The organism is Mycobacterium sp. NPDC048908 (assembly GCF_043197955.1).
Classification (GTDB): domain Bacteria; phylum Actinomycetota; class Actinomycetes; order Mycobacteriales; family Mycobacteriaceae; genus Mycobacterium.
In genome coordinates, this window is sequence record NZ_JBICUE010000009.1 from 110257 (window position 1) to 222949 (window position 112693).

Annotated in this window: 98 protein-coding genes, 3 tRNA genes and 2 pseudogenes (1 of these 103 cut by a window edge); 50 read left to right on the forward strand and 53 right to left on the reverse strand. The window is 66.0% G+C overall.

Going from position 1 to position 112693, the window contains the following annotated elements:
- The 3 genes from ACGFK1_RS22675 to ACGFK1_RS22685 form a co-directional block, all read right to left on the reverse strand.
- Window positions 1-420, reverse strand: partial view of an RND family transporter gene (locus ACGFK1_RS22675; RefSeq protein WP_393434448.1) — the 5' end (the start) only. The gene continues 2439 nt to the left of window position 1, outside the view; the window shows 420 of its 2859 coding nt (coding positions 1-420); it begins with the start codon at window positions 418-420; the stop codon falls past the left edge of the window.
- Entirely contained in the window at window positions 417-863 is a 447-nt protein-coding gene (locus tag ACGFK1_RS22680) for an MmpS family transport accessory protein (protein ID WP_393434747.1), read from the reverse strand. Before ACGFK1_RS22680 ends, ACGFK1_RS22675 begins: the two co-directional genes overlap by 4 nt.
- A 125-nt stretch (window positions 864-988) precedes the next feature.
- On the reverse strand, window positions 989-1426 hold the full coding sequence (locus ACGFK1_RS22685) for a hypothetical protein (protein ID WP_393434451.1): 438 nt from the start codon (window positions 1424-1426) through the stop codon (window positions 989-991).
- Window positions 1427-1717: 291 nt separating this feature from the next.
- On the opposite strand from ACGFK1_RS22685, the gene ACGFK1_RS22690 reads away from it, so the two are divergent.
- Window positions 1718-3733: a hypothetical protein gene (locus ACGFK1_RS22690; protein WP_393434454.1), complete on the forward strand. Its 2016-nt coding sequence runs from the start codon at window positions 1718-1720 to the stop codon at window positions 3731-3733.
- Between the two features lie 97 nt (window positions 3734-3830).
- On the opposite strand, the gene ACGFK1_RS22695 is transcribed toward ACGFK1_RS22690, so the two are convergent.
- Window positions 3831-5159, reverse strand: coding sequence for an MFS transporter (locus tag ACGFK1_RS22695; protein ID WP_393434457.1), 1329 nt, complete (start codon window positions 5157-5159; stop codon window positions 3831-3833).
- Window positions 5160-5371: 212 nt separating this feature from the next.
- Between ACGFK1_RS22695 and ACGFK1_RS22700 the strand changes: the two genes are divergently transcribed.
- Window positions 5372-6439, forward strand: a complete 1068-nt coding sequence (locus ACGFK1_RS22700; protein WP_393434461.1) for a zinc-dependent alcohol dehydrogenase family protein — start codon at window positions 5372-5374, stop codon at window positions 6437-6439.
- 112 nt (window positions 6440-6551) lie between these two features.
- On the opposite strand, the gene ACGFK1_RS22705 is transcribed toward ACGFK1_RS22700, so the two are convergent.
- Window positions 6552-7628: a coiled-coil domain-containing protein gene (locus ACGFK1_RS22705; protein ID WP_393434464.1), complete on the reverse strand. Its 1077-nt coding sequence runs from the start codon at window positions 7626-7628 to the stop codon at window positions 6552-6554.
- 702 nt (window positions 7629-8330) lie between these two features.
- Window positions 8331-9155: a MerR family transcriptional regulator gene (locus ACGFK1_RS22710; RefSeq protein ID WP_393434467.1), complete on the reverse strand. Its 825-nt coding sequence runs from the start codon at window positions 9153-9155 to the stop codon at window positions 8331-8333.
- Between the two features lie 140 nt (window positions 9156-9295).
- Between ACGFK1_RS22710 and ACGFK1_RS22715 the strand changes: the two genes are divergently transcribed.
- Both ACGFK1_RS22715 and ACGFK1_RS22720 read left to right on the forward strand, forming a co-directional pair.
- Window positions 9296-9634 (forward strand): nuclear transport factor 2 family protein, encoded by a 339-nt coding sequence (locus ACGFK1_RS22715; protein ID WP_393434470.1) that lies wholly within the window; start codon window positions 9296-9298, stop codon window positions 9632-9634.
- The gene (locus ACGFK1_RS22720; RefSeq protein ID WP_393434473.1) at window positions 9631-10470 is read left to right on the forward strand and encodes an SDR family NAD(P)-dependent oxidoreductase; all 840 of its coding nucleotides are present in this window, start codon (window positions 9631-9633) and stop codon (window positions 10468-10470) included. The genes ACGFK1_RS22715 and ACGFK1_RS22720 overlap by 4 nt, the downstream gene beginning before the upstream one ends.
- A gap of 450 nt (window positions 10471-10920) precedes the next feature.
- Here ACGFK1_RS22720 and ACGFK1_RS22725 read toward each other — a convergent pair whose 3' ends face one another.
- From ACGFK1_RS22725 to ACGFK1_RS22770, 10 genes are all read right to left on the reverse strand, one after another.
- The gene (locus ACGFK1_RS22725) at window positions 10921-11460 is read right to left on the reverse strand and encodes a manganese efflux pump MntP family protein (protein WP_393434476.1); all 540 of its coding nucleotides are present in this window, start codon (window positions 11458-11460) and stop codon (window positions 10921-10923) included.
- Window positions 11457-12584 carry a pyrroloquinoline quinone biosynthesis protein PqqE gene (pqqE, locus tag ACGFK1_RS22730; protein WP_393434479.1) on the reverse strand — a complete coding sequence of 376 codons (1128 nt, stop codon included), beginning with the start codon at window positions 12582-12584 and terminating at the stop codon, window positions 11457-11459. The genes ACGFK1_RS22725 and pqqE overlap by 4 nt, the downstream gene beginning before the upstream one ends.
- Entirely contained in the window at window positions 12577-12867 is a 291-nt protein-coding gene (gene pqqD, locus ACGFK1_RS22735) for a pyrroloquinoline quinone biosynthesis peptide chaperone PqqD (protein WP_393434482.1), read from the reverse strand. Before pqqD ends, pqqE begins: the two co-directional genes overlap by 8 nt.
- Window positions 12851-13549, reverse strand: coding sequence for a pyrroloquinoline-quinone synthase PqqC (gene pqqC / locus ACGFK1_RS22740; RefSeq protein WP_393434485.1), 699 nt, complete (start codon window positions 13547-13549; stop codon window positions 12851-12853). Before pqqC ends, pqqD begins: the two co-directional genes overlap by 17 nt.
- 14 nt (window positions 13550-13563) lie before the next feature.
- On the reverse strand, window positions 13564-14478 hold the full coding sequence (gene pqqB / locus ACGFK1_RS22745; RefSeq protein WP_393434488.1) for a pyrroloquinoline quinone biosynthesis protein PqqB: 915 nt from the start codon (window positions 14476-14478) through the stop codon (window positions 13564-13566).
- Window positions 14479-14551: 73 nt separating this feature from the next.
- Window positions 14552-14668 carry a pyrroloquinoline quinone precursor peptide PqqA gene (gene pqqA, locus ACGFK1_RS22750; RefSeq protein WP_393434490.1) on the reverse strand — a complete coding sequence of 39 codons (117 nt, stop codon included), beginning with the start codon at window positions 14666-14668 and terminating at the stop codon, window positions 14552-14554.
- 48 nt (window positions 14669-14716) lie between these two features.
- Entirely contained in the window at window positions 14717-16402 is a 1686-nt protein-coding gene (locus ACGFK1_RS22755; protein ID WP_393434493.1) for a PQQ-dependent dehydrogenase, methanol/ethanol family, read from the reverse strand.
- Window positions 16403-16423: 21 nt separating this feature from the next.
- Window positions 16424-16885, reverse strand: coding sequence for an MSMEG_3727 family PQQ-associated protein (locus ACGFK1_RS22760; protein ID WP_393434496.1), 462 nt, complete (start codon window positions 16883-16885; stop codon window positions 16424-16426).
- A gap of 295 nt (window positions 16886-17180) precedes the next feature.
- A complete protein-coding gene (katG, locus tag ACGFK1_RS22765) occupies window positions 17181-19406 on the reverse strand; it encodes a catalase/peroxidase HPI (protein WP_393434499.1) in 2226 nt (741 codons plus the stop codon).
- 27 nt (window positions 19407-19433) lie between these two features.
- A complete protein-coding gene (locus ACGFK1_RS22770) occupies window positions 19434-20828 on the reverse strand; it encodes a LytTR family transcriptional regulator DNA-binding domain-containing protein (RefSeq protein ID WP_393434502.1) in 1395 nt (464 codons plus the stop codon).
- Window positions 20829-21408: 580 nt separating this feature from the next.
- Here ACGFK1_RS22770 and ACGFK1_RS22775 point away from each other — a divergent pair.
- A complete protein-coding gene (locus ACGFK1_RS22775) occupies window positions 21409-22494 on the forward strand; it encodes a dipeptidase (protein WP_393434505.1) in 1086 nt (361 codons plus the stop codon).
- 541 nt (window positions 22495-23035) lie between these two features.
- Window positions 23036-23361: pseudogene (locus ACGFK1_RS22780) on the forward strand (peptidase M42); the annotation flags it as partial.
- Here ACGFK1_RS22780 and ACGFK1_RS22785 read toward each other — a convergent pair.
- Entirely contained in the window at window positions 23358-23930 is a 573-nt protein-coding gene (locus tag ACGFK1_RS22785) for a TetR/AcrR family transcriptional regulator (RefSeq protein WP_393434508.1), read from the reverse strand. The pseudogene ACGFK1_RS22780 and the gene ACGFK1_RS22785 sit on opposite strands and share 4 nt — an antisense overlap.
- A gap of 373 nt (window positions 23931-24303) precedes the next feature.
- On the opposite strand from ACGFK1_RS22785, the gene ACGFK1_RS22790 reads away from it, so the two are divergent.
- Window positions 24304-25266, forward strand: coding sequence for an NAD(P)/FAD-dependent oxidoreductase (locus ACGFK1_RS22790; protein WP_393434510.1), 963 nt, complete (start codon window positions 24304-24306; stop codon window positions 25264-25266).
- Window positions 25267-25366: 100 nt separating this feature from the next.
- Window positions 25367-26215: a class I SAM-dependent methyltransferase gene (locus tag ACGFK1_RS22795; protein ID WP_393434513.1), complete on the forward strand. Its 849-nt coding sequence runs from the start codon at window positions 25367-25369 to the stop codon at window positions 26213-26215.
- A 332-nt stretch (window positions 26216-26547) separates the two neighbouring features.
- Here ACGFK1_RS22795 and ACGFK1_RS22800 read toward each other — a convergent pair whose 3' ends face one another.
- The 5 genes from ACGFK1_RS22800 to rpsF all read right to left on the reverse strand — a co-directional run bounded on the left by ACGFK1_RS22800 (window position 26548) and on the right by rpsF (window position 31716).
- Window positions 26548-29583 carry a replicative DNA helicase gene (locus ACGFK1_RS22800; protein ID WP_393434516.1) on the reverse strand — a complete coding sequence of 1012 codons (3036 nt, stop codon included), beginning with the start codon at window positions 29581-29583 and terminating at the stop codon, window positions 26548-26550.
- 483 nt (window positions 29584-30066) lie between these two features.
- Window positions 30067-30522 carry a 50S ribosomal protein L9 gene (gene rplI / locus ACGFK1_RS22805; RefSeq protein ID WP_393434519.1) on the reverse strand — a complete coding sequence of 152 codons (456 nt, stop codon included), beginning with the start codon at window positions 30520-30522 and terminating at the stop codon, window positions 30067-30069.
- 19 nt (window positions 30523-30541) lie between these two features.
- A complete protein-coding gene (gene rpsR, locus ACGFK1_RS22810) occupies window positions 30542-30796 on the reverse strand; it encodes a 30S ribosomal protein S18 (protein WP_393434522.1) in 255 nt (84 codons plus the stop codon).
- Window positions 30797-30838: 42 nt separating this feature from the next.
- Complete coding sequence (locus ACGFK1_RS22815; RefSeq protein ID WP_393434525.1) at window positions 30839-31345, reverse strand: single-stranded DNA-binding protein; 507 nt, start codon at window positions 31343-31345, stop codon at window positions 30839-30841.
- Between the two features lie 80 nt (window positions 31346-31425).
- A complete protein-coding gene (gene rpsF / locus ACGFK1_RS22820) occupies window positions 31426-31716 on the reverse strand; it encodes a 30S ribosomal protein S6 (RefSeq protein WP_393434528.1) in 291 nt (96 codons plus the stop codon).
- Between the two features lie 142 nt (window positions 31717-31858).
- On the opposite strand from rpsF, the gene ACGFK1_RS22825 reads away from it, so the two are divergent.
- Window positions 31859-33178 (forward strand): adenylate/guanylate cyclase domain-containing protein, encoded by a 1320-nt coding sequence (locus ACGFK1_RS22825; RefSeq protein WP_393434531.1) that lies wholly within the window; start codon window positions 31859-31861, stop codon window positions 33176-33178.
- A 60-nt stretch (window positions 33179-33238) separates the two neighbouring features.
- On the opposite strand, the gene ACGFK1_RS22830 is transcribed toward ACGFK1_RS22825, so the two are convergent.
- The 3 genes from ACGFK1_RS22830 to ACGFK1_RS22840 are packed head-to-tail and all read right to left on the reverse strand — an operon-like array spanning window position 33239 to window position 37780.
- Window positions 33239-34879, reverse strand: a complete 1641-nt coding sequence (locus ACGFK1_RS22830) for a glycosyltransferase family 87 protein (RefSeq protein ID WP_393434533.1) — start codon at window positions 34877-34879, stop codon at window positions 33239-33241.
- A complete protein-coding gene (locus tag ACGFK1_RS22835; protein ID WP_393434536.1) occupies window positions 34876-37362 on the reverse strand; it encodes a transglycosylase domain-containing protein in 2487 nt (828 codons plus the stop codon). The genes ACGFK1_RS22830 and ACGFK1_RS22835 overlap by 4 nt, the downstream gene beginning before the upstream one ends.
- On the reverse strand, window positions 37355-37780 hold the full coding sequence (locus ACGFK1_RS22840) for a DUF5318 domain-containing protein (RefSeq protein ID WP_067797988.1): 426 nt from the start codon (window positions 37778-37780) through the stop codon (window positions 37355-37357). Before ACGFK1_RS22840 ends, ACGFK1_RS22835 begins: the two co-directional genes overlap by 8 nt.
- Before the next feature lie 112 nt (window positions 37781-37892).
- On the opposite strand from ACGFK1_RS22840, the gene ACGFK1_RS22845 reads away from it, so the two are divergent.
- The 11 genes from ACGFK1_RS22845 to ACGFK1_RS22895 all read left to right on the forward strand — a co-directional run bounded on the left by ACGFK1_RS22845 (window position 37893) and on the right by ACGFK1_RS22895 (window position 49283).
- The gene (locus tag ACGFK1_RS22845; protein WP_393434539.1) at window positions 37893-38759 is read left to right on the forward strand and encodes a DUF1707 domain-containing protein; all 867 of its coding nucleotides are present in this window, start codon (window positions 37893-37895) and stop codon (window positions 38757-38759) included.
- Between the two features lie 123 nt (window positions 38760-38882).
- The gene (locus ACGFK1_RS22850) at window positions 38883-39437 is read left to right on the forward strand and encodes a PadR family transcriptional regulator (protein ID WP_393434542.1); all 555 of its coding nucleotides are present in this window, start codon (window positions 38883-38885) and stop codon (window positions 39435-39437) included.
- Window positions 39438-39483: 46 nt separating this feature from the next.
- Window positions 39484-40560, forward strand: a complete 1077-nt coding sequence (locus ACGFK1_RS22855; protein ID WP_393434545.1) for an inositol-3-phosphate synthase — start codon at window positions 39484-39486, stop codon at window positions 40558-40560.
- Window positions 40561-40689: 129 nt separating this feature from the next.
- Window positions 40690-41523: a hypothetical protein gene (locus ACGFK1_RS22860; RefSeq protein WP_393434548.1), complete on the forward strand. Its 834-nt coding sequence runs from the start codon at window positions 40690-40692 to the stop codon at window positions 41521-41523.
- An 84-nt stretch (window positions 41524-41607) separates the two neighbouring features.
- Window positions 41608-42507 carry an alpha/beta fold hydrolase gene (locus ACGFK1_RS22865; RefSeq protein ID WP_393434551.1) on the forward strand — a complete coding sequence of 300 codons (900 nt, stop codon included), beginning with the start codon at window positions 41608-41610 and terminating at the stop codon, window positions 42505-42507.
- Between the two features lie 63 nt (window positions 42508-42570).
- Entirely contained in the window at window positions 42571-44640 is a 2070-nt protein-coding gene (locus ACGFK1_RS22870) for a PhoX family protein (RefSeq protein ID WP_393434554.1), read from the forward strand.
- Window positions 44641-44681: 41 nt separating this feature from the next.
- Window positions 44682-45482 carry an LLM class F420-dependent oxidoreductase gene (locus ACGFK1_RS22875; RefSeq protein WP_393434557.1) on the forward strand — a complete coding sequence of 267 codons (801 nt, stop codon included), beginning with the start codon at window positions 44682-44684 and terminating at the stop codon, window positions 45480-45482.
- 51 nt (window positions 45483-45533) lie between these two features.
- Window positions 45534-46238, forward strand: coding sequence for a GntR family transcriptional regulator (locus ACGFK1_RS22880; protein WP_393434560.1), 705 nt, complete (start codon window positions 45534-45536; stop codon window positions 46236-46238).
- Between the two features lie 102 nt (window positions 46239-46340).
- Window positions 46341-48053, forward strand: a complete 1713-nt coding sequence (locus ACGFK1_RS22885) for an ABC transporter substrate-binding protein/permease (RefSeq protein ID WP_393434749.1) — start codon at window positions 46341-46343, stop codon at window positions 48051-48053.
- A gap of 1 nt (window position 48054) precedes the next feature.
- Entirely contained in the window at window positions 48055-48783 is a 729-nt protein-coding gene (locus tag ACGFK1_RS22890; RefSeq protein WP_393434563.1) for an amino acid ABC transporter ATP-binding protein, read from the forward strand.
- A 56-nt stretch (window positions 48784-48839) separates the two neighbouring features.
- Window positions 48840-49283 (forward strand): MarR family winged helix-turn-helix transcriptional regulator, encoded by a 444-nt coding sequence (locus tag ACGFK1_RS22895; protein WP_393434567.1) that lies wholly within the window; start codon window positions 48840-48842, stop codon window positions 49281-49283.
- A gap of 9 nt (window positions 49284-49292) precedes the next feature.
- Here the strand turns inward: ACGFK1_RS22895 and ACGFK1_RS22900 are convergent, their stop codons facing one another.
- Window positions 49293-50633, reverse strand: a complete 1341-nt coding sequence (locus ACGFK1_RS22900; RefSeq protein ID WP_393434570.1) for a glycogen debranching protein — start codon at window positions 50631-50633, stop codon at window positions 49293-49295.
- Between the two features lie 54 nt (window positions 50634-50687).
- Between ACGFK1_RS22900 and ACGFK1_RS22905 the strand changes: the two genes are divergently transcribed.
- Complete coding sequence (locus ACGFK1_RS22905) at window positions 50688-51353, forward strand: SDR family oxidoreductase (RefSeq protein WP_393434573.1); 666 nt, start codon at window positions 50688-50690, stop codon at window positions 51351-51353.
- Here ACGFK1_RS22905 and ACGFK1_RS22910 read toward each other — a convergent pair.
- The gene (locus ACGFK1_RS22910) at window positions 51334-52665 is read right to left on the reverse strand and encodes a lipase family protein (protein WP_393434576.1); all 1332 of its coding nucleotides are present in this window, start codon (window positions 52663-52665) and stop codon (window positions 51334-51336) included. The two genes, ACGFK1_RS22905 and ACGFK1_RS22910, sit on opposite strands and share 20 nt — an antisense overlap.
- A gap of 96 nt (window positions 52666-52761) precedes the next feature.
- On the opposite strand from ACGFK1_RS22910, the gene ACGFK1_RS22915 reads away from it, so the two are divergent.
- Complete coding sequence (locus ACGFK1_RS22915; RefSeq protein ID WP_393434579.1) at window positions 52762-53178, forward strand: ester cyclase; 417 nt, start codon at window positions 52762-52764, stop codon at window positions 53176-53178.
- 48 nt (window positions 53179-53226) lie between these two features.
- On the opposite strand, the gene leuS is transcribed toward ACGFK1_RS22915, so the two are convergent.
- Entirely contained in the window at window positions 53227-56067 is a 2841-nt protein-coding gene (gene leuS, locus ACGFK1_RS22920) for a leucine--tRNA ligase (RefSeq protein ID WP_393434582.1), read from the reverse strand.
- 187 nt (window positions 56068-56254) lie between these two features.
- On the opposite strand from leuS, the gene ACGFK1_RS22925 reads away from it, so the two are divergent.
- Complete coding sequence (locus ACGFK1_RS22925) at window positions 56255-57154, forward strand: LpqN/LpqT family lipoprotein (protein ID WP_393434585.1); 900 nt, start codon at window positions 56255-56257, stop codon at window positions 57152-57154.
- Between the two features lie 82 nt (window positions 57155-57236).
- Window positions 57237-57578, forward strand: coding sequence for a hypothetical protein (locus tag ACGFK1_RS22930; protein WP_393434588.1), 342 nt, complete (start codon window positions 57237-57239; stop codon window positions 57576-57578).
- Window positions 57579-57580: 2 nt separating this feature from the next.
- Here the strand turns inward: ACGFK1_RS22930 and ACGFK1_RS22935 are convergent, their stop codons facing one another.
- The gene (locus ACGFK1_RS22935; RefSeq protein WP_393434591.1) at window positions 57581-58186 is read right to left on the reverse strand and encodes a YqgE/AlgH family protein; all 606 of its coding nucleotides are present in this window, start codon (window positions 58184-58186) and stop codon (window positions 57581-57583) included.
- Between the two features lie 118 nt (window positions 58187-58304).
- Here ACGFK1_RS22935 and ACGFK1_RS22940 point away from each other — a divergent pair, with 118 nt between their 5' ends.
- The 3 genes from ACGFK1_RS22940 (at window position 58305) to ACGFK1_RS22950 (ending at window position 63819) form a co-directional block, all read left to right on the forward strand.
- Window positions 58305-59588: an MFS transporter gene (locus tag ACGFK1_RS22940; RefSeq protein WP_393434594.1), complete on the forward strand. Its 1284-nt coding sequence runs from the start codon at window positions 58305-58307 to the stop codon at window positions 59586-59588.
- 10 nt (window positions 59589-59598) lie between these two features.
- Window positions 59599-60372, forward strand: coding sequence for a TIGR03084 family metal-binding protein (locus tag ACGFK1_RS22945; RefSeq protein ID WP_393434597.1), 774 nt, complete (start codon window positions 59599-59601; stop codon window positions 60370-60372).
- A 135-nt stretch (window positions 60373-60507) separates the two neighbouring features.
- Window positions 60508-63819, forward strand: coding sequence for an AAA family ATPase (locus ACGFK1_RS22950; protein ID WP_393434600.1), 3312 nt, complete (start codon window positions 60508-60510; stop codon window positions 63817-63819).
- Here ACGFK1_RS22950 and ACGFK1_RS22955 read toward each other — a convergent pair.
- On the reverse strand, window positions 63814-64302 hold the full coding sequence (locus tag ACGFK1_RS22955) for a pullulanase (RefSeq protein WP_393434603.1): 489 nt from the start codon (window positions 64300-64302) through the stop codon (window positions 63814-63816). The genes ACGFK1_RS22950 and ACGFK1_RS22955 overlap by 6 nt on opposite strands.
- A 6-nt stretch (window positions 64303-64308) precedes the next feature.
- A complete protein-coding gene (locus ACGFK1_RS22960; RefSeq protein WP_393434606.1) occupies window positions 64309-65769 on the reverse strand; it encodes a CCA tRNA nucleotidyltransferase in 1461 nt (486 codons plus the stop codon).
- 202 nt (window positions 65770-65971) lie between these two features.
- On the opposite strand from ACGFK1_RS22960, the gene ACGFK1_RS22965 reads away from it, so the two are divergent.
- The 8 genes from ACGFK1_RS22965 to ACGFK1_RS23000 all read left to right on the forward strand — a co-directional run bounded on the left by ACGFK1_RS22965 (window position 65972) and on the right by ACGFK1_RS23000 (window position 77148).
- Window positions 65972-66730, forward strand: a complete 759-nt coding sequence (locus tag ACGFK1_RS22965; protein ID WP_393434609.1) for an NUDIX hydrolase — start codon at window positions 65972-65974, stop codon at window positions 66728-66730.
- 122 nt (window positions 66731-66852) lie between these two features.
- Window positions 66853-69315: a DUF6049 family protein gene (locus ACGFK1_RS22970; RefSeq protein ID WP_393434752.1), complete on the forward strand. Its 2463-nt coding sequence runs from the start codon at window positions 66853-66855 to the stop codon at window positions 69313-69315.
- Window positions 69312-73001: a murein biosynthesis integral membrane protein MurJ gene (murJ, locus tag ACGFK1_RS22975; RefSeq protein WP_393434612.1), complete on the forward strand. Its 3690-nt coding sequence runs from the start codon at window positions 69312-69314 to the stop codon at window positions 72999-73001. Before ACGFK1_RS22970 ends, murJ begins: the two co-directional genes overlap by 4 nt.
- Window positions 73002-73064: 63 nt before the next feature.
- Window positions 73065-73631 carry an RNA polymerase sigma factor SigM gene (sigM, locus tag ACGFK1_RS22980; RefSeq protein WP_393434615.1) on the forward strand — a complete coding sequence of 189 codons (567 nt, stop codon included), beginning with the start codon at window positions 73065-73067 and terminating at the stop codon, window positions 73629-73631.
- A gap of 57 nt (window positions 73632-73688) precedes the next feature.
- Entirely contained in the window at window positions 73689-74411 is a 723-nt protein-coding gene (locus tag ACGFK1_RS22985; RefSeq protein WP_393434618.1) for a hypothetical protein, read from the forward strand.
- An 82-nt stretch (window positions 74412-74493) separates the two neighbouring features.
- A complete protein-coding gene (gene trxB, locus ACGFK1_RS22990; protein ID WP_393434621.1) occupies window positions 74494-75474 on the forward strand; it encodes a thioredoxin-disulfide reductase in 981 nt (326 codons plus the stop codon).
- A complete protein-coding gene (gene trxA, locus ACGFK1_RS22995; RefSeq protein WP_393434623.1) occupies window positions 75471-75806 on the forward strand; it encodes a thioredoxin in 336 nt (111 codons plus the stop codon). The genes trxB and trxA overlap by 4 nt, the downstream gene beginning before the upstream one ends.
- Before the next feature lie 145 nt (window positions 75807-75951).
- Window positions 75952-77148 carry an N-acetylmuramoyl-L-alanine amidase gene (locus tag ACGFK1_RS23000; RefSeq protein ID WP_393434626.1) on the forward strand — a complete coding sequence of 399 codons (1197 nt, stop codon included), beginning with the start codon at window positions 75952-75954 and terminating at the stop codon, window positions 77146-77148.
- Window positions 77149-77151: 3 nt separating this feature from the next.
- Here the strand turns inward: ACGFK1_RS23000 and ACGFK1_RS23005 are convergent, their stop codons facing one another.
- The 9 genes from ACGFK1_RS23005 to rpmH form a co-directional block, all read right to left on the reverse strand.
- On the reverse strand, window positions 77152-77910 hold the full coding sequence (locus ACGFK1_RS23005) for an acetyltransferase (protein ID WP_393434629.1): 759 nt from the start codon (window positions 77908-77910) through the stop codon (window positions 77152-77154).
- A 218-nt stretch (window positions 77911-78128) separates the two neighbouring features.
- Complete coding sequence (locus ACGFK1_RS23010; protein WP_393434632.1) at window positions 78129-79109, reverse strand: ParB/RepB/Spo0J family partition protein; 981 nt, start codon at window positions 79107-79109, stop codon at window positions 78129-78131.
- A gap of 31 nt (window positions 79110-79140) precedes the next feature.
- A complete protein-coding gene (locus tag ACGFK1_RS23015) occupies window positions 79141-80115 on the reverse strand; it encodes a ParA family protein (RefSeq protein ID WP_393434635.1) in 975 nt (324 codons plus the stop codon).
- 2 nt (window positions 80116-80117) lie between these two features.
- Window positions 80118-80804 (reverse strand): 16S rRNA (guanine(527)-N(7))-methyltransferase RsmG, encoded by a 687-nt coding sequence (rsmG, locus tag ACGFK1_RS23020; RefSeq protein ID WP_393434638.1) that lies wholly within the window; start codon window positions 80802-80804, stop codon window positions 80118-80120.
- Between the two features lie 58 nt (window positions 80805-80862).
- Entirely contained in the window at window positions 80863-81417 is a 555-nt protein-coding gene (locus ACGFK1_RS23025) for a protein jag (protein ID WP_393434641.1), read from the reverse strand.
- 35 nt (window positions 81418-81452) lie between these two features.
- The gene (yidC, locus tag ACGFK1_RS23030; RefSeq protein WP_393434754.1) at window positions 81453-82466 is read right to left on the reverse strand and encodes a membrane protein insertase YidC; all 1014 of its coding nucleotides are present in this window, start codon (window positions 82464-82466) and stop codon (window positions 81453-81455) included.
- A gap of 43 nt (window positions 82467-82509) precedes the next feature.
- On the reverse strand, window positions 82510-82800 hold the full coding sequence (gene yidD / locus ACGFK1_RS23035) for a membrane protein insertion efficiency factor YidD (RefSeq protein ID WP_393434644.1): 291 nt from the start codon (window positions 82798-82800) through the stop codon (window positions 82510-82512).
- Window positions 82797-83156 (reverse strand): ribonuclease P protein component, encoded by a 360-nt coding sequence (rnpA, locus tag ACGFK1_RS23040; protein ID WP_393434647.1) that lies wholly within the window; start codon window positions 83154-83156, stop codon window positions 82797-82799. The genes yidD and rnpA overlap by 4 nt, the downstream gene beginning before the upstream one ends.
- Before the next feature lie 33 nt (window positions 83157-83189).
- A complete protein-coding gene (gene rpmH, locus ACGFK1_RS23045; protein ID WP_015310228.1) occupies window positions 83190-83333 on the reverse strand; it encodes a 50S ribosomal protein L34 in 144 nt (47 codons plus the stop codon).
- A gap of 564 nt (window positions 83334-83897) precedes the next feature.
- On the opposite strand from rpmH, the gene dnaA reads away from it, so the two are divergent.
- From dnaA to ACGFK1_RS23095, 10 genes and pseudogenes are all read left to right on the forward strand, one after another.
- On the forward strand, window positions 83898-85409 hold the full coding sequence (gene dnaA, locus ACGFK1_RS23050; RefSeq protein ID WP_393434652.1) for a chromosomal replication initiator protein DnaA: 1512 nt from the start codon (window positions 83898-83900) through the stop codon (window positions 85407-85409).
- 560 nt (window positions 85410-85969) lie between these two features.
- Window positions 85970-87169: a DNA polymerase III subunit beta gene (dnaN, locus tag ACGFK1_RS23055; protein ID WP_393434655.1), complete on the forward strand. Its 1200-nt coding sequence runs from the start codon at window positions 85970-85972 to the stop codon at window positions 87167-87169.
- A 19-nt stretch (window positions 87170-87188) separates the two neighbouring features.
- Window positions 87189-88094, forward strand: a pseudogene (gene gnd, locus ACGFK1_RS23060) (phosphogluconate dehydrogenase (NAD(+)-dependent, decarboxylating)); the annotation flags it as partial.
- A 27-nt stretch (window positions 88095-88121) separates the two neighbouring features.
- A complete protein-coding gene (gene recF / locus ACGFK1_RS23065) occupies window positions 88122-89282 on the forward strand; it encodes a DNA replication/repair protein RecF (RefSeq protein WP_393434658.1) in 1161 nt (386 codons plus the stop codon).
- Window positions 89279-89848 (forward strand): DUF721 family protein, encoded by a 570-nt coding sequence (locus tag ACGFK1_RS23070; protein WP_393434661.1) that lies wholly within the window; start codon window positions 89279-89281, stop codon window positions 89846-89848. The genes recF and ACGFK1_RS23070 overlap by 4 nt, the downstream gene beginning before the upstream one ends.
- Before the next feature lie 237 nt (window positions 89849-90085).
- Window positions 90086-92113: a DNA topoisomerase (ATP-hydrolyzing) subunit B gene (gyrB, locus tag ACGFK1_RS23075; protein WP_393434664.1), complete on the forward strand. Its 2028-nt coding sequence runs from the start codon at window positions 90086-90088 to the stop codon at window positions 92111-92113.
- A gap of 34 nt (window positions 92114-92147) precedes the next feature.
- On the forward strand, window positions 92148-94649 hold the full coding sequence (gene gyrA, locus ACGFK1_RS23080) for a DNA gyrase subunit A (protein ID WP_393434667.1): 2502 nt from the start codon (window positions 92148-92150) through the stop codon (window positions 94647-94649).
- 19 nt (window positions 94650-94668) lie between these two features.
- On the forward strand, window positions 94669-95499 hold the full coding sequence (locus ACGFK1_RS23085) for a DUF3566 domain-containing protein (protein WP_393434670.1): 831 nt from the start codon (window positions 94669-94671) through the stop codon (window positions 95497-95499).
- A gap of 127 nt (window positions 95500-95626) precedes the next feature.
- A tRNA-Ile gene (locus ACGFK1_RS23090) sits at window positions 95627-95700 on the forward strand.
- Between the two features lie 138 nt (window positions 95701-95838).
- Window positions 95839-95911, forward strand: a tRNA-Ala gene (locus ACGFK1_RS23095).
- 13 nt (window positions 95912-95924) lie between these two features.
- Here ACGFK1_RS23095 and ACGFK1_RS23100 read toward each other — a convergent pair.
- The 3 genes from ACGFK1_RS23100 to cwsA form a co-directional block, all read right to left on the reverse strand.
- Window positions 95925-96173, reverse strand: a complete 249-nt coding sequence (locus ACGFK1_RS23100; RefSeq protein WP_393434673.1) for a hypothetical protein — start codon at window positions 96171-96173, stop codon at window positions 95925-95927.
- 135 nt (window positions 96174-96308) lie between these two features.
- Window positions 96309-97658, reverse strand: coding sequence for an L-serine ammonia-lyase (locus ACGFK1_RS23105; protein WP_393434676.1), 1350 nt, complete (start codon window positions 97656-97658; stop codon window positions 96309-96311).
- A 19-nt stretch (window positions 97659-97677) separates the two neighbouring features.
- The gene (gene cwsA / locus ACGFK1_RS23110; RefSeq protein WP_393434679.1) at window positions 97678-98067 is read right to left on the reverse strand and encodes a cell wall synthesis protein CwsA; all 390 of its coding nucleotides are present in this window, start codon (window positions 98065-98067) and stop codon (window positions 97678-97680) included.
- Between the two features lie 82 nt (window positions 98068-98149).
- Between cwsA and ACGFK1_RS23115 the strand changes: the two genes are divergently transcribed.
- Entirely contained in the window at window positions 98150-98695 is a 546-nt protein-coding gene (locus ACGFK1_RS23115) for a peptidylprolyl isomerase (RefSeq protein WP_393434682.1), read from the forward strand.
- Window positions 98696-98739: 44 nt separating this feature from the next.
- On the opposite strand, the gene ACGFK1_RS23120 is transcribed toward ACGFK1_RS23115, so the two are convergent.
- Together ACGFK1_RS23120 and crgA are read right to left on the reverse strand one after the other, a co-directional pair.
- Window positions 98740-99159, reverse strand: coding sequence for a PH domain-containing protein (locus tag ACGFK1_RS23120; protein WP_393434757.1), 420 nt, complete (start codon window positions 99157-99159; stop codon window positions 98740-98742).
- 155 nt (window positions 99160-99314) lie between these two features.
- Window positions 99315-99578, reverse strand: coding sequence for a cell division protein CrgA (crgA, locus tag ACGFK1_RS23125; RefSeq protein WP_067798178.1), 264 nt, complete (start codon window positions 99576-99578; stop codon window positions 99315-99317).
- A gap of 173 nt (window positions 99579-99751) precedes the next feature.
- Between crgA and ACGFK1_RS23130 the strand changes: the two genes are divergently transcribed.
- Entirely contained in the window at window positions 99752-100522 is a 771-nt protein-coding gene (locus ACGFK1_RS23130) for a DUF881 domain-containing protein (RefSeq protein WP_393434686.1), read from the forward strand.
- A gap of 34 nt (window positions 100523-100556) precedes the next feature.
- Window positions 100557-101231 carry an aminodeoxychorismate/anthranilate synthase component II gene (locus ACGFK1_RS23135; protein ID WP_393434689.1) on the forward strand — a complete coding sequence of 225 codons (675 nt, stop codon included), beginning with the start codon at window positions 100557-100559 and terminating at the stop codon, window positions 101229-101231.
- Here ACGFK1_RS23135 and pknB read toward each other — a convergent pair.
- From pknB to ACGFK1_RS23170, 7 genes are all read right to left on the reverse strand, one after another.
- Window positions 101209-103089: a Stk1 family PASTA domain-containing Ser/Thr kinase gene (gene pknB / locus ACGFK1_RS23140; protein WP_393434692.1), complete on the reverse strand. Its 1881-nt coding sequence runs from the start codon at window positions 103087-103089 to the stop codon at window positions 101209-101211. The two genes, ACGFK1_RS23135 and pknB, sit on opposite strands and share 23 nt — an antisense overlap.
- Window positions 103086-104414 carry a protein kinase gene (locus tag ACGFK1_RS23145; RefSeq protein ID WP_393434695.1) on the reverse strand — a complete coding sequence of 443 codons (1329 nt, stop codon included), beginning with the start codon at window positions 104412-104414 and terminating at the stop codon, window positions 103086-103088. The genes pknB and ACGFK1_RS23145 overlap by 4 nt, the downstream gene beginning before the upstream one ends.
- Window positions 104411-105886: a D,D-transpeptidase PbpA gene (gene pbpA, locus ACGFK1_RS23150; RefSeq protein ID WP_393434698.1), complete on the reverse strand. Its 1476-nt coding sequence runs from the start codon at window positions 105884-105886 to the stop codon at window positions 104411-104413. Before pbpA ends, ACGFK1_RS23145 begins: the two co-directional genes overlap by 4 nt.
- Window positions 105883-107292 carry an FtsW/RodA/SpoVE family cell cycle protein gene (locus ACGFK1_RS23155; protein ID WP_393434701.1) on the reverse strand — a complete coding sequence of 470 codons (1410 nt, stop codon included), beginning with the start codon at window positions 107290-107292 and terminating at the stop codon, window positions 105883-105885. The genes pbpA and ACGFK1_RS23155 overlap by 4 nt, the downstream gene beginning before the upstream one ends.
- The gene (locus tag ACGFK1_RS23160; protein WP_393434704.1) at window positions 107289-108815 is read right to left on the reverse strand and encodes a PP2C family protein-serine/threonine phosphatase; all 1527 of its coding nucleotides are present in this window, start codon (window positions 108813-108815) and stop codon (window positions 107289-107291) included. The genes ACGFK1_RS23155 and ACGFK1_RS23160 overlap by 4 nt, the downstream gene beginning before the upstream one ends.
- On the reverse strand, window positions 108812-109279 hold the full coding sequence (locus tag ACGFK1_RS23165; RefSeq protein ID WP_067798202.1) for an FHA domain-containing protein: 468 nt from the start codon (window positions 109277-109279) through the stop codon (window positions 108812-108814). The genes ACGFK1_RS23160 and ACGFK1_RS23165 overlap by 4 nt, the downstream gene beginning before the upstream one ends.
- Before the next feature lie 187 nt (window positions 109280-109466).
- Window positions 109467-110873, reverse strand: coding sequence for an FhaA domain-containing protein (locus ACGFK1_RS23170; RefSeq protein WP_393434760.1), 1407 nt, complete (start codon window positions 110871-110873; stop codon window positions 109467-109469).
- 259 nt (window positions 110874-111132) lie between these two features.
- On the opposite strand from ACGFK1_RS23170, the gene ACGFK1_RS23175 reads away from it, so the two are divergent.
- Window positions 111133-111215 (forward strand) — tRNA-Leu (locus ACGFK1_RS23175).
- A gap of 136 nt (window positions 111216-111351) precedes the next feature.
- Window positions 111352-112533 (forward strand): hypothetical protein, encoded by a 1182-nt coding sequence (locus ACGFK1_RS23180; protein ID WP_393434708.1) that lies wholly within the window; start codon window positions 111352-111354, stop codon window positions 112531-112533.
- Here ACGFK1_RS23180 and ACGFK1_RS23185 read toward each other — a convergent pair.
- On the reverse strand, window positions 112530-112693 hold a 164-nt coding region (locus tag ACGFK1_RS23185; RefSeq protein ID WP_393434763.1), incomplete at its 5' end, for an integrase core domain-containing protein. The two genes, ACGFK1_RS23180 and ACGFK1_RS23185, sit on opposite strands and share 4 nt — an antisense overlap.

Here is a 112693-nt window from a genome sequence, read left to right on the forward strand (position 1 = left end):
ACCCTGATTGCCTGCGAGGTACAACTGCACCAACGCCGCTTTGCCGTCGGCGCTCTGCGAACCCGCCGCCGTCAGGGGATCTCCCCAGAAGTTCTGGATGTGCTGGACGTGCTTGGTGTCCTGTTCGAGCTTTGCGATCAACCCGTCGTAGTAGTGGTGCGCCTCCGCGCCGAGCGGTTGGTCGCCCTCCAGCACGATCATCGCCGAACTGTCGGAGTCGAATTCGTCGAACACCTTGCCGATGCGCTTGCTGGCCTGCAGCGACGGCGAATCCTGCGGGCTGAGCGACACGTTGTGCGCTTCGGCGACGGTCTCCAACTGCGGCACGAAGACGTTCGTCACCACCGCGAGGCCCAGCCAGAACACCGCGATGAGCACCGAGTAGCGCCGGATGAAGTCCGGCACCCTTTGGACGCTCATCCGGACTTGTCCAGACAGTAGGTGAAGGCGTTCAGCGTGTTCTCTGTCCGCTCATCCGTGACCACGTCGTCGATCTTGATTCGGCAGCCGATCGAGTCGCTGTCGCCTTGGGCCGAGATGTTGACGAAGACCGCGGGCTGAGTGGTGGTCGCGTCGTAGGCCCATGGCAAGGTCGCGCCGTCGACGCGTTGCGGTTGGGCGTTCACGTCCATGTAGGTGATGGTCGCGACGGTGCCCGGCGGGCCGAAGACGTCCATCACGACGTGCTTGGGGTTGAACGGCACGATCTCGTTCGCCGCGCCCCTCGGGGTGGACGTGACGTCCTTCGAGCCGAAGATGCCGTTCAGCCGATACACAGCGAAGCCCGCCAGCGCGACAACCGCAACCGCCACCAGCACCATCCAGCGCTGGCCGAGTCGACGCGTCAGCGAAATCCTTTGGATGCGAGCTCCTTTCGAGATCGGCGACCGGCAGCGGGCCCCGCATCTCCCTAGCGCGGCTAATCAACTTGCTTGACGGTACGACACGAGCGCGGACACCACAACGCCGACCTCCACACCACCCTGCATCACGGTGTGATCCGCAGTTCGGCACCCGGATGGGAACTGAGAGTGACGACGACTGTGCCGCTGCCAGTGTCGAATGTGGTGTTGGCGTAGCCGATGAAACCGTAGTGCCCGTCGATCGTCGAGACCGCGGTGATGTCCTTGCTTCCCGAGGCGCCCGTGTCGAGGTTCGTCCAGGCCGCGGTCACGGTGAGCGCACAGGAACCGGCATAGCGGCCTGCGTCGTAATGGATCGCGACGCGGACACCGTTCTCGACGCGTTCGCCGAACTGCACTGGCGTCACCTGCGCCTCGGCGCTGACGCTGCCCGCACATGTCGGGGAGGCCACCACCGCAACCGGCGCCAGTTGGGCGAATGCTTCGGCGTGAGCCGCCGGTAGCCACGACCATGACGCACCGGCTGCTGCGGCGAACAAGCCGATGGCGGGCAGCGGGGTCATGGCTGGTTATCGACGGCAGCGGGCGCGGCGTTAGCGAACGACTGCGGCTAGCCATCGCGCTTCGCTGCGGAAAAGGGGCGGTGGCAGAAGCAGTTTGAGTTGTTTCCTATGTGTGTCTAGGTAAGCGCTGTGGCTTGACGATGAATCCGGCCAGGACGGTGGGTGGGCGGGATCGGGAATACGTAAATTTTAGTTGTGCTTAGTAGTTATGAAAGGCATGCGTGTTCTCCGGAGGCAGCAAGCACCTGAGCATCCGAAATCGCGCCATCGGTCGTCGTCGAGGAGGTCGCTTTGACGACTCTTAGTCCCCCACCCACTCGTGAAGAGCAACTGGAGTCGGTTCAGCCCGGGTCTCGGTGGCGCAGGTTGGTCCCCCGCTCACGCCGGAGCAAGACCGCCGTCGCCGGCGGATTGGCCGTGATACTCGTCGCGGGTGTCCTGGGAGCAACGTACGAGACCGCACCCGGCGGCACTTTGTGGGGCGCCGAGAAGACGATCTTTCCCGAGCACGCCCAAGACGTGGCCCTGGCCGCGGTTGTCAGCGACCTGAAGCAGGCACAGGACATCCTCGGGGCCGGGCAGCAGCCAACACCTGACCAATTGACCGATGCCCGCACGTGGCTCAATCAAGCCAAACAAGACTTGGATTACCTATCACCGTCACCAGAGCGGACCAGTCTGCAGAACCTCTATTTACAACTGACGCAACAACTTCTGCAGTACACGCCCGACTCGCTGCAGCAACTGCCTGCGCTGCCGGCGCCGCCTCCAGCACCGCAGTCCGCCGACCCGGGCAACCCGCCGGAGGTCGCGGATGCGGCGCCCTCCTGGGGCTATCCGATCACGGACGAGGCCGGCAGCGTGCCACCGCCGCCCGATGTTCCCGATGCCCCCGAGGCTGACTGGCCGCAACCGTACGGCCCTCCGCTGACACCGAATCTCGAAGACCTGGGTTACTACGACGCGTCATGGGGAGACCTCTACGGTTACGACCCCACCGATTGGTACAACTACGACCTCGGCGGCTACAACCAGTACGGCTTCGACTTCCTGGGCTTCGATCGCTGGGGTTACGACCGGTGGGGCTACGACCGGTGGGGCTACGACCGCTGGGGTTTCAACTGGGCCGGCTACAGCTGGGCAGGCTATGACCGCCATGGCTGGGACCGCGACGGCCGCAACGAATGGGGTCAGCGTCGCGACCATCCGGGTGATCCGCGCAATCAGGACTGGTACAACCGCCACCATCCATACGAGCAGTACTACCAGTGGAAGTTCCGCGACAACGATCCGGTGTATCGCCGCACGCAGTGGGATCGGACCCGCGGATTCAACCCGGATCTGTACCAAAATTGGAACAGGAACAGAGATTGGCACGATTCGCGTAAGCGTGATTGGGCACCGCTTGCTGGCGTCGACCCCCGCACGTCGCGACCGGTGGTGAATCTGAAGGCCTCGCTGACGCAGTTCATCTCCACCGACAAGGCGAGGAACTCCGCGCCACTGGTGAGCGACCTGTCGCACAAATCGGTCCGCGACTTCACTCGCGAACTCAGCCCACGAACCACGGTGTCCATCGGGTCGCAGCCGCCGTCGCTGCTTGGGAAGCGACCCGCCGTGCCCGCGATGAATCAGCTTGCGCCACCGGCATTGACGGCGCCCGTACCGACCGCGCCGCCATCGAAGGTGTCACCGGGTTTCAGTGCGCCAGAGCTTTCACCGGTGCCCGTTTACCAACCGCCAAAGGCCAACCAGCAGCGACGCACACCGGCTGATGTTGGGCCCGGACGGGCTCATGATCCGTCGGGACCCGAGTCGACCCGGCCGAAGACAGACTCGCCGCGCGGCGGCGCGGTGCCTCCGGATGATTCGGCGCCCCGACCAAACCCAGCGGTGGCTCCGCCTCGGGAGCACTCGGTGCCGCAGACCGACCCTGCTCCGCAGGCACCGCAACGGGGACCGCAAGACCGCCCCGCGGCACCTGCACAACAAGAGCCGCGGCAGCAGCCGAGCGCACCGGAGCCGCAGGTCCACGACGCTCCGGCGCCAGAGACCCACGCTCCGGCTCCCGAGGCGCCGGCCCGGCAGGCGCCGGTCCACGAAGCGCCTGCACCGCGGGTGCCGGAAGCCGCTCCACAGCGGCCTGCCCGACAGGCGCCGCCGGTGCGCGAGGCGCCCGCGCCACGTCAGGCTCCCGCGCCACGTCAGGCACCCGCACGTCAGGCACCTGCACCACGTCAGGCACCTGCACCACGTCAGGCACCTGCACCGCGGGCGCCCAAGTGCGCAATTCCGATGTGCCGATAGGTATTACGTCGGAAGGGCGCGCTCTTTCGCGCCCAAGCCGACGACCATGACCGTGGCGAGCCCATGTCGCCCACAGCGGTTGGCAGACGGGGGTCGTTCAGTCCGGGAGAATCTGGCCCTTGGTTTCGGGCGCCAATCCGACCAGACCGATTCCGAGCACGAAGACCACCGCCGTGAGGCAGATCGGGATGGCCAGCCCACCGGTGACGTGGATGCCGTAGCCGATGAGGAAGGTGCCGACGGCGGCGACCCACCGGGAGAGGGTGGTGGTGAAGGCGAACGCCGTCGCGCGCATGCGGGTGGGGTACTGCTCGGGCAGCCAGATGGTGAAGACCGCGAAGTTGGCGCCGGCAAGGCCGAGGGCTGGCAGGAACGCGAAGGTCACACCGATCGACTGCAGCGGATAGCCCACCCCGTAAGTGCCGATCGCACCGATGGCCAGCAGCACGAACAACGCCGCCAGTGTGCGGCGCCGCCCGAACCGGTCGGCCAGCGGCGGAACGAGGAAGCAACCCGCGATGGTGAACACCGCGACCGTCATCGCCGACAACCCGGCGAGGCGCACCGTGCCGTCGTGGTCGTACCCGGCGTATTCGGCCAGGGCGGTCATGGCTGTCGGAACATACGTCGAGCCGGCCCACAGCCCAATCACACACACCGAGAGCAGCAGCAGATTGCCTATGGTGCGGCCTCGGTAGGGCGGGCTCAGGACGTCGACGACGGGCTGCCAGAAGGACTGTCGGCGTACCTCGCCGGAGTGCTGCTGCCAGCGCTCCGGCTCGGGCGTGGCGCGGCGGATGAGGAACACCGCCAAGGCCGGGATGCCGCCGATGAGGAACATGCCGCGCCACCCGAGTTGCGGGCCGGCCACCAGGTAGAGCGCGGACACGGTGAGGACGCCGAAGTACGCGGCCGAGTGCATGGCGCCGCCGAATCGGGCGCGTACCCGCTCGGGCATGATCTCCGACAGCAGGGTGCCCGCCATGGCCCATTCACCGCCGATGCCGATGGCGGCGATGAACCGGAACGCGTTCCACTCCCAAACGTTGGTCGCTGCGCCGGCCAGCGCGGTGAAGACGCCATACAGCATGATCGAGGCCGTCATGGCCGGCATCCGGCCGAAACGGTCGGCGATGGGTCCCCAGATGGCGGAGCAGCCCCAGCCCAGCAGAAAGATTGCGGCGCTGACCTGGCCGTACCAGCCGATGTTGGCGGCGGTGGGCTCGATGCCGGCACGCGGCAGCAGCGCCACCATCGTGGGCGCCAGGACGAGCCCGAACACGGTCCAGTTGAAGCCGTCCATCGCCCAGCCACCGAAAGAACCCCAGAACGCCCTGCGCTGCGTCTTCGTCAACCGTGCCGGCTCGTCTGCGCGTGGGCGGGGGGATGCGTTCACCGAATGCGTCGGGTCCTGACTGATCGTCATTGCGGTTCCTCGATTCTGGTGTCGCAAGGGGCACCGCGTGGCTGGTGACCTAGTGGATCACTGGACAAGCCAGTGAAGCAGTGATCCAGGCGACCTGTCAATAAGTCCTGTGGTCGCCAACACCTACAACGCGACGAGCAAGATATTGAAGCGCTATTTCCCGCTGGAGACCGGTTGGCCGGGTCAGCGCGCTTGATCGGAAGATGGGCGCTATGCGCGCAATGGTGATGGACCGCATCGGTGAACCCCTCGAGATTCGGCAGGTGCCCGACCTCGTGCCGCCCGACGGCGGCGTAGTGGTGGACGTGTACGCCACTGGGTTGTGCCGCAGCGACTGGCACGCTTGGGCCGGCCACGACGACATCGCGCTTCCGCATGTGCCCGGACACGAACTGGCCGGCGTGGTATCCGCGGTGGGTCTCGGGGTGCAAAAGTGGGCGGTGGGCGACCGGGTGACGGTGCCGTTCGTGTGCGGCTGCGGAAGGTGCCAATGGTGTGAATCCGGGGACGCACAGGTGTGCCCCGACCAAGAGCAGCCTGGCTTCACGCACTGGGGGTCGTTCGCCGAGTACGTGGCCGTGCACGCTGCCGACACCAATCTGGTGGCCATTCCGGAGTCGGTGTCGTTTGAGGCCGCCGCGAGCCTGGGCTGTCGGTTTGCCACCGCATACCGTGCGCTGACCGCCCGCGCCCGCCTTGTCGCCGGCGAATGGGTGGCCGTGGTAGGCGCGGGTGGGGTGGGCCTCAGCTCCGTGATGATCGCCAAGGCGCTGGGCGCCAACGTCATTGCTGTCGACCGCAACACCGGTGCGCTGAACGCTGCGAAAGCCCTTGGGGCCGACCATATTCTGGTCGCCGAGGGCTCAGACGTGCCCGCCAGGGTGCACGAGATCACCGACGGCGGCAGCCACGTCGCAATCGACGCCGTCGGCCTCGAGCAAACGTGTGAGGACTCGATCCTCAGCCTGCGTCGCCGCGGCCGCCACGTCCAGGTGGGGCTGCTGCCCCCGGTCAGCGGGCATCCGCGGGTTCCGATGGCTCGCGCCATCGCGTGGGAGCTCGATCTCCTCGGCAGCCACGGCATGGCGGCGACCGACTATCCGGAGATGCTCGCCATGATCGAGAGCGGTGACCTGCGCCCCCAGGACCTGATCGAGCGCATTATCAGCTTGGAGGAGGCCGCCGCACTCCTGCCGATTTTCGACAACGCGTCGCCCGCGGGGATAACGCTCATCAACCCAAGGCCATCGCAGCGTACCAGCGAGGCAGAGCGATATTGACGCAGCGTTACCGCCTGCTGCCTTGAGAAGGCTTCGCTGCTGCAGGGGATTCCATTCGCGAACAGCCGTTTTCGCGAGCGCATCGTCGACGCGGTGATGGCCGATTCGCCGGTCAGCGCCGTGTCGTGGTGATATGCACGTGGTCAAAGTGGCCGTAGCCCGACGCCTGCGGACCGGCTGGCGTGTAATACGTGCCACGCCAGATCACGTCCTGTAGCCCGAATCGGCCCGCATTGGAGATCGCGAACGCGAGGATCTGGTCTCCGAGCGCGATGCCCTGGGGACTTTCCGGGTTGGGAATCATGATGTCGATCGCCAGGCCGCTCGGATGCCACGGCTTCGAGTCCGGCCGAACGCCGTCGATCTCGGCGATCTGGGGAAACCTCTGGCTGACGGCGCGGGCAGCCACGACGGTGTTGGGCTGTAGTCCGGCCTCAGACGCGACGCCGACGGGCAAGGCCTCCGGGATATCGGCAGCGGGAGGTTGACCGGGCATCGCGTTGAGTAGAGGATCGGCCGGAGCGGGTGCGGCTTGCGGCGGTGCCGCCGCGATATCGACCGCCGCCTGCTGAGCGGGTGTCAGTGTCGCGTACTGAGCTTCCGCGGCGGCGATCTGACGCAGCAGTTCTTTCAGTTTTGCCTGCAGGTCTGCGCGCACCGCGGCAGACCGTTCGGCTGCGGCGCGGGCGTCAGCAGCCGATGTCTCGGAGGCCCTGGCTGCGCTGACCGCTTGCTCGCGGGCTACTTGGAATGCCTTTAACTCATCGGCCGTCACAGCAGCGACCGCCCTGTGCAGGGACAGCTGGTCGATCAGCTGTTGCGGGGAGCCTGCGGACAGCAATGCCGCCCACTGACCGGTGCGCCCGCTCACGTATGTCATCGCCGCTACCCGGTCGGCCGTCGCTTGATGCGGGGCAAGCTCGGCGTTCGCGGCGTCGAGGGCTGCCAGGTCTGCGCGATGCCGGTCTTCGGCCGCGGTCTGGGCAGCGAGTTTCGCGTCGGCATCGCGTTGAGCAGTTGTGACGGCTTCACGACTCTGCAGCGCTTGACGGGACAACTCATTGAGCCCGGCCAGAGCGTCGGCCGCGGGATCCGCCTTCACGTCACCCGCTATCGACACCGCCAGCACCATGACCGCAGCCGCAAAGCCGCCCGCCGTTCGCCGAAGTGAGTGGCGCATCCGACTCATTCGGAGTGTCACAATCCTTTGTCGCAGGTGCTGATCTTGGTCTGGCTACATACGCCTCCGACAGGCTATGAACTGGCTTCGATGATGTCTAATCGTCGGTCACAGTGGGGAGCGGGAGTGCGCCTAGTGGTATGCCGGCCAACTCGCCGAGATGGTGCAGCCGAAGGAGGGCCACGGCGCCGTCAACCCGGAGAACGTGGTCGACATGTACCACGCCATCGTACGGTGTTTGGCCACACATCTGGGCGGCTGTGAGTGAAAACTGCTGTCGGTCAACAGAACCGATGCCGCTGCAGCAGATGGGACGTGTGTCCGGGCTGACCTACGTCTACTGACCACGGACGTTAGGGGGCCCGTGGCGTGGTGACACGACGAAGACCTCCGAGTGACGTGCGAGCTGTCGAGAAACGCACCAACTCACGTCGGAGGTCTTCGTGTCCCACCGTAATGCCCCTTCGTCCCCGACGAGCTCGAGGACGCGATCACCCGCGCCGTTGACAACGTCGAACGAGTGCTGAAGGAAGCGGGTCTTGGCCGGCGCTCTTGGCCCCGACAATGCCGCACGACTGTGGGACATCGGCGCTGCGTTGGTGGACTGAACGAGCGGCTCGGGTTATTCGCCACTCGGCGGTCGCCCGTACTACAGACCGGCTCATATGCGTCACAACACATTCCGCGGAATGAACTGGCGACGGGCTGCACTCATTCTGGTGGTGGGTTGGTGTTGAAAATCGGCCAGCAGATCTCGGTGGCGGTGAACCCTGTTGGTTCTGAGGATGTGCTGCCGAGGTAGTGCTCGCGGATTGGTCCCTGATGGCTGATCAGTTGTTCGTTGGCGTACTTACCCAGAGCCGCATAGCTGCGGTCGATGCCCTGGTGATCGCCAGCGTGGGTGAGCACCGCGTATTCAGCCTGAGGGAGGACCTCGGCGCGGACGCCCTCCGGGACGTCCGCGGATTGCGGCGCGGGAACGAACAGTGTTGCCTTGCCGCGTGATTCGAGGAAAAGTTCTCTGTCGTACAGGCCACCCGGTACGACCGCGGAATCTGCGCCTGCTGTTGCAAGTGCGTCGCGCAGTGTCCTCAGCGTCGCCACGAACCAGGTGTCAATCTCCTCGATGTCGATGGTGGCGGTGATGGACCACACGGCGAGCGCTGGTTCCTGTCGCAACTCCACGGAGGCGGGGGGGTGCACGGGGGCAAGCAGCTCACGCAACGCGCCTAGGGTGTCGCGCGTCTGCTGCAGCTGCAGCTCCATCTGTTCGAGATGTGTCGTGATGATCTCGGTGCGGGTCGCGGCGTCTTCTGCGCTCAGCAGCGCCTTGATATCGGGGATGGACATGCCGAGAGATCGGAACCGGCGAATGATGTGTGCGTGATCGACCTGGCTGGTGTCGTAGAAGCGGTAGCCGGTGTGCGAATCGATGTGGGCCGGTTCGAGAATGCCGATGTCGTGGTAGTGCCGGAGCGCCTTCCTGCTGAGGCTCGTCATCACTGAGAAGTCACCTATCGAGACCTGTGCACCCATGGCGTCCTCCTCTGCAATCCGCCGCCCCCGTCATCGGGTGAGACCATCGTGCAACTTCCCCCTAGGGCAAGGTCAACATTGCGGGGTAGTGCGACGGCCCGGCTTGACTCTCCCCTTACGGGAGACCGCACCGTTGCGTCATGACAACCAAATGGGATGAACTCCCGGACACCATAAACACCTTCATGACAGCGCTCGACGCCCGAGAGGACGACCGCGCGCTCGCCACGTTCACCACGGATGCCGTCGTGACCGACGAGGGCCGTGATCACAAGGGCATTGAGGAGATCGGGGCTTGGCTTGCCGCCTCGGTCAGCGAGTACACCTACACGACCGCGTTCACCGGCGCGACGAAGACCGACACGACCATCGACGTCGGTCAGCACCTGGAAGGCAACTTCCCGGGCGGCGTCGCCGACCTGCACTTCCGCTTCACCCTCGACGGCGCCCTGATCAGCCGGCTGGTGATCGAGCCATGACGCGGCGATGGTTCATCACCGGCGGCACGCCAGGTGGCTTCGGGGTCGCGTACGCCGAGGCAGCGCTCGAGACAGGGGACCACGTCGCGCTCACGTCCCGGCGTCCGGAGCAGTTGGCCAAGTGGGCGCAGCGGTACGGCGACCGCGTTCTCGTCGTGCCACTCGATGTCACCGACCCCGACCAGGTGCTGCGCGGGGTGCGGGCAGCCGAGGAGCACTTCGGCAGTATCGACGTGCTGGTAAACAACGCCGGCCGCGGGTGGTTCGGATCGATCGAGGGGATGGACGAGTCCTCTGTGCGGGCGATGTTCGAGCTGAACTTCTTTGCGGTGCTGTCGGTGACGCGCGCGGTGCTGCCGGGGATGCGTGCCCGCGGCAATGGATGGATCGTCAACGTGTCCTCGGTGGCCGGGTTGGTGTCGGCGACCGGATTCGGCTACTACAGCGCGACGAAGTTCGCCGTCGAAGCCATCACAGAGACGCTGCGCGATGAGGTTGCCGCGCAGGGCATTTCCGTGCTGGCGGTCGAGCCAGGAGCGTTCCGCACGAACGCCTACGCCGGTTTCGCGAACGAGCCGGTCGCGGAGCCGATTCCGGAGTACCACGACATGCTGGAGCAGGTCCGCGCGGCATTCGTGGACATGGACGGCGTGCAACCCGGCGATCCGCACCGCGGGGCCCGCGCGGTGATCGCGGCAATGGCCCAGGACCCGCCTCCGCGACGGCTAATCCTGGGCAACGGCGGCTACGACGCGGTGATCGACACACTAGAACACGCCCTGGCCGACATCCGGGCCAACGAGACCCTCTCTCGCAGCGCGGATTTCCCCGACTAGGGTGATGCTGGCGGTCGCGGGTCGGCACACGACGAAGGTTCGGCGAAGATGGGCGTTCGGGCGCTCAGCGCGCGGCGCACGTGAGTGCACGACGGCTACCGAGCGGCCCCGCCAGGCACCGCTGTTTGTGCAGGGCACGGTCGCCAACCAAGGTCGCTTCTATCACCGTTTCGACGCGCTCGTGCTCTTGAGCGCACCGACTGACCTGCCGGGTCCGCCCGAAGCGTAAGACGAATCGTGTTGGTCGCCTTCAGTATTGGTGCACCTCGCAGGCGCAGTACATGTTCCGGCACGTATAGCAGGCAGGCATCCCCCTGCAGCGAGGACAGACATCACAGTTGACCGGCGCAGCATGTCGGGCGGCATCCGCCGACGCATACGCCTCGCCGCAGTGGTAACACGACGGCCGCTCGGTGTCGCGGTCCTTCCGGGCGTCCGCCGCATCGGTCGTCACGCCCGGACCACCATCAGGACGGCCAGACCCATCATGACGAGGCCACCGAAAAGGTCCGTGCGGATCCGCACCTTGCTCGCCGCCAGTCTGCCCACTGTCAGCCCCACCGCCGACATGACCAAGGTGGCGCAACCGCACACCACGGCCACGCTCACCGGCGAGGCGCCCACCACACCGAGGCTGGCCCCCGCGAACAGGTTGTCGAGACTCAACGGCAGCGGCATCCCCAGAATCGCCAATGGATGGTCGAGCTCGCCTGCTTCCTCCGTGCGGATGGCGTGCACCAGCAGGTACAGCGCGTAGGCGCCAAGCGCGGCGGCGCCGACATACTCCGCCACGTCCCCGATGTATTCACCCACGACATTGCCCGCCCAAACGCCGATCAAGGGAGCCAGGGCATCACACGCGCTGAACACCAAGGCGGCCTGTACGATTCGACGCCACGGCGGCTTGGTCGTTCCCAGCCCGATGGATGACTGCAAGTTGTCCAAACTGAGCAAGAACGCGATCGGGATCAGCGCGAAAAGCGAATTCATGCTCCCACCCACGGCGTTGCCGGCGATCCCCTGCGGCCCGGATTCGGCCGCGGTATCGATACGCCGGCCGTACGCGCCAGGTCGTTGGCCTCAGCCACCGCGGCCGCGACGAGCCCGTGGTCCGGGGAGAGGTGGCAGACCGGGTCGGTGCGGGCAGCGTCGCCGGTGAGCGCGAAGGCCTGGCACCGGCAGCCGCCGAAATCGACGCTCTTGCGTTCACAGCTGCGGCACGGATCTGGCATCCAGTCTTGGCCGCGGAACCGCGTGAACAATGGCGACTCGGCCCAGATCCACTCGAGGGCGTGTTCGCGCACACTGGCTCGAGGCAATTGGTGGCCGCGGACCAGTTCCTGGGCCGCCGGGCACGGCAGCGCATCGCCGTTGGGCACCACGGTGAGTTGGCGGCGGGCCCAGCCATCCATACAGGGCTTGGGATACCGGCTGTAGTAGTCCGGGATGACGTAGATGATCTCCATCCGGTCACCGAGCCGCTCTTTGGTCGCCAGGACAACGGACTGCGAACGCTGCAACTGGTCTCTGCTCGGAAGCAACTCGGCCCGGTTGATCCCCGCCCAGCCGTAGTATTGCGTGTTAGCGAGCTCGATGCGGTCAGCACCCAGAGCCGCTGCCATGTCGAGGATTTCGCCGATCTTGTCGATGTTCATGCGATGGAGCACGACGTTGAGAGTGAGTGGCCAGCCCAACTTCTTCACCAGCCGCGCGGCCACCAGCTTGCGTTCGAACGATGCAGTGCCCGCGATGCGATCGGACATGGCCTTTTCGTCGGCCTGAATGCTGACCTGCACATGGTCGAGTCCCGCGTCGCGCAGTTGTTCGGCGCGACGGGTGGAGAAGCCGAGCCCACTGGTGATCAAATTCGTGTACAGGCCAAGCTGATTGGCCCATCCCACCAGCTCGACGATGTCGTGACGCTGCATCGGCTCTCCGCCGGACAGGTGCACCTGCAGCACGCCGAGTTCGGCGGCCTCGCTAAGAACTCGTTGCCATTCCTCGGTCGTCAACTCATCGCGATACTCATCGAGCGCAAGCGGATTGGAGCAGTAGGGGCAGTGCAGCGGGCAGGCGTAGGTGAGCTCGGCGAGCAAGGCAAAGGGTCTATCCATGATGTACCTCCAGGCCATGTTTGGCGACGAGATCAGCCAGGAACCGGCGGACTTCTCCGTTGATCCGCGCATCGGCGATTTGGGCATACCGACTCTGCAGTTCGGACTGGATCTCGGCGACGGTCCGCCGGCCGTCGCACAGTTCCACGATCGCGGCGCCGGTGTCGTTGACGACCCAGACCGTCTCCGGCGACAGCAGCGCGTATTGCCCACGCGCCTCGTCGTACCTCATCCGGACATGCGGCGCCAGGCGGGGCCGCGCGGAGTCATCGATGCGCGCCATAAGCCTGCTCGATGGCATCGAGCATGCTCCACAGCACGTCGCATTTGAAAGACAGCGCCGCGAGCGCCGCTGCCTGCGTCTCCTGCGTGGTGCAGTGCTTGCGCACCACCTCCAGACCGTGTTCGGAGTCTTTGGGCGCCTGGGTAATTCGAGACCGAAAATACGCAAGCTCGCGAGGGTCGATCCAGGTGTAGTGACGTTCGAATGCAGCGAGCCGGTCGGACATCAGGTCAGGCGCGAAGAGTTCGGTCAGTGAGGAGGCCACCGCCTCGACCCACGGCCGAGTTCGCGTGAATGTGACATAGGCATCGACGGCGAACCGCACACCAGGGAGCAGGTGTCGCTCGTCCTCGATCTCCTCGCGGGTCAGGCCGACGGCCTCGCCGAGACGCAGCCACGACTCGATCCCTCCGGATCCTTCGGTTGTGCCGTCGTGGTCGATGATGCGCTGGACCCACCGGCGGCGCACCTCCCTGTCGGGGCAGCTGCTGAGAATCGCGCCGTCCTTGCGGGGGATGTTCACCTGGTAGTAGAAGCGATTCGCCACCCAACCCCGAATCTCCTCCCGAGTCGATCCGCCATCGTTCATCCGCCGATGGAACGGATGCTGGTGGTGGTAATGCTTGGCGTGCGCACGCAGCGCTTCCTCGAATTGATCGGGCGCCAACGCAGAGGTGGTCATCGCTCGTGTGCTCCTCATATCTGTAACTCCAATCCGTCCGCGGCTACCTCCATGCCGTGCCGGTCGAGGATCCGCCGTTCTGGCGAATCCTCGAGCAGGATCGGGTTGGTGTTGTTGATGTGGATGTAGACCTTGCGGTCGATGGGCAGCGGCGCCAGCAGCTCCAAACTGCCGCCATGGCCGTCGATAGGCACATGTCCCATGCCGCGTGAGGTCTTGCTGGCCAGGCCGAGACGAGGCAACTCGTCATCCCGCCAGCAGGTTCCGTCGACGAGCAGACCCGAGCAATCGGCTAGTTCGTCGAGCAGGTCGGCGGTGAGCCGCTGCACGCACGGCAGGTAGACCAGGCTGCGGCCACTGCCGGTGTCGGTGATGCGGTAGCCAACGACTCGGCCGTGGGCTGCGGCGTGTTTCGATGGGCTGGGAAACCGCATCTGCTTGTCGGTGGGGACGTCGAACGCCCGGTACGTCAACCCATTTGACCCGTTACCGAGCGGAACCTCGGCGCCGGGCAGCACCGGTTGCCATTTGACCGGGCAGTATGCCTCGAGCGTCTTCAGTATCCCGGAGCCGGTGGTCAACGTCTCGTGCACCGATTCGGTCGCGTGCACCTCAAGACCGCTGCCCTCCCGCATCAGCAACAGGCCCAGAGTGTGGTCGATCTCGGCGTCGGTGAGCAGCACGCACTGCAGCCGCACCACTCGACCTTCGTCGGGATGCAGGTCGCCGAAGGACTCGATCTGTGACTGGATGTCCGGTGAGGCGTTGAACAGGAACCAGTGCTTCCGGTCAGCGCTGACGGCGATCGACGACTGGGAGCGTGGGACAGCGGGCCCCGAGCCGGAACGCACTGCGCGACAAGGGGGGCAGGTGCAGTTCCACTGCGGGAACCCCCCGCCGGCTGCTGATCCCAGTACACGCACCCACACGACCGATCAGTCCTCCTGGCGGATCGTGGCCGGGGCGCCGGGCCAGTACCGCCCGGCACCCCGCCGTGATCGATTAGTTGCCGCCGTCCCAGATGGCCGCGTAGGCGGTCACCTCGGCGGACACCCGGATCTGAGTGACGGTGGGTGATTCCCACTTCTGCAATGCGTTGTCAGCGACCTGACGTTCCATGGTGTTTCCTCTTTCTGTTGGATTTCTCGGGCGGTATGGCGAACGGCATCAGTCCGGAAGGGCGAAGGCGATCAGCGCGCTGCCGTGGCCAGCACCGAGCATTCCTGGGAGGATGCCTTCGAGCCAGCCACCCCAGCCGACGGGCACGACGACGTATTGCTTGCCGTCGACGCTGTAGGTCGAGCAGCTGCCGTGATGACCACTGCCGCAGTTGAATTCCCACAGCTTCTCGCCGGTGTTGGCGTCGAGAGCGGCGAACTCACCGGTCGGCGTGCCTGCGAACACCAGGTCGCCCGCGGTGGCGAGCACCGAAGCGGCCATCGGGTAGTCGAGGCGCCAGCGCCACTTCTCCTCACCGTGAGAATCGAAGGCGCTGACCGAGCCGGCCATGTCATCGATGTCCACCTGAACGGCGGCGCCCCAGTACGGAATGCCCTCCTTGAACTCACGGCGACGACGGGTGGCGGTGGCGCCGACGTCGGCGACGGGCACGTAGAACATATCCGTCTTCGGGCTGTAGGCCGCGTGCGTCCACTCCTTCGCACCGGCCGGGCCGGGATAGAAGTGGACCGGCTCACCCTCCTTGTCCGGGTACTTGCGCGGAGTCACCTTGCCGTCTCGGGTGATGACCCCCCAGTCGATCCGGTCCACGAACGGAGTCACGTGCTGCAACTCGCCGTTGGTGCGGTCCAGCACAAAGAAGTACCCGTTCTTGTCGAAATGTCCCAGCAGCTTCTTGCCGTCCCGCTCGAACAGGATCATTTCCATTGTGGAGTCGTAGTCCCACAAGTCATGTGGCGTGAATTGGTAGTGCCACTTGATCTCGCCGGTGTCGACGTCGAGCGCCACGACACAGTCGGTGTAGAGGTTGTCGCCCTCACGCACGGCGCCGTCGAAGTCCGGGGCCGGGTTCCCTGTCCCCGCGTAGTACAGGTTCGTGTCGGGATCGAACGCCCCGGTGACCCAGTGATTCGCGCCGCCGCGCTGCCAGGCCTCGCCGTCGGCCGGCCAAGTCTCGGAGCCCGGTTCGCCCGGCTTTGGCACGGTGTAGGTGCGCCACAGATGCTCACCGGTCTTCTGGTCCCAGCAGTCGATATGGCCACGCACGCCGAACTCACCGCCGGAGCTACCGGTGATGACGGTGTTCTTGACTGCCAGCGGAGCGATTGTTGCGCTCTCGCCCGCACGCACATCACCGATCGTCTTCTCCCACACAGTCTTTCCATTGGTGGCGTCCAGCGCGACCAGGTGGGCATTCGGTGTCACGAAGTAGACGTTGCCGTTCGCCACCGCGCACCCGCGGTTGACGTTGCCGCAGCAGAGTGAGACATCGAACGGAGTTGCGTGCTTGTAGCGCCAGAGTTGCTGGCCATTCGTCGCGTCGAGCGCCCAGACCCAACCGTCCCAGCCGGTGACGTACATGACGCCGTCCACGACCAGCGGGCACGCCTCGAACGCGTAGGTCGTGGCACCCGCCATCTGTCCGGACGCGCCGGCCTGGAACATCCAGGCCGGGCCGATGCGCTTGACGTTCTCCGTGTTGATCTGGTCCAGCAGGCTGTACCGCTGGCCGTCATAGGCGCCGTAGTAGGTGAGCCAGTTGTGCGACTCCGAACGCGCGTTGAGAAGTCGCTCATAGTTGACGTCTGTCGCCACCGCGGGTGCGGTTCCGGGGATGGGGCTCAGCGCTGACTGATCGATCGCCTCGCCTGCGTCCACGTATTCGACGGTCATCTTCATTCCTTCCTATGGACTCTATGGACGGGGCTGATCGGGACGGTCGAGACGGGCCTCTGGCGGCACCTCGCCGAGAACGACGATGGCGGCGGTCAATCCCCGTCCTTCGTCGTTGCCGCCCGGGGAGCTGTACCAGTAGTAACCGGGGCCGTCGAGGTTCAGTTTGGCCCTGCCCTTCGAGTGGTTCAGCAGCCAGAGGAACTTCCTGTCACCATTGCTCGGAAACAAAGCCGCGTGCGTGTTCTTGTCGTCGTTGATGACCGTCAGTTCGATGTCACCGCCGTGCGGCATGATCAAAATGGCGGGATCCCAGCAGAGTTCGTCCTCCCTGATCCGGATCGTTGCCTCCATCGTGCCGTCGGCCCGCTCGGTGGCTTGCGCTATGGAGCCAGTACCAAGAACGCGGCCAAGGGCCGCGTGGTTCTGTTTATCCAAGCCGAGCTCACGCATTACGTCGGGTCGTTCCTTAGCCGTCGTCATTGGATCTAACCTCCTTCTCAGAGACATCTCCCAGTTGATGCGCGAAAGCCATTCAACGGCGTATTCGGTTGGCCTTGTTCGCTTTCACGTTCGGGAACGTTGGTGTGAACTAACTGTTCAGGTCACTCGCTGGTTCTGATATGTTGCGAAATCCCCGATATCACAGAGCAATTCGCTGGCCCGGACGTCTGGTTCGAGCCTGCGAGAACTTTATGCCGGTTGAACTCGTGCGTACAGGCATGACCGCCGGACCGTCACACTGTGCCGCTCACACGCCGAAAGGCGCCGTTCGTACTCAGGCCTGACCGAACATGTCGAGGTTCATCACCTTGTCCCACGCTGACGCGAAATCGCGGACGAACTTCTCCGGGGCGTCCTGACTTGCGTAGACCTCCGAGATTGCCCGTAGTTCGGAGTCGGCGCCGAAAGCAAGATCGACGCGACTGGCAGTCCATTTGACCTCGCCGGTGCGCCGGTCGCGGCCTTCGTATGTCGCCGTCGTGGCGTCGTCGGTCGCGGGTACCCATTCGGTTCGCGAATCGAGGAGGTTGACGAAGAAGGCGTTGGTCAGCGAGCCCGGTGTTGCGGTGAGCACGCCCAACGGGGATTGCCGGTAATTGGCGCCGATCACGCGTAGACCGCCCAGCAGCACTGTCATCTCTTTCGCGGTGAGGGTCAATTGGCTCGCGCGGTCGATGAGCAGGTGTTCGGGCGCCACCCGTGTGCCTTCGCCGACGTAGTTGCGGAAGGCGTCCGCAGTTGGCTCCAGCGAAGCGAACCATTCGACGTCGGTCCACTCCTGCGTTGCGTCCGTACGTCCAGGCCGGAATGAAATCTCGATGACGTGGCCGGCCCTGGCGGCCGCCTGTTCGATCGCGGCGCACCCACCGAGCACGATCAGATCGGCCAGCGAGACCAACTTGGCGCCGCGCTGAGAGTCGTTGAAGCGCTTCTGGATTCCCTCCATCGTCGATAGCGCGGACACGAGCGTCTCTGGCTCGTTGACCGGCCAGCTCCGCTGCGGTTCCAGACGGATGCGCGCCCCGTTGGCCCCACCGCGCTTGTCGCTGTTGCGGAACGTCGACGCCGACGCCCATGCCGTGCAGACGAGCTGCGATACCGAAAGACCCGAGTCGAGGAGCGCGGCCTTGAGCTCACCGATGTCGTCGGCATCGACGAGTTCGTGGTCGATTTCTGGCACCGGGTCCTGCCAGATCAGTCGTTCGGTGGGGACCAGCGGCCCCAGGTAGCGCTGGATCGGGCCCATGTCGATGTGCGTGAGCTTGAACCAGGCCCGTGCGAATGCGTCCGCCAGCTGGTCTGGATTGCTCAGGAAGCGCCGCGCGATGGCCTCGTAAATCGGGTCCTCTTGTAACGCAAGGTCCGTGGTGAGCATCGTCGGGGCGTGACTCTTGGATGGCTCGTGGGCGTCCGGAACGGTGCCGGCCCCGGCACCATCGCTTGGCACCCACTGCCAGAGCCCGGCGGGGCTGAGCGCGACCTCCCATTCGTAGGCGAACAGCGTCTCGAGGTAACTGTTGTCCCACGTTGTCGGGGTCGGCGTCCAGATCCCCTCGAGCCCGCTGGTGATGGTGTCGGCAGCGTTGCCGGTACCGAACCGGTTTTCCCACCCCAGGCCTTGTGCCTCCAGCGGCGCGCCTTCGGGTTCTGGACCCAGCCACCTACCGGGGTCGGCAACGCCGTGGGACTTGCCAAACGTGTGCCCGCCCGCGATGAGTGCGACGGTCTCCTCGTCGTTGAATCCCATCCGGCCGAAGGTCTGACGGATGTCGCGCGCAGCGGCCCTCGGGTCGGGCGACGTGGCCGGACCCTGAGGATTGACGTAGATGAGCCCCATCTCGGCGGCGGCCAGGGGTTCGTCCAAGGTTCGGACGCCACGGTGTCGTTCGTCTGCGCACCAGGTGTCTTCCGGGCCCCAGTACGTCTCGTCGGCCTCCCACACGTCCACCCGGCCACCGGCGAATCCGAACGTCGTGAAGCCCATCGATTCCAGCGCGCGGTTGCCCGCGAAGACCATCAGGTCCGACCAGGAGATCTTGCGCCCGTACTTCTGTTTCACCGGCCACAGGAGCCGGCGTGCCTTGTCCAGGTTCCGGTTGTCCGGCCAGCTGTTCAACGGCGCGAAACGCTGCATGCCCGCGCCGGCGCCCCCTCGGCCGTCGCCAACGCGGTACGTGCCTGCACAGTGCCAGGCCATGCGCAGGACGAGTGGTCCGTAATGGCCGAAGTCAGCCGGCCACCAATCCTGCGTGGTGGTCAGGACGTTGTCTACGTCGCGGGCCAGTTGGTCGAGGTCGAGAGAGGAGAACTCCTTGGCGTAGTCGAAGTCCTCGCCCCACGGATCTGCGGCGCGGCCAGGCTGAGCAAGGATCCTGAGATTGAGCCGGTCGGGCCACCAATCGGGTTGGTCGCCGCCCACCGCCGGTTTCTTGCGCCGCCTCAGCACGCCGACGGTCTGGTCATATGTCCTGTCGACGTAAGTGTCGGGGTTCCCCGGCATGGCACTCCTTCCGGCCGCTCCCGAACCTCATACGCCCAGCACACGGCGTACCGAGCGAGCGTTCCGGCGTGACACCGGCACAATCGTGTTCGCCTTGTCATCCATGACCAGCACCAACTCGCCACGATCCCGACGTTCGACCTCACGAACACGGCTCAGGTTCACCACGTAGCGACGGTGCACCCGCAAAAACCCGGCCGTGGTCAGTTCGTCCTCCAGCTTGTCGAGGCCGGTCGACGCCGCCCTTAACCTGCCCTGATCCGTGAGCAGCCACACCTCGTTGCCGTCCGCCTCGGCCAACGTGACCTCTGGCAATCGCAGCAGCACCATCCGGCTCTCCCGTAGGCCGATCACCCGGCGGGGTTGTCCCTGGAACGGCGCCGCTGATTCCGTCTCCGGCAACGCCTCTCCGTCGGAGACGCCGAAGGAGATCAGATGGCCGATCAAGTTGCCGTATTGGAAAACCGGACGAATTCTGATCGGCGACGGCTCGTCAGCGAGGTGTGTGAAGATCTGCGTCGATCCGACCCAAGCCGGGTTGTGGCTCGCCTGCTTGCTGGCATACCGCGCGGCGTCGACGAACGCGGGCAGCCTGGGATTCCAGCGCACCGTCGGGTTGACTGCCGGGGCGTTGCCAGGCACACCGAGGAGCACGCTCGCGGTGTCGTCGGCGACCACTACCTTGCCCGAGGTGTCGACAGCGGCGAGTGGCTCGATGGACCGCACCCGGGCGTCGTTGTACGCGGCGACCAGTTGAGTGCCGCCATCGCGGGCGCGTGTGCGCAGAACGCTCTGGGCGTGGTCGGCGACGTTGGACAGCCACACCCGCGCGGACGGTGGCAGCTCACTGCGGAAACACGAGATGTTCACGACCGCGATCGGCTCTTTGCTCACCACGTCGCGCACCGCGACGGCCATGCAGGTCCAGCCGTGAAAGGCCTGGCACCAATGTTCTTCACGCCGGACCACCACGAGGTGGTGTGTTCCAAGCGCGGTCCCCATGCCGTTGGTGCCCACCGCGCTCTCCGACCAGCAGAACCACGGCGCGAGGCTGGCCCCTGCGGCAATGGAACAGGTTTCCTTGTCGCCCCACTCGGCCAACACCCTGCCGGCGGCGTCGGCGACTGTCACGATGCCGCCGAAGTTGGCCACTTCGTGAGCCACGGCGGCGGCGCGGAAGCCCAGGTCCACAAAGATGGCGTCGTGTTCGAGCGGATGGGCAACCTCCGCGGACGCCATCGGCGCTTCGGTCAGATACGGGTCGACACGGTACTGGTCGCGACATCGATGCCAGGAGATCGCCACTTCCGGCCGAACCCCGCGGATGTCGTCATTGCCCTCCACGAACCGTTCCCACGCGCCGTACACCGCGGCGGCGCTCCCGTGGCGGGGTACCGACTCGAGTCGCTGGCTACCTGACATTGAAGACCGCCTTTGGTCGGCTCGATGCGATGAACGACACCCCGGCGTCTGAGCGAGCACCCGGTGTGTGACCCCGTTCACCACTAGCCACAATCAATGATAGTTCTCACATATTTACACGGCTTCAAACGTTTTCGCGATGTGGCCGCGGGGAGGGAGAGGCTCGGGTGATCCGATGCACACGGCAAATCGGTTCGGCCAGTGCGTGGTCTGTTTGCGCGGACTCAAGTGGGCAACCAGGATTCGGCGGCGGTGATGACGGTGTCGCTCCCGCGCTCCACCAGACGCGTGCAATCGGCCGACTTCCGAACGAGCAATCTCGTGCGATGGCCGGAAAAGATCGATCATGCGTTATTCCTGTCTGATGCAAGGGGTTTGGCGAAGGTTGACGACGCGGCACTATGGGGGTTGGTTAGTCCGTCTGGGTGCCGACGCACCGACCCCGCCGCGCCGGCGGAGGATCCGATCGTGCCCGCAACCGTGGTTCGCTGCGGCGAAGGTGCGCTGTCGTGGGGCTCGCGTTGACAATTCTTGCGCTGCGAGGCAATGCGATCCAGCCAAGACGATTGGAGGAGACTCGATGGTGATGTTGATCGACGGTCACAACGATCTTGCGTGGGCGATGCGCCAGCAATACGGCGCCAACCTGGACGCCGTCGACCTGACCACGGTGGTGCCGGATCTGCACACCGACCTGAAGCGGCTGGCGGCAGGCCGCGTAGCCGGGCAATTCTGGTCGGTGTACGTGTCCCCGGAGCTTTACGTCGGCCCCGCGGCGGTGTCCGCCACGCTGGAGCAGATCGACTTCGTTCGACGCCTCGTGGCCCGGTATCCCAACCGGCTGGTGCTGGCGACGTGTGCCGACGACGTCGAGTCCTCCGGCGGCCGGATCGCATCACTGCTGGGCATGGAGGGTGGTCACTGCATTGACGGATCACTGGCGGTCCTGCGCATGATGCACGCGTTGGGCGTGCGGTACCTGACGCTGACCCACAACAAGAACGTGTCCTGGGCCGACTCTGCGACCGATGTCCCGACGCTCCGCGGGTTGTCGGCCTTTGGTGAGGACGTCGTTCGCGAGATGAACCGCCTCGGCATGCTCGTCGATCTCTCGCATGTGTCCGCCGACGTGATGCGGCACGCGTTGCGTGTGACCGTCGCGCCGGTGATCTTCAGCCACTCCTCCGCCCGTGCAGTCTGCGACCACCCCCGCAACGTGCCCGACGATGTGTTGGCGGCATTGGCGGAGAACGACGGTGTCTGCATGGTGACTTTCCTGCCCGCCTTCATCTCACCGTCGGTGGCCCGGTGGCACGCGGATGCGAAGGCCGAAGCCCGACGCCGCGGGATCGCGAAGAGCGATCCGGCGTACGACGAACTGATGGCAAGGCTGGCCGAGCAGTCACCGCCGCCGGTTGCCACCTTGGCCCAGGTCGTGGCGCACATCGAGCACGTGCGTGAAGTCGCAGGCATCGACCACGTCGGCATCGGGGGTGACTACATGGGGAGAGAGGCGATGCCCGAGGGCCTTGAGGACGTGTCGGGGTATCCGCGGCTTCTCGACGCCCTGGCCGACCGTGGGTGGTCCGATGCCGACCTGGCCAAGCTCGCCGGCGAAAACATCCTGCGGGTGCTCAGAGCAGCAGAGGCCGTCGCCGGCGGCTGAGTCGGGACGGACCTCTCGCGTGCTCGTTTGTCGAGTTTCGAATTCCTTGTGCACCTGGGCAAGTGCTGAACAGCGACACGTTCTCGTTGCACTCATGTATCGAAGGTCCCCGGCTTGGAACAATTTGGTGTGCATGGTTGTCGTTGGTGTAGTGGCTGACGTCTGAGGCGGCGAACACCTTCACGCTCACAATTTCCTTCACAAGCGCCATGAAAAGTTCGTAGCGGCAGCATGATTCGAACCTCTGCCACCCAGCGGCGTTGAGTTCGCGCCGATGGCGCGGCTGCCGGTAGCCAACTCGTTCGCGAGCCGCAGATTGCGTGGGACGCTGCGCCCGTCCATCCGAGCCGGCTTATCAAAGGCGGGTTCGGGACCCGTAACCGTCACTCGAGATAGAGCATGAACATTTCAGATGAGAAATGGACACAAAGTTCGAGAAGTCACCACCGGCGGATATTTGTCGAGATGCAGCGAAGATCCACAGGACACGCCGGGCTACTTTGACAAGACTTCGCCGTGTCGCGAGAGCCTGTTAATCTTCGTTGCACTTGAGGTCGGTCCGCCCGAAGCGGAGTAGGGCACCACTGTCGGCTGCGGGCCGATTGTCGGCTACAGCGATGCACAGTGCGGCTACGACAAAGGTGTTGCGGACCAATTGATGGGTGTGGCAACGGAATTGGATTTGTCACCCCAAGGCCCTGTGCTTGGCGCGTTTGAGTCCGACGCGTCACACGCAAAGGCGACGGGCGTGTCGCCGCGGGTGGGCTGTTGTGCCTGCCGACGCTGAGCACGCATGGCTACGAGGTCATTCGCCGCGATGCGATCCCGGAAGTGAGTGCGGTCCTCGTCGCATTTCTGTTGTGCTAGGGAGCCGGGCGGATGCCGCGCTCGAAGGTCCGGGTGATCAGTGGCGCGACGGTGTGCCGCGGCAGTGCACCGGCCATGGCTTGCTCATTGCCTCGCAGGATCAATCCGTAGAGCGCGTGCCGGATCCAGGTCGGGTTGAGGTCAGAGTCGAACACGCCTTCGTCCTGCCCCCGTGTGATCAGGTTGATCACCAGCTCCTCGTTCGGGGACTGGGCTGGTGGGATATCGCGGAGCACCGCTGGGTCGCCGAAGAGGAAGACCAGACGTTCACCGATTGAGACCGCGGCGGTGATGAATCGCCGCATCGCGTCGAGAGCGGGTCCGTCGTCGGTGGCGGCCTCGTCGACCGCTTCCATGAGCACGCGGATCGAGTCCAGGGTCGCCTCGTAGATCAGCGTCTCGCGGTCGGCGAAGTAGCGGTGCAGCGTGGTGCGGCCGACCCCGGCCATGGTGGCGATCTCCGGCATGGTGGCGGTCCGGTTCGCGGCCAGCGCAGAGGCCGTAGCAGCGAGGATCGCGGCTCTGGTGCGCGCTTGCACACCCGAGAGTTGCTTTGTCGAGACGGACACGATGTGATCTTAGCCTGCCCGGAATAGAACGTTGACGTTCCGCTACTGAACGGTTATGTTCGTTTAGACGCATCTCAACCAGGTTGGTACTGGCAGGGTTGAGGCGCATGACGGCGTCCTCGACACCGGGGACCGGAAAAGGTGGTCGGGAAGTGATGCGCACTCTTCGCACGCTTCAGCTTGCATGGATACCGCCGGTGTTGGTGTGCCGGAGCCGTAGTGCCCGCCGCCGACGACGACTTTTCAAAGGAGAGGTATGCCAGTCTCCGGCCAGGCCTGGCTGAACGGCTTCCCCGTGCGGGTGGAAGCCCTCGGGACGGACACGCGCAAAACCGACCCCGTCAACGCTCCAAACAATTAGGAGGATTAGGTCATGAACTCGATATGGGACTGCGTCGTCGTCGGTGGCGGAGCCGCGGGCTTGAGCGCAGGTCTGGTACTGGGTCGGGCGCGGCGGCGAACGCTGCTGGTCGACGCGGGTCAGCAGAGCAACCTGGCCGCTCACGGCATCGGCGGGTTGTTGGGTCACGACGGCCGACCGCCGGGCGAGCTGTACGAGGCCGGGCGGCGCGAGATTGCCGCCTACCCGTCCGTCGAAGTGTGGACCGGTGAGGTGGTGGCGGGTGAGCGCGCCGGCGATGTGTTCGAACTGGAACTGTCCGACGGTCGGCGTGAACGCACGCGTCGGGTGCTGCTGGCCACTGGCATGGCGTACCGGCCGCCTGCGCTGCCCGGGCTCGCGGAGTTGTGGGGGCGGTCGGTGTTCCACTGCCCGTTCTGCCACGGCTGGGAGGTTCGCGATCAACCGTTGGCGGTATTGGCGAACGGTGAGCGGGCAGTGCGTTCGTCGTTATTGCTGAGGGGATGGAGCGACGACGTTGTGCTCCTGACTGGAGGGCCTGCGGAGCTCGATGGTGACGCCCGATCCCGGTTGGCCGCAGCACGCGTCGTGATCGACGAGCGGCCCGTTGCCGAACTCGCCTCAAGCAATGGCGAATTGGAAGCCATTGTGTTCACCGACGGAACTCGGCTGGCACGCAGCGGTCTGCTCGTCGCGACGACACTGCATCAGCGGTCGCAGCTGGGTGAACAGCTCGGGGTCGGGTTCGGTGAGCCGACGCCGGCGGCGGCGAATCCCATCGCAGTTGATGCGCTCTGTCGGACAACGGTTCCCGGAGTCTTCGCGGCCGGCGACAACACCAGTGCGCAGATGCCGCAGGTGGCCTCTGCGATCGCGACAGGTTCGCTCGCGGCCGCGTCGGTTGTGCAGAGTTTGGCCGAGGACGTCGGCTCACCGATACCGGAATGGACGAGACCACCGTCAACGGTGAGCTGAATCATGAACTGGAGTCCCGGGGCTTTGACGGCAATGACGGGCTCGAAAGCCACATCGCCACCACCGAACGACCCATCAGCCTGGAACACGTAATCGACCCATGGACGTCACACAACCCACCAACGACGAGCAGACCAAGCACTGGAACACAACAGCTGGATGCGCCTGGGTCGACGCGCAGGACCTGCTGGACCAGATGATGAAGGGATTGGAAGACCTGCTCGTCGACGGCGTGGCTGCCGGATCGGGGCGGCGGGTGCTTGACGTCGGCTGCGGTACGGGCGGCACCACACTCGCCGTCGCGCGCAGGCTCGGCGCCGAGGGTCAGTGCGTCGGCGCCGACGTGTCGGAGCCGATGATCGCCGCCGCCCGCGCCCGGGCCGAACGGGACGGCATACCAGCGAGTTTCATCCTCGCCGACGTGCAGACCCATCCGTTTAAGCGCGCGAGCGTCGACACGATCATCTCGCGATTCGGCGTCATGTTTTTCAACGACCCGGTCCAGGCCTTCGCGAACCTGCGGCGCGCCGCAACCGACCACGCCGCGCTTCACGTTATCGCCTGGCGCAGCGCCGTGGAGAATCCGTTCATGACGACCGGCCTGCGTGAGGCGGCCCCGCTGCTGCCGAACCTTCCCGACCGCCCGGCAGACGGCCCGGGACAGTTCTCCTTCGCCGACCCGCAACGGGTCGCTGCGATCCTCGACGCGGGTGGCTGGGCCGACGTCGACCTCCAGCCGATCGACGTCGAGTGCACCCTGCCCGAGCCGGAGTTGATCGGCTTCGTCACGCGGCTGGGTCCTGTCGGTCTGGCACTTCAAGTCGAGGGCGAGCGGACCCGCGTCCAAGTCATCGAGGCCGTCCGTCCCGCCTTTGATCCCTTTGTGCACGGAACCGAGGTTCGGTTCACCGCCGCGTGCTGGATGATCAGCGCCCAAGCGTCGGGATAACCGCCGACGCCAGGCTGAATCACCCTCCCGCACAGCTATTTCCGCATCGGGTAGCGGCCCATCGAAGTTTTCAGGAACTCAAAGGCTCAGGACTTGACCGAATCTCCGTCGCGATTTCGTTGGCGGGTGCACGCCACGCTTGACGGACGTGTGCCCGTCGTTCGCCATCAACGGGGGCTCAGGTTCTACCACGATCGTCAGGGCGGCGAGCTTGACAAGTGGTCGTCGCATATCCCAACAACTCCGGCCTCACCCGTGAGTTAGGCGGGCCGACAATCTTGTCAAACAATCAGTAGACGGTTGTCAATCCTCAATGCAACTCGACACATCTACTATGCCTTGGCCATGTTGGTGAAGCGCGACAAGTGGAGTTGGTGCGCAACGGTGATCGTCTTGGTCGGACCGTTGCGGTGCTTGCCCAGAATCAGGTCCGCTTCACCGCCGCGCGGGTCGTCACGCTCGAACGCATCCGGACGGTGCAACAGGATGACCATGTCCGCATCTTGTTCGAGGCTGTTATGCAAGCTAATCAAATTAGCTACGAAATTGTGTGTCCCGCTTACGGTTCCGTCGTAGACGTCATGCATACCGACGCTGGTGATTTCGACGATTTCGTCCCAGAACACATCGTTGGTCGCGAGGTCGTGAATGTCACGATCATCGAGCAGTGCCGCAGCGCGATGCAGTCTCGATCGGCTCGGCGAGTGCTTCCACATCGTCGATCCACAGAATTTCGTACCCATTGCGGCGGCGAACTCGCGATGCGTGATCCGCTTGGCGACCAACGCGGCGCGCACGTCGGTCCACACCGCCTTTGGCACTGTGGCTGAGTTCGAGTTGCGAATCACGTTGTCCAGGTTCGCAAGTACCTCGCGGGCGGCATCCGCCTTCACACCATTCACTCCGACATGGCGGAGAAATCGCGCTTGGTTCTCCGCGCCGTAGATATATAGGTGCCAACTGTCGCGGTAGCCCGTCTTCTGAATACGCTTGACCCGGCTGAACACGCCGACTCGCAACAACAACGCGGTGACGTCGTCGACCAGTTGGCGGCTGGTCGACGCGTAATAGATACGCGCCTGGCCGGTCTTGGCGTCCCACCGCATTGATCCATCCGTAGCCCACACATGTTTCAGGAACAGCGCCACTTGGTCGTTGGGCGCACGGAAGACTTCCTGCGGCACGAACTTCTCGTAGCTTCGAAGGCCGAACAGGCCCAACCGATCCAGCCATTCCGCAATGGGATTCCGCTTTCCGCGAGTCAGGCGATACGGCGCAGGCAGTCGCAACTGCGCCGCTGAAACGGTAACCGCGACGAGGTTCGCTTCGTCGATGCTGGCGTATCGGATCGGCTGTCGCTTCATACACGAACCGTCTCCGATCATGTGCGCCAGCAGGATGATCTCCGACTCATCCATCCGTTGGGTATCAACGGGTTCCGGGACCCGCCGCGGTACAGCCAACCGATCGCCGACCTTCAGCTCGCCCAGCGGAGTCCAACCGTCGAAGGTCATGAACGGGTGATTCGCCGTCGCCTCGATCTCGCGACCCGAAGCCAACCGCATCTTGAAGACTTCCTTGTTCCCGCTGTAGAAGACGTTGGTCATCGGGCGTGCGACCATCCGCTTGCGGTCATCCAGCGACCACACCAGCGGCCGCTCCCTCGTCCGCATCAGTTCACCGAACGTCACCTCAGCGCCGTTGTCTGCCCGCAGGATCCGTGTGTTGGCCGTGAGGCAGCCCGACTCGCGCAGGTCAGAGACCATCGGCTTCTTGTCGGTGCGCTGCTCCGGCCCGCGGTTCAACTGGCTGATCGCGACGACCGGAACGTCGAGTTCCTTGGCCATCAGCTTGAGGCTTCGCGAGAAGTCCGACACTTCCTGCTGGCGCGACTCGTACTTCTTACCCGATGTCATCAGCTGCATGTAGTCCACGACAATCAAACGGAGGCCGGCTTTTTGGGACAGCCGTCGCGCCTTCGCCCGGATCTCCATCATCGTGAGGTTCGGTGAATCATCGATATACAAAGGCGCTTCGCTGATTTCACTCATCCGGCGTGCCAGCCGCGTCCAGTCGTCGTCGCTCATGCGTCCCGACCGCATATCGGCCAGCTTGATCTTGGCCTCAGCCGACAGCAGCCGCATCACGATCTCCGACTTGCTCATCTCCAGGCTGAAAATGACGCTCGGCAAGTGATGTTTGATGGAGCAGGACCGCATGAAGTCCAGGCCCAGCGTCGAGTTGTGCGTCGGCACCATGCCGCGGCCCGCCAAGTACAGATGCCCGTCGTTGTCCACCTGCACGCAGCGCACCGGAACGGAACGGACCCGACGCACCGCATCGATCTGCAGCACCGGCGCCATCAACGTCGTTGCAGCGCCGTGGTAGCGCGCCATCGATCCGGCCGCCGCGATGGTGTCCATGCCGGCGCGAAGCTCTGCAGTGGTTCTGATTCCGTAACCCGTCGGCCATTGATGTGAGGCGTCTGCGACGATGACTGTCCCATCGGAGAACTCGACCTCGTAGCACGGCCGGCCCAGCATGACGTCGGTGGCCGCCACAACCGTCGTCGGCTCGCCGTCGGCGCCGAGCAACCGGTCCCCCACCGCGACGTCACCCATGGTGGTCCAACCGGTCGGCGTCGGCAACGGCGTATCGAGCTTGAGTGCCTTCCCCACACCCGGCCGTGCCGCGATGATGATCATCTGACCGGCGTGCAAGCCGTTGGTCACCTCGTCGAGTTCGACGAATCCCGTCGGGACGCCGCGTGCGATGCCGCCCTGCGACGCGATCGCATCGATCTCGTCCATCGTGGGCTGCAGCAGTTCCTCGAGCGGGACGAAGTCTTCTGACGTCCGCCGCTCGGTGACGTCGTAGATCTCCGACTGCGCCCGGTCGACGATCTCGTTGACGTCCGCACCGTCGGCGCCGGCATAGCCGTACTGCACGACCCGCGTGCCTGCCTCAACCAGCCGACGCAGCAACGCCTTCTCCGCGACGATGCCCGCGTAATAGCCCGCGTTGGCCGCAGTCGGCACCGTCGAGATGAGCGTGTGCAGATACGGCGCGCCGCCGATCCGTCGCAGCAGACCCCGGCGGTCCAACTCGGCGGCCACGGTCACCGCATCGGCAGGCTCGCCGCGCCCGTACAGATCGAGGATGGCGTCGTAGACGTTTTGATGCGCGGGACGGTAGAAGTCACCGGGACGCAGCTTCTCCAACACGTCGGCGATGGCATCCTTGCTCAGCAGCATGCCGCCAAGCACTGACATCTCGGCCGCATTGTCCTGAGGAGGCTGACGACCGAAGTCCTCACTGGGTGGCGGCGTGTCCATCCCCGAATGGCCGAGGTCATCCACGACAGCCACGGAGCGGCTCACCCCTTCCAACCGTTCGAACGTACATTCGATAGTCTGCCACTTGACTATAGGGGCGTCGACTGACAATTCCCCCTAGCAAGCCTCGGACAACGACCCGCGACGGCCAACGCTAGACGTTGCTAGGACCCCTACAAAGTGGCCCTGTTCATGAACTTGTGGATTGAGTGTGGATAGGTCCGTACAGGCATGTTGAGTCGTTGGGGAAAACCTGTGCATGAACCACTTTGTTCAGTCCGTTTACGCAGATAGCCGCACGATAACCGCAGTTCATACCTGTGGATGACAATTGCCTCGGCGTGTCGGGCCTGGTTGCCGTCTCGGGCGTGTTGTGTTTCCGGCGAGGGCCCGGGAGGTTAACAGCCCGTTAGGTTCGCTGTTGCCAGCCGGCCCTGCCGTGTTCGCCAGCAGACACAGCAACGGCCGGGTGGAGACGGATATGGTCTCCACCCGGCCGAACTGACGCTGAAGTAATTAACCCGCGACGACGCTCAACGTCACCGAGGCATCCACATCGGGGTGTAGCCGCACCGCGACGGGGTGCGATCCGGTCGACTTGATGTGCGCCTTGGGCAGCTGCACCGTCCGCTTGTCCAGATTCGGGCCGCCTGCCTTCTTGATCGCCGCGACGACGTCCGCCGCAGTCACCGAACCGAACAACTTGCCGGTGTCACTGGCCGACTTCACGGACAGCTCGACAGGCCCGAGTCCCTCGAGCGCGGTCTTGAGTTCCTTGGCGTGCTCGAGGCCCTGCACAGCCTTGGCGTCGCGGGCGCGCCGGATCTCCTCGGCCTGGCGCTCGGCTCCGCGCGATGCGACGATCGCCAGTCCGCGCGGCAGCAGGTAGTTGCGGCCGTAGCCGTCCTTGACCTCGACAATGTCGCCCGACACACCCAGGTGGTCGACCTCTGCAGTGAGAATCAGCTTCATCTTTTCGTCCTGTCCTGCTCTACCGCGTTGCCGAGGTGAAGGGCAGCAGCGCCACCTCGCGGGCGTTCTTGACTGCGACCGCGATGTCGCGCTGGTGCTGCACGCAGTTACCGGTCACGCGGCGGGCACGAATCTTGCCGCGCTCACTGATGTATGTGCGCAGAAGCGCCGTGTCCTTGTAGTCGATCGCCTGCCCCTTCTTGGAGCAGAAGACGCACTTACGAGTCTTGACGGGCTTTTCGGGCGCGGGGCGCCGCTTGTTGGCCTTGGCCATGTGTCTATCTCTTTCCGGGTATTGCTGATTGAAAGTTGGTTGTCAGAAGGGCGGTTCGTCGTCGCTGCCTGCGAACGAGCCCGATGCCGGGGCGCTGCCCCACGGATCGTCCTGCTTGGCTTCCGAGCCGCCGCCGCCGCCACGGGAGCCACCGCCACCGAAGCCGCCGCCCCCACCGCCGCTGCGGCTTGCCTTGTTGACCTTGGCCGTCGCATACCGCAGCGAGGGCCCGATCTCGTCGACCTCGACCTCGACCACAGTGCGCTTCTCGCCCTCGCGGGTCTCGAATGAGCGCTGCTTGAGGCGGCCCTGCACGATCACCCGCGACCCGCGGGTCAGGCTTTCGGCCACGTTCTCGGCCGCTTCGCGCCAGATGTTGCACCGCAGGAACAGCGCCTCGCCGTCCTTCCACTCACCGCTCTGGCGGTCGTAGATGCGCGGCGTCGACGCGACCGTGAAGTTCGCAACGGCCGCACCTGACGGCGTGAAGCGCAGTTCCGGATCGGCGGTCAGGTTTCCGACGACGGTGATTGTGGTGTCACCAGCCACGAGTTCCTCCTGGAGTTGGCCGTGTGCGGCAGTCGCAGGCGAGCCTACGGAAGCACTACGACGCGCACACGCCGTTCCGACTAGTGCTTGTCGGTGCGGAGCACCTTGGTTCGCAGCACCGACTCGTTCAGGTTGAGCTGACGGTCGAGCTCGGACACCGTCGCGGGCTCTGCCTTAACATCGATGACGGCGTAGATGCCCTCGGCATGCTTGGCGATCTCGTATGCCAGTCGACGCTTGCCCCAGATGTCGACCTTGTCGACACTGCCGCCGTCCTTGCGGACCACGTTGAGGAATGTCTCCAGCGACGGAGCTACGGTGCGCTCGTCGAGAGTGGGGTCGAGAATGACCATGATTTCGTATGGACGCATGAGAACCTCACCACCTCCTACGGTCTAGTCGGCCACGGTCGTTCCGTGGCAGGAGGGTTACCTGCGTCGGCAACCGGCTCAGGCTACAGGAATGCCCGCTGATCTGCGAAATCGCGCAGCTCACCCGACTTACACTTCGGCCATGTTCTCGGAGACGCGTTATGCGTTGAACGGGGACCTGCGCGTCGCCTACCGCGCGTCGGCACCGGGCGAGCGCGACATCGTCTTCGTCTCCAATTGGTTCACGAATTGTGAGATAGCGCCCGAGATGCCCTCGCTTCAGCCCTGGGTCGAGGCGGTTGCATCGCTGGGCCGACTGATCTTCTTCGACCAACCCGGTACGGGGGCGTCCGATCCCATCGTGCCGGGCGCGATGCCGACGTTGGAGCAATGGGCCGACAGCATCACCGCGGTGCTCGACGCGCTCGGCAGCCCGCAGGCGGTCCTTCTCGCGAGCGTCGGTTCATTGGCGCCGTCCGTTTTGTTCGCCGCCTCCCATCCGTCCCGCACCACGGCGCTGGTGGTGCTCGAGGGCTACGCCGACCCATTGGGCGAGGAAGAGTACGGGCTGACCCCGGACGAGGCCGTAGCGCTGATGCGGTCCCTCTGGGGGACAGGCGAGTACCAGCGAATGCTCAACCCGGACATGCCATGGAACGAGGAGGTCCGAGCGTCATGGGCCCGTCAGGAACGCCTCGCCGCCAGCCCGGCGACGCTGTCGCTGATGTTTCCTCTGGTGTCGGAAAGCGATGTGCGGGCGGTGCTTCCGACCGTTCGGGTGCCCACTCTGGTGCTTCAGCACAGCGACAATCCCATCATCCCGCGCGAACGCGGCAGGTACGTCGCCGATCAGATTCCCGGAGCCGCCTACGTTGAGCGGCCGGGGCGCAACATGTACCACTTCGTCGAGCCATGGCGAGAGTCGTTCCAGGTGATGTGCGAGTTTCTCACCGGGCATCAACCCGAAGTGTCCGACGATCGTGTACTGGCCACGGTGCTGTTCACCGACATCGTGGACTCGACTCGTCTGGCCGCCGCAATGGGTGATCGTGACTGGTACGCCCTCCTCGATGCGCACAACGCCGTCGTCCGTTCACAGCTCGCTCGGTTCCGGGGCCGCGAAATCAGCACTGCCGGTGATGGTTTCCTCGCCACGTTCGACGGCCCTCAGCGTGCCATCCGCTGCGCGACAGCGATCCGGGACGCCCTGCGCGCCTTGGGAATTGAAATACGCGCCGGATTGCATACCGGCGAATGTGAGCTCCGCGGCGACGACATCGGTGGCATCGCCGTGCACATCGGTGCCCGTGTCAGCGCATTGGCCGGGCCGAACGAGGTACTCGTGTCGAGCACATTGCGCGACCTCGTGATCGGATCGGGTCTCGAGTTCGACGACCGCGGAACACACCAACTCAAGGGTGTGCCCGGCGAATGGCACGTTTTCGCTGTCGCGTCGCGCTAGTGAGCAGACGCACAACTGCCCATTTCGACGGTATTTTGGGCAGTTTTGCGTCTGCTCGCGCTAAGAAACTGCGGCGGGCTCGTCTTCGGGTTCCGGTTCGGGCGCGGGGGTGACGCGGATCCGGTTCGCCTGTGGCCGTAGCCAGTCCGGCAACCAGCGCGGCGGATTGTCCGGCGCCTCGTCGAAGACACCGCCGGACGGGTCGTCCACCTGTCCTCGGCACCGCACCAGATCCAGCTCGGGCCGATACATCTGCCGAATCACCAACACGCACAACGCGATCACCGCGATATCGCGCAGCACCACCGTCACGGTGAACGGTTGCTCGGGCAGACCACGGTTCTGCTCGCCGTAGAGGTACAGCATCCGCGGTATCCACACCAGCGCATCTATCGTCATCCACGCCAACAGAATCCGCCGATGCGGCAGTGCCAGCACCGCCAGCGGCACCAGCCACAGTGAGAACTGCGGGCTCCACACCTTGTTCGTCAGCAAGAACGCCGCCACCACAAGGAACGCCACCTGCACTAGCCGCGGTCGCTGCTTGGCCGTCAGCACGACGTAACCGATTCCCACACAACAAGCCAAGAACAGCGCGGCGCTGACAGTGTTCAAGATCGTCGGCGGCTGCCAGAACCCCAGGTTCTGGTCGAAGCCGCCCCAGTCGGTAAACGACTTCACCACGTTGTACAGCGAATCCATGTCGTCGCCGCGACGTGTGTTGAGCCGGAAGAACTCCGACCATCCGCGCGGAAACAGCACCATGATCGGCAGGTTCACCACCAGCCAGGTCAGCACCGTGGCGATCGCCGCCTTACCCACCTCGCGCAGTCGCCCCGTGCGCACACCGAGCAGCACCATCGGCACGAACAACAGCAGCGGATACAGCTTCGCCGCCACACCGAGTCCGATCAGCGCACCCGCAAGCCACGGTCTTCGCCGTGCCCACGCGAGCAGCGCACCTGTCGCGAAAGCCGTTGCGAGAGCATCGAAGTTCGTGAACGCCTGAAAGATCAGGATCGGCGACGCGGCCACCATCGCGGCATCCCAGACGCGTCGCGGACCCGCAAGTCGCGCGCTGGCCCACACGGTCGTCAGCCACGCGAGCGCCAACCCGAACGCGGCGATGTTGAAGAACATCACCACCTCGGCGATCACCGGGATCGACACCAGTTTCGTCACCGCGGTGTACGTCTTGGCCAGCGCCATCGACACGTACTGGTAGACACCGGTCAGCACCGGATATTCCATGTAGCGCACGGCGATGTTGCCGTCGTATTGGTGTCTTGGCTTGCCGTCGCTGTCCGTCTCGATCCAGCTCGACTTGTACGGGAACTTCCCGAGGTTCAGCAACTCCGCCGTGTACAGCGGAACGGTGTCGGAGTAGCACAGTTCGTAATAGGCCCGCTGGTTCTGCCAGTTGCCGACGCGCTGATCGGCGGTGCCGGTTCCGGTCGTCTGTAGGCAGGCGGCCTTGGTCGAATAACCGAGCGCCAGGAACACCAGCGCAATGATCAGCATCACCCGTAGCGGCGTCAGGAAGCGTTGCCTGCCGATCAGTGCGTGCCTGCCGACCGGGCCGCCGATCACTTCCGACAGCGCAGCGCCCATGGTGTCGGTGCGGCTGGGCAGGTCGCGGTTGTCGAGGCTACGCCGATCGTCGGCCGGCTCTTCGGGCGCGACGATCTCGCGGTCGGTCACGGGGGCGGAGGCGGTCCGGGCGGCGGGCCTGCCGGCGCCGCCGGAACGGGTGCACCCGGCGCCGACGGCGCCGACGGCACGGCCGGCACCGTGGTCGGCGGGCCGATCGGGATCGTGATGCCGGGGGCTACTTCGATCGTCGGCTGGATGACCGTCTCCGAGGGCGTCGGGGGCGGCGCAATCGCGGTCGACGGCTGTGGTGCCGGCGCCTGCGGCACACCGGCATAGCCGCCGATCTCTGTCGGCTTGGGGAACGACTCGTTGTCGGTGCCCTCCAGCGCGCCGTCCATGGTCGCCTTCCAGATGTCCGACGGCAGACCCGACCCGTAAACCGGTGCACCCCATTTGTTCTCGAGCGGCTTCGTGCCCTCGGTCGTGCCGACCCACACTGCAGTCGACAGCGACGGAGTGTACCCGACCATCCACGCGTCCCTGTTGGCGCCGGTGTCGCCCAGCTGGTTGGTGCCGGTCTTCGCCGCCGACGGCCGTCCCCCCGCAAGGTTGTGGCCGTTGGAATACGCGGCGATCGGCTGCATCGCGGACGTCACGTTATCCGCCACCGATTTGTCGATCCGCTGCTCGCCGGCATCGGTCTCCTGGCTGGCGTCGAACAACACCTCGCCGCGCGAGTTGACCACCTTCTGCACGAAATGCGGCTTGTGGTACACGCCAGAATCGGCCAGCGTCGCGTATGCCGACGCCATGTCGATGACGCGACTCTGGTACTGGCCCAGCACAATTCCGTTGTTGGGCGGTCCGCCCTTACCGTCCTCGGACAGCGTGTGCTCGACACCGGGGAAGCTCTCGGCGATGCCCGCCTTGTGCGCGGCGTCGGCGACGTCGGACGGTCCGTTCTTCAACTTCAGCATCAACCGGTAGTAGCTGGTGTTCAGCGAGCGCTTCAGCGCCTCGGCGATGTTGCAGGTGCCGCATCCGGCACCCTCGACGTTGGTGATCTTGATGCCGTTCACCTCGACGGGGGAACTGTCCACCTGGTAGCCGAGTCCCATGCCCTGCTGCAGCGCGGCCACCAACGCGAACACCTTGAACGACGACCCCGTCGGCAATCCAGCCTGCGCGAAGTCGAACCCGTTCGCGTCGGTGCCGCCGTAATACGCCTTCACCGCGCCGGTCTTCGGGTCGATCGACACGACCGCGGTGCGCATGTCGGGATCCTGGCCGTCGAGGTACTTGGCGGCGGCATCCTCGGCGGCCTTCTGCGCCTTGGGGTCGATGGTCGTGGTGATCTGCAGGCCCTGTGTGTTCAAAGTGCGCTCGTCGATGTTGAACAGGTCCAGGAGTTCCTGCTGGACCTGCCGTTCGATCAGGCCGTTGGGGCCGGTGGTCTGGTTCTGTGAGCGCGCCTGCTCGGGCGGCACGGTCGTCGGGAACTGTTGTGCGGCACGGTCTTGTTTCGACAACGCGCCGATGTCGACCATGCCGTCGAGCACCCAGTTCCATCGCTCCGTCGCGCCCTCCGGGTTGACGGCAGGGTCCAGGCCCGACGGCCGCTGAATGAGCGCGGCCAGCAGCGCTCCCTCGGCGACCGTCAACTGCTCGACCGGTTTGTCGAAGTAGGCCTTGGCCGCCGCGGAGATGCCGTAGGCACCGCGACCGAAATAGATGATGTTCAGATACGACTGCAGCACTTGGTCTTTGGACCACTCGCTGGACATCTTCGTCGAGATGACCAGTTCCTTGGCTTTGCGGACGATGCCCCCGACACCCGAGCGGGCGTCGCCGACCAACGCGTTCTTCACGTACTGCTGGGTGATCGTCGAACCACCCTGCAGATCACCGCCGAAGATGTTGTTCTTGAACGCGCGCGCGAAACCGGTGAACGAGAAGCCGGGATTGGAATAGAAGTCGCGGTCCTCGGCGGCCATCACCGCATTGCGCACGTGCACCGGGATCTGGTCGATGGTGACGTCCACCCGGTTGCCTTCGGGCGGAACAATTTTCGCCAGTTCGCTACTGTCGCTGGCCAGGATGGTCGACACCTGGTTGGTCCGGATGTCGCCGGGCTTGGGCACGTCGACGATGAGGTAGGCCATCCCGAAGGTGATCAGAGGCAACACGATCATCACGGCCACGCCCGCGTACAGCGTGCGGCGCACCCACTTCCAGTTGATCTGCTCGCGGAAGCTGGGCTTCGGTGTCTGCGGCGGGGGCGGGCCTCCGCGCGATCCGCCGCCACCTGTCGGGCGCCGCGGCGGGGGTGGCGGCGGTTGCCTCGGCGGAGCGGGCGGTGTGCCGTCCAGTGCCCTTTTGACCACGTCGATCGGGTCACGCAGATGCGGCGGCGGGCCGGTGCGGACGGCCGGAATCACTGCGGTCGATCGGTCGTCGGGTGGCGCGCCTGCGGCGCGGTGTCGGGGTGGGCCGTCGGGACGGTGCTGTTGGGGGCGCGGACCCACGCCATCAGCCGCGCGCCCCGTGCGGACCTCACTGGCTGACCGGTCGTGGCGCCCTTCGCTATTCACTGGCCGTGCGCGCAGTGCCGCGCGCGGTTCGTGTGCCACGAGACCCCTTCGGCGGGGGAACAGCGCCCAGCACATACGACTTGACCAAGTGATTCCAACTGCAGGTGCGGCATACCTCCACCACGTGTACGGAGAACTCGTCGTAGCGGGTCGCCAGGAGTACCAGCTCCTCGGCGGTGCGCGCCGAGCCAGATACGGCGCCAAGGTGGTCGCCGAACACCCACGACACCAGGGTGAGCTGTTCCTTGCGGCAGATCGGGCACATCACCGAACTGGGCTTCCCGTGGAACTTCGCGGCCCGCAGCAGGTAAGGGTTGGCGTCACAGACCTCCGATACCCCGGTGCGCCCGGAGTACACCTCGGCCAGCAGGGACCGGCGCCGAAGCGCATAGTCCACCACTTGTCGCTGCAGTCGCACGGAGACCAGAGTACGTCGGCCTCGCCGCCGCCGAGGCGGGACTACGCCGCCACACCCCCGGCAACGTCAACTGGTCTGCATAGATAGCAACCGAACTCTTACGATCATCGTCGTGGCGACACGGCATACACCGGGAACGCGGGCGAAGGACAGCGACCGTAACGACACGTGCCAGATCCTGGACAGTGCGCTGGCGGACGGTCAGCTGTCGATGGAGGAGCACCGGACCCGGGTGGCGTTGGCCACCGGCGCCGAGACGCTCGGCGATCTGCAGTCGCTGGTGTCGGATCTGCAGACCAACAACGCGCCCGTCCAACTGCCCGATCTCAAGAAGCGACCCACGGTGGCCGGCGGACGCGGCAACAACTGGAAGTTCGGACTCGCGATGTCGGTGGTGCTGGTGCTGCTCGGCATCGCGATCGGCTGGGGGCTGTACGGCAACACGACGTCGCCCCTTAGCTTCACCTCCGATCCGGGCGCCAAGTCCGACGGCATCCCCGCAAAGGTCCTCACGCCACCGAAGCAGTTGCAGTCACTCGGCGGCCTGAATGGACTGCTGGAGCAGATGCGCCAGCGGTTCGGCGACACGATGGGATACAGCATGGTGATCTATCCCGAGTACGCCGTGCTGTACCGCATAGATCCCGCCGACGAACGCCGGAAGTTGAGCTACACCTACCGCGGCGGATTCGATGATCCGACGACATCGGCCAAAGACGAGCGCGACGTCCTGGTCGACCTGTCGGCGTTCGACGTCAAAGCCGCTGTCGGCATCCTGCGGGGCGCGGCAGAGACGGTCGGTCTGCAACAGGAAGACGTCAAGCCCGACAACACCTACCTCACGATCGATCCCGCACACGATCCGTTGACGCCGGGTGCGCTGGAACTACGTGCCAACGTGTCCAGCGACTTCGGCAGCGGTTCGATCACCTTCGCAGGCGACGGCACTCCCAAACGGGTCGATCAGGTCGGCGACTGACGCCGGCCCTGGTCAGCGCGGCGCGGCCCACCATTGGCGCTGAATATATCGGCGCGATACTATTGCCCGAGGTGTCGAACCGTCGTAGCGGCCAAGCTCAACCCGTCTGGGGAGGTGATTCGTTTGCTGGAGCTCGCCGTCCTTGGTCTTCTTCTCGAATCGCCGATGCACGGCTATGAGCTGCGCAAACGGCTGACGGGTCTGCTGGGTGCCTTCCGGGCGTTCTCCTACGGCTCGCTGTACCCCGCGCTGCGCCGCATGCAGGTTGACGGTCTGATCGCCGAGGACGCCGCACCTGAGGGGATCCCGAAGGTGCGCCGGGCGCGGCGCGTCTACCGGCTCACCGATGCCGGTAAGCAGCGCTTCGCTGAACTGGTGGCCGACACCGGTCCGCAGAACTACTCCGACGACGGTTTCGGCGTGCATCTCGCGTTTTTCAACCGCACGCCCGCCGAGGCCAGGATGCGCATCCTGGAGGGCCGTCGCCGTCAAGTGGAAGAACGCCGTGAAGGTCTACGTGAAGCAATCGCGCGGGCCAGCAATTCGCTCGATCGCTACACCCGGCAGCTCCATCAGCTGGGTTTGGAGTCCAGCGAGCGGGAAGTCAAGTGGCTGAACGAGCTGATAGCCGCAGAGCGTCTGGGACAAGGCCGCTCAGACAACACTGTGCAGCCTTAACGAAGCAGAGCACTAGGAAAGAAAGTACGGAGAGGGAGAAGTCGTCATGACTGATAACACCGAGGTGCGGGTCGCGATTGTCGGTGTGGGCAACTGCGCATCCTCGCTTGTTCAGGGTGTGCAGTATTACCAGGACGCCGACGAGACGGCCACGGTGCCCGGTTTGATGCATGTGCGCTTCGGCCCGTATCACGTCCGCGACGTGAAGTTCGTCGCCGCATTCGACGTCGACGCCAAGAAGGTCGGCTTTGACCTGTCCGAGGCGATCTTCGCGTCGGAGAACAACACCATCAAGATCGCCGACGTGCCGCCCACCAACGTCATCGTGCAGCGCGGCCCGACGCTCGACGGCATCGGCAAGTACTACGCCGACACCATCGAGGTGTCGGATGTCGATCCGGTCGACGTGGTCAAGGTGCTCAAGGACAACAACGTCGACGTCCTGGTGTCCTACCTGCCGGTGGGCTCCGAGGAGGCCGACAAGTTCTACGCGCAATGCGCGATCGACGCCGGGGTGGCTTTCGTCAACGCGCTGCCGGTGTTCATAGCCTCTGATCCGGTGTGGGCCAAGAAGTTCGCCGACGCCGGTGTGCCGATCGTCGGCGACGACATCAAGAGCCAGGTCGGTGCGACCATCACCCACCGCGTGATGGCCAAGCTGTTCGAGGACCGCGGCGTGCAACTCGACCGCACCATGCAGCTCAACGTCGGTGGCAACATGGACTTCCTCAACATGCTCGAGCGTGAGCGCCTGGAGTCGAAGAAGATCTCCAAGACGCAGGCCGTGACGAGCAACTTGCAGCGGGAGTTCAAGACCAAGGATGTGCACATCGGCCCGTCCGATCACGTCGGTTGGCTCGACGACCGCAAGTGGGCCTACGTCCGGCTGGAAGGTCGCGCGTTCGGTGACGTGCCGTTGAACCTGGAGTACAAGCTCGAGGTGTGGGACTCCCCGAACTCGGCGGGCGTCATCATCGACGCGGTGCGTGCGGCGAAGATCGCCAAGGACCGCGGCATCGGCGGCCCCGTCGAGGCGGCCTCGGCCTATCTGATGAAGAGCCCGCCCAAGCAGCTGCCGGACGACATCGCCCGCGCGCAGCTCGAGACGTTCATCGAGGGCTGACAGCAGCTACTTCTCGCGGACGGGGATCCCGAACGGGGTCCCCGTTTGCTGATGCGCGGCCATGTTTACGCAGCTGACGCATGGGTATGACGCGAGTGTCAATTATGGCACCGACTCAAGGAGCACCCCATGCAAGACCAATTGAGAGACATGTGGGGGTCGGTGGTCGCCATCGCTCCCAAGCTTCTGCTGTTCCTGCTGATCCTCATTGTCGGGTGGATACTGGCGAAGCTCATCGCCAAGGCGGTCGACAAGATCCTCGAACGCGTCGGCTTCGACCGTGCGGTGGAGCGTGGCGGAGTCCGGCGGGCGCTCGCGCGCAGTAACTACGACGCCTCCACGATCGTCAGCAAGGTCGTCTACTTCGCTTTGCTCCTGGTGGTGTTGCAGTTCGCCTTCGGCGTCTTCGGCCCGAACCCGGTCAGCGCCCTCATCTCAGGTGTCGTCGCATTCCTGCCACGGCTTTTCGTTGCGTTGATCATCGTCGTGGTCGCGGCCGCGATCGCGGCCGGGGTGCGCGACATCGTGGCCAACGCGCTCAGCGGATTCTCGTACGGACGGATGCTGGGCACCATCGCCAGCGTGTTCATCCTCGGCCTCGGCATCATCGCGGCACTGAACCAGGTTGGCATCGCGCTGACCGTCACCCTGCCGGTATTGATCGCCGTGTTGGGAACCATCGCAGGCATCCTCGTGGTGGGCGTCGGCGGTGGCTTGATCAAGCCGATGCAGGCGCGCTGGGAGAACTACCTGACGACGGCTGAGCGTGAGGGCCGCAGCATCAGGGAGAGCCGCTCGAACGCCGCGGCGCAGACGCGGCAGATGCCCGCCTACCGCGAACCGGAGGCGGACTACAAGTGGGCGGATGACGAACCATCGAGCCGGCCGCAACATGCGGCGGCGCCGATTCCTCCCACTCCGACCCGCCCGGCGTATCACGGGGAAGGCCGGCCACGTCCGTAACGCACCATTGACTCTGCGCTCAGGGCTTGTGCTCGCACTTTTCACGCCCTGGGCGCAGCGTCGTTTTCGAGTAGGGTCCGGTTCGTGGTGTCCGACGACGAATTGGCGGGGCTCGACGAGTTCGGGCTGTTGCACGAGAACGCCGAACAGATCGCCGCTGACACGATTCCACCGGTGCAGCGCATCCACGCCGGGCCGATCAGCGCGCTCAAGTGGGGCGACGCGCGGCCGGAGGTGGTGTTTTTGCACGGCGGCGGCCAGAACGCGCACACCTGGGACACCGTGATCGTCGGACTCGGCGTGCCGGCCCTGGCCGTCGACCTGCCTGGCCACGGCCGCTCGGCGTGGCGCAAAGACGGTGACTACGGGCCGAAGCTCAACGCCGAAACACTGCGCCCGGTCCTGCGCGAGCACGCGCCCGATCCGCGGCTCATGGTCGGGATGTCGCTCGGCGGGCTGACGGCGCTGCGCATCGCCGCCAGTGAGCCCGCGTTGGTGCCAGAGTTGGTGCTCGTCGACGTCACACCGTCGGCGCCGGAGCGACACGAGGAGATGACCAAGGCCCAGATGGGCACGGTCGCGCTGGTTCAGGGTGACCGGACCTTCCCCAACTTTGCGGCCATGCTCGACGTGACGGTGGCCGCCGCACCGCATCGGGACCGCAATTCGTTGCGCCGCGGCGTCTTTCACAATTCCAAGCAGCTCGACGACGGCACCTGGACGTGGCGCTACGACGCGTTTCGCAAGGGCCCCATTGTTTCGGGCTTTGCGAACCTGTGGGACGACGTTCCCGCCATCACCATGCCAACGACGCTGGTGCGCGGTGCCAATTCCTACTTCGTCAACGACGACGACGCCGAAGCATTCGCGAGGAGCGCGCCCGGTTTTCTGCGCACGCACGTCGTTGCCGACTCCGGGCATTCGGTGCAGGGCGACCAACCGGCGGCGCTCATCGAGATCCTGCGCGGCGTGCTCGCCCGCTAGCGTTCCCAGCTGTTCACCATTTGCTTCCCAGCTGATTGCCAAGATGTCGTAGGTTCCCCGTCCGTGGCCCTCACTCCGATGAATCTGCTTGTGTCCCATAACGGTCGCTCGTCTCGTCAGCATGTGACGTGCCGTTACAAGTGCGGCGACGCCTGCTCGAAGCCGGCGCCGAACACCAGTGACAACGAATACTTCGGCGACATCGTCAAAGCGATGTCACGGCGGTCAGTGCTGCAGGCCGGCGGCATCGCGGTGCTGGCGGTCGGTGCGGGGTCGGCGCTGGCCGCCTGCGGACACAAGGAGCAGCCTGTCGCGACCCCGACGTCGTCGACACCGCCTGTTGCGACACCACCGGGGATGAATTTCGCCGCGGTCGCACCCAACAAAGAGGATGCCGTCGTCGTCCCGGACGGCTATCGGCAGGCGGTCGTGATCAGTTGGGGTGACCCGATCCTGCCGGATGCGCCGAAGTTCGACGTGAAGGCGCAGACGGCCGCCGCACAGCGCGGCCAGTTCGGGTTCAACAACGACTTCGCCGGCCTGTTGCCCGTGCCCGGCCAGAAGAACCGCTTCCTGCTGGTGACCAACCACGAGTACGTCAGCCCGCAGTTCATGTTCCCCGGCTACGACGAGAACACAAAGACTCGCGAGCAGTTCGACATCGAGATCGTCGCGCTCGGCATGGGGGTCGTCGAAGTCGAACGCACGCCGGAGGGACTGAAGCCGGTGATGGGCCCGTACAACCGGCGCATCACCGCCGACACGCCGTTCACGTTGACCGGTCCGGCCGCGGGAACCGACTTCGTCAAGACGCCCGCCGATCCGACCGGCCGCAGGGTCGCCGGCACCTTCGCCAACTGCTCCGGGGGCGTAACTCCCTGGGGCACTGTGCTTTCCGGCGAGGAAAATTTTCATGAGTACTTCGGTGCGCCGGAGGGCGCGCCGAAGCCCAGCCCAGTCGACGCCGATCGGCAGGAGCGCTACGGCGTCGCGCTGAAGCCGACCGACCTCAAGTGGGAGACGTTCGAACCGCGATTCGACCTCGCCAAGACACCGAACGAGGCGAACCGCTTCGGGTACGTCGTCGAGATCAACCCGTGGGACCCCAACTCCACGCCCGTCAAGCACAGCGCGCTGGGCCGGTTCAAGCACGAAGCCGCCAACGTCTACGTCACCGGCGACGGCACCGTCGTCGCCTACGCCGGCGACGACGAGCGCTTCGACTACATGTACAAGTTCGTGTCGTCCAAGAAGATTCAGCCCGGTACCGACCCAGCCGCGATGGCGCACAACATGACGATCCTCGACGAGGGCACGCTCTACGTCGCAAAGCTCTCCAGCGACATCCCCGCCGACGAGATCGACGGCTCGGGCAAGCTGCCCAAGGAGGGGGCGTTCAGTGGCACCGGTAGGTGGATCCCGCTGCTGCGGTCCGGCCCGAACGGCCAGGGTCAGTCGCTCGTCGACGGCGTGACCGCTGCGGAGGCTGCGGTCTTCACCCGGTTGGCCGCCGACAAGGCGGGCGCCACCAAGATGGACCGACCTGAGGACTTCGAGGCCAATCCGAAGACCGGCAAGGTGTACGTCGCGCTGACCAACAACGACAAGCGCGGCACCGATGGCACGGCGCCCGTCGACGCCGCCAACCCGCGCAACGAGAACAAGAACGGGCAGATCCTCGAGATCACCGACAACCACGCGGGTACCGACTTCACCTGGGACCTGCTCCTGGTCTGCGGCGACCCGGCCGAGGCCGACACCTACTACGCCGGGTTCGACAAGACCAAGGTCAGCCCGATCTCGTGCCCCGACAACGTCGCGTTCGACAGCCACGGAAATCTGTGGATCTCCACCGACGGCAACGCGCTGAAGTCCAACGACGGCCTGTTCGCCGTCGCGCTGGAAGGCCCGAATCGTGGTGAGACCAAGCAGTTTCTGACCGTGCCGAAGGGCGCGGAGACATGCGGGCCTGTGGTGACCGACGACCTGGTCACGGTGTGCGTGCAGCATCCTGGCGAGGGCGACGACTACAGCATCGACAAGCCGCTGTCGCACTGGCCGGAGGGGGGCGACGGGCCCGCCCGACCGTCGGTGGTTGCGGTCTGGAAAGCGGGCGGACAAATCGGCGTCTGAGTGCTCGCGCGAAGACGGCAATTCCCGCTAGCCTCGCGACAGTGAACTCACCCATCCGCATCGGCGTGCAACTGCAGCCGCAACATTCCCCGCAATACAGCCTCATCCGCGACGCGGTCCGCCGCTGCGAGGACATCGGCGTCGACGTCGCCTTCAACTGGGATCACTTCTTCCCGCTGTACGGCGATCCCGACGGCGCCCACTACGAGTGCTGGACCATGCTGGCCGCATGGGCCGAGCAGGCGTCACGCCTGGAAATCGGCGCACTGGTCACCTGCAACTCCTACCGCAACCCCGAGTTGCTCGCCGATATGGCGCGCACCGTCGACAACATTTCCGACGGCCGGCTCATCCTCGGCATCGGGTCCGGCTGGAAGCAGAAGGACTACGACGAATACGGATACGAGTTCGGCACCGCGGGCAGCCGCCTCGACGACCTCGCCGCCGCGATGCCTCGCATCAAGTCCCGGCTGGCCAAGCTCAATCCGCCGCCGACCCGAGACATCCCTGTGCTGATCGGCGGGCAGGGCGAGCAGAAGACGCTGCGCCTTGTCGCCGAGTACGCCGACATCTGGCACGGGTTCACCTCGCTAGAGACCTATCCCGCCAAGGCGGAGGTGTTGGCGCGGCACTGCGCCGACGTCGGCCGTGACCCGGCCACCATCGAGCGCTCCGCCGGCGTCGAGGGCGCCAACCTCGACGCGTTGCTCGAAGAAGCCGGCGCGTTCGTCGAACTCGGTGTCACGTTGCTGACCGTCGGCGTCAACGGGCCCGACTACGACCTGACACAGGCCGAGGCGCTGTGTCGCTGGCGCGACCGTCGCCAAGCAAGTGGAAACTGAACTGGCCGAACGGCTCCCGCTGCGGCGGCTACATGAGATGCTGACCGCGCCATGCCCAAGAAGTATGGGGTCAAAGAAAAAGACCTTGTGGTCTCGCACGTCGTCAATCTGGTGCTGACCGGCAAACTGCGCTCGGGTGACCGGGTTGATCGCAACGAGATCGCCAACGATCTAGGACTGTCGCGCGTTCCGATACAGGAGGCGGTGGTCCAGCTGGAGCATGACGGCATCCTGTCGACGCAGTATCACCGCGGGGCGTACGTCGAGCGATTCGACGAGTCGGTACTGCGCGAACACCACGAGCTGTACGGAGTGCTCAGTGGCCTCGCCTCGGCCCGCGCCGCCGCCGAGGGGCTGGCGCGGATCGTCGACCAGTTGACGGTGTTGACCGAAGCGATGCGCAGCAGCAGGGACTCGCGCACGTTTCAGGAGACGGCGTGGCAGTACCGCAATGTGATCAATGACGAATACGCCGGCCCGCGACTGCTGGCGGCGATCCGCGCGTCGCAGACGTTCATCCCGCGCGGATTCTGGTTGAGCTATCTGAACAACCACGATGAGATGCTGCCGTTCTTCGAAGCCGAGACCGCTGCGATCCAACGACGTGACCCCGACGGCGCCAGGACCGCGTGCGCTGAACGCTCGGCGGCGATGGGCCGCATCATGCTCGGCGAGTTGATCCGCCGCGGAGTCCTTCGGCCACACGGAGCCGCATGGCCGGCGACGTCCAGCTCAGGCGCGCCGGTTGCGTTCTAACTGAGTGCAACGCGATTCCAGCGACTGCTCGGCGGCTACCTTGCTCTGGTGACCGCCGTGAAGACATTCGTCGTCGCCCTGATCGTGTTGTTGGTCGGCAGCATGGCCATGGCTGCGCCCGCGGGTGCCGACCAGTGCGCGCCGCCGGGCGTACAGAGCGCCAGCGCGCTGCCGACCAATCTCGCGAAGGCGGCGACTGGGCCCGGCGCCGACAAGTACACGACCCCGACGGTCGAACCGCTGACCGCCGTCGACGTCAATGCGCTCGGCCTGAGCGTGCCGGGCACGCTCACCGTCGGCACGCTGTCCGATGCGCCCCCGAGCATCTGCATCAACTCCGCGGGCCAGTTCACCGGATTCGACAACGAACTGCTGCGCGCGATCGCCGACAAGCTCGGGCTGAAGATCAACTTCGTCGGCACGGAATTCTCGGGGCTGCTGGCACAGGTCGCGTCGCGGCGTTTCGACGTCGGCTCGTCGTCGATCACCACTACTGACGCGCGCCGTAAGACGGTGGGCTTCACCAACGGCTACGACTTCGGCTACTTCTCACTGGTGGTCCCGTCCGGTTCGCCGATCACCGGGTTCGACAAGCTGGCGGCGGGCCAACGCATCGGCGTGGTGCAGGGCACCGTGCAGGAGGCGTACGTCGTCGACACGCTGCACCTGCAGCCGGTCAAATTCCCCGACTACAACACCGTCTACGCCAGCCTCAAGACGCGCCAGATCGACGCGTGGGTGGCGCCGTCGCAGCAGGCGTCGGGCACGGTGCAGCCGGGTGATCCCGCGCAGATCATCGAAAACACGTTCAGCTTGGACAATTTCGTGGCCTGGGCAGTCGCCGCGGAGAACAAGCCGTTGATCAACGCGCTGAACTCCGGGCTTGACGCGATCATCGCCGACGGCACCTGGGCACGGCTGTATTCGGACTGGGTGCCACGCGCGCTGCCGCCCGGCTGGAAGCCAGGGTCGAAGGCGGCGCCCGCCCCGCAGTTGCCCGACTTCGCCGCGATCGCCGCGCAGAACCAGCAGAAGCCGGCCGCAGGCGGTGCTGCACCGAAGTCGACCATGTCGCAGCTGAAGGATTCGTTCCTCAACTGGGAGCTGTACAAGCAGGCGATTCCCGATTTGTTCAAGACGGGGCTGCCGAACACCTTGATCCTCACCGTCTGCGCAGCGGTGATCGGTTTGGTGCTCGGCATGGCGCTGGCGGTCGCGGGCATCTCGCGGTCGCGGTGGCTGCGCTGGCCTGCGCGGGTGTACACCGACATCTTCCGCGGGCTGCCGGAAGTGGTGATCATCCTGCTGATCGGCCTCGGCGTCGGACCGGTGGTGGGCGGGCTCACGGGCAACAATCCGTATCCGCTCGGCATCGCCGCGTTGGGGCTGATGGCTGCGGCGTATGTCGGCGAGATCTTCCGGTCCGGCATCCAGAGCGTGGAACCCGGTCAGCTGGAGGCATCACGGGCGCTTGGCTTCAGCTATTCGTCGTCGATGCGGTTGGTCGTCGTACCGCAGGGCGTGCGGCGGGTGCTGCCGGCGTTGATGAACCAGTTCATCTCGCTGCTGAAGGCGTCGTCGCTGGTGTACTTCCTCGGGTTGGTGGCCGATCAACGAGAGTTGTTCCAGGTCGGCCGAGACCTCAACGCGCAGACCGGAAACCTGTCACCGCTTGTCGCGGCGGGGGTGTTCTATCTGCTGCTGACGGTGCCGCTGACGCACCTGGTGAACTTCATCGACACCCGGTTGCGGCGCGGCCGTGAACCCGGCAAGGAAGACCCGCTCGAGCTGTCCACGTCTCAGGAGATGATCTGATATGGCCGCTGTCAGCCTGAGCGCCAACGATATTCACTTGTCGTTCGGTCCGAACGCGGTGCTGCGTGGCATCGACCTGGACGTGCCTGCTGGGACCACCACGGCGGTGATCGGGCCGTCGGGGTCCGGCAAGTCGACGCTGTTGCGGACACTGAACCGGCTGTACGAACCGGACAGTGGCGACATCCTGCTCGACGGGCGATCGGTGTTGAGGGATAACCCCGATGAGTTGCGTCAGCGCATCGGCATGGTGTTCCAGCAGTTCAACCTGTTCCCGCACCGTACCGTGTTGGACAACGTGACGCTGGCACCGCGCAGGCTCAAGCGCCTGGCCGCGGACGAGGCGCGCGAGTTGGCGTTGACCCAACTGGACCGCGTCGGGCTGAGGAACAAAGCCGAGGTGAGGCCGGGCACGCTGTCGGGCGGACAGCAGCAGCGGGTGGCGATCGCGCGGGCGCTGGCGATGTCGCCGCAGGTGATGTTCTTCGACGAGGCCACCTCGGCGCTTGATCCGGAGTTGGTCAAGGGAATCTTGGCGTTGATCGCCGATCTCGGATCCGACGGCATGACCATGGTGGTGGTCACGCATGAGATGGGCTTCGCCCGGTCGACGTCCGACGCGGTGGTGTTCATGGATCACGGCCAGGTGGTCGAATCCGGCCCGCCCGACCGGATTTTCGATGCCGCCGAGACCGACCGGTTGCAGCGGTTCTTGTCGCAAGTTCTGTGAGGCTAATTGACGCGCATTCACATGTGGCAGCCCCCGACAGGTTAGACTGGCGAATTATGGGGGAGACCGATACCCAGGTGGGCGAACTCGCTGGTGAGCTACAGCGGGTGTTGTCGAAGGTGTTCTCGGTGCTGCGTCGGGGCGATACCAATCGGAACGAGGCAGGCGACCTCACGCTGGCCCAGTTGTCAATACTGCTGACGTTGCTCGATCAGGGGCCCATCCGGATGACGGAACTGGCCGCGCACGAACGTGTTCGCACGCCGACCACCACGGTGGCCATCCGGCGGCTGGAGAAGTTGGGCCTGGTGAAGCGCTCACGCGACCCGTCGGATCTGCGGGCCGTCCTGGTCGACATCACGCCGAAGGGGTTGGCCCAGCACCGTGAAGCGCTGGCCGCGCGGCGCGCGCATCTGGCGACGCTGCTGGCGAAACTGTCTCCTGAAGATCTCGATACGCTGACCAAGGCTCTGGTGCCGCTCGAGCGATTGGCCGAATAGCCAGTCAGCTCAGCCGAGCCAGTCGAGCACCGCGGCCGCGGTCCACGACTGTTGCATGCTGCCCAGCGGTTCACCAGTGAAGGGTTCGTAGTACTCCGCGAAAGTGCCGTCGCTGGCTTGTCGCAGACCTTCGCGTTTGAGCATCAGCGCTCGTTCGGCCCATCCGCGCCGAGCGAAGCACCACGAGAACAGCCACGTCATCACCGGCCACACCGGCCCGCGCCAGTACTCACGCTGCCTGAAGTCGCGCGAGACCGGTGACGTCGACGGGATCAGCGCGTACCGCAGATCCGGATGCCCGCAGAACCGCGGCCCCTCGAGCAGTTTGAGCAGGGTGCGCTCCTTGTCGTGCGGCAATCCACCGCACAGCAACGGCGCGAACTGCGCGACCGTCTCGGTGGCCACCCACGCGTCAGCGCGCAGATCGAAATCCTTTGCGGCGCCGGTGCGGTCGTCCGTGGTCTCGATGACGCCCCTGCGGAACCGCTCGGCCCAGGCATACAGGTCCTTGACGTCGGCGTGCGGCCGCTTGTAGTCCTCGCCGATCTCCGCCAGCACGGTGCAGGCCACCGACAGAATGGCCGAGACGAACACGTCCTCGACCGCGAAGCTCATCACCTTGGCCAGCAGTTCGTCGTCGTAGCGAACCGACTTCATCTCCTCGAGCAGCCACAGATAGCGGTCGTACTCGAGGTCGCTCGGTCGCTGGCTGGCGTCGGTGACGATGGTGTTGTCTTCGCGCTGATACTCCGGCACGTTGCCGGGCACCACGTTGGCGTAGGCGCTGTCCCAGCGCGGTGAGTTGTCCATGCCGGACTCCCAGCCGTGATACAGCGTGACCCGGCCGTGGCACTTCGGGTCGCGCGCCTCGGCCAGCCAGCGGTGCCAGCGGACCAGGTCGGCCCAACGGCGATCGAGGAAGGACTCGGCGACCGCGCGGGTGGACCGGCCCCGCGAACGGGCCTGGTCGAGGATGCGCTGCACGGCGATGGCGTGCACCGGCGGCTGGGTGATACCTGAGGTGTGCCGGGTCCGCGGGGCGTTGGCGGCAAGCGCACTCGTCGCCCACCGGGCGGGTCCGGGGAAGTACCCGTCGACACCGTTGGCGAACACGATGTGCGGGATCATGCCGTTGCGCCACTGGGCGGACAACAGCGTGTCGAGTTCGACGACGGCGCGCTCGACGCTCAACGGCGCCAACCCGATCGCGACGAACGCGGCGTCCCAACTCCACATATGCGGGTACAGCAGCGGTGCCGCGGTCGTCATCGTGCCCAGGTCGTTGCCGCGCAGCAGGTATGCGGCGCGGGCGGCGAGCTGGGTCGGCGCGAAGCTGTGGTCGGGGGGCATCCGTTCAATAATGCGACGCGATGGTGTGAATCGCAGGTCGGTACGGTTTACGACATGCCGACCGCGATGATCACGGGCGCAAGCGGTGGCCTCGGCGTGGCGCTCGCCGAGGCGCTGGCGCCGACACACACGCTGTTCTTGGCGGGCAGGCCGTCATCGCGGCTCGACGAGGTCGCTACCCGGTTCGGCGCCACCACGTGGCCGGTCGACCTGGCCGACGCCGACGAGATTCCAGCGGCCGTTGAGCCGATCGACGAACTGGACGTGTTGATCCACAACGCCGGCGTGGCGTTTCCCGCGCGGGTCGCCGAGTCGAGTGTCGACGAGTGGCGAATGACGATGAGTGTCAACGTGATTGGTGCGGTAGCGCTGACTCTCGAATTGCTGCCCGCATTGCGGGCCGCCAACGGTCATGTGGTGTTCATCAACTCCGGGGCCGGCATCAACGCGTCACCGGGACTGGCGTCGTACACGGCGAGCAAGTTCGCGCTGCGGGGGTTCGCCGAGTCGCTGCGCAACGACGAACCGTCGCTACGGGTTACGTCAATCCATCCGGGTCGCATCGCGACCGTCATGCAGGAGGGGTTGGTCGCATACGAGGGTCGCGATTACGACCCGACCCGGTATCTGAGGCCGGAGACGGTCGCGAAGGTGGTCGCGGACGCCGTGAATGCTCCGGGCGACGCGCATGTCCACGAGGTCATCGTCCGGCCGCGGTGAGTCGTGCGATGGGCGATACCGACCGCCCGAGAACCACTTTCGTTGTGACGGCCGCCAGTTTGAGCATCCCAAGGTGCGTCGCGGGATTGAACAACACGGGCCATTTGGTCCGTGTGCGGTGCTCGTCGAGTGGACGGTCGGCGAACCGGTCGCGAAGCCAACGCAGTGTCAGCGGCGTGGACAGCGGATGCAGTAACAGGTGACCGCAGAACCGGTCGCGGTGGTAGGTGACACGCACGCCACCATCGTCGTAGGTCTGCACCAGCGCATCGATGTCGTCGACGCTGATGATCCCGTCGTGCACGGCCTGCACGATCAGCACGGGCACGTCGGGCATCGACTTGCCGAGCTTGGTTTCCTCGAAGATGTGGCGCACCTCGGGAAGGTCCCACAGCTCATCGGCGGACATATCGACATACGAGCCGATGTCGGTGTGACGCAGTCGCCACACCGCTTCGGCGGTCGTCATCGTGTGCATTTCGTCGAGCAGGGTTTTGCCCGCGGGGGTGGCGTGCTCCTCGACGACCTGTTGTGCGCCGGGGAACACGTGCGTCAGCGCGGTGATCATCAACGCGGCGAGGCCGGCGAAGAAGCTGCCGTTGAGGCGGCGCGCCACGCTGCCCGGATCGGCGACCGGTGAACCGAGAACCGCGCCGACGACGTTGAGTTCGGGCGCGTAGCTGCGACGGAGTTCGGCGGCCCACGCCGAGGCGAGACCACCACCGGAATACCCCCACAGGGCGACCGGCGCGGACGGGGTCAACCCCAACTGCTCTTGCTGCAACGCCGCGCGAACACCGTCGAGGATGCGGTATCCCGGTTCGCGCGGCGAGCCCCACATGCCATGGCAGCCTTCGTGATCGGGCACCGAAACGGCCCAGCCCTGCGCCAGCGCCGCCGCCACCAGAAGGTACTCGGCCTGCGTGAACGCACCGACCGGGCGCGCACCCAACCGCATCGCATAGGAGGGAAAGCAGCGTGACGACACCGCGTCGATGGCGCACTGATACGACAGCAATGGGCAAGGCAGTTCGGAATCGCGTTGAGCCGGCAGCAGCACGGTGGTCATGGCGACCTCGGGATCACCATGCAAGTTGGTGGTTTGGTACAGCAGTTGGATGGCGCCGACCGGCTGTGCAATCGCCCCCAGGAATCCGATGGTCACTTTCCGCGACCTAAGCACTGTCCCGGGCTCGGCCTGCTCGTAACCGGGCGGCGGTTCGTAGAACGGATCCTCGTCGGGCGTGACGAGGGGTAACTCGTCGGGCGTGGCGGAGGTGTCGTACCCGGCGGCGGTGGCAGCACTGTTCACGCCAAAGCGATACCCGCGGTACCGGATGCTCAATCTTCCGGAGCGGGATATGTGGTTTCACCAGCGATGAGCGCTCCGTCGCGCCCACAATTCGCTATGAGCACCATCAAAGACATCGCCGAACGATTTTTCGAGGCGTGTGAAACCGGAAAGGGTTGGACTGGCTGCGCGCCCTACTGCCATCCCGACGCGACGTTCGCGGCGCAGACGGACGCACTGGCGGACGTGAAAACACTCGAGGCCTACACCGAGTGGATGCGGGGTCTGATGGCCATCCTTCCCGATGGCAACGCCGAAGTTCGGTCGTTCGCCGTCGACGAAGGCCGCCGCAACGTCGCCGCCTTCGGCGTGTTCCGTGGCACGCACACCGGCGACGGCGGGCCGGTGCCGCCGACCGGTCGCTCCGCCGAAGCCGACTACGTCTACGTGATGGACTTCGAAGGCGACAAGATCTGCCGCATGACGAAGGTCTGGAACGACGGCATCACGATGCGCCAACTCGGCTGGGCGTGATTCGTGTGCGTTCGCGAGCGGTGAGCGCTGCGAAACGCGCACAAACCGCTACAAGACGATGTTCACGAGCCTTCCGGCCACCACGATCACCTTTTTCGGCGTCGCGCCGTTGATGAACGCCTGCACCTTCTCGTCCGCCAGCGCCGCGGCCTCCAGCGTGTCGGCATCGGCGTCGGCGGGCACCGTCACACGCCCGCGGACCTTGCCGTTGACCTGCACCGGGTACTCGACGGTGTCCTCGACGAGGTACTGCGGATCGGCGACCGGGAATGGCCCATGCGCCAGCGACGCGTCGTGGCCCAACCGCTTCCAGAGCTCCTCCGCGAGGTGCGGAGCAAGCGGCGCGGCCATCAACACCAGCGGCTCCAACGCGGCCCGCGACCGCACCTCGTTCTTGGTGAGGTAATTGGTGTACTCGATCAGTTTGGCCGCCGCAGTGTTGTTGCGCAGCGCGGCGTAATCGTCAGACACCCCGGCGATCGTCCTGTGCAGCTGTCGCAGCGTGTCGTCATCCAGCGCCTCGTGCTCCGCCACGCGCGAGACACCGGTCTGCTCGTCGACCACCAGACGCCACACCCGCTGCAGGAACCTGTGAGCCCCTACGACATCCTTGGTCGCCCACGGCCGCGACGCCTCCAGCGGGCCCATCGACATCTCGTACACCCGCAGCGTGTCCGCGCCGTAGTTGTCGCAGATCTCGTCGGGTGACACCGAGTTCTTCAGGCTCTTGCCGATCTTGCCGAACTCCTGGTTGACCTCTATTTCGCCGTCCGGCCCGGTCCAGTAGAACCTTCCCTCACGTTCGGTGACCTCGGCGGCGGGCACATACGCGCCGCGCGCGTCCGTGTAGGCGAACGCCTGGATGTAGCCCTGGTTCACCAACCGCCGGAACGGCTCCTTGCTGCTGATGTGGCCGAGGTCGTAGAGGACCTTGTGCCAGAACCGCGCATACAACAGATGCAGCACCGCATGCTCGACACCACCGACGTAGAGGTCGACCCCGCCCGGGTCATTCGCGCCGTGCTCGGCGGGTCGCGGGCCCATCCAGTACGCCTCGTTCTCCTTGGCGCACATCTCTTTTGAGTTGTGCGGGTCGGTGTAGCGCAGCTCGTACCACGAGCTGGCCGCCCACTGCGGCATCACGTTGGTGTCGCGGCTGTACTGCTTCAACCCGTCGCCGAGGTCCAACTCCACATGCACCCAGTTGGTCGCCTTGTTCAGAGGCGGCGACGGCTCACTGTCCGCATCGTCGGGATCGAAGAGCACCGGCGAATAATCCGGCACGTCCGGCAGTTCGACCGGCAGCGCCGACTCGGGCAGCGGGTGGGCGCGGCCGTCCTCGTCGTACACGATCGGGAACGGCTCACCCCAGTACCGCTGCCGCGCGAACAACCAGTCACGCAGCTTGTATTCGACTCGAGGCTGCGCTCGGCCCTTAGCCGACAGCCGCTCGGTGATGGCCTCCTTCGCCGACGCGACCGACAACCCGTTGAGGTGGTCCGAGTTCACCATCTCGCCGTCACCGTTGTAGGCCGCAGCCGAAATATCGCCGCCCGCAACGACTTCGATGATGGGCAGGCCGAACTCGGTGGCGAACTCCCAGTCGCGTTGATCGTGCCCGGGCACCGCCATGATCGCGCCGGTGCCATAGCCGATCAGCACGTAGTCAGCGATGAACACCGGAATCTGTTGCCCATTGGCCGGGTTGGTCGCATAGCTGCCGAGGAACACGCCCGTCTTGGTCTTGTTCTCCTGGCGTTCCAGGTCCGACTTCGCGGCGATGGAGGCCCGATAGGCGGCGACGGCCTCTGCAGGCGTCGCGGCGCCGAACGTCCACCGCTCATCGACGCCCGCGGGCCACTCGGCCGCCGTCAGCTTGTCCACCAGGTCGTGCTCCGGCGCCAGCACCATGTACGTCGCACCGAACAGCGTGTCCGGTCGCGTGGTGAACACCTCGATGTCCCCCGCGTCGGTGGCGAACAGTACCGAGGCGCCCGTCGACCGGCCGATCCAATTGCGCTGCATGGCCTTGACCTTCTCGGGCCAGTCCAGCAGATCGAGGTCGTCGAGCAACCGGTCGGAGTACGCGGTGATGCGCATCATCCACTGTCGCAGTCGCTTGCGGAACACCGGGAAGTTGCCGCGCTCGCTGCGGCCGTCGGAGGTGACCTCCTCGTTGGCCAGCACGGTGCCAAGACCCGGCGACCAGTTGACCATCGAGTCCGACCGGTACACCAATCGATAGGAGTCGATCACGTCGGCGCGCTCACTGGCCGACAACTGCGTCCATACCCGGCCATCGTCGAAAGTTCTTGCCCCGCAATCGAATTCAGCTATCAGCTCAGCGATGGGCCTGGCCTTGTCGACGGCCGGGTCGAACCACGCGTTGTAGATCTGCAGGAAGATCCACTGCGTCCACTTGTAGTAGTCGACATCGGTGGTGGAGAAGCTGCGGCGACTGTCGTGTCCGAAGCCGAGCCTGCCGAGCTGGCGACGGAAGTTGACGATGTTGGCCTCGGTGCGGATACGCGGATGCGTGCCGGTTTGGATGGCGTACTGCTCGGCTGGCAGACCGAACGCGTCGAAGCCCAACGCGTGCAATACGTTGTGCCCCGTCATCCGGTAGTAGCGGGCGTAGACGTCGGTGGCGATGTAGCCGAGCGGGTGCCCGACATGCAGGCCCTCACCCGACGGGTACGGGAACATGTCTTGGACGAACATCTTGTCGGCGGGCAGCGGGGTGCCGTCGGTCGGCGCCAGCGAGCCCACCGGGTTCGGCACATTGAATGTTCCCCGCAGGTGCCACCGCTCTTGCCAGGCGTGCTCGATCTGCCCGGCCAGCTCCGCGGTGTACCGGTGCTGCGGGGTGTCGACCTCGGGCTCTGTCACGTGAACAGGGTATAAGCCCGCGGGTAGCGCTCTCGCCGGCCACGGGTTGGTCTCGGTTCCATTGCGGAGCGGTCAGAGGTTGATCCCAGCTCGGTTCCGGCACTGGTGGCTAACGCTGCGCGCGGGATACGGTCGGCGCCTGACTGGGATATGACGCACCCGAACCATTGAAGAAGGATCGCCCTCGATGAACGAGATCGCCCGCCGCTGGCGGCTTCTGGCAGGTGGCGCGGCAGCCGGTGTAGCTGCCGTCGTCGGCTTCGCCGGAACCACCGCATCAGCAGAGCCGGTGTTCCCGCAACCGTCGTTGCCGATGCCCGCGACGGTCACCCAGACGGTCACCGTTGCCCCCAATGCCGCCGCGCCCCAGATGCTCGGCCAGCCTGCTGTGGCGCCCGCCACAGCGGCAGCAGTGGCGGCGCCGGGCGGCATCTCGGTACCCGCCGTGCCTGCGCCGCCGCCGGTGACCATCACGCCCGCCGCGTCGGGCACACTCGCGGACTTCTTCAAATCGAAGAACGTCGCGATGGAACCGCAGAACAGCCGCGACTTCAAGGCGCTCAACATCGTCCTGCCGATGCCGAAGGGCTGGGCGCAGGTGCCGGACCCGAACGTGCCCGATGCCTTCGCGGTGATCGCCGACCGGGTCGGCGGAAATGGGCTGTACTCCAGCAACGCGCAGGTCAAGGTGTACAAGCTGGTCGGTGACTTCGACCCGAAGGAGGCCATCAGCCACGGCTTCGTCGACAGCCAGCTACTGCCTGCGTGGCGGGCGACCGACGGCTCGCTCGCCGACTTCGGCGGCATGCCGTCATCGGTCATCGAAGGCACCTACCGCGAGAACTCACTGACGCTGAACACCTCGAGGCGCAACGTCATCGCCTCGGCGGGCCCCGACAAATACCTGGTGTCGCTGGCCGTGACGACAAGCGTCGACCAGGTCGTCGCGGCGGCGGACGCCACCGACGCGATCGTCAACGGTTTCAAGGTGGGCCTCCCCGGGCCACCGACCCCGGCACCGCAAGCCCCCGTGCCGGGCCTGCCCCAGTTACCAGCGCTACCGCAGCTGCTGGGGCAAACGGGATAGTCGTCGTCCCCCGGGCGAAGCCTGGCGCCCGGGGGACGGCCTAATTCGGCGGACTGCCCGTCCGACTCGTATTGTGTGGCGCATGCTCATCGCCGCGGTGCTCTGCCTGTGCGCCGCAGTCGCGACAGCCGGGCTCGGCGTGTGGCTGCTGACGCGCCCGCATTCGGGTGACTACGTGCGTCAGGTGCTGCGCGGCGTGGCGCCCATCCAGCTGGCGGCGGCGGTGATGCTCGCGGCGGGAGGGACGGTCGCACTGTCGGCCAAGCCGCAGACCGGGCTGGTGGTGATCATCGTCTGCGTCATTGGTGCGATCAGCACCGTCGCGGCGGGCTGCTGGCAGAGCGCCAAGGTGGTGGCGGCGGGGCAGACGGCGGCGCCGGACTGCGGCGGCGCCTGCGCGACTTGCACGCTGTCGTGCAAGTGAATTCAGTTGCGGCTGACGTCGATCGGGTGACTGGCCAGCAGCGACAACGGTAGCGGCTGGCGGCGCAGCACCCGCGACCACAGGTCCACCCTCGGCTCCACCAGCACATCGGATGGCAACGCCGACAGCACAATCCAGTCGTCGCGCTCGATTTCGCCCTCCAGCTGGCCGATCGTCCAGCCCGAGTAACCGGCGAAGATCCGCACCCCCTCGACCACCGGCGCGATCGCGTCAGGATCGGCGTCGAGGTCGACCATCACCATCCGACCCTGCACGTGCCGCAGCCCCGGCGCACCGCTCGGTTCCATGCCGACCCGAAGCGTCGCCAGACACAGCGCGGCGTCTCGCTTCACCGGGCCGCCGATGAACATGGTCTTGGGCTTGGCGGCCAACTTCGCCCATTGCGGCAGCACGTTGTAGACCGCCGTCTCACTGGGCCGGTTCAGCACCACGCCCAGAGTGCCGCCGTCGTTGTGCTCGACGATGTAGATGACGCTGCGCCGAAATGTCGGCTCCAACAGATCGGTGTTGGCCAGCAACAAGGTTCCCGCGCGCACCCGCTGCGCCGCAGGAGCGACGAAGTCCTCGGGATCTTCTGAGTGCGCCACCTCACCATCATGTCACCGGCAACCGATCGTCGTGCGAACAAGCGCGGGCCGCCGGGATATTTGTACTGTGGGTCGGGTTGCCGATCTGCCGTACCACTCAACCAGGACGTGATTCTTCGTGGCCGACACCCGCGCTCCGATCGCCTTGTGGCGATCCGTGCGTGCGCTGCCCGAATTTTGGCGACTGTTGGAACTGCGCACCGTCAGCCAATTCGGCGACGGCCTGTTCCAGGCCGGCTTGGCGGGCGGGCTTCTGTTCAACCCCGAGCGCGCCGCGAGCCCGTGGGAGATCGCCGCCGCGTTCGCCGTTCTGTACCTGCCGTACTCGCTGCTCGGTCCATTCGCGGGCGCGCTGCTCGACCGCTGGGACCGCCGGGTGGTGCTGATCGCCGCGAACCTGGGCAGGCTGGTGCTTGTGCTGGGCGTCGGCGCGTTACTGGCCGCGGGCACCAGCGATTACGCGATCCTGTTCGGCGCGTTGATCGTCAACGGCTTCACCCGCTTCGTGTCGTCCGGTCTTTCGGCGGCGCTGCCCGACGTCGTGCCCCGCGAGCAGGTGGTCACGATGAACGCGGTGGCCACCGCCACCGGCGGCGCGGCCGCCTTCGTCGGCGCGCTGTTCATGCTGGTGCCACGCTGGCTGTTCGGCGCCGACGACACCGGCGCCGCCACAATCATTTTCATCGTCACGGCGCCCGTCGCCGTGGCGTTGCTGCTGTCGGTGCGGTTCCCGCCGCACATCCTCGGGCCGCACGAGAGCAAGCGGTCGATCCACGGGTCGGTCCTCTACGCGGTGGCCACCGGTTGGCTGCATGGGGCACGCACGGTACTGGCCGTGCCGACCGTGACAGCGACGCTGTCAGGGCTGGCCGCACACCGGATGGCGATCGGCATCAACACGCTGCTGGTGCTGGTGATGGTGCGGCAGACCAACGTTTCAGGCGTAGCGGGGTTGGGCACCGCGGCGACCTTCTTCGCGGCCACCGCGGTCGGATCCTTCCTTGCCACCGCGCTCACGCCGACTCTGGTCCGGCGCTGGGGGCGTTACGCCGCACCCAACGGAGCATTGGCCTTCGCCGCGATCGTCCAACTGTGCGGCGCCGGCTTGTACCTCCCTGTGATGGTGCTGTGTGGGTTCCTGCTCGGCGCGGCGGGACAGGTGGTGAAACTGTGCGCGGATTCCGCCATGCAGATCGACGTCGACGACGCGTTGCGCGGGCACGTGTTCACCGTGCAGGACTCGCTGTTCTGGATGTCGTTCATCGCCGCGATCGCGTTGGCGGCAAGCGTCATTCCGCCCGACGGCCGCCAGCCCGCGCTGGTGCTGGCAGGTGTGGGCGTCTACCTCGTGGGCCTGGCCGCGCACGCCAGCGTCGCCCGCCGCGCCTCGGCGCCGGGCTAAGGTGAGCCGCATGTCGACAGCGGGGCCGATGGTGGCCGACCTCCGTGCGGAAAGCGACGACCTGGACGCCATGGTGGCCGGCCTTCCTGCCGAGCGGTGGGCCGAAGCGACGCCCGCGGCAGGGTGGACGATAGCCCACCAGGTCGCGCATCTGCTGTGGACGGATCGCGTCGCGCTGACCGCGGTGACCGACGAGGCAGCTTTCGCCGACGTGCTGGCCGAGGCCGCCAAGGACCCTACCGGTTTCGTCGACGCCGGCGCCGAAGAGCTTGCCGCGCTGGCCCCGGATCGCCTGCTCGCCGAGTGGCGCGATACCCGGGCCCGGTTGCACGATGCACTGCTGGCCGCCGCGGATGGCCGCAAGCTGCCGTGGTTCGGCCCCCCGATGAGCGCGCCGTCGATGGCGACCGCCCGGCTGATGGAGACGTGGGCGCACGGCCTCGACGTCGCAGACGCGCTGGGAGTCAAGCGTCCCCCGACGGCACGGCTGCGTTCGGTCGCCCACATCGGCGTGCGCACTCGCGACTTCGCTTTCTCGATAAACGGGCTGACGCCTCCTGCTGAACCGTTTTGCGTCCAGCTTCGGGCGCCCGACGGTTCGGCGTGGGAGTGGGGGCCCGCGGACGCGGCGCAACGCGTCACCGGATCGGCCGAGGACTTCTGCATGCTGGTCACCCAGCGGCGACCGCGGGCCGGCCTCGACGTGCATGCCGTCGGCGCCGACGCCGAGACATGGCTCGGGATCGCGCAGGCATTCGCGGGGCCGCCGGGGCCTGGTCGTTAGCGACTCATCTCGAAACTGCGCCCACGGCTGTGAATTTCACCTTTCAACGACCCTGAGCGCGATTTCGGGCAGGCACTCGCTGGAGCGCGCTGACGTGCCGCACCATTGATCTGACGCTGCTCAAAGCTGGGGATCATGGACTTCTACGCGGTGCTCGACGAGATGGTCGAACTTCTCCGTAGCCGTGGCCGCGTGTCCTACCGCGCACTGAAGGAGCACTTCGAGCTCGACGACGAACGCTTGGACGCGCTGCGAACCGAGGTGCTGTTCGCCCATCCCGACATCAAGGCGGAGCGGCAAGGGCTGGTCTGGACCGGCGAACATCACGGGGAGCGGCGCCAGCTGACCATGTTCTTTTGCGACCTCGTCGGATCGACATCGTTGGCCAGTCGGTTCGATCCTGAAGAGTGGCGCGAGATCGTCGGGTCCTACTACGACGCGTGCGCGAAGGTGATCGCTCGCTTCGACGGTCACATCGCCCAGTATCTCGGCGACGGCCTGCTCGTATATTTCGGCTATCCGCATGCCCACGAAGACGACGCGCAACGCGCCGTCCGCGCGGGTCTCGGCATCATCGAGGCCGTCGACCAGCTCAATCCCGCGCTTTCCGAGAAGCACGGATTGACACTTGCCGTCCGAATCGGCTGCCACACCGGGTTGGTCGTCGTCGGCGACGATGTGGGCGGCACTGGTCAAGATGACATGGTCGTCGGCGACACACCGAACATTGCGGCGCGCCTCCAGGCGCTGGCCGCACCAAACACCTTAATAATCGGCACCCTAACGCACCAGATACTCGGCGGACTGTTCGCATACGAGTCGCTCGGAACCCCACCTCTGAAGGGCGTTACCGCTCCGCTTCAGGTCTATCGAGTGCTTTACGAAAGCACCGCGCGAACCCGCCTGGAAGCGCTCGCGACCACCGGCCTCACGCCGCTTGTCGGCAGGGATGCTGAGATGGCGCTGCTCGCACAGACCTGGGGTCAGGTGGTCAGCGGCCGCGGACACGTTCTTGTGCTCAGCGGCGAAGCGGGGATCGGCAAGTCGCGGTTGGTGAAGGAACTCACCGATCACGCCGCGTCCCACAAGGCATGGTTCACGCACCTGCAGTGCTCGCCCTACTACGAGCACACTGCGTTCTATCCCGTGATCGATCTGCTGGAACGAATCGTGCTGCGCTTCGGGCGCGATGACTCGCTGGCGCAAAAGTTGACCAAGTTGGAGGGCTTCTTGGTCGAGATCGGTTTTTCGCTGCCGCAGACGGTCCCGCTGTTCTGCTCCCTGCTCTCGATTCCGCTTGGCGGCGATTACGTTCCGCGTGACCTGCCGGCAGATCAACAGAAGCTGGAGACCATGCGCGCGCTCGTGGCGATTGCGCTCCGCAGGGCCGAGAAGCAGCCGGTGATGCTCATCGTGGAGGACCTGCACTGGATAGATCCCACCACCCTGGAGTACCTGACCATGGTGGTCAGTGCGACCAGCACCGCGCCGATCATGGCGGTGTTCACCTGTCGACCAGACTTCTTACCGCCGTGGGATAGCGCGTCCAATGTCACCGTCATCGACCTGAATCGGCTGCCGAGCGATGCCTCGTTCGAGCTGGCTCGCCAAGTGGCGCAGGGAAAGTCGCTGCCGCCGCAGGTCCTCTCGGAGGTGGTTGCCAAGACCGACGGGGTCCCGTTGTTCATCGAGGAACTGACCAAGATGCTGCTGGAGTCGGGAATGCTCGAGGAACGCGTGGGACGTTACGCACTGACCGGACCGGTCCCGCCACTCGCCATCCCCAATACGCTGCAGGACTCCCTGATGGCTCGCCTCGACCGGCTGGCGCCGGTCAAGGGGCTGGCGCAACTGGGCGCGGTCCTGGGTCGTGAGTTCAGTTATCCGCTGCTGCAGGCGGTTTCACCACTCGATGACGCGGCGCTCCGCGATGGTCTCGAGCAACTCGTCGCGGCCGAGTTCTTCTACCAGCAGGGTACGCCGCCCGACGCGACGTTCCGCTTCAAGCACGCGCTCGTGCAAGAGTCCGCATATCAATCGCTGTTGAGGAGCACGCGCCAACAGCACCACCACCGCATCGCAGACGTGTTGGCCTCCCGCTTCCCCGAAACGGTTGAGAGCCGACCCGAATTGCTGGCACACCACTACACGGAAGCCGGCCTGACCGAAAATGCAATCCCGTACTGGCAGGTCGCCGCGCAGCGCGCACTGCAACGGTACGCCAACCATGAGGCGGTCAGCCATGCAGTGCGCGGCTTGGATCTGCTTGCCACACTTCCTGATACGCCGCAGCGCGCCAAACTGGAACTGTCGCTTCAACTGGTGCTGGCGCCATCGTTGAGCTTCATCCGCGGTCCCCAAGCGGTCGAAGACATTCACGCCAGGGCGATCGAGTTGGCGCGACGGGTCGGCAGCACTCCCGAACTGTTCCCGGCTCTGGCCGGCTTCGGGTATGGGCAGATGGTGCACGGAAAGCTGGGCGAGGCGAGATCGCTCGCCGAGGAATTCCTCGAGTTGGCCCAGCCGCAACAGGATCCGCTCGTGCTCGCAGTCGGACACCGAATGCTCGCCTACACCGCTTGGTGGCAAGGAGATTTCGTCGAGGCCCTCGACCACAGCCGTGCGGGTCTTGCGCTCTACCATCCCGATCAGCACCGTACCTGCGTGATGCGCTACATCCAGGATTCGGGAGTCGTCTGTGGGTATGTGAGCGCGCTCGCCCACTGGGCACTCGGTTACCCGACCGAAGCAGTAGCGACCATGGAACGGACGCTGGCACACGCCCGAGCGCTCACCCACCCTTACAGCATCGCGATAACACTGTTGTTCGCGGCTCAGCTTTCACAGCTTCGCCGCGACACCGGGAGCGCGCGCACACAGGCGGAGGAGGCGCTCGCGATATCCGCCGAGCACGGTCTCGACGCCGTGTGGCTGTGGTGCCTTCTTCCGCGCGGGTGGGCGACCGCACAAGAGGGTGACGTGCCCGCCGGGATCGCGGATATTCGCGAGGCGATGGCGCGGCGCAGGGCGGCGAATATCGGCGCGGTGTGGCCATGGTTTTACGCGCTCTTGGCCGATGCTCATTGCCGAATCGAGGAGTTTGACGAGGGATTGGCGGCGGCCGAGGAAGCCCTTGACTCGGCGCAGCGCAATTCCGAGTACCTGTACCAAGCGGAGGCGTATCGGATCAAGGGTGAGCTGTTGGTCTGTCGCAGTCCCGATCCCGCACAGGCCGAACGCTGTTTCGAGCGGGCCCTGACCACCGCACGTGCGCAGCGCGCGAAGTCTTTCGAGCTGCGCGCGGCGCTGAGTCTGGCCAGGCTGTGGCGGCAGACGGGTCGAAGGGAACAAGCGCGCGATCTGCTCTCACCGATCTACGGCTGGTTCACCGAGGGCTTCGACACCGCCGATCTGATCGAGGCCAGGGCATTGCTTGACGAGCTATAGCTCGTTGGCCGCGTCCGCCCTGCCGTCCCCGTCGGAGTCGGCGAGCTTTACGTCCCACCGCCCGTCGCCGTCGGTATCCACGTACGCCAGGTCATCGGATAACGCCCGGTCCGCCAGCCCGTCGCCGTCGGTATCGGCCAGCCGGTCATCGCTCTGCCCGTCGCCGTCGACATCGACCGTTGGGCCGCCCGTGTGCTCAACGCCGTCAAGGCCGAACCACCGCAATTGCCCGGTCCGGTCCGCGCTCACCGCCCAGGTACCGGTGCCGTCGTCGGTGAAGTACGCGGCTTGCGATTCATGGTCGCGGACCATGTGTTCGGCGAGGCCGTCGCCGTCCATGTCGGCCATCGCGTCGTCGATCAGACCGTCGCCGTCGAAATCCAGCCCGACGGCGTCCAGCATGCCATCACCGTCGACATCGACATTGGGGTCGGCGGTCCACATGGTCGCCGAGCCATCGCCGTCGCCAAGGCAGTACTCCACGACATGTCAGACGGTGCTATCGCCTCGGGCGTTCCACCACTTGATCAATTCGTCGACCGCCTCTTCGTGGCTCAGCGGCCCGCGGTCGAGCCGCAGCTCCTTCATATACCGCCACGCCTCCCCCACTTCGGGCCCTGCCGGAATGTCGAGAATCTTCATGATCTCGTTGCCGTCGAGGTCGGGTCGGACCCGCTCCAGGTCCTCCCTGGCGGCCAACTCGTCGATGCGATGTTCGAGGCTGTCGTAGTTGGCCTGCAACCGCGCCGCGCGCCGCTTGTTCCGGGTGGTGCAGTCGGCGCGCACCAGCTTGTGCAGTTTTCCCAACAGCGGCCCGGCGTCCGTGACATAGCGGCGCACGGCGGAGTCGGTCCACTTGCCTGCCCCTTTGTCATCCGCGTACCCGTGGAACCGCAGATGCAAATACACCAGCTGCGACACGTCGTCGATCATCTGCTTGGAGTAGCGCAGCGCCCGCATCCGCTTGCGGACCATCTTGGCGCCGACGACCTCGTGGTGGTGGAAGCTGACGCCGCCGTCCGGCTCGTGCTTGCGGGTCGCCGGCTTACCGATGTCGTGCAGCAGCGCCGCCCACCGCAGCACCAGATCCGGCCCCTCATCCTCCAGTGCGATGGCCTGCCGTAGCACTGTCAGCGAATGCCAGTACACGTCCTTGTGTTGATGGTGTTCGTCGATGGCCATCCGCATGCCGCCGACCTCGGGCAGCACCACGTCACCGAGTCCGGTCTGCACCATCAGGTCGATGCCCGCCACCGGGTCCGCGCCAAGCAGCAGCTTGTCCAGCTCGGCGGCGACGCGCTCGACCGTGATGCGGCTCAACTGCGGCGCCATCTCCAGCAGCGCCGTCAACACCCGCGGCGCGACCGTGAACCCGAGTTGTGAGACGAACCGGGCCGCCCGCAGCATCCGCAACGGATCGTCGCCGAAGGACACCTCCGGTTCTGACGGCGTGTCGAGCACCTTGTCCCGCAGCGCCGCCAAACCGTCCAAGGGGTCGAGGAACTCGCCGGGACCGCTCGGCGTGATGCGCACGGCCATCGCGTTGACGGTGAAGTCGCGGCGCACCAGATCGTCCTCGAGCCGTGTCCCGAACCGCACCTCGGGATTGCGCGACACCTGGTCGTAGGTATCGGCGCGGTATGTGGTGAGTTCTAGCCGGTGGCCGTCCTTGCCGACCCCGAGGGTGCCGAATTCGATCCCGGTGTCCCATAACGCGTCTGCCCACGGGCCAAGCAGCTTCTGCATCTGCTCGGGCCGCGCGTCGGTGGTGAAATCCAGGTCGCTGTCGAGCCGGCCCAGCAGCGCGTCGCGCACACTGCCGCCGACGAGGTACAGCTCGTGGCCCGCGTCAGCGAAGATGGCGCCCAACTCGCCCAGCAGGGCGCTGTGGCGGTTCAACGCCTTGGCGGCACCGGCAAGCAGCTCGGCATCGGCGGGGTAATCGGGCACGTTCGATAACCCTAATGTCAGGCGACGATCAAGCAGCCGCAGGCCGCGATGAGAAGCCTGACCATCACACAACAGTCAGGCGACGATCAAGCAGCCGCAGGCCGCGATTTGGGGACGCCTCCCACGCGCGAATGTGCAACGGGTAAGTCACGACCGGTGAGTGCGGCGGGAGCGAAACTTCGTGGCAGCTACCATCGCTTAGGTGTCGGACGGCGAACAGGCCAAACCACGACGGCGCCGGGGGAGGCGCCGCGGCCGACGCGCGGCCGGTCCGCCCGAATCGGGCGACCACCGCAACGACAAGTCGCTGCCGGCTAAGCAAGAGCAGCCCAACGGTCAGGGCAAACCGCAGAAGTCCCGGCCTCGCAGGCCCGCTGACCGATTACGCACGGTGCACGAGACCTCGGCGGGCGGCCTGGTGATCGACGGCATCGACGGCCCCAAGGAGACTCAGGTTGCCGCGCTGATCGGCCGCATCGACCGCCGCGGCCGGATGCTGTGGTCGCTGCCCAAGGGCCATATCGAGTTGGGCGAGACCGCGGAGCAGACCGCTATCCGTGAAGTCGCCGAAGAGACGGGTATCCAGGGCAGCGTGTTGGCCGCGCTGGGCAGCATCGACTACTGGTTCGTCACCGAGGGTCGCCGCGTGCACAAGACGGTGCACCACTATTTGATGCGGTTCAACGGCGGCGAGCTGTCCGACGAAGACGTCGAAGTCAGCGAGGTGGCGTGGGTGCCGCTGCGTGAGTTGCCCTCGCGGCTGGCCTACGCGGACGAACGCCGGCTCGCCGAGGTCGCCGGCGAGCTGATCGACAAGCTGCATGCGGATGGGCCAGCCGCATTGCCGCCATTGCCGCGGACTTCACCGCGCAGGCGCGCCCAGACGCACTCGCACACCCGCAACCGCCGTCCCGACGAACAGCCATCTCGCCGGACGAACGGGTGCGGACAAGGGCCGTGAGGACTTCCGCGGCGGTGCCGCGAGTCCAGCGATGGGCGGCGGTGCCGCGAGTCCAGTCATGGGCGGCGGTGCCGCGAGTCCAGTCATGGGCGGCGGTGCCGCGAGTCCAGTCATGGGCGGCGGTGCCGCGAGTCCAGCGATGGGCGGCGCTGGCGCGGCTGCTCGCGGCGTTGACCCTGCTGACGCTCATCACCAGCCCGGTGGTGCTCCCCCACGCCGCCGCCGGCGAACCGGGGGCTGCGCCGTTCCTCCAGATCCGCATCGACCGGATCACCCCCGACGTGGTCACCACCACCAGCGAGCCGGTGGTCAACGTGGTCGGGTCCGTCGTCAATGTCGGCGACCGGCCGGTGCGTGATGTGATGGTGCGCCTCGAGCATGCGGCCGCGGTCACCTCATCGGCCGGCCTTCGCACCAACCTGACCGGCAACGTCGACCAATTCGATCCGGTCGCCGACTTCATCACATTGGCGCCGGAACTGGCTCGCGGACAAGATGTTCCGTTCAATCTGGCCTATCCGCTGCGAGCTGCGGAGCTGCCGTCGCTGAACATCGACAAACCCGGCGTGTACCCGGTGATGGTCAACGTCAACGGCACTCCCGACTACGGCGCCCCGGCCCGGCTCGACGACGCCCGGTTCCTGCTGCCGGTGCTTGGCGTGCCGCCCGAGCCCGCTGCCGATACCGCGGCCGACGGGGTGACCGCGGTGGTGCCGCCCGATACATCCAAGCCGGTTCGGCTGACCATGCTCTGGCCACTTGCCGACCGGCCGAAGCTGGCGGCGGGCGCTCCTGGGGGCACCACGCCGGTGCGGTTGATCGATGACGACCTCGCGACGTCGCTTGCCCCTGGAGGCCGACTCGATGTTCTGCTGTCGGCCGCCGAATTCGCCACCAGCCCGCCCGTCGACCCCGGCGGTGAGGTACGTAACGCGATGTGCCTGGCCGTCGACCCCGACCTGCTGGTCACCGTCAACGCGATGACGGGCGGCTACGTCGTCAACGACGCGCCCGACGCCGGGCCAGGCACGCCGACGCATCCCGGCACCGGTCAGGACGCCGCGATCGGGTGGCTCAACAGGCTCAAGGCGCTCGCCCAGCGAATGTGCGTGATGTCGACCACCTACGCGCAGGCCGACCTCGACGCGCTGCAACGGGTGGGCGACCAAGGGCTGAGCGCGATCGCCACCAAGAGTTCCGCCGATATCGTCGACCAGATCCTCGGTGTCGCCTCGACGCGGGGCGCGACGCTTGTCGGCGATGGGCCGTTGACCAGACCCGCCGTCGAGTTGCTATCCGCGCAGGGCGCAACCGTCGCGATCGGTGCCGCCAACAGCCCCGCTCAGGACTCCGCCACCGGTGAGCCCGCGACCGCGGACGTGCAGCCACTGAGGTACACCCCCGAGGTGGCGGTCGCGCCGTTCGACCCGACGGTCGGTGCCGCGCTCGCGGGGACAGGAACGGACCCCGCGTCGCCGTCGTATCTCGATCCGTCGCTGGACATCCCGGTCAAACACGACTCGCAGGTGGCCCGCCGCCAGGATGCGCTGGCCTCCATGCTCTGGCGTGGCCTCAAGCCAGACACCCAGCCCCGCACACAGCTGCTGATGCCGCCGCTCACGTGGAGCCTGGGTCCCGACGACGCGCAGGCGATCCTCACCGCGGTCGCATCGGCGATTCACGCCGGGCTGGCCGTGGCGCGCCCACTGACCGCGGTCATCAGCGAGACCAACACCGTCGCGCCGGACGATCTCGCCCCGATGCCCGACGGCGCCCTCGGCAACCCGCGCGGTCGGTTCGAGGACGGCGTCGTCTCGGGCATCGCCGCCTCGACCGGGCGGCTGTGGGGCCTGACGGGCGCCCTGACCACCGACGCGCGCACCGGGCTGACCGGCGCGCAGTACACGGCACCCCTGCGTGAGGACCTGTTGCGCGCGCTGAGCCAGTCGGTGCCGCCGGACGCCCGCAACGGGTTGGCACAGCAGCGCCTGACGACCGTGGGCCGCACGGTCGACGATTTGTTCGGGGCCGTCACGATCGTCAACCCCGGCGGTTCGTACACACTGGCCACCGAGCACAGCCCCCTCCCCCTGGCGCTGCGCAACGACCTGCCGGTACCGATCCGGGTGCGGTTGCAGATCGACGCGCCGCCGGGAATGACGGTGACCGACCCGGGGGACATCGTGCTGCCACCCGGTTTCCTGCCGCTCAAGGTGCCGATCGAGGTGCACTTCACGCAGCGCGTCGCGGTGGATGTCGCGCTGCGCACTGCAGACGGCCTGCCGCTCGGCGAGCCGGTCCGGCTCTCGGTGCATTCCAACGCCTACGGCAAGGTGCTCTTCTTCATCACGCTGAGCGGCGGGGCGGTGCTGGCGCTGCTCGTTGGCCGACGGCTGTGGCATCGGTGGCGCGGCCAGCCCGACCGGGCCGACCTTGACCGGCCCGACCCCATCGACGTCGCGATTGCCTACGGCAAGGATGTCGACGCATCCCGGTCCCCGGTGAGCCGCTCGGCCGGCGGTGTTGATCGCGCCGGCTCGGCCGGCGGTGTTGATCGCGCCGGCTCGGCCGGCGGTGAAACATGAGCACCGTCGGCGGCCCCCGCCCGCCGCAACCGCCGCCGTTCAACAGAGTGCCGCCGCGCCGTTACCCGCCCCGCGCACCGGCGTACCCCCCACCCCGGCGGCCGCCACCGCAGCGGCTGCCCCGCGGGCCCGCACCGCGACGGCGGGCGGGCCGCGCCGAGCTGTCCGATGCCGCGGTGGTGTCCCGGTCCTGGGGCATGGCGTTCGCGACGCTGGTCAGCCGAATCACCGGCTTCACCCGCATCGTGCTGCTGGCCGCGATCCTCGGCGCAGCGCTGTCGTCCGCCTTCTCGGTGGCCAACCAGCTGCCCAACCTGATCGCGGCGCTGGTGCTCGAGGCGACGTTCACGGCGATCTTCGTCCCTGTGCTCGCGCGCGCCGAACGCGACGATCCCGACGGCGGCACTGCCTTCGTCCGCCGACTCGTCACACTGGCCACCGCGCTGCTGGTGGTCGTCACCATGGTTTCGGTGGCCGCCGCTCCCCTGCTGGTCCGGCTCATGTTGGGCAGCGATCCACAGGTCAACCGGTCGCTGACCACCGCGTTCGCCTATCTGCTGCTACCACAGGTGCTGTTCTACGGCCTGTCATCGGTGTTCATGGCGATCCTCAACACCCGCAACGTGTTCGGGCCGCCCGCATGGGCGCCCGTGGTCAACAACATCGTTGCGATCGCCACGCTGGGCTTGTATGTCATTGTGCCCGGCGAACTTTCACTGGACCCGGTGGAAATGGGCAACGCCAAGTTGCTGGTACTCGGCATCGGTACGACGCTCGGGGTGTTCGCACAGACCGCCGTGCTGTTGGTGGCCATTCGACAGGAGCGCATCAGCCTACGTCCGCTGTGGGGCATCGACGACCGCCTCAAGAAGTTCGGCACCATGGCGTCGGCCATGGTGCTGTACGTGTTGATCAGCCAGATCGGGCTGATCGTCGGTAACCAGATCGCCAGCGCGGCAGCGGCTTCCGGGCCAGCCATCTACAACTACACCTGGCTGGTGCTGATGCTGCCGTTCGGCATGATCGGCGTCACCGTGCTGACCGTGGTGATGCCCCGGCTGAGCCGCAATGCCGCCGCCGACGACATCCCCGCGGTGCTGGCCGATTTGTCGCTGGCCACCCGGCTGACGATGGTCACCCTGATTCCGATCGTCGCGATGATGACCGTCGGCGGCCCAGCGATCGGCAGTGCGTTGTTTGCCTACGGCAATTTCGGTGAGACCGACGCAGGCTATCTCGGCATGGCGATCACCTTGAGCGCATTCACGTTGATCCCCTATGCCCTTGTACTGCTTCAGCTTCGGGTGTTCTACGCCCGCGAACAACCGTGGACGCCGATCCTGCTCATCGTCGTGATCACCACCGTGAAGATCGTGGCATCGCTGCTCGCGCCGTATCTGACCGACGACCGCGAGTTGGTGGCAGGCTACCTCGGTTCGGCCAACGGTCTCGGTTTCCTCGCCGGTGCGACGGTCGGCTACTTCCTGTTGCGGGCGAGCCTGAACCCGCCCGGCGGTCGGCTGATCAGCCTGGCGGTGGTGCGGACCATCCTCGTCACGATTGCCGCGTCGCTGGTCGCCGGTCTCCTCGCGCACATCGTCGATCAGCTTCTCGGGCTCGAGTCGCTGACCCACAACTGGGGCGGCGCGGGATCGCTGCTCCGGTTGGTGGTGCTCGGATTGATCATGGTGCCGATCATCGTCGGGGTCATGCTGGCCGCCCGTGTGCCCGAGGCGCAGGCTGCACTGGCGGCTATCCGGCGCCGCCTCGGCAGGCGCGGCACAGTAGCCGCAGCGTCGACCGCACGGCCCGACCGGCCACGCCCAGGCAGCCGCCTCACGTACGCTGATCAGAGGAATTCGTTCGCGTCACGCCATCGTCAATTCCCGGCGGGGGCCCGGCGCTTACCTCCGGCGGACGTTGCCGGTGACTGGCTCAGGAAGGAACCCGCGGTGACCGACGACCAAGCGACCGGCGCCGCACCGGGTCCTGACGGCACCGCCACGACGAAGATTCCGCGGCCGCCGGTATCTGATCCGACGGACTCACCCGCTGAGACCGTCGAACACAAAGCACCCGAGCCGAACGGCACGGCACCGATGCCGACTTCTGGTCGCCCGCCCGCCGACTACGGCGGCGATCCCACCCGCGAAGCCATGTCGCTCGCGCCGCCGCGCGAGCCGGCGATCGAATCGGCGACCTCCGACGAGGATGTCCACCTGATACCGGGCGCCTCCATCGCAGGTGGGCGGTACCGGCTGCTGGTGTTCCACGGCGGCCCGCCCACCCTGCAGTTCTGGCAGGCGCTCGACACCGCACTGGACCGACAGGTGGCCCTGACCTTCGTCGACCCCGATGCGACGCTGCCGGACGACCAGTTGCAGGAGATCCTGTCGCGGACGATGAAGCTCAGCCGCCTCGACATGCCAGGTGTCGCGCGGGTGCTCGACGTCGCGAGCACCGGTTCCGGCGGGCTGGTGGTGTCGGAGTGGATCCGCGGCGGGTCGCTGGCCGAGGTGGCCGAGACGTCGCCGTCGCCGATCGGCGGTGCGCGGGCGATCCAGTCGCTGGCCGCGGCGGCCGAGGCGGCGCACCGGTCGGGCGTCGCGCTGTCCATCGATCACCCAAGCCGGGTCAGGGTCAGCATCGAAGGCGACGTGGCGCTGGCGTTCCCGGCGACACTGGCCGACGCCACCCCCGAGGACGACATCCGCGGCATCGGTGCCTCGCTGTACGCGCTGCTGGTCAACCGCTGGCCGCTACCGGAGTCCGGGGTACGCAGCGGACTGGCCGGAGCCGAATTGGATGCGGCGGGCCAACCCGTCGAACCGCGTGCGGTCAACCGCGACATCCCGTTCCAGATCTCGGCGGCGGCGGCGCGCGCAGTGCAGGAGGGCGGCGGCATCCGCAGCGCTCCCACGCTGTTGAATCTGCTCCAGCAGGCCACCGCCGTCGCTGACCGCACCGATCTGATCGAACCGGTCGACGAATCCGCCGGCCCCCCGCCGTCGCGGTTCCGCGGCGCGCCCACCGACGACCCGGAGTCCGCCCGGCGCCGGCGTAAAGGGCTGCTGATCGGGCTCGGCGTCGGCGGCGCCATCATCGTGGTCGCGTTGATTGTGCTCGCGTCGGTGTTGAGCCGGATCTTCGGCGACGTCGGCGGCGGCCTCGGCGGCGACCAGCTAGGCCTGAACGCGCCCACCACGTCGTCGCAAGCCAGCGGCGAAACCACCGGCAATGTCGTGAAACCCGTTCGGGTAACGGTGTTTTCGCCAGAGGGTGAAGCCGACGCGCCCGATGAGGCGGGGAAGGCCATCGACGGCAACCCGTCGACCTTCTGGCCGATCGACACCTACACCGACCCGGTCCCGTTCCCCAACTTCAAGAACGGCGTCGGGCTGATGCTGCAGTTGTCGCAGCCGACCAAGCTGGCTGAGGTCACCATCGACCTGAACAGCACGGGCACCGCGGTACAGATCCGCGCGTCGCAGACGCCGACGCCGGCCTCACTCGACGACACCACCGTGCTGGTGCCCGCCACCACGCTGAAACCCGGCTCGAACACCATCAAGGTGGACAACGCCACCCCGACCTCCAACGTGCTCGTGTGGGTGTCGACGCTGGGCCAGGTCGACGGCAAGAGCCGCTCGGACATCGCCGAGGTCACGCTCAAGGCCGCTTCCTGACGCTATCCCCAGCGCCGCAAACTTGTGTCAGGACGTACCTGGGAATCCGCTTAGTGTTCGCTTGTGGGGCGTCTTGGGGGATTCGACAGATCGGACCGGGAATTGCTGGCGGCGCATATCGCCGGGGATCGGTACGCGTTTGAAGAGCTGTTCTACCGGCACCACCGCCAGCTGTACCGGCTGGCGCAGATGACCAGCAGGGACCCCGAGGACGCGGCGGACGCACTGCAGGACGCGATGCTCAAGGCACACCGTAACGCGCCGACCTTCCGGCACGATTCCGCCGTCGGCAGCTGGTTGTACCGCATCGTGTTGAACGCGTGTCTGGATCGCCTGCGCCGCAACAAGACTCATCCCACCACCGTGTTGAACGACGACGCCTGCCACATCAGCGACCCGACGCCGCGAGTGGACACCACCATCGTGATCGAGCGTGCCCTGATGCGGCTGCCGGTTGAGCAACGCGCGGCGGTCGTCGCGGTCGACATGCAGGGCTATTCGGTGGCCGAGACTGCGCGCATGCTCGGCATCGCGGAAGGCACGGTCAAGAGCCGCTGTTCGCGGGCGAGGGCGAAGCTGGCCGAGGCTCTCGATCCCCTGCGGAACCGGGACGGCCGCGCCACCGTCTAACCCTGCGTGGTGGAGACTGGCTTGCGTCAGGGTGGGACACAACCGGCGGGGGCAGCGATGGACGACGACGCGGGCCGTGGCCAGGCGCCGCTGACCCCGCAGTTGCTGGCGGACCTGCAGGCCGGCCTCCTCGATGCCGCCTCGGCCGCAGCGCTGCGCCACCGGATCCGCGCCGATCCGGACGCGGCAGCCATGCTCGCGTCGCTCGACACGGTCCGGCGCGACCTCGCGGGCCTGGCCGCCGACGAATCCTCGGCTCCCGACGTGCCATCGGAGGTAACGACACGCATCGTCAGCGCGCTGCGGGCCCAGCGCGACGCTCCCGCCCATTCCGCCCGGCAGGCGCCACGTTGGCAGCTCATCGCGCTGGTTGTCGGTGTCGGCGCGGCACTCGTCGGCGCCGTCGTCGGCGTGCTGATGCTGTCGCGTCCGCCCGAACCGACGTTGTCCTCGGGGCCAACAGCCGAACGCATCACGGTGTCTCGGCCTGCCAACGAGCTACCGCTGTCGAGTCCGCAGCTCGCCGGGCTGCTGTCCAGGGCCCCGGACTACGGCCCGCTCGCCGATCCGGGCAGGCGCGCCGCCTGCCTGTCCGGGCTCGGCTACTCCTCCGCCACTGCCGTGCTGGGTGCGCGGCCCATCGACATGAGCGGTCGACCAGGGATATTGATGCTGCTGCCCGCGGATTCCCCTGGGAAGCTGCTGGCGCTGGTCGTGGCGCCCAATTGCGACGCCGCACACACCGGCCTGCTCGCCAATACCCTGGTCGCTCGGCCGTAACCTGTCCTGCAAGCCACGGGGAACACCGCGGCATACGCTGGTGTTTGTATCCGTGCCGACGTGATACGGCAGAAAGGCTCGTATGACAACCTCCTCCACCGTTCATGACGTGATCATCATCGGCTCGGGCCCGGCCGGTTACACGGCGGCCATCTACGCGGCCCGCGCGCAGCTCAAACCGTTGGTCTTCGAAGGCACCCAGTTCGGTGGTGCCCTGATGACCACCACCGAGGTGGAGAACTACCCCGGCTTCCGGGACGGCATCACCGGACCGGAACTGATGGACGAGATGCGGGAGCAGGCGCTGCGCTTCGGCGCCGACCTGCGGATGGAAGACGTCGACGCGGTCTCGCTGAACGGACCGGTGAAATCGGTCACCGTCGGCGACCAGACCCACTACGCGCGCGCCGTCATCCTCGCGATGGGCGCGGCCGCGCGGCACCTCGGCGTGACAGGCGAGGAATCGCTCATCGGCATGGGCGTCAGCACCTGTGCCACCTGCGACGGATTCTTCTTCCGCGAACAGGACATCGCGGTGGTCGGCGGCGGTGACTCGGCGATGGAGGAAGCCACCTTCCTCACCCGCTTCGCCAGGAGCGTCACGCTGATCCACCGCCGCGAGGAATTCCGCGCCTCCAAGATCATGCTGGAACGGGCCAGGACCAACAACAAGATCCGATTCCTCACCAATACCGCGGTCACCGAGATCGAGGGCGACCCGAAGGTCTCCGGCGTGCGCCTGCGCAACACGATCACCGGCGAGGAGTCCAAGCTCGCCGTCACCGGAGTCTTCGTGGCCATCGGCCACGATCCCCGCTCCGATTTGGTCCGGGGCCAGGTGGACCTCGACGCGCAGGGCTACGTGCTCACCAGGGGCCGTACCACCAGCACCTCGGTGGACGGAGTGTTCGCCGCGGGCGACCTCGTCGACCACACGTACCGCCAGGCCATCACAGCCGCGGGCACCGGCTGTTCGGCGGCCATCGACGCCGAGCGTTGGCTGGCCGAAAATGGTTCTGCCACAACGGATGACAACACCGATCTGATTGGAGCCCCAGTATGACAGAGAAGACCTCCGCCACCGTCGCCGTAACCGACGACTCGTTCTCCGAGGACGTGTTGACAAGCAGCACGCCGGTACTCGTCGATTTCTGGGCCACCTGGTGCGGACCGTGCAAGATGGTCGCTCCGGTGCTCGAGGAAATCGCCAACGAGAAGGCCGGCGCACTGAAGGTGGCCAAGCTCGACGTCGACGCCAACCCCAGCACCGCCCGCGACTTCCAGGTCGTCTCGATACCGACCATGATCCTGTTCAAGGACGGCGCTCCTGTGAAGCGGATCGTCGGGGCGAAAGGCAAGGCCGCGCTGCTGCGCGAGCTCGCTGACGTGGTGTAACGCCGCGAATCGCGGGATTGACACCCGCCTGGGGTTTTCTCCAAACGGGGAACCGTCTGCGACAATGCTGCCTAGCCAGTCTTTGCTTCGTCAGCAGCTTTCGGGCTGACAAACCGACTGCCGCTTGGTCGGGGAAGGGTCGAGTATGTCGAGTCTGCGTCGCGGTGACCGCGGGGGTGCGGTCACCGAGATCCGGGCAGCACTAGCCGCGCTGGGCATGCTCGAAAACCCCGATGAGGACCTGACCACCGGAAGACACGTCGCCCTCGATCTTTTCGACGACGACCTTGACCATGCCGTGCGCGCGTTCCAACAACATCGCGGCTTGCTCGTCGACGGCATCGTCGGCGAAGCGACCTTCCGCGCACTCAAAGAAGCTTCGTACCGGCTGGGTGCCCGCACGCTGAATCATCAGTTCGGCGCACCGATGTACGGCGACGATGTGGCAACCTTGCAGGCCCGTCTGCAGGACCTCGGCTTCTACACGGGCCTCGTCGACGGCCACTTCGGTCTGCAGACGCATAACGCCCTGATGTCCTACCAGCGCGAGTACGGCCTCTACCCTGACGGCATCTGCGGGCCAGAGACGTTGCGCTCCTTGTACTTTCTGGGCTCACGGGTCACCGGCGGATCGCCGCACGCCATCCGCGAAGAGGAACTGGTTCGGCGCTCGGGCCCGCGCCTGTCCGGTAAGCGGATCATCATCGATCCAGGCCGCGGTGGCAGCGATCACGGCCTGATCATGAGCGGCCCTGCCGGGCCGATCAGCGAAGCAGACATCCTGTGGGACTTGGCAAGTCGTCTCGAAGGCCGGATGACCGCGATCGGCATGGAGACCTTCCTGTCACGGCCGGTGAACCGCGCCCCGTCCGACGTGGAGCGCGCGGCGACCGCCAACACCGTCGGTGCCGATTTGATGATCAGTCTGCGCTGCGCCACACAGGCCAGCCCGGCCGCCAACGGCGTCGCTTCATTTCATTTCGGCAACTCGCACGGATCGGTGTCCACCATCGGCCGGATGCTTGCCGACTTCATCCAACGAGAAGTGGTGGCGCGCACGGGATTGCGTGATTGCCGCACCCACGGGCGGACTTGGGACCTGCTGCGGCTGACCCGAATGCCGACCGTTCAGGTCGACGTCGGGTACATCACCAACCCCCGCGACCGCGGCATGCTCGTGCAGGCGCAGGCCCGTGATGCACTCGCTGAAGGCATTCTCGCCGCGGTCAAGCGGCTTTATCTGCTCGGCAAGAACGACCGTCCCACAGGGACATTCACGTTCGCCGAACTGTTGGCACACGAGTTGTCAGTCGAGCAGGCCGGTCGCGTCAGCCCAACCTGATCCCTAGACGCACGGGCCCGCTCCGGCACCGACGGGTTGTTGCAGCTGTGCCGACTCGAGCAGCCGCTCCAGCGCCGCCTCCACGTCGGCCTTCCATCCCAGCCCTTGCTCGAGTTCAAGCCGAAGCCTCGGGAAGTAGCGATGCTGGTTCACGATGACGAAGCCGGCGTCCTGCAGCAGGTCGGCGTCCAAGACGCACTGGTCCACCGAGCAGTCGCCGATCACCTCGACGACGGGGCGCAGCTCCGGCGACACGGCGCGGGGGTCCAGCAGCTCGGCCACCTCGGCGGTATGGCCAAAGGCCTCGAGGGCGCGCACGCCGCGGCGGACCAGATCGCCGACCACCGAGGCGATCAGGTGGCGCGACAAACTGTCGGCTTCACTGCCGGATTCAACCCCGAGCGAGGTGAGCAGAACCGCGTCCGCACTCACCGGACCCGTCGGGAACCTGTGCGCGCGCGGCACCGCACGCGGCGGCGCGTAGAACGCATACCCCAGGCACGGGTCGTCGTCCATGGGTGACCCGAGCTCCCGTTCCGCAGCTCCGGCGTTACTGTCCCGGCAGTGCACCGCCATCTGGCCGCAGGAGCCCCACTCCAGCATGACCATCGACAGCCATGCTTCCTTCTCGAACTCCGGGTCGCTGAGGTGATCGTCGGCCGCCAGGGTGGACGGATCGACCTCCCAGTACACGCACCGGCGTGCCTGCTTGGGCAGCTGCTCGAACGCTTCGAGCCGCAGAGGCGTGATTCGCGCGGCCACTAAACTCCCCGGGTTCTACGCGGTGTTGACTTGCACGGCTGCCACTCCAGGATAGAAGCCTGCGGCGCGGACGGCCTCTTTTCCCCGACTTCGTTCATCGGCGGCCGTCATTTACTCGAATCACCTTGTTGCCCATGAGGTTTCCTTCGCAGTGCGGCTTTCCGGCCAGCGGCTGCCGCGGTTGATGTCACAGTGACGTAATTACGTCGTGTGGCAGGTCAGCCCTTCGCCGCATTCATCAGGTCGACGATCCGCTGCAAATCCTCGACAGAGCCGAACTCGACGACGATCTTGCCTTTACGTTTGCCGAGGCTGACGGTGACGCGGGTGTCGAAGGCTGTCGACAGCTGCTCAGCAACGTCCTGCAGACCCGGCATGTGAATCGGCTTCCGCCGGGGCGCCGACGGCGTCGAGGTGGCCTCGCGGTTGGCCAGCGTGACGGCTTCCTCCGTCGCTCGCACGGACAGCCCCTCAGCGACGATGCGCGCCGCGAGTTCCTCCTGCTTGTCCGGCCCGCCCTCGAGGGACAGCAGGGCGCGGGCATGGCCGGCAGACAGCACGCCGGCCGCGACCCGGCGCTGCACCGCGATGGGCAGGCGCAGCAACCGGATCATGTTGGAGATCAGCGGACGGGACCGCCCGATACGGGCCGCGAGTTCATCGTGGGTGACACCGAACTCGTCAAGCAATTGCTGATAGGCCGCCGCCTCTTCCAAGGGGTTGAGTTGTACCCGGTGGATGTTCTCCAGCAGGGCATCACGCAGCATGCTGTCGTCGCCGGTCTCCCGGACAATCGCCGGGATGGTCGCGAGGCCTGCCTGTTGGGCGGCCCGCCAGCGCCGCTCCCCCATCACCAGTTGGTAGCGCGGCGACCCTGGCACGGCGCGAACCACGATCGGCTGCATCAGGCCGAATTCGCGAATGGAGTGCACGAGTTCGGCGAGGGCCTCCTCGTCGAAGACCTGCCGCGGCTGGCGGGGATTCGGGTCGATCGTCGAAGGGTCGATCTCGCGGTACACCGCCCCGACGTCGCCGACCGTCGCCCTGTCCGTGGCGGATGGCCCGCCGATGACCACGTCGGCCGCCGCGTCGCCCATCCGCGGCCCCAGTGAGTTCGGATCTCCGTCGGCCGGACCGGTCGGGATGAGGGATGCCAATCCCCTGCCGAGACCGCTTCGCTTACGTGCCGGTTGAGTCATCGATGCAATCTCCTCTTTCACACGAAACGATTCATCTGGGCGTGGCCCGCTCCGCGAGCTCGCGGCTGGCGTCGAGGTAGCTCATCGCGCCGCGGGAGCCCGGGTCGTAATCGAGGATCGTCATCCCGTATCCCGGCGCCTCGGACACCTTGACGCTGCGCGGGATGACGGTCCGCAACACCTTGTCGCCGAAGTGTGCCCGCACATCGGCGGCGACCTGGTCGGCCAGCTTGGTGCGCCCGTCGTACATCGTCAGGATCACGGTCGTGACATTGAGCGCCGGGTTGAGGTGGGCCTTGACCATCTCGATATTGCGCAACAGTTGTCCGACACCCTCCAGCGCGTAGTACTCACACTGGATCGGGATCAGCACCTCGGGCGCGGCCACGAGCGCGTTGATGGTCAGCAGGCCGAGTGACGGCGGGCAGTCGATGAAAACGTAGTCGAAGTCGTGATTCTGGAGACCGGCCAGGGCGGTCCGTAACCGTCCTTCGCGCGCGACCATGCTGACCAATTCGATCTCGGCGCCTGCGAGGTCGATTGTCGCCGGCACGCAGTACAACCGGTCGCTGTGCGGGCTCCGCTGCAGAGCGGTCTCCAGCGGGATCTCGCCGATCAGCACTTCGTAGGACGACGGCGTGCCTTCCCGATGCTCGACGCCCAGCGCGGTACTCGCATTGCCCTGCGGGTCTAGGTCGATGACCAACACGTTGAGTCCCTGCAGCGCCAGCGCCGCCGCGACGTTCACCGCGGTCGTCGTCTTGCCGACCCCGCCCTTCTGGTTGGCGATGGTGAACACCCGCTGATGTGTCGGGCGCGGCAGGCCGCCCTTGGTTGCAGCGTGTAGCAGCTTCACCGCGCGCTCAGCCTCGGCGCCGATCGGGGTGTCGAGTCCGGCTTGGTCGGCCCATGGGTCCTGCGGGGCCGCGTCCCATGTTTCACGTGAAACATCGCCGGGCTGCTGTTCCTGCCGCGGCGTCGGTGCGCCTTCGGGGACCGGACTCATCCTTACCTCCTGCCCGATCGCGGCGATCGATTCGGCACCCGATCCGCTCGGCCGCGTCGCGCCACGACCGCGGTCACGGGTGGATCCAAGTAGTCCGCGCCACATCTCATCACCCTTACATCGACCGCACCAAGCGCTGCCATCACACGCCGGTGCTCCTCAATCTCTTGCTCCGCACGCTCGCCCTTGATGGCGATCATGCGGCCGTCGGGGCGCAACAACGGCGCGCCCCACCTCGCCAACTTGTCCAGCGACGCCACCGCCCGCGAGACCACCGCGTCCATCTCCCCCACCTGTCGCCGCACGGACTTCTCCTCGGCCCGCCCACGCACGATCGTGACGTCGAGACCTAGGTCATCGGCCACCTCGCGCAGGAAGTCACTGCGACGGAGGAGCGGTTCGATGAGCGTGAGTCGGAGGTCCGGCCGGGCCAACGCCAACGGTATCCCGGGCAGCCCCGCCCCACTACCGATGTCGGCCACTCGGTCGCCGGGACCCAACAGCTCGGCGATCGCGACACTGTTCAATATGTGCCGATCCCACAGCCTGTCGACCTCGCGCGGCCCGAGCAGTCCACGCTCGACCCCCGCTCCGGCCAGGATCTCGGTGTAGCGATGGATGCGCGCCAACTCCGATCCGAAGAGCTTCGCAGCCACCTCCGGCGCCGCGGATACCTCGACATGTTTCACGTGAAACATCCTCCGGATCTCGCGGGCCGCAGCTCGGCACGAACTACATGGATGTAACTCAGTCGTGCAGCACGACGACCCGGCGCGACGGCTCGACGCCCTCGCTCTCGCTGTGCACACCGTCCACGGCAGCCACCGCGTCGTGCACGATCTTGCGCTCGAACGGGGTCATCGGGCTGAGCTCCTCGCGTTCACCGGACTCGAGAACCCGGCGAGCGACCTTCTCGCCCAGCGCCGCCAACTCGTCGCGGCGACGCCGACGCCACCGCGCGATGTCCAGCATCAGCCGACTGCGCTCACCTGTCTTCTGGTGCACCGCCAACCGGGTGAGCTCCTGCAGCGCGTCAAGCACCTCGCCCTTGCGGCCCACCAACTTGTTGAGGTCGGTACCGCCGTCGATGCTCACCACTGCGCGATCACCCTCGACGTCCAGATCGATGTCCCCGTCGAAGTCCAACAGGTCCAACAGTTCCTCGAGATAATCGCCGGCGATCTCGCCCTCGGCAACCAGTCGCTCTTCCAGATCATCGTCGATCGCTGCGGCCGTGCTCTTCGTGGCGCTCTCTTCGTCCACCAGCTCGTCGCTGCGTTCGGTCGTCTCGGCGTCCGTCATGCCTGCCTCTCCCTCTCCGCCGGAAACTGCTCCGGTCAACGCTTGCGTTTCTTCGGCCGTGCGCCTGGCCGCGGTGCCGCTCCCGGCCGCGGTCCGCCGTCGCCGTCCTCAGGCTCCACAGCGTTCCCGGCGGCCTCGGTGCCGTCGCTCGCGGCGATCTCGGTCGCCTCGGATTGCGCCTTACGTTGACGGGCGGGCTTGGCGCCCGGCTTGGGAGCGTTGGCCGCGCGCCGCTCCTGCGCCTCGACCTTCTTCGCCTCTTCCTCTTTGGCGATCATGCCGAACACGTAGTGCTGCTGTCCGAAGGTCCAGATGTTGTTCGCGAACCAGTACAGGATGATCGCCAGCGGCAGGAACGGTCCGCCGGCGACCACGCCGAACGGGAACACATACAACGCCAGCTTGTTCATCATCGCGGTCTGCGGGTTGGCGGCCGCCTCGGCACTCTGCCGCGCCACCGATGCGCGGCTGTTGAAGTACGTCGCAACGCCCGCCGCGATCATCAACGGAAGGCCGACGGCGATCACCGCCGCGCGGCTGAATTCGGTGAACGCATCCAAGCCGTTGGTCTGCGTCATGTACGCGCCGATCGGTGCGCCGAACAGATTCGCGTCCAGGAAGTGGGCTACGTCCGTCGGGCTGAAGATGTAGTTGCCGATCGACCGGTTCTGCTCGACCGTCAGGTTCAGGTGCCCGATGCCCATCATTCCGCCGGTCCGGTTGAAGGACCGCAGCACGTGATACAGCCCGAGGAACACCGGCACCTGCGCGAAGATGGGCAGGCAGCCCATCAACGGGTTGAACCCGTGCTCGCGCTGCAGCTTCTGCATCTCCAGCGCCATGCGCTGCCGGTCCTTGCCGTACTTCTTCTGCAGCGCCTTGATCTGCGGCTGCAACTCCTGCATCTGCCGCGTGGTCCGGATCTGCCGAACGAAGGGCTTGTACAAGATGGCGCGCAACGTGAAGACGAGGAACATCACCGCCAGCGCCCACGCGAAGAAGTTGGACGGGCCGAGGACGAAAGCGAACGCCTTGTACCAAACCCACATGATCGCCGACACCGGCCAGTAGATGAAGTCCAGGCTGAACCAGTTAAACACGAGTCTCGCTTTCCATTTCGGCGCCGGATTGTGCGCACTCACGCTCGTCACCCGACAGGCGGCGCTCGCGTACCGGGTCCCATCCTCCCCGATGCCACGGACCGCACTTCAGCAACCGCACCGTCGCCAGCCACCCGCCCCGCAGCAACCCGTACTCCGTCAGCGCCTCGACTGCGTATTGGCTACAGGACGGACTGAACCGGCACGTCGGCAATCGCATCGGCGAGATGGTGTGACGGTAGAGCTCGATCAGAAAAATGAGCCCGCGGGCAACCGGTGTCATCGATCGGATGCCTCATTGCGGTGGCGGGTACGGCGCAACGCTGTCCGCAACTCCTGCTCGAGTCGCGCCGAGATGGCGGTGCGACTGCTCGGTAATGCCCGGATCACGATGCGGTCGGCGGGATCGAGTTCGTCGATGACCGTCCGCGCGACGTGTCGCAACCGCCGCGCCACCCGGTGCCGCTGCACCGCGCTGCCGACGGCCTTGGAAACCACCAGACCGATCCGCGGCCCATCTTGTGATCCGTCGGACCGCGACGCGTGTACGACGAGGTCGGGCTGCACCGCCCGCACCCCTTGACTGACCGTGGCACCGAAGTCAGTGGACCGCGTCATCCGGTATCGAGCCGGAAGCACCGCGCTAGACCTTGCCCGAACTCACCCGGGGAGTCACGCAGTCAGCTTGCGGCGCCCCTTGCCACGCCGGTTCGACACGATCGCCCGGCCGGCGCGGGTGCGCATCCGCAGCCGGAACCCGTGCACCCGCGCGCGTCGGCGGTTGTTGGGCTGAAAGGTCCGCTTGCCCTTGGCCACGGCTGTTCACTCCTCGTTGCGTCTGGCATCCGCAACCCATGCCGAATACACCTCGGGGGGGACGCGGTTGCCGTTGGTAAGCTCGTCCGTCTTGCGTGCTAACCGGCGCGGTCTCCAGACAGCCCTGGGTCGCAGCCGTATCGCCACGTTCGGGCGACTGTTCGAGGGTACTGACGAGATTTCGCTGGGTCAAACCTCGCCTGAGCGACCACCCGGCAGGCCTGGACGCTTTACATTCGCCACAGCCGTCACGCCCTGGTCGTGAGCAAAAATCTGACTCCGGTGAATGTTGCAGAACGGTTGGCACTCGGGAAGAAAACTGTTAGCTTCTGCCAATGCCGCTTCGATAACGAAACGGCGACGACAACGAAGCGAGGACGCCGACCAAGTCGCGAGCCCACAGTGCGCAACATCACTGTGACGAGCCCCGGCCCGCGGTGTTCTCGCCGGTAGACAACAGAGCGAGATGGCTGTCCTGTCTCCACAGGCTGTGGATAACTATGTGGACAGTTCGTCATCGTTCATTTGGTCGTCTCCGGATCGGCCTCGAGGGGGTAGTGGTCATTGACAGCTGACCCCGACCCACCCTTCGTCGCAGTCTGGAACAACGTGGTGGCCGAACTCAACGGCGACACCCACAACGGCGGAACTCACAACGGAGACTCCGCAATTCCCACCCTTACCCCGCAGCAAAGAGCCTGGTTGAAGCTGGTTCAGCCACTCGTCATCGCGGAGGGGTTTGCCTTGCTGTCCGTGCCGACCCCGTTTGTCCAGAACGAGATCGAACGGCACCTGCGCGAACCGATCATTTCTGCGTTGAGCCGTCAGCTGGGTCAGCGCGTCGAACTAGGTGTGCGCATCGCAGCCCCCACCCCGGCCGACTCCGATGAAGCCGTCAGCGGCTTCGCATCGACGCCGTCCATCCCTTCCATCGCCGAAGCCGATGAAGTCGACGAGGACTCCGAAGCGCTCGCCAGTGCCGAGGAAAGCTGGCCGACGTACTTCGCCAACCGCCCGCAGGGGATGTCCGCAGGCGAGCCGACGGCGGTCAACCTGAACCGCCGCTACACGTTCGACACCTTCGTCATCGGAGCGTCGAATCGGTTCGCTCACGCCGCCACCCTCGCGATTGCTGAGGCGCCCGCCAGGGCCTACAACCCGTTGTTCATCTGGGGCGAATCCGGGCTCGGCAAGACACATCTCCTGCATGCCGCAGGTAATTACGCCCAACGGCTGTTTCCCGGCATGCGCGTCAAGTACGTGTCCACCGAAGAATTCACTAACGACTTCATTAACTCGCTGCGCGACGACCGCAAGGCGTCGTTCAAGCGCAGCTACCGAGACATCGACGTGTTGTTGGTCGATGACATCCAATTCATCGAAGGCAAGGAAGGCATCCAGGAAGAGTTCTTCCACACCTTCAACACGCTGCACAACGCGAACAAGCAGATCGTCATCTCCTCTGACCGGCCGCCCAAGCAGCTGGCCACGCTGGAGGACCGGCTGCGGACCCGGTTCGAATGGGGGCTGATCACCGACGTCCAGCCGCCCGAACTGGAGACGCGGATCGCGATTCTGCGCAAGAAGGCTCAGATGGATCGCCTCGACGTACCTGGCGACGTGCTCGAGTTGATCGCGAGCAGCATCGAGCGAAACATCCGCGAACTCGAGGGCGCCCTGATCCGCGTCACCGCGTTTGCGTCACTGAACAAGACGCCTATCGACAAGTCGTTGGCCGAGATCGTGCTGCGCGACCTGATCGCGGACGCCGGCACGATGCAGATCAGCACCGCGACCATCATGGCGGCGACCGCCGAATACTTCGAGACCACGGTTGAGGAATTGCGCGGGCCGGGCAAGACCAGGGCGCTGGCGCAGTCCCGACAGATCGCCATGTACCTGTGTCGGGAGCTCACCGACCTGTCCTTGCCCAAGATCGGCCAAGCGTTCGGCCGCGACCACACCACGGTCATGTATGCGGAGAAGAAGATCCGGGGCGAAATGGCCGAGCGCCGTGAGGTCTTCGACCACGTCAAAGAACTGACCACGCGCATCCGTCAGCGGTCCAAGCGCTGACCTCGCGTCGTCTGACGACGTTTCCTGTTCCTGAATCGCGGGTAACTCCGGGGTGGCCTCTTGCGTACCCGGAAAACTTCCAAAAAACTTTGGCACCGTCGGCCCCAGTTGTCACAGGGAGCCGGTGTGGATACCCGTGTGGACAACCTGCGGTCAACCATCGAGTTTTCTCGTGATTCGTTCACAATGCGACCGAAGTCCACAACGCGGGCGCCGCTTCTTGGAAAGTATCCCCAACTCGTCAACACGTGGCAGTGCGCGTCACGCAGGGCGGACTTGTGGTTATCCCCAGCATCCACAAGCCCTAATACTGTTGCTCGTATATCTCCATAGATTCTTCTTCGAAGAAGCGCCTTGGGGACACGACGATTCGCCGAGCGCACATCCGCTCATCGAACGCCGATGTCACCGCGATCGATTAGCTTTCAAGTTGAGGCGGAAAGCTCTACGGTGGTTCATCGACAGCCGTTACGGTCGTCGGAGCGCATCGGGCAGACGCGTCGCGAGACACCGGGAAACCGCTGGTAAGACCTTGTTGTGGTGTGTATCGAAGGGACGCTATGGACGTGGCGACGACAACCGTTGGTCTCACCGATCTGAAATTCCGGCTAGTTCGCGAAGACTTCGCCGACGCCGTGGCCTGGGTTGCCAGGAATTTGCCCACTCGGCCCACCGTGCCGGTGTTGGCCGGAGTGCTGCTCACCGGCACCGATGATGGGCTCACCATCTCGGGATTCGACTATGAAGTATCCGCCGAAGTGCGGGTCGCCGCTGAAATCGCTTCTCCTGGAAGCGTTTTGGTCTCTGGCCGGTTGTTGTCCGACATCACCAGGGCGTTGCCGGCGAAGCCCGTTGACGTCAGCGTCGAGGGAACGCGCGTTTCACTGACTTGCGGCAGCGCCCGTTTCTCGTTGCCCACCATGGCGGTCGAGGATTACCCGGCGCTGCCTGCGCTGCCGGAGGACACCGGCGTCGTCTCGTCGCAGTTGTTCGCCGAGGCCATCGGCCAGGTCGCGGTCGCCGCCGGACGCGATGACACGTTGCCCATGCTCACCGGCATCCGGGTCGAGATCTCCGGTGAAAAGGTCGTTTTGGCGGCCACCGACCGATTCCGGCTCGCGGTACGTGAACTGACATGGTCGACCACGTCGGCAGACCTCGAGGCGGCGGTCCTCGTTCCGGCCAAGACGTTGGCCGAGGCGGCGAAGGCCGGTGCCGATGGTACCGATGTGCACCTGTCGCTCGGGAGCGGGGCGGCGGTCGGCACCGAAGGTCTGCTGGGTATTCGCAGCGACGGCAAGCGCAGCACCACGCGCTTGCTCGACGCGGAGTTCCCGAAGTTCCGTCAGCTGCTGCCCGCCGAGCACACCGCGATCGCGACCATCGGCGTCGCCGAACTCACCGAGGCGATCAAGCGTGTGGCATTGGTCGCCGACCGCGGCGCTCAGGTGCGCATGGAGTTCGCCGACGATGTGCTGCGACTGTCGGCAGGCGCTGATGACGTCGGCCGTGCGGAAGAAGATCTTCCTGTCGCCTTCTCGGGTGACCCGCTGACCATCGCGTTCAATCCGACGTACCTGACCGACGGGTTGGGCTCGTTGCACTCGGACCGCGTGACGTTCGGATTCACCACCCCGAGCCGTCCCGCGGTGCTGCGGCCTGCGGGTGAGGACGATGGGTCCGCCGGTGGAAGCGGGCCGTTCCCCGCCGCTCAAACCGACTACGTCTACCTGCTGATGCCGGTGCGGCTTCCGGGCTGACCGGCCCTACCGCCACGAAAGAGGCGCGCACATGCAATTGGGTCTCGTCGGCCTAGGCAAAATGGGCTTCAACATGCGGGAGCGCCTGCGTCAGGGTGGTCACGAGGTGGTTGGTTTCGACCCGCGACCCGAGGTCACCGACGTGCCGACGCTGGCAGCACTGGCCGAGGCGCTCACCGCGCCGCGGGTGGTCTGGGTGATGGTGCCCTCCGGTCCGGTGACGCATGAAACCATCGCGGCGTTGGCCCAGGTGCTTCGGGCGGGCGACATGGTGATCGACGGTGGCAATTCGCGATACACCGAAGACGGGCCGCACGCAAAACTATTGGGCGACAAGGGAATCGCGTACATCGACGCCGGAGTGTCCGGTGGTGTGTGGGGACTGACGGAGGGCTACGGCCTCATGGTCGGCGGCAGCGACGCCGACGTCCAGAGGGCCATGCCGATCTTCGACACGTTGCGTCCGCCCGGCCCGCGAGAAGACGGATTCGTGCACGCAGGACCGGTCGGTGCGGGCCATTACGCCAAGATGGTGCACAACGGAATCGAATACGGCCTGATGATGGCCTACGCCGAGGGTTACGAGTTGCTGGCCGCAGAAGACCTGATCACTGACACCCAGGCCGTCATCCAGGCCTGGACGAATGGCACGGTGGTTCGGTCGTGGTTGCAGCAACTGCTGGCCAAGGCGTTGAAGGAGGACCCCGAATTCGACGCGATCAGCGGTTATACCGAGGATTCGGGTGAGGGCCGTTGGACTGTCGAGGAGGCCATCAACCACCGGGTGCCGATGCCGGTGATCGCGGCGTCGTTGTTCGCGCGGTTTGCCTCCCGACAGGAGGAATCGCCGGCGATGAAGGCCGTTTCGGCGTTGCGTAATCAGTTCGGTGGCCACGCCGTGAAACGAATCAGCGAGTCCGGATAGGTGACGCGCACGCGAGGAGCGTATTGAGTGCACGTTCGGCGTCTGGGCTTACAAGACTTCCGGTCGTGGCCGAAGGTCGATCTGGAATTGACCCCTGGCCGGACCGTGTTCGTCGGCCCGAACGGCTTCGGGAAGACGAACCTCGTTGAGGCCCTATGGTATTCGTCGACGCTGGGTTCACATCGGGTGGCCTCGGATGCGCCGTTGATCCGAGCGGGCGCGGAGCGGGCGGTGGTGTCGACCATCGTGGTGAACGACGGCCGCGAGCTCGCCGTCGACCTGGAGATCACGGCGGGCCGGGCCAACAAAGCGCGGCTGAACCGCTCCCCCGTCCGGTCGGCACGCGAAATCCTCGGGGTGCTGCGGGCGGTGCTGTTCGCTCCCGAGGATTTGGCGCTGGTCCGCGGCGACCCCAGTGAGCGGCGCCGCTATCTCGACGAGCTGGCCACCACCAGGAGGCCGCGGATAGCAGGAATACGAGCCGATTACGACAAGGTGCTGCGGCAGCGGTCCGCGTTGTTGAAGACCGCGGGCGGGGCCCGGCACCGCGGCGACCGCAGCGTGTTGGACACCCTCGATGTGTGGGACGGGCATCTGGCCGCGCACGGAGCACAGCTGATCTCCGCGCGGGTGGCACTGGTCAACCAGCTGGCGCCGGAAGTAGAAAAGGCCTACCAGCTACTGGCGCCCGCGTCGCGGCCCGCGGCCATCCAGTACCGCAGCGGGGTCGAGATCGTCGAGAGCGAGGCGGCCGCCGGAAACGACAGCGTCGAGGTGTTCGAGGCGGCGCTGCTCGATGCACTGGCCCGACGGCGTGACGCCGAACTCGAGCGCGGTGTCTGTCTGGTGGGTCCGCACCGCGACGACCTGGAACTGCGGTTGGGTGATCAGGTCGCGAAAGGCTTTGCAAGCCACGGTGAATCGTGGTCGATGGCGTTGGCGCTGCGGCTGGCGGGCTATGAACTGCTTCGCGCCGAAGGCGGCGACCCGGTGTTACTACTCGACGACGTGTTCGCCGAACTGGACAACGCCCGCCGGCAGGCGTTGGCGAACGTCGCAGGCAACGCGGAGCAGGTGTTGGTGACGGCGGCCGTGCACGAGGACATCCCGGGCGACTGGGACGCCCGCCGCATCGAGATCACCATGCAGGACGACGACGGTGGCCGGATGTCGAAGGTGGTGTCATGAACGACGACGAGAATCCTGACGAGACCGCCGCAGGCCCGCCGGCGCACCTGGCCGGATTGGCCGGCATGGATCTGGTGCGCCGAACCCTGGAGGAGGCCCGCGGCGCGGCCAGGACGCAGGGCAAGGACGTCGGCCGTGGCCGCACCTCGCCCGCCCGACGCAGGGTCGCCGGGACCAGTCGCCGCCGCTGGTCGGGGCCCGGCCCCGACTCGCGGGACCCACAGCTTCTCGGCGCCGCCACCAGCGATCTGGCCCGGCGGCGCGGTTGGTCGGGCCGGGTCGCGGAAGGCTCGGTCTTCGGCCGGTGGCCCAGTGTGGTCGGTGAGCAGATCGCCGCACACGCGTCGCCGACAGCACTCAACGACGGGGTGCTGACCGTGTCGGCCGAGTCGACGGCGTGGGCCACGCAGCTTCGGATGGTGCAGGCGCAACTGTTGGCCAAGATCGCCGCCGCGGTCGGCGACGGCGTGGTGACGTCGCTGAAAATCGTCGGCCCGGTGGCGCCGTCGTGGCGGAAGGGGCGCTACCACATCGCCGGCCGCGGACCCCGCGACACGTACGGCTGAGGGCGTCCGCGCCGGTGGGCTGAGAGCCGCCAGAACGCCACGACCCTACCGCTTGAGCGACTTCACGCACCTGAGATCGAGAAATTCCACAGACGGCGCAAATAGGTGTGCAGAAACGCCGCCTCAGGATCGGTCCCGGCGCTATCAGCCGGTAGACTGTTGTCATGACTTGCCGACGGTGACCGATTCGCCGTCAGAGCACCACCCCCCATTCAGAAAGTAGGGAAGCTTCCGCCCGTGGCTGCTGCTAAGAAGAAAGCACAGGAACAGTACGGCGCCGACTCCATCAAGGTCCTCGAGGGCCTGGAAGCCGTCCGCAAACGTCCCGGCATGTACATCGGTTCCACCGGTGAGCGGGGCCTGCACCACCTCATCTGGGAGGTCGTGGACAACGCGGTCGACGAAGCGATGGCTGGCTTCGCCACCGAAGTCTCGGTGCGACTCCTCGACGACGGGGGCGTCGAGGTCACCGACAACGGGCGCGGCATCCCGGTGGCCATGCACTCGACCGGCATCCCCACCGTTGACGTCGTAATGACGGTGCTGCACGCGGGCGGCAAGTTCGAGGAAGGCGCTTACAGCGTTTCCGGCGGTCTGCACGGGGTGGGCGTCTCGGTTGTGAACGCGTTGTCCACCCGGCTGGAGGCGGATATCCGCACCGACGGCTACGAGTGGTTCCAGTCCTACGACAACTCGGTTCCTGGCACTCTCAAGCAGGGCGAGAAAACCAAGAAGACCGGCACTACCATCCGGTTCTGGGCCGACCCGAATGTCTTCGAAACCACCAACTACGACTTCGAGACGGTGGCCCGCAGACTGCAGGAGATGGCGTTCCTCAACAAGGGGCTGACCATCACCCTGTCCGATGAGCGGGTGTCTGCCGAAGAGGTCACCGACGAGGTGGTCAGTGATACCGCCGAGGCGCCCAAGTCGGCGGAGGAGAAGGCAGCCGAGGCGGCCGGCCCGCACAAGGTGAAGAACCGGACCTTCCACTACCCCGGCGGTTTGGTCGACTTCGTCAAGCACATCAACAGGACCAAGACGCCGATCCATCAGAGCATCGTCGATTTCGCTGGCAAGGGTGAAGGGCACGAGGTGGAGATCGCGATGCAGTGGAACGCCGGCTACTCGGAGTCGGTGCACACCTTCGCCAACACCATCAACACCCACGAGGGTGGCACCCACGAAGAGGGCTTCCGCGCCGCGCTCACCAGCGTGGTGAACAAGTACGCCAAGGACAAGAAGCTCCTCAAGGACAAAGACCCCAACCTGACCGGCGACGACATCCGCGAGGGCCTGGCCGCGGTGATCTCGGTGAAGGTGGCCGAACCGCAGTTCGAGGGCCAGACCAAGACCAAGCTCGGCAACACCGAGGTGAAGTCGTTCGTGCAGAAGATCTGCAACGAGCAGATGAGCCACTGGTTCGAGGCCAACCCCGCCGAGGCGAAAACCGTTGTCAACAAAGCTGTTTCGTCGGCGCAGGCGCGGATCGCGGCGCGCAAGGCCCGTGAGCTGGTCCGCCGCAAGAGCGCCACCGACATCGGCGGCCTGCCGGGCAAGCTCGCGGACTGCCGCTCCACTGATCCACGCAAGTCGGAACTGTATGTGGTGGAGGGTGACTCGGCCGGTGGCTCCGCCAAGAGCGGCCGCGATTCGATGTTCCAGGCGATTCTGCCGTTGCGCGGCAAGATCATCAACGTCGAGAAGGCACGCATCGACCGGGTGCTGAAGAACACCGAAGTCCAGGCGATCATCACCGCGCTGGGCACCGGCATCCACGACGAGTTCGACATCACCAAGCTGCGCTATCACAAGATCGTGCTGATGGCCGACGCCGACGTGGACGGCCAGCACATCTCGACGTTGCTGTTGACGCTGCTGTTCCGGTTCATGAAGCCGCTGATCGAGAACGGCCACGTGTTCCTGGCACAACCGCCGCTGTACAAGCTGAAGTGGCAGCGTTCCGAGCCGGAGTTCGCCTATTCCGACCGCGAGCGTGACGGCCTGCTCGAAGCGGGCAAGAAGGCGGGTCGCAAGATCAACGTCGACGACGGCATCCAGCGTTACAAGGGTCTCGGTGAGATGGACGCCAAGGAGTTGTGGGAAACCACCATGGACCCCTCCGTGCGGGTGTTGCGCCAAGTCACGCTGGACGACGCCGCCGCCGCCGACGAGTTGTTCTCGATCCTGATGGGCGAGGACGTCGAGGCACGCCGCAGCTTCATCACGCGCAACGCCAAAGACGTTCGCTTCCTTGATGTTTAGCCGCAAAGTACACAACAATTAGGGCTGAAAATTCATGACTGACACCACGTTGCCGCCTGGCGACGAAGCCGGCGACCGCATCGAGCCTGTCGACATTCAGCAGGAGATGCAGCGCAGCTACATCGACTACGCGATGAGCGTCATCGTCGGGCGCGCGCTGCCCGAGGTGCGCGACGGACTCAAGCCGGTACACCGCCGGGTGCTCTACGCGATGTACGACTCGGGCTTCCGCCCCGATCGCAGCCACGCGAAATCCGCACGCTCCGTTGCGGAGACGATGGGCAATTACCATCCGCACGGCGACGCGTCGATCTACGACACATTGGTCCGGATGGCTCAGCCGTGGTCGCTGCGGTACCCGCTGGTCGACGGCCAGGGCAACTTCGGCTCGCCGGGTAACGATCCGCCAGCGGCGATGAGGTACACCGAAGCGCGGCTGACTCCGCTTGCCATGGAGATGCTGCGCGAAATCGACGAGGAGACAGTCGATTTCATCCCGAATTACGACGGGCGTGTGCAGGAGCCGACGGTTCTGCCGAGCCGGTTCCCGAACCTGCTCGCCAACGGCTCGGGCGGTATCGCGGTCGGCATGGCCACCAACATCCCGCCGCACAATCTGCGTGAGCTCGCCGAGGCGGTGTACTGGTGTCTGGAGAACCACGACGCCGACGAGGAAGCCACGCTCGAGGCGGTGTGTGAGCGCATCAAGGGTCCCGACTTCCCCACCAAGGGTCTGATCGTCGGCTCGCAGGGCATCGCCGACATGTACAGCACCGGCCGTGGGTCGGTGCGGATGCGCGGCGTCTGCGAAATCGAGGAGGACAACCGCGGACGCACCGGCATCGTGATCACCGAGCTGCCGTATCAGGTGAACCACGACAACTTCATCACCTCGATCGCCGAGCAGGTCCGCGACGGGAAGCTGGCGGGCATCTCGAACATCGAGGACCAGTCCAGCGACCGTGTCGGCCTGCGGATCGTGGTCGAGCTCAAGCGCGACGCCGTGGCCAAGGTGGTGCTGAACAACCTCTACAAGCACACCCAGCTGCAGACCAGTTTCGGCGCCAACATGCTGGCCATCGTCGACGGCGTGCCCCGCACGCTGCGGCTTGACCAGCTGATCCGCCACTACGTCAACCACCAACTCGATGTCATCGTTCGGCGCACCACCTACCGGCTGCGCAAGGCCAACGAGCGGGCTCACATCCTGCGCGGTCTGGTCAAGGCGCTCGACGCGCTGGACGAAGTGATCGCGTTGATCCGGGCGTCGGAGACCGTCGATGTGGCCCGGCAGGGCTTGATCGAACTGCTCGACATCGACGAGATCCAGGCGCAGGCGATCCTGGACATGCAGTTGCGCCGGCTGGCCGCGCTGGAACGTCAGAAGATCGTCGACGACCTCGCCAAGATCGAGGCCGAGATCGCCGACCTGGAAGACATCCTGGCCAAGCCCGAGCGGCAGCGCGCCATCGTGCGCGACGAGCTCAAGGAGATCGTCGACAAATACGGCGACGACCGGTTGACCCGCATCGTCGCCGCCGACGGGGACGTCAGCGACGAGGACCTGATCGCTCGCGAGAACGTCGTCGTCACGATCACCGAGACCGGGTACGCCAAGCGCACGAAGACCGACCTGTACCGCAGTCAGAAACGTGGCGGCAAGGGTGTGCAGGGCGCAGGGCTCAAGCAGGACGACATCGTCAACCACTTCTTCGTGTGCTCGACGCACGACTGGATCCTGTTCTTCACCACCCAGGGCAGGGTGTACCGCGCCAAGGCGTACGACCTGCCGGAGGCGTCACGCACCGCGCGGGGTCAGCACGTCGCGAACCTGCTGGCCTTCCAGCCGGAAGAGCGCATCGCGCAGGTGATCCAGATCAGGAGCTACGAGGACGCGCCGTACCTCGTGTTGGCCACCAAGAACGGCCTGGTGAAGAAGTCCAAGCTGACCGACTTCGACTCCAACCGGTCGGGCGGCATCGTCGCGGTGAACCTGCGCGACGGTGACGAACTGGTGGGCGCGGTGCTGTGCTCGGCAGAGGACGATCTGCTGTTGGTGTCGGCCAAGGGTCAGTCGATCCGGTTCTCAGCAACCGATGAAGCACTGCGGCCGATGGGCCGGGCCACCTCCGGTGTGCAGGGCATGCGATTCAACGAAGAGGACACGCTGCTGTCGTTGAATGTGGTGCAGCCGGACACATATTTGCTGGTCGCAACGTCCGGCGGGTACTCCAAGCGGACCGCGATCGACGAGTATCCGGTCCAGGGCCGCGGCGGCAAAGGGGTGCTGACGATCCAGTTCGACAAGCGCCGTGGCACTCTGGTCGGAGCGTTGATAGTCGATGACGACACAGAGTTGTACGCCATCACTTCCGGTGGGGGCGTCATCCGGACGGCGGCTCGCCAGGTTCGCAAGGCCGGGCGGCAGACCAAGGGTGTTCGCTTGATGAACCTGGGTGAGGGCGACACACTGGTTGCCATTGCGCGTAACGCCGAGGAAAACGAGGCCCCTGACGACCCTGTCGCCGAGGCCTGAGACCGCTAAGGAGCCGTAGGTGAGTTCACCGAACGAGCCGGGGTACCCGCGCACGGGTGAGGCCCCCGGCAGCGCCAACGGCTCCGGCGGCGGGCCGTCGTCAACCGAAAACGGCTCGCCCGGCAACCCATCCCCACGCGGCGGCAACGACGTGCCACCTTGGCAGCGGGGGCCCGCGGGCGCCAGGCGCCAGCCGCAGCGGCAGGCACCCGAGGGCGGCCACAACGCCGGTGTGGACGCCCGGCTGAACCGCTTCATCGCGGGCGGGTCCGGGGCGCCTGCGCATGACCAGGACGGGGCACCGTTCGGTGAGCGCACCGAAACGGTGCGGCCCGAGACGTATGCCAGCGAGCTGCCCGACTTGTCGGGGCCCGCGCCACGGCAGGCGCAGCCACGCAAGGCGACCTCCGAGCAGCGGCCGGCGGCGGAGCCGGCGAGCCGCCCTTCGGCCTCCGGTCGGACGCAGGTCGGTAACCGGCACAAGGGGCCGGTGCGGGCCAGCATGCAGATCCGCCGGATCGACCCGTGGAGCACGCTGAAGGTGTCGCTGGTGTTGTCGGTGGCGCTGTTCTTCGTCTGGATGATCGCGGTCGCGTTCCTGTATCTGGTGCTGGGCGGCATGGGCGTGTGGAGCAAGCTGAACAGCAACGTCGGCGACCTGCTGACCAGTGCGGGCGGCAGCACCGGCGGCGAGCTGGTATCCAGCGGAACGATCTTCGGCGGGGCTGCGCTGATCGGTCTGGTGAACATCGTGCTGCTGACCGCGATGGCGACGTGCGCGGCGTTCATCTACAACTTGACCACCGATCTGGTCGGTGGCGTCGAGGTGACGCTGGCGGACAGGGATTGAGGTCCGGCGGGGTAGGACCGATGGGGGCACCTCCCGCCCCGAAGGGGCAGGGGGCGGACTTGGGAGGATTGGGTTTGGGCGGCGGCCTACCGGTGCGGTAATCTCGTCGCTCGTCCGTGCGGATTTCGGGGCTATAGCTCAGGCGGTTAGAGCGCTTCGCTGATAACGAAGAGGTCGGAGGTTCGAGTCCTCCTAGCCCCACGGAAAGGTGCACACCTTGAGGCTGGTGTTCGTGCTCGCATCGGGGATCGTGGTCGCCGTCGTCATCACGATCTGGCGGTCACGGCACGGCGTCGAGGTGTGGCACACCGCGGCCGACGTGCCGTCCTGACCACATCAGGGGCCTTAGCTCAGTTGGTAGAGCGCTACCTTTGCAAGGTAGATGTCAGGAGTTCGATTCTCCTAGGCTCCACAACGTCTGTCTGCTAGCCGTGTCGGCCGCGGTGATGGAACAGCAGTCCGCCGTACTCGCCGAACGGATACTGCGCCTGCGAGTCGAACGTCGGAGGCAGTGCACTCACCTGAGCGTTGCCCTCTGTCTGACACACGCTGGCATTGCCGGTGAAGCTGCACGGCGGCGGTGTCGCATCTGCCTGTGCCAGCGGTGCCAGGGTGATTGCCGCGGCACCACCGGCGGCCAGCACGGCGGGCGCAACGAGATTACGGATCTTCATGGTTCGGCCTTTCATTTGTCGAGCAGTTCGTTGTGAACTTGCTTGCGGCCGAACGTATCTCCGCTGGGTGGTTGCTGGCTCGCTTGTGTGCACAACTTTGCACAATGGGCGATTAGCAGGTTCTGCGCATTGTGCTCAGCACTCGACGACATTGAGGGCGAGCCCGCCCGTCGAGGTCTCCTTGTACTTGTCTTTCATGTCGGCGCCGGTGTCGCGCATCGTCTTGATCGCGGTATCGAGGCTGACGTGATGAGTTCCGTCTCCGTGCAACGCCATTCGCGCCGCAGTGATCGCCTTGACCGCCGCCACCGCGTTGCGCTCGATGCACGGAATCTGCACCAGGCCGCCGACAGGATCACAGGTCAGCCCGAGGTTGTGTTCGATGCCGATCTCGGCGGCGTTCTCGACCTGCGCAGGCGTTCCGCCGAGCACGGCCGCCAACCCGGCGGCGGCCATCGAGCACGCCGAACCGACCTCCCCCTGGCAGCCGACCTCCGCGCCCGAGATCGACGCGTTGGCTTTGAATAGCTGACCGATCGCCGCGGCCGTCAGGAGGAACTCGATGATGCCGTCCTCCGTCGCACCGGGAACGAACCGCCAATAGTAGTGCAGCACAGCAGGAATGACGCCGGCTGCGCCGTTGGTGGGCGCGGTCACCACCCGCCCGCCGCCGGCGTTCTCCTCGTTGACGGCCAGCGCGTAGACCGTCAGCCAATCCATCGCATACAGCGGATCGTCGGGGTCCAGCGACTCGGCGAGTAGCCGCGCCCGGCGCTTGACGCGAAGCCTTCCCGGCAGCGTCCCCGATGCCGCGAGACCGGCCTCGACGCACTCCTGGAAGGCCGCCCAGATCCGCAGCAGGCCCGCCCGCAGGTCGGCCTCGCGGCCGAGCGCGGCTTCGTTACGGGCCATCAATTCGGCGATGCTGCAACGTTCTTCGGTCGCCAACCGGACGAGTTCCTCGGCGGTGTTGAACGGATACGGGACCGCGGCCTCCTCGCGCGGCGTCGCCGCCTCGTCCTCGTCGACGACGAACCCGCCGCCGACCGAGTAGTAGACACGACGAGTCAGTTCGGCGCCGTCGCTGTCGAAGGCCAGGAACACCATGCCGTTGCTGTGAAAGTCCATGGCGCGCAACGACAATACGATGTCTGCGGTGTGGTCGAAAGCAATTGCGTGCGAGCCGGCCAGCAGCAGCCTGCCGCCGGAGTTGATCTCCTCGACTCTGGTTCTGGCGAACGCCGGATCGATGGTCTCCGGCTGGTTGCCCTCGAGTCCGAGAACCACCGCGCCCGGCGTGCCGTGCCCGGCGCCCGTGGCGCCCAGCGATCCGTACAACTCGATGCGTACCCGCGCCACGGCGGGCAGCATCCCGTCGTCGGCGAGGTGAGATGCGAACCGCCCCGCGGCTCGCATCGGCCCGACGGTGTGGGAACTCGACGGCCCAATGCCGATGGAGAACAGATCAAAGACCGAGACGGCCACGGCGACGACCCAGGCGCGACTACGGTTTGGGCGTCACGTCGACGCTGGGCGGCAACGGCGACGGCTCGGGCTGCATCGACCGGCGGACGATCGAAAACGCCACCGCTCCCCCGGCCAGCACCGCCGCGCCCGCTGCGACGAACAGCAACGGCCGCCGCTTGCGCTTGGGCTTGCGGGCGTCTGCGATCGCTGCGGGCAGGTTGGCGATGACCTCCTGCGCCTCACCGATCTCCTTGGCCAGCCTGCTCTTTTCCAGACTGCGACGGATCCGTCCCGCCGCCGACTGGGCGCCGTGCAGGCTCAGGCCCACTGTGCCGAGGGTGACGTCGACCGGACCGACCGCCGAGTACTTCAACCCTCGACTCAGCCGCTGGCTCGGGGTCAACCGAACGTCCGTCTTCAAGCTCATGTCCACCTCTTTCGCGGCGTGATCGTCAGTCGCCTCCCAGCCTGCCACCAACTGCCACCCCGCGTCGGCGGTTGGACGGCAGGTGGCAGACTGGCATCCCGTGACGAGCCCCATTCAGACAGCGACCGCGACTCTGCACACCAACCGCGGTGACATCAAGATCGCACTGTTCGGCAACCACGCCCCCAAGACCGTCGGGAATTTCGTCGGACTGGCGCAGGGCACCCAGGACTACAGCACCGAGAACGCATCGGGCGGCTCGTCGGGTCCGTTCTACGACGGCGCGGTCTTCCACCGCGTCATCGAGGGTTTCATGATCCAGGGCGGCGATCCGACCGGCACCGGTCGCGGCGGCCCCGGCTATCAGTTCGCCGACGAGTTCCACCCGGAGTTGCAGTTCGACAAGCCCTATCTGTTGGCGATGGCCAACGCGGGACCCGGGACCAACGGCTCGCAGTTCTTCATCACGGTCGGCAAGACGCCGCATCTGAATCGCCGCCACACGATCTTCGGTGAGGTGGTCGATCCGGAATCGCAGAAGGTGGTGGACGCCATCGCCACGACGCCCACCGATCGCAGCGACCGGCCGACCGAACCGGTGGTGATCGAGTCGATCACGGTCTCCTAGCGGAGCTCAGCTCGAACCGACCGCGGCCCGGCCGGTTCGAGCGGTCATCGGCCGCCGGCGTAACCGGCGGCAGTCAGCGCGTCCAGCACGTTCAGCGGATCGGTGCCCAGATCCCACCGGGTGAACACCAGTAGCTGATCGTCGGTTGTGTCGATCTCGAGTAGCCGCACTTTACGCGCGAGCCGCCGGAATTCGGTGATCCGGATGATCTTGATATCCGTTGGCCGAAGCAGGTTTGACCGCGTCCATCCGCGGATAAGTAGACCGTCGCCACGAATTGCCAGTTTTGGTCGTGCGCGCCAGGATGCGCTTGCAAACACGAGCAAACCCGCTGCGGCAATCCCGAGAAGAATGCGACCAGGTGGATCTGTGATCATGGTCACAGCGGCGATAGCCAAGATGAGCCCGATCATGCCGCAAGCAGCGATTCCGAGCGTCGAAGGGCTCCACTCAGTTTGCTGGATGGACAACTAACACCCTTTTACCGTTGCTAATGAGGTTATCCACAAGTGCTATCCCCAATGGGGATGAATCACATCGGTGTGATCCGGTGACCGCAAGGTTGCTAAACGGGTAACGCGTGGAGACCTAGTTGAATTCATACCGATGGTCTGTACGGCTAGCGCCAGCGCATCGTGAGCAACAGACCGGTGATCATGAAAGCAAAGGCGATGGCATAGTTCCACGGGCCGAGGTCGGCGAGGAACGGGATCGCATTCGACGCGAGCTGGAACACCAGCAGCCACACCAGCCCGATGAGCATCAGGCCGCAGAACAGTACGACGAACCAGACGCTCGACGGCCCGGCCTTGACCTTGACCGGCGTCCGGCTCACCGGGTTGATGGTGAAATCGTTCTTCTTGCGGACTTTGGACTTGGGCATGGCTACCTTCGCGAGGTCGGGTCGTGGTCACACCAGTCGCTGGTGCGACTACTGACGACTAAGTCGCTGGTGCGACTAAAGACGACTAAGTGCGACGGACGACTAAGTGCGACGATGTAACTACGAGCCTAACGTAGGAGAACCCCAGCCCAAGAATTCCTGGAGACGAGCCGATGGACCAGCCTCCCCAGCGTTCGCGGGGGCCCAGTCGAAGCCCCTGGCGATTCGGCGTGCCGGTGATCTGTCTGCTGGCGGGTCTGCTACTGGCCGCCACGCACGGTGTGTCCGGCGGCAGCGAAATCCGCCGTAGCGACGCGCCGCGGCTTGTGGATCTGGTGCGCGAAGCTCAACAGTCGGTGGACCGGCTCACGGCTCAGCGGGACACCCTCGTGTCGACCATCGACAACCACCACGGCGGCTCCCCCGCTGCGGCCGCGGCGCTGACGGCGATCACCAGGCGCTCGGCCGAACGGGCCGTCGACGCGGGCTTGGACCCGATGCGCGGCCCGGGTCTCGTCGTCACGCTCAACGATGCCCAGCGCGACGCGGAGGGCCGCTTCCCCCGCGACGCCTCCCCCGACGACCTGGTGGTGCACCAGCAGGACATCGAGGCAGTGCTCAACGCGTTGTGGAGTGCAGGCGCTGAAGGCATCCAGATGCAGGACCAGCGGATCATCGGGACCTCGGCACCGCGGTGCGTCGGCAACACGCTGCTGTTGAACGGCCGCACGTACAGCCCGCCGTATGTGATCACCGCCGTCGGAGACGGCGCCGCGATGCAGGCGGCATTGGCCGCCGCGCCGCTGGTGACGCTCTACAAGCAGTACGTGGTGCGGTTCGGCCTCGGCTACACCGAAGTCCCGCGAACCGAGGTGGACCTGGTTGGTCACACCGAGCCGGTGCGGATGAAGTACGCCAAGCCCGCGGGCCCCCTCGGCTACTGAGAATCTCGCACGACCCGACCAGTAGCCTGGGCTGATGCGGGTCTTGGTCGTCGACAACTACGACAGCTTCGTGTTCAACCTGGTCCAGTATCTGGGCCAGCTCGGTGTGCACGCGGATGTGTGGCGCAACGACGACGAGCGCCTGGCCACCGACGCCGACACCGCCAGGGCAGCTGAGCAGTTCGACGGGGTGCTGCTCTCCCCCGGCCCCGGCACTCCGGAACGCGCAGGGGCCTCCATCCCGCTCGTCAAGTCGTGCGCGGCGGCAAAGACTCCGTTGCTCGGGGTCTGCCTCGGGCACCAGGCGATCGGGGTGGCGTTCGGCGGCACGGTCGACCGCGCACCCGAACTGCTGCATGGTAAGACCAGCACCGTATTCCATTCGAATTGTGGTGTGCTGCAGGGGCTTCCGAACCCGTTCACCGCGACGCGCTACCACTCGCTGACGATCCTGCCCGACACCGTGCCCGCCGAACTGGACGTCATCGCCCGTACAGAGGGCGGCGTGATCATGGGCGTGCGCCATGTCGAGCTACCGATCCACGGCGTGCAGTTCCATCCCGAGTCGATCCTCACCGAAGGCGGGCACCGGATGCTCGCCAACTGGCTGGGCTTCTGCGGCGCCGCGCCCTCGGAGTCGCTGGTGCGCCAGCTAGAGGACGAGGTCGCGGAGGCGGTGCGGGCCGCTACGACGCGAACGCCAGCGTGATCGGGGCGTCCTTGTTGACCGGTGTTCCGGCGGCCGGGCTCTGCGTCACCACCGCGTTGGTCCGCTGACCGCTGTTCTGCACGTCGGGCGCGCGGATCAGCTGGCCGGTCCAGCCGTAGCCCGCGCGCAGATTGGGCTCCACGTCGGTCCAGAAGCCGCCTCGCACATCGGGCATCACGAACTGGTTGCACTGTGACAGCTGCAACTGGATCGGGGTATCAACGGGGGCTTCCTGCCCGGCCGAAGGAACCGTGCCGATCACCTGACCGCAGGGCGCTGCGCTGTCGACCTGAACCGGCACGACGTTGACGAAGCCGGACGCCGTGAGGATCTGCCTGGCCGGCGACTCCGTCTGGCCCTTGACGTCGGCCACCTGCCTGCTCCTCGGCCCGTCGCCGACGACGATGGTGATCTCGTTGGTGACCGCCGACGTCTGGTTGGGACCCGGAATCGTGGTCAGCACCCGGTCCTTCTGTTCGGGCGTCGACTCCGACCTGCTCTCCTTGAACTTCCCGAAGCCCGCGTTGGTCAACCGTTGCACACAGTCGGCATAGGTGAGGTTCTTGCAGTCGACGACCTCGCGCTGCTGGGGACCGGAGGACACGTTGAGGGTGATCTCGTCGCCGGCGCTGACCGAGGTGTTGGCCGGTGGGTTGGTGTCGATGACGTGGTCGGGCGGGACGGTGGAATCCGACTTCTGCAGCGGGTTTACCTTGAAGCCGGCGTTCTGCAGTTTGGCGATAGCGTCGGCGCTGACCATGTTGCTGACGTCGGGCACCTGCACATCGCGGGTATTGCCGCCGAACATGTTGATGGCGACCGTGACCACCACGGTCAGCACCGCCAGCACCGCAACGGCGATCAGCCAGCGCCCGACCGAACCGCCGCGCTCTTCTTTGTCGTCGTATCGCATCGGAGGGCGTCCGACCGGGTCGGTCCGATCGGTGCGGTGCTCCGAGGTGGGCGACGCCAACAGGGACGTCCGCTCGGCGTCGGTGAGTATCTTCGGCGCCTCGGGCGCCTCGCCGCTGTGCACGCGCACCAGGTCGGCGCGCATCTCCGCGGCGGACTGGTAACGGTTGTCCGGGTTCTTGGCGAGCGCCTTGAGCACCACCGCGTCCAGTTCCGGGGTGATGTCGCTGTGCCTCTGCGACGGCGGCACCGGATCCTCGCGGACATGCTGATACGCCACCGCGACGGGTGAGTCACCGATGAAAGGTGGCTCGCCAGTAAGAATTTCGTAGAGCACGCAGCCCAGCGAGTAGACGTCGGAGCGCGCGTCGACCTTCTCGCCGCGGGCCTGCTCCGGGGAAAGGTACTGCGCGGTGCCGATCACCGCGGCGGTCTGCGTGACGCTGTTGGCGTCGGCCAGCGCGCGGGCGATGCCGAAGTCCATCACCTTGACCGCGCCGGCCTTGCTGATCATGATGTTCGCGGGTTTGACGTCGCGGTGGATGATGCCGTGCTGATGGCTGAAGTTCAACGCCTGGCACGCATCGGCGATCACCTCGATCGCCCGCTTGGCGGGCATCGGCCCCTCGGTGTGCACAATGTCGCGCAGCGTGACGCCGTCGACGTACTCCATCACGATGTACGGCAACGGCCCGGTGGCGGTCTCCGCCTCACCGGTGTCATACACCGCGACGATCGCCGGGTGATTCAGCGCCGCCGCATTCTGCGCCTCGCGGCGGAATCTCAGATAAAAGCTCGGGTCGCGGGCCAGGTCGGCGCGCAGCACCTTGACGGCGACGTCGCGGTGCAACCGCAGATCGCGCGCCAAATGCACCTCGGACATGCCGCCGAAGCCAAGGATGTCACCGAGTTCATACCGGTCGGACAGATGCTGCGGGGTCGTCATTTCCATGTCTGTTCTGAAGCTGCGGGTCGCGGGTCGGCCGGCTCCGCCGCCCACGGTGCCACCTGCACCCTTGCCTGCCAGGCAACGAAGTCGGTATCCCCTTCACCTTGTCCGAAGATGCCCTCATCGGTCCAACCGGGCATCGCCGTCGGCGACTGGAAGGGGGTTGTTTCGGTAATCGTATTCGTCACGGTCGGCGGCGGTGACTGCCGGTCCTTCTTGTCTTGTGCGTTCAGCACGATCAGGACCGCGATCACGATGGCAAGCGCGCCGAGCACACCGGCCGCCCACAGCAACGCGCGCTGGCCCGACGAGAAGGTGCGTCGCGGCGGCGGGGAGCTGCGGTGGCTGCCGGTGACAGGGCGTGGCCTTGCCGTGGTGGCCGGTGCCCGGCCGGTCAGATCGGCGGCCGCCCGCGCTTGTGCGGCCGACGGCACGGCCGCGGGCGCTGCCCTGCCGATCGACGGCGCCTGGTTCGGCCGCGGCGGCCTGCGACCAGACCGCACGGCGGCCACCGCGTCGGCGAACGGCCCGCCGGACCGGTACCGCATGCCGGGGTTCTTCACCAGCGTGATCTCGATGAGTTCGCGCACGTTGGGCGGCAGGTCGGCGGGCAGCGGCGGCGGCGTCTCCTTGATGTGCTTCATCGCCACCGTCAGCGCCCCGTCGCCGGTGAACGGCCGTTTGCCCGAAACCGATTCGTAGCCAACAACTCCCAGCGAGTACACGTCGCTGGCCGCGGTGGCGTCGTGGCCAAGCGCCTGTTCCGGCGCGATGTACTGCGCGGTGCCCATCACCATGCCGGTCTGGGTGACCGGCGCCGCGTCGACGGCCTTGGCGATGCCGAAGTCGGTGAGCTTCACCTGGCCGGTCGGCGTGATCAGGATGTTGCCCGGCTTCACATCGCGATGCACCAGACCCGCGGTGTGCGCGACCTGAAGGGCGCGGCCCGTCTGCTCGAGCATGTCGAGTGCGTGCCGCAGCGACAGCCGTCCGGTGCGCTTGAGCACCGAGTTCAGCGGTTCGCCGTTGACGAGTTCCATGACCAGGTACGCGGTGCGGCCCTCCCCGTCCATCTCGGTCTCGCCGTAGTCGTACACGCTGGCGATTCCGGGGTGGTTGAGCATCGCGACGGTGCGAGCCTCCGCGCGGAACCGCTCGACGAACTCAGGGTCGGTGGAGTACTCGGCTTTGAGCACCTTGATGGCGACGCGGCGGCCGAGCCTGGAGTCGATGCCCTCCCAGACCTGGCCCATGCCGCCGGTGGCGATCAGCCGCTGCAGCCGGTATCGGCCGGACAGCGTGACTCCGACGCGCGCGCTCATGAACCCTCCCGCAGCGCCGCCGCGATGGTCGCGCGGCCAATGGGAGCGGCCACCGCACCGCCGGTCGCGGACAGCCGGTCGCCACCGTTCTCGACGACGACGGCAACGGCAACCTTGGGAGCCGATGCCGGCGCGAAAGCGATGTACCAGGCATGTGGCGGTGTGTTGCGCGGATCCGTGCCGTGCTCCGCCGTGCCGGTCTTCGATGCGATCTGCACGCCGGCGATGGCTCCCTTCTGCTGCGTCACCTGCTCGGCGGCGACCATCAAATCCGTAAGTGTATTCGCCACCTGCTCGGACACCGCCCGACGCTCCTCGCGTGGAGCAGTCGTGCTGATGTTGGCGAGGTCGGGTCCCTTCAGACTATCGACAAGATAGGGCTGCATGGTCACCCCTTTATTCGCGATGGTGGCGGCGACCAGCGCGTTCTGCAGCGGCGTCAGAGCGACATCTTTCTGCCCGATGCTCGACATGCCAAGGGCGGCGGCATCGGCGATCGGGCCCACGGTGGACTGCGAGACTTGAAGCGGAATCGCGGCGGGCGGGCTGTCGAGCCCGAACGCCGCCGCCGTCCACCGCAGTCTGTCCGCCCCGGTGTTGATGCCGAGTTGGACGAACGCGGTGTTGCACGACTTGGCGAACGCATCGCGCAGGGTTGCGGTCGGACCCGCGCCGCACGCCGCGCCGCCGTAGTTCTCCAACGTCGCGGTGCTGTCAGGCAACGGAATTCGCGACGCGGACGTCAGTTGGGTGTTCTCGGTGGCGCCGGCCTGCAGCGCGGCCGCGGTGGTGATCACCTTGAACGTCGAACCAGGGGGGTAGGTCTCCGCGATCGCCCGGTTCAGCAGCGGCGAGTCGGGGTTGTCACGCAGCTGCTGCCACGCATTGGATTGTTCCTGAACATCATGTGTGGCAAGAAGATTGGGGTCATAGGACGGTGAGGACACCATCGCCAACACCTTGCCGGTCGACGGCTCCAGCGCCACCACCGCGCCCTTGCATGGGCCGTTGCAGCCGCCCTCCATCGCGTCCCAGGCCGCCTGCTGAACCTGCGGATTGATGGTGGTCGCGACATTGCCGCCGCGCGGGTCGCGGCCTGTGAAGAAGTCCGCCAACCGCCGCCCGAACAGCCGCTGATCGGAACCGTTGAGGATGGTGTCCTCGGCGCGTTCCAGGCCGGCGCTCGAATAACTCAGCGAATAAAAGCCGGTGACGGGGGCGTAGGCCAGCGGGTTCGGGTAGACCCGCAGGAAGCGGAACCGTCCGGTGGTGGACACCGAATACGCCAGCAACTGGCCGCCTGCGGATATCTGGCCCCGCTGCCGCGAGTACTCGTCGAGCAGCACCCGCTGGTTACGCGGATCCGAACGCAGCCCGTCGGCGGTGAAGACCTGGGTCAGTGTGGCGTTGGCCAACAGCAGCACGATCAATGCCATGATCGTGACCGCAATCCGGCGCAGCGAGGTGTTCATACCTTCTCGATCACTTCGGTGCTCGCCGCCGCTATCGGCGTGGAGTGTGGCCGGGTGACTATCGGTCGGCGGGCGGCGTGCGAGATGCGCACCAGGATCGCCAGCAGGACATAGTTGGCCAACAGCGACGAACCGCCGTAGGACATCCACGGCGTGGTCAGCCCGGTCAACGGAATCAACCTGGTGACACCGCCGACCACGATGAACAATTGGATCGCCAAGGTCGCCGCCAGTCCGGCGGCCAGCAACTTGCCGAAGCTGTCGCGAACCGCGATGGCGGTGCGCAGTCCACGGATGATCACGATGGCGTAGAGCATCAGCACCGCGGCCAGCCCGACCAGACCAAGTTCCTCGCCGACCGCCGCGATGATGAAGTCGGTCGACGCGGCGGGCACGGTGCCCGGTTGACCGTTGCCGAGGCCGGTGCCGAAGATGCCACCGGTGGCGAAGCTGAACAGCGACTGCACCATCTGATAACCGGCGCCGTCGGGGTCGGCGAACGGATCGAGCCAGGTTTCCACCCGGATCCGAACGTGGTCGAAAAGGTGATAGGCGACAACGCTTCCCGCGGCGAACAGGGCCAGGCCGATGACCACCCAGCTGAACCGGTCGGTGGCGACGTACACCAACACCAGGAACGACGCGTACAGCAGAAGAGACGTGCCGAGGTCCTTCTCGAACACCATCACGCCGACGGAGGCGATCCAGGCCGCCAGCAGCGGGGCCAGGTCACGCGGCCGCGGCAGGTCCATGCCGAGGAAATGCTTTCCGGCACTTGTGAACACGCTGCGCTTGGCCACCAGCACCGCGGCGAAGAAGACGAGCAGCAGGATTTTGGAGAACTCCGCGGGTTGAATCGAGAAGCCGGGCAACTCGATCCAGATTTTGGCGCCGTTCTGTTCCGACATCGAGCGGGGAAGCACGGCGGGGATGATTAGGAGGACCAAACCGGTCAGGCCGCAAACGTATCCGTAGCGCGCCAGCATCCGGTGGTCGCGCAGGAAGATCACCATCAGGCAGAAGGCGACGACGCCAACCAGTGTCCAGAGCATCTGTTGATTCGCCGTGCCGCCCAGGCCTTTTTCCGGCGGGCCGCCCGCGGCCAGGTCGAGCCGGTGAATCATCACCAAACCGAGGCCGTTGAGCAGCGCGACCACCGGCACCAGCAACGGGTCGGCATACGGGGTGAACCGCCTGATCGCCAGGTGCGCGCCGGTGAATAATGCCAGATACGCCACCGAGTACTGGGCGAGATCCCAGTGCAGACCCTGCTCCTGGTTGGCCTCGACGAGAAGCAGTGCGATGGTGGTGATCAGCGTCGCGAAGATGAGCAGAAACAGCTCGGCATTGCGACGATTCGGCAGCGGCGGCGTGACGGTGACAGGCGACTGCGGTTGGGTCGTCATGAGATTTCCCGGCAGTTCGTTCCCGGTTCTGGTGGCGGGGGCGGCAATGCCGTCACGGTGGGCTGCGGGCTGGGCGATGGCGGCGGCGAGGGGGCACCGGGTGGCGGCGGACCGGGCGGTGGGGGCGCAGGCGCGGTCACCGTGGTCGGCGTTTCTGGCTCGGGGGAGCCGGGGCTGGACTCGGGAATGCCTGGGTTCACCGGTGTTTCGGGTAGGTGCGGCGCCGGTGAGGTCGTGGTGGACGTCGGCGTGCGCGGTGCACACGTCGGGAGTACCGAGCTGCGGGCAAGCTCCTCGATCTGGGCGATCGCGTCGTCGAGCGAGCCCGACGGCAGGCCGGCAACCACTTGTGCACGTTCCGATGGCCGCATGTCGTTGACCCCGAGCATGCGACAGTCCAGGTTGTTCTTGGACTGCCCGACGCTGATCAGCGACAGCTCATTTCGCGCGTTGAGACATCCCAGCAGGTACGGCTCCTGAAGTGCCAACCCCAGAAACGATCCCTGAACACCACGCATGATGGACACCGTGCCGTCGTGCTCGGTGACGTAGTAGTTACTGCGCACGATTTCTCGGCCGACCGCAAGCCCGGCAAGCACCACAAGAACCAATAGCGCCGCGGCGATCAGTATTCGTCGTCGGGACCGTGGCTTCTGCTCGGGCTCTTCCGGTTGCGGGACAACACGTTTGGCCTCGTTGCGGCGAGGGTTGAACGCGGAGGCGCGACCGGCCGCGGTGTTGGGCGGCGCGGTTTGGTCGTCGTCACCGGACACCGCACCGGCGAGGATGGGCTGAGTCTGGCCGTAGTCGTAGTCGACGACGTCGGCCACCACCACCGTGACGTTGTCCGGGCCGCCGCCGCGCAACGCCAATTCAATTAGCCGGTCCGCACTTTCGGCGACATCCGCGATCTGCAGCGCCTCGAGGATGGTTTCGTGGCTGACCGGATCGGACAGACCGTCGGAGCACAACAGGTACCGGTCACCGGCCCGCGCCTCGCGCATGATCAGCGTCGGCTCGACCTCGTGGCCGGTGAGCGCCCGCATGATCAGGGAGCGCTGCGGATGGCTGTGCGCCTCCTCGGCAGTGATCCGGCCCTCGTCGACCAGCGTCTGAACGAACGTGTCGTCCTTGGTGATCTGGACCAGTTCCCCGTCGCGGAGGAGGTAACCGCGCGAGTCGCCGATGTGGACGAGCCCAAGCCTGTTGCCCGCGAACAGAATTGCGGTCAGCGTGGTGCCCATGCCCTCGAGTTCGGGATCGGCTTCCACGTGCGCGGCGATCGCGGAGTTGCCCTCGCGGACCGCGCCGTCGAGCTTGGAGAGCAGGTCTCCGCCCGGCTCGTCGTCGTCGAGGTGTGCAAGGGCCGCGATGACCAACTGCGAGGCCACCTCACCCGCGGCGTGCCCGCCCATCCCGTCGGCGAGGGCGAGCAGCCTCGCACCGGCGTAAACCGAGTCCTCATTGTTGGCGCGAACCAGGCCGCGGTCGCTGCGCGCCGCATATCGCAGAACGAGGGTCACGGGCGCAGCTCGATTACCGTCTTGCCGATTCGAACCGGCGTGCCCATCGGAACCCGTACCGCCGTAGTCACCTTCGCCCTGTCAAGGTATGTGCCGTTGGTCGATCCTAGGTCCTCCACATACCATTCCGAACCTCGTGGCGACAGTCTGGCGTGCCGGGTCGAGGCATAGTCGTCGGTCAGCACGAGTGTGGAGTCGTCGGCGCGGCCGATCAGCACGGGCTGTGTGCCCAGCGGTATCCGGGTGCCGGTCAGCGCGCCCTCCGTCACCACGAGCTGACGCACCACGTTGCGGCGGCCCCTGTTGGGCAACAGCGAGCCGCGCAACGCCAGGCCCCGTCGCACCATGACCGCTCCGGTCGGCGCATAGATATCGGTCCGCAGGATGCGCAGCACCGACCAGATGAACAACCACAACAGCAGCAGAAATCCGACGCGCGTCAGCTGCAGTACTAACCCCTGCATCTGACGTCCTCTCCGAGGTTCAATGTCGCCGGCGCAGCGGCTCCGGCCCCCTCCCGTTTACGTTGCGTCGGCCCGCCGAAACGACTCAAGCCACCTTCGGCAACGTCACGATACTTGGACAGCGATCGACGTGAGGGTGAAGCGTTCGCTTCTCCCGGCCTGCGCCGCCCAGAACCGGGCCGGGTTTTCAGTGAACGCGGACGATGATCTCGGAGTGGCCGAGCCGGATCACGTCGCCGTCAGCCAGCTGCCACTCCTGTACTGGTGCGTTGTTCACCGTGGTTCCGTTGGTCGAGTTGAGGTCGGAAAGCAGCGCGACCTGGCCATCCCAGCGGATCTCCAGATGGCGGCGGGACACCCCGGTGTCGGGAAGCCGGAATTGCGCGTCCTGCCCGCGACCGATCACGTTCGCGCCCTCACGCAGCTGGTAAGTCCGCCCGCTGCCGTCGTCGAGCTGCAGTGTGACCGTCGTCGCACCCGCCGCGTAGTCGCCCTGGCCGTAGCCGCCGTATCCGGCGGCCTGGCCCTGCTGGCCGTAGTCATAGCCGCCACCGCCGGCAGGCTCGGCGTAGCCCGGTTCTGCATAGCCGGCGCCGGCGGGCGGCTCGCCGTAGCGGCCGTAGTCCGGTTGGGCGCCGTAACCGGCGTCCTGCCTGCCGTATGTCTGACCGCCGTAGCCGCCCCCTTGATCGGGGTAGCCGCCCTGCTCCGGGTAGCCACCCTGGTCGGGGTACGCCGGGCGCGGCTCCTGGCGACCGTAGCCGCCGTCGGCCTGACGGCCGTAGTCGTAGTCACCGGCGGGCGCGCCGTAACCGGGCTGGCCGCCCTGCGGCGGGCCGTAGCCACCCGGCGCTTGCCGGTAGCCCTGGTCCGGGTAGCCGCCACCTTGCTGCGGCGGGCCGTAACCCGCGGGCGGGCGCTGCTCGTAAGGCGGCGGCGGGTAGCCGCCCTGCTCGGGGTAGCCGCCGTGGTCCGGGTAGCCACCCTGCTCGGGGTAGCCCTGCCGCGGTGGATAACCTTGGTCGCCCTGCTGCGGGTAACCGCCCTCCTGCGGCGGATACTGGCCGCGATCGTCGGGTCGGCCGTACCGCTCGTCGTAGTACTCGTCGGCGGGCCGCCCCTGTCCCTGGCCGCGGTAACTGGGATTGTCGCTCATCGGTGGTACTCCTGGTTCTGCGTAGGACGCACGGTCTGGTGGTGGGGCGGTGTCGCCTTTGGTCGTATCGGGGTTGACCGCTCCACGCGCGCGAAACTGTCCGGTGTGCAGGTTCGGTGACGCCTCGAATCTGACGACCACATCACCATACGTTTGCCACCCCTGCTCATGGATGTATCCCTCCAAGTGCTTGGCGAAAGTCGATGACGTGAGGTCCGGGTCGGCGCTCACCTTCTGATAGTCAGGCACACTGAGGGTAATGACGTAGTCGTTTGGGGCCAAAATACGGTCACCGAGCACTTCGCGCGCGCCGGCGTCGGCCTCGCGGCGCAGCATGGCCTCGACTTCTTGCGGGACAATCGATCCGCCGAACACGCGGGCGAAGGCGTCGCCGACGGTCGATTCGAGTTTGCGTTCGATGCGGTCGACCAGACCCATATCACCGCCCGCCTCACTCGTAGTTGTCCGTCGGTCCTGCTCATCGACGGGTGCGCCAGCGTGTCGCCTGGGCACCTGGCTTATCTGCATGGTATCGGCCGAGCGCATCGCAGCGGGACCAACAGAATTCTGAGAATCGAATCGATGCAGGTCAGGCTGTCTGATCGTGATGCACTCACGCCGTATTGGCAGCCCAGGTCGCCGAATCGGTACGGTTGGGGAGCGGGGTGGCCAGCGTGATAGGCTCCCCCGGTTGTTGGGGCGAGTGGCGGAATGGCAGACGCGCTGGCTTCAGGTGCCAGTGTCCTTCGGGACGTGGGGGTTCAAGTCCCCCTTCGCCCACACATGAGATGAGTCGAGACGAGGCGAGTTGCCCAATTCGGGTGGCTCGCCTCGTTTATTCGAATCCCGCTGAATGGTTTTGAACACCGCGCGGGCGGCCGTTGTAATTCGACCCGGGCACGGTAGCTTTTTTCGAATGCGGCTCGCGTATATCGCAATTGTGTCGGTGGCCTTGTTGTCCGCCGCGTGTTCCTCGACGGTCGACGGTTCCGCGGTAAAGCCGTCGGGTGCCGCGGCAGGCCCGTCGATCGACGTCAGCAAGCTCGACGTCGGGCCGTACCCGACGCAGCCGGCCCAGCCGCTCGGCGTGACGGGCGATCCGGACCGGGGAGTGTTCGTCGAATCGCAGCGGATGGCCAACAACGTCATCGGCCCATGGGAGGTCGACCCAGCCGTCACCGGATGGTTCGGCTTCGGTGCCACGGTGCTGCCGAATGTCGGCGCGCTGGCGCAGATCGGCCCCGAGACGTTCGCGGCCGCGGCCAGCCAGCACGGGTTCATCAACGGCTTCGCCTCGGCGCGCACCCAGGACGGTCAGAAGATCCTGCTGAACGCGGTGCTGCGGTTCGCCGATCCCGGCGCCGCCTCCGCGGCGGCCACCGAGTTCGGCGACATCGCGACCAAGACGGGGGAGGGCGTGCAGCCCGCCCAGATTCCCGGGCATCCGGACACGAAGGCGGCGAGCTACACCCAGACGGAGGGCTCGACAGGCAAGAAGTGGAACGCCGTGCGCGCGTTCACTGCGCACGGGCAGTACGTGTTCATGCAACTCGCGCAGGCCGTCGACGGAATAGACCCGGCCGTCGGGCTGGTCGCCAAGACCATCGACCTGCAGGGGCCCGCGATCGACAAGTTCCGCGCGACCGATCCGTCGGAGTTCGCCGACATCTCGCTTGATCCGACCGGACTGCTGGCGCGCACGATCCCGGTCCCCGAAAAAGAAGCCACCCCGATCCAGAACGCCACCTACGAGCAGCGCGGCGCGCTGCAATTCCAATCGGATCCCGCCCGCTCGGCCAAGCTGTTCGCCGAGATCGGCATGGACCTCGCGGCGATGGCGAAGACCAACGTCTACCAGACCAAGGATCCCTCGGGCGCGACCAAAATCGTCGACGGTTTCTATGCCGAACTGCAGCCGACGTCGCAGCCGGCCAAGCCGGTCAACAACCTGCCCGACAGCCGCTGCCTGCAGCTGAAGGACAAGACCTTCTACTGCCTTGGCGCCGCGGACCGCTACGCCATCGAAACCACAGCCGACAACCTGCTCGACGCTCAACAGCAGGTCGCCGCGCAGTACGCGATGCTGCTGAGCGGCTAGTTGTGATGTCCAGGGAGGTTGGTCAGTCGTGTGATCGGCGGCTGGCCTCCGATGGCGGAGTGGGATCGGTGGTGATTGTAGAAGTGGAGCCAGCCCGGTAAGGCGATGTCGCGTTGGTCGGTTGATTCGTAGAGTCGGGCGTAGGCCCAGCCGTCGGCGA

Coding starts and splice junctions, on each gene's coding strand:
- ACGFK1_RS22725 (WP_393434476.1), bottom strand. CDS start 11,460: ATGAATTCGCTTTTCGCGCTGATCCCGATCGCGTTCTTGCTCAGTTTG.
- ACGFK1_RS22890 (WP_393434563.1), top strand. CDS start 48,055: ATGGCCGCTGTCAGCCTGAGCGCCAACGATATTCACTTGTCGTTCGGT.
- pqqC (WP_393434485.1), bottom strand. CDS start 13,549: ATGACCACCTCTGCGTTGGCGCCCGATCAATTCGAGGAAGCGCTGCGT.
- ACGFK1_RS22705 (WP_393434464.1), bottom strand. CDS start 7,628: ATGAGTCGGATGCGCCACTCACTTCGGCGAACGGCGGGCGGCTTTGCG.
- ACGFK1_RS22770 (WP_393434502.1), bottom strand. CDS start 20,828: ATGTCAGGTAGCCAGCGACTCGAGTCGGTACCCCGCCACGGGAGCGCC.
- ACGFK1_RS22855 (WP_393434545.1), top strand. CDS start 39,484: ATGACTGATAACACCGAGGTGCGGGTCGCGATTGTCGGTGTGGGCAAC.
- dnaN (WP_393434655.1), top strand. CDS start 85,970: ATGGACGTGGCGACGACAACCGTTGGTCTCACCGATCTGAAATTCCGG.
- ACGFK1_RS22925 (WP_393434585.1), top strand. CDS start 56,255: ATGAACGAGATCGCCCGCCGCTGGCGGCTTCTGGCAGGTGGCGCGGCA.
- ACGFK1_RS23155 (WP_393434701.1), bottom strand. CDS start 107,292: ATGACGACCCAACCGCAGTCGCCTGTCACCGTCACGCCGCCGCTGCCG.
- ACGFK1_RS23100 (WP_393434673.1), bottom strand. CDS start 96,173: ATGAAGATCCGTAATCTCGTTGCGCCCGCCGTGCTGGCCGCCGGTGGT.
- pbpA (WP_393434698.1), bottom strand. CDS start 105,886: ATGAACACCTCGCTGCGCCGGATTGCGGTCACGATCATGGCATTGATC.
- katG (WP_393434499.1), bottom strand. CDS start 19,406: ATGCCGGGGAACCCCGACACTTACGTCGACAGGACATATGACCAGACC.
- ACGFK1_RS23130 (WP_393434686.1), top strand. CDS start 99,752: ATGGACCAGCCTCCCCAGCGTTCGCGGGGGCCCAGTCGAAGCCCCTGG.
- ACGFK1_RS22930 (WP_393434588.1), top strand. CDS start 57,237: ATGCTCATCGCCGCGGTGCTCTGCCTGTGCGCCGCAGTCGCGACAGCC.
- ACGFK1_RS22710 (WP_393434467.1), bottom strand. CDS start 9,155: ATGGGTGCACAGGTCTCGATAGGTGACTTCTCAGTGATGACGAGCCTC.
- ACGFK1_RS22720 (WP_393434473.1), top strand. CDS start 9,631: ATGACGCGGCGATGGTTCATCACCGGCGGCACGCCAGGTGGCTTCGGG.
- ACGFK1_RS22775 (WP_393434505.1), top strand. CDS start 21,409: ATGGTGATGTTGATCGACGGTCACAACGATCTTGCGTGGGCGATGCGC.
- ACGFK1_RS22795 (WP_393434513.1), top strand. CDS start 25,367: ATGGACGTCACACAACCCACCAACGACGAGCAGACCAAGCACTGGAAC.
- rpsF (WP_393434528.1), bottom strand. CDS start 31,716: ATGCGTCCATACGAAATCATGGTCATTCTCGACCCCACTCTCGACGAG.
- ACGFK1_RS22985 (WP_393434618.1), top strand. CDS start 73,689: ATGGACGACGACGCGGGCCGTGGCCAGGCGCCGCTGACCCCGCAGTTG.
- rpsR (WP_393434522.1), bottom strand. CDS start 30,796: ATGGCCAAGGCCAACAAGCGGCGCCCCGCGCCCGAAAAGCCCGTCAAG.
- gyrA (WP_393434667.1), top strand. CDS start 92,148: ATGACTGACACCACGTTGCCGCCTGGCGACGAAGCCGGCGACCGCATC.
- crgA (WP_067798178.1), bottom strand. CDS start 99,578: ATGCCCAAGTCCAAAGTCCGCAAGAAGAACGATTTCACCATCAACCCG.
- ACGFK1_RS22695 (WP_393434457.1), bottom strand. CDS start 5,159: ATGACGATCAGTCAGGACCCGACGCATTCGGTGAACGCATCCCCCCGC.
- pknB (WP_393434692.1), bottom strand. CDS start 103,089: ATGACGACCCCGCAGCATCTGTCCGACCGGTATGAACTCGGTGACATC.
- ACGFK1_RS22790 (WP_393434510.1), top strand. CDS start 24,304: ATGAACTCGATATGGGACTGCGTCGTCGTCGGTGGCGGAGCCGCGGGC.
- ACGFK1_RS23000 (WP_393434626.1), top strand. CDS start 75,952: ATGTCGAGTCTGCGTCGCGGTGACCGCGGGGGTGCGGTCACCGAGATC.
- ACGFK1_RS22685 (WP_393434451.1), bottom strand. CDS start 1,426: ATGACCCCGCTGCCCGCCATCGGCTTGTTCGCCGCAGCAGCCGGTGCG.
- ACGFK1_RS22860 (WP_393434548.1), top strand. CDS start 40,690: ATGCAAGACCAATTGAGAGACATGTGGGGGTCGGTGGTCGCCATCGCT.
- ACGFK1_RS23145 (WP_393434695.1), bottom strand. CDS start 104,414: ATGAGCGCGCGCGTCGGAGTCACGCTGTCCGGCCGATACCGGCTGCAG.
- murJ (WP_393434612.1), top strand. CDS start 69,312: ATGAGCACCGTCGGCGGCCCCCGCCCGCCGCAACCGCCGCCGTTCAAC.
- rplI (WP_393434519.1), bottom strand. CDS start 30,522: ATGAAGCTGATTCTCACTGCAGAGGTCGACCACCTGGGTGTGTCGGGC.
- ACGFK1_RS22885 (WP_393434749.1), top strand. CDS start 46,341: ATGGCCATGGCTGCGCCCGCGGGTGCCGACCAGTGCGCGCCGCCGGGC.
- ACGFK1_RS23170 (WP_393434760.1), bottom strand. CDS start 110,873: ATGGGTCTGGTCGACCGCATCGAACGCAAACTCGAATCGACCGTCGGC.
- ACGFK1_RS22945 (WP_393434597.1), top strand. CDS start 59,599: ATGTCGACAGCGGGGCCGATGGTGGCCGACCTCCGTGCGGAAAGCGAC.
- trxA (WP_393434623.1), top strand. CDS start 75,471: ATGACAGAGAAGACCTCCGCCACCGTCGCCGTAACCGACGACTCGTTC.
- ACGFK1_RS22895 (WP_393434567.1), top strand. CDS start 48,840: ATGGGGGAGACCGATACCCAGGTGGGCGAACTCGCTGGTGAGCTACAG.
- ACGFK1_RS22755 (WP_393434493.1), bottom strand. CDS start 16,402: ATGACCGTCGAATACGTGGACGCAGGCGAGGCGATCGATCAGTCAGCG.
- ACGFK1_RS23015 (WP_393434635.1), bottom strand. CDS start 80,115: ATGAGTCCGGTCCCCGAAGGCGCACCGACGCCGCGGCAGGAACAGCAG.
- yidD (WP_393434644.1), bottom strand. CDS start 82,800: ATGACACCGGTTGCCCGCGGGCTCATTTTTCTGATCGAGCTCTACCGT.
- trxB (WP_393434621.1), top strand. CDS start 74,494: ATGACAACCTCCTCCACCGTTCATGACGTGATCATCATCGGCTCGGGC.
- ACGFK1_RS22715 (WP_393434470.1), top strand. CDS start 9,296: ATGACAACCAAATGGGATGAACTCCCGGACACCATAAACACCTTCATG.
- yidC (WP_393434754.1), bottom strand. CDS start 82,466: ATGTGGGTTTGGTACAAGGCGTTCGCTTTCGTCCTCGGCCCGTCCAAC.
- ACGFK1_RS23165 (WP_067798202.1), bottom strand. CDS start 109,279: ATGCAGGGGTTAGTACTGCAGCTGACGCGCGTCGGATTTCTGCTGCTG.
- ACGFK1_RS23010 (WP_393434632.1), bottom strand. CDS start 79,109: ATGACTCAACCGGCACGTAAGCGAAGCGGTCTCGGCAGGGGATTGGCA.
- pqqE (WP_393434479.1), bottom strand. CDS start 12,584: ATGGATAGACCCTTTGCCTTGCTCGCCGAGCTCACCTACGCCTGCCCG.
- ACGFK1_RS23025 (WP_393434641.1), bottom strand. CDS start 81,417: ATGACGGACGCCGAGACGACCGAACGCAGCGACGAGCTGGTGGACGAA.
- ACGFK1_RS22700 (WP_393434461.1), top strand. CDS start 5,372: ATGCGCGCAATGGTGATGGACCGCATCGGTGAACCCCTCGAGATTCGG.
- ACGFK1_RS23070 (WP_393434661.1), top strand. CDS start 89,279: ATGAACGACGACGAGAATCCTGACGAGACCGCCGCAGGCCCGCCGGCG.
- cwsA (WP_393434679.1), bottom strand. CDS start 98,067: ATGAGCTTGAAGACGGACGTTCGGTTGACCCCGAGCCAGCGGCTGAGT.
- ACGFK1_RS23180 (WP_393434708.1), top strand. CDS start 111,352: ATGCGGCTCGCGTATATCGCAATTGTGTCGGTGGCCTTGTTGTCCGCC.
- ACGFK1_RS22915 (WP_393434579.1), top strand. CDS start 52,762: ATGAGCACCATCAAAGACATCGCCGAACGATTTTTCGAGGCGTGTGAA.
- ACGFK1_RS22950 (WP_393434600.1), top strand. CDS start 60,508: ATGGACTTCTACGCGGTGCTCGACGAGATGGTCGAACTTCTCCGTAGC.
- ACGFK1_RS23135 (WP_393434689.1), top strand. CDS start 100,557: ATGCGGGTCTTGGTCGTCGACAACTACGACAGCTTCGTGTTCAACCTG.
- ACGFK1_RS22825 (WP_393434531.1), top strand. CDS start 31,859: ATGTTCTCGGAGACGCGTTATGCGTTGAACGGGGACCTGCGCGTCGCC.
- ACGFK1_RS22905 (WP_393434573.1), top strand. CDS start 50,688: ATGCCGACCGCGATGATCACGGGCGCAAGCGGTGGCCTCGGCGTGGCG.
- pqqD (WP_393434482.1), bottom strand. CDS start 12,867: ATGGCGCGCATCGATGACTCCGCGCGGCCCCGCCTGGCGCCGCATGTC.
- ACGFK1_RS22760 (WP_393434496.1), bottom strand. CDS start 16,885: ATGACGACGGCTAAGGAACGACCCGACGTAATGCGTGAGCTCGGCTTG.
- ACGFK1_RS22900 (WP_393434570.1), bottom strand. CDS start 50,633: ATGCCCCCCGACCACAGCTTCGCGCCGACCCAGCTCGCCGCCCGCGCC.
- ACGFK1_RS22880 (WP_393434560.1), top strand. CDS start 45,534: ATGCCCAAGAAGTATGGGGTCAAAGAAAAAGACCTTGTGGTCTCGCAC.
- pqqA (WP_393434490.1), bottom strand. CDS start 14,668: ATGGAACGTCAGGTCGCTGACAACGCATTGCAGAAGTGGGAATCACCC.